This is a genomic window from Clavibacter sp. A6099 (assembly GCF_021919125.1).
Taxonomy (GTDB): Bacteria; Actinomycetota; Actinomycetes; order Actinomycetales; family Microbacteriaceae; genus Clavibacter; species Clavibacter seminis.
Genome location: NZ_CP083439.1, coordinates 448,380 through 559,473 on the forward strand (window position 1 = coordinate 448,380; position 111,094 = coordinate 559,473).

The following is a 111,094-nucleotide window of genomic DNA, read 5'->3' on the forward strand; positions in this document are numbered from 1 at the left end:
CGTCACTCGCTCTCTGTCGATCTCGCATCGACGTGTTCACCGGTCGGATGGCCGGATGCCGCCGTTCGGGTCGTATCCCGTGCGCGGAGGCGGGTGACCGTGAGCCACGCGTCTCGCGTCGAACGGGAACCCGCGAGGAGTCCATATTGCACTCCGCGCCTGAAAGTGCAAACATGCACTCCATGGAAGATGGTGCAACAGGGCTGCGGGAGCGCCGCCGGGTGGAGACATCAGCGCGACTGACGACGCTCGCGCGCCGCCTCACCGCGGAGCGGGGCCTCTCCGGCTTCACCGTGGAGGAGGTCTGCGAGCAGGCAGGCGTCTCCCGGCGCACCTTCTTCAACTACTTCGCCTCCAAGGAGGACGCGCTCTTCGGGCGCTCCGCCCGCGTCGAGACCCAGGACGTCGAGGACGCGTTCGTCGCGGCCGGCGACCCTCGGGATCCCGCGCTCTCGTCCTCGCTGCTCGGCGACTTCGCGGACCTGTGCCTGGAGCGCTGGGCACGCCTGGACACCGACGGCACCTCCATGCAGGACATGCACGCGACCTTCCGCCGCGAGCCCGGCCTCCTCGTGCGCGCGCTCGAGGCCGCCATGGAGGACGAGGCGAAGGACGTGCTCCTCGTCGAGCGCCGCGAGGGGCTGCCGGCCGGCGACCTCCGCGCGTCCGTCGTCGTCCAGACCATGGGCGCCCTCGGCCGGGCGAGCGCGCGCGAGTTCCTCGCCCCCGGCAACGCCGACCCCATCCAGCTCATCCTGCGGCGGCGCCTCGACGCCCTCCGCGAGATCGCCCATCCCACCACCACCGTGACCACCCGCCAGCACGAACGGACCCCATGACCGCCACCGCCCCCGCGCCCCTCCTGCTCACGCAGCGGCGCATCTGGATCATCTTCTCGGCCCTCATCGCCGGCATGCTCCTCTCGAGCCTCGACCAGACCATCGTCTCCACCGCGATGCCGACCATCGTCGGCGAGCTCGGCGGCGTCGACCACCAGGTCTGGATCACCACCGCGTACCTGCTGGCCACCACGATCGTCATGCCCATCTACGGCAAGTTCGGCGACGTGCTCGGCCGACGCAACCTCTTCCTCGCGGCCATCGCGATCTTCACGCTCGCCTCCGTGGGCTGCGCGTTCGCGGGCGACTTCTGGACGTTCGTGGTGTTCCGCGCCGCGCAGGGCCTCGGCGGCGGCGGGCTCATGATCCTGTCGCAGTCGATCATCGCCGACATCGTGCCGGCCAACCAGCGCGGCAAGTACCTCGGCCCGCTCGGCGGAATCTTCGGCCTCTCGGCGGTCGGCGGGCCGCTCCTCGGCGGCTTCTTCGTCGACCACCTCACGTGGCAGTGGGCCTTCTACATCAACATCCCCATCGGGATCGCGGCCTTCGTCGTGGCGTTCATCACGCTCACGCTGCCGAGCAAGAAGGCGACCAAGCGGATCGACGTGGCCGGTGTCGTGCTCCTGTCGATCGCCACGACGTGCCTCATCTTCTTCACGGACTTCGGCGGCGACAAGGCCTACGGCTGGGGTTCGCTCCTCACCTGGGCGTGGGGCCTCGGGCTCGTGGTCGCGGCGTCGCTGTTCGTCTTCACGGAGTCGCGGGCGGACGACCCGGTGATCCCGCTGAGCCTCTTCCGGAACCCCGTCTTCGTGAACGCCACGGCCATCGGCCTCGCGCTCGGCATCGGCATGTTCGCGGCGATCGGCTTCGTGCCGACGTTCCTGCAGATGTCCACCGGCACCTCCGCCGCGGTCTCGGGGCTTCTGCTCCTGCCGATGATGGTGGGCCTCATCGGCATGTCGATCACGTCAGGCATCCTCATCAGCCGCACCGGGAGGTACCGGATCTTCCCCATAGTCGGCACGCTCCTCACGATGCTGGCGCTCGTGCTGATGACCTCGCTCACGGCCCAGACGCCGGTGTGGCTGATCTGCGTGTTCCTCTTCATCTTCGGGCTGGGCCTCGGCCTCATCATGCAGGTAGTGGTGCTCGTGGTGCAGAACGCGGTGCCCGCCGCCCAGATCGGCACCGCGACCAGCACGAACAACTACTTCCGCGAGGTGGGCGCCGCGCTCGGCACTGCCGTGTTCGGCACGCTGTTCACGACGCGCCTCACCGAGAACCTCACCACGGTGTTCGCCGGGGCGGGCGCCGCGCCGGGCGACGCGGCGGCCTCGGCCAGCAGCATCGACCCGCAGACGCTGAACGCCCTGCCGCCCGCGGTGCGCGACGGGATCGTCGACGCGTACGCCGACGCCCTGGCGCCGGTGTTCTGGTACCTCGTGCCGTTCATCGCGATCGCCTTCGTGCTCTCGCTGGTGCTCAAGCAGATCCCGCTGTCGGACGTCGCCGGGCTCGTGGCCCGCGGCGAGGCGGTGGGCGGCGAGGAGGCCGAGCGGCTCGAGGCCGAGCAGCGCGCGGGCGTCCGCGCCGGCACGCGCCCCGCGGAGGCGACCGGACCGGACGCGGCCGACGACGCGTCGCGGATCGCGGTGCCGTCGAGCGACGCGCGCGACGGATCCGGGAGCTGACCCGGGCATCCGGTCGGCGCACGACCCGTTGACGACGCGCTCCCCGGCTGGTCGAATCGCGGAAGGGCCGCCGTCTCCACGCGGAGGCGGCGGCCCTTCCGCGTCGGTCCCCGCCGCGGATCCCGTGCATCAGCCCCACCGGAGGTCGCCGTGAGCGAGCCCATCGTCATCACCCGCACGTTCGCGGCCTCCCCGGACCGCGTCTTCGACGCGTGGACCACCCCGGCCGACTTCGCCGCGTGGTTCGGCACCGCCGCGGTCGACGTGCCGCTCGACACCCTGCGGATGGACGTGCGCGTCGGCGGCGCGTGGAGCGCGGTGATGCGCCTGCCCGACGGGAACGCCATCGACTGGGCGGGCGAGTACGTGGAGCTCGACCGGCCGTCGCGCATCGCGATGACGATGACCGACCGGCCCGACGAGCCCGCGGGCGAGCCGCTCACGGTCGACCTCGAGGAGGTCGCCGGCGGCGCGACGCGCATGACCATGACGCAGCGCGCGGGCGAGTTCTCCGACGAGCAGCGCGAGATGACGATCCAGGGCTGGAGCGCCTTCTTCGACGTGATGGAGGGGCTGGTCGCGCCGAGCGGGTGACCACTGCTGGTCGTGTCCGCATCCATCTGCGGACTCGACCTCGTGATCAGCGGGGTCGCCATGGAACGCGAATGCGCCATGGCGCCAATGTCACATGGACATTCCATTTGTCGCGTGTAACATCGGCGTTACATCACGAGGTGAGGGGAGCGAGCATGCGCGCATCGTGGTCGACGGATCTCGGTCGCATCGCGCGCCAGCGGCGGCTGGACCTGGGGTGGTCGCAGGAGGAACTGGCCGCGAAGGCGGAGGTGACGCGTCAGTGGCTGACGCGCTTCGAGACGGGCAAAGGCGATCCCACGCTGTCGAAGGTGCTGCGCGTCCTACGGGAACTCAAGCTGCATGTGGATGTGGCCGCCGAGGAGCGTGTCGCGGTCACACGGCCCCGCACGACGATCCCGGTCTACAAGCCCGCAAGCGTGGACACGTCTCATCTCGCTGCCGCCCTGGAGCAGTTCGCCCTCGTCGCTTCGCGGGTGAAGAAGCCCGATGAGAAGGCACTGGCGTCTGCTCTGGTCGCGATGCAAGACACCATGGCGGGGGCGATGGAACGGTTGTCGCGCTCCCAGCAGCAGATGCGGGGACAGGGGCAGCTCCCCTCCGGCTCCCGGTCTGCTCGCGGGGAAGACCAGCAGGAGGCGAAGTGATCCGGGTCCTAGATGTGCGCCTATACGGCGTGCTCGTCGCCACCCTCGAGCAGATCCGGCCGCGTGAATACGTCCTGGAATACACCAGGGAGTGGAGCGAAGAGGAAGATCTGCCTGTCTCACTGTCCCTTCCCGTCACGCAGCGGCGGCATGAAGGGGCAGTGGTGTTCCACTTCATCGACAACCTGTTGCCGGACAGCGGCCCTGTGCGCGATGCATGGGCGAGGGAGGCGGGACTCGCCGACACTGAGCCGTTCCAGCTGCTCGCCGTACACGGTGCAGACGTCGCTGGTGCCCTGGAGTTCTACCCGGCAGGGGAGGGATCCCGCTCGGACGGCCATCTGGAACCGCTCAGCCACGAATCCATAGCCGAGCGCATCCGGGCCATTCGACACGATCTGCCCGACCCCGCGCTCGTGGAAGGCGAGGCAGGCCGTTTCTCCCTGGGAGGCGCCCAGGGCAAGTTCGCCCTGGCTCTCCGCGAAGGCGAGTGGTTCGCGCCGACCGGTGTGCACCCGTCCAGCCACATCTTCAAGCCCAAGGTCGGTGCCCTCGTCGATGGGGAGATCATCGAGCACGTGACGATGACGGCGCTACCGTTGCTCGGCATTCCCGCCGCCCGGACCGAGATGCTGGACTTCGACACTGAGCGGTCCCTCGTGGTCACCCGCTTCGATCGACAACCCGCGGCGGACGGCGGCCTGACGCGCTTCCATCAAGAGGACCTCGTGCAAGCGACCGGCACCCCGCGGTTGAAGAAGTACCAGAAGGACGGCGGCCCGGGATATCGCGACATCCTCGGCCGGCTCGGCCGCATCCCGGACAGCGAGATCTCCGCGCTCGCGAGATCCCGATTCGTCGAGGCGCTCTTCGCTTCGTGGTTCCTGCTGAACACCGACGCCCACGGCAAGAACTTCTCGCTGAGGCACGCTGCTCCCGCGTCCGATCTGACCGAGATGTACGACTTCTCTTCCCTGTTGCCCTACATCCGGCCACGGGGAGATGCGCCGCGAGACCTGCTCCATGCCTTCGGTGCGACGCGGATGTCCATGGCCATCGCAGGGCGGTATGAGGCGGAATCGATGGGTGCCTTCGAATGGGCCGCCGTCGCGCGAGAAGCGGGCATGCCGGGCGATGCGTTCATCCACTGGGCCAAGGACTTCGTGTCCATCGCGCCCGCCGTCTTCCGTCTCGTCGCGGGGGGCCTGCGCGAGACGCATCGGACATCGACCGTCGAGACGATGCTCGATCGGTTGGAGACGCGCTCCGAGCAAGCGCTGCGCATCTTGGATCGGGAGATCCACATCTGATCCCACCTGCCGCGCGAGAGGGCGATCCAGGGCTGGGCGCGTCGCTCGACGTGATGGAGGGGCTGGTCGCGCCGGACGCCTAGCGCGTGCGGCCGGCGGGCCGGTCCTGTCGCGGCCTCCTCACCACGCCGACCGCGGTGATGCCCGCCGCGCCCAGCGCGAACGCGAGGACGGCCAGGAACGGCAGCTCGTCGGCGGACATGCCCGTGGCGGCGAGGGTGTCGCCCCGGGCCGCGGAGGCGTCGGCGGCGGCGAGCTCGGCGGGCGAGCCGGGGAGCGCGCCGGGGTCGGACGCGCCGGGCGAGGTCGTCCCGGGATCCACCACGGCAGCGCCCGTGAGGCAGCGGCGCACCTCGCTCGCGTCGTAGAACAGCGAGCCCGACGCGATGGGCGTGCAGCCCGCGCGGAACGGGATCGCCTTCTCGTCGTAGAGCATGCGCACGATGGCGCGGCCGCTCGCGTCCCGGTAGACGTCCCACTGGACGTTGGCGGCCATGGGCGTGACGGTCTCGCCGCGCCACGCGTTCGTCGCGTACGCGTACGGGGCCTCGGGGGTCACCGGCTGCGTCGAGCCGGGAAGCCCGATGAGCGCCGCGAACGGGATGATCGTCTCGGCGTGCGCGAAGCGGAAGGTCGCGGCCGTGGAGGATCCGGCGAGGCGCGCGTCCATCGAGTCGAGGAAGTCGTCGAGGAGCGGCGTCGCCATCCGGTAGGTGATGTCGCTGCCCTGGAACGCCGGGCCCTTCGAGTAGAAGTCCTCGGAGTCGAGCAGGTAGGCGAACCACTCGGTGTCCGCGTCGTCGCCCGCGAAGTAGCGGTCGAAGTCGACGCTGACCTCCTCCGTCATGTCCGGCGCGATGATGTAGAGGTTGTAGAGCATCATCGCGGCGTCGAGCTCGTCGTCGACGTGGGTGCCGCCGTCGCCGCCGTCGACGAAGTGGTACTGCCCGGCCGCGAGGCGGCCGACGAAGGCGGGCGTGTAGACGCGCTCGAGCAGTCGGCGCGCGGCCTCGTGGCTGCGGGGCTGGGCGTAGATCGCATCCACCGCGGCGGTCACGACGGGTCCGTCCTCGTAGGCCCGGTAGTCGGCGTTCGCGGCGGACTTGTGGAAGTAGAGCGTGTCGGGATCCTTCTGGATGTCCTTCGGCAGGTGCGACGCGAGGAGCGGATCCGCCCGCTTCAGCCCCTCCGCGAACGCCTTGCCCGACGCGGTGGCGCGCGCCTCACCCGAGCTCTCGAGCGCGACGGTGTCGGATCCCGCGTCGACGCCTGCGAACAGCGACGGCAGCCGCTCGACGACGCGCGAGCCGATGCCGCGGTGCTGATCGGCGCCCTGGCCGGTGAGGTTGCCGTAGCCGAGCTTCTCGTTCGCGGCGGTGAGCTTGGCGACCTCCGGGCCGAGGGTCTGGCCGAGCGTCGTGAGCGCGCCCTCGGAGCGGGCCTGCTCCCACACCTGCGTGGTGAGCGAGTCGTACTTGAAGCTCGACAGGGCGCGCGATCCGTGGCGCGCGACGGACTCCGTGTAGACGGGCGCGAACCCGGCGGGTGCGGGCGCGAGGTCGGCCGCGGTGCCCTGCGGGGCGTACGGGGTCTTGCTGCTGTAGTACGTGCGGTCGGCGGATCCGGTGCCGGTGCCGGTGCCGGTCGCCGCGAGGGCCGGGAGGGCGGATCCCCCGGCGGCGATCCCGAGGGCGAGCGCGAGCGCGACGGAGGCGGACAGGCGGCGGCGGGTGCGGAGGCGCATGGGTTCCTGGTGGAGCGGGCGCGGCGCGGGGTGAGCGCGGCGGCGGGTGCGGGTCGGTCGCGGGCGCGACGCGGCCGACGCTAGGCGGATCGCATGACGCGGCGGTGTCCCGGCGCTGAACGGGCGGGGCGCCGGGCGTCGGCCGAGCCCGCACCTCGCCCGTAGGGTGGGAGGACGCGGGCGAGGGGAGTCGGATGATCGGGGTGCTGACCGGCTTCGCCATCATCGGCTTCATCATCGCCGTGGGCTACGGCGTCGGCCGCTCCGGGATCGCGGGTCCCGGCGCCCAGCACTCCCTCAACCGGGTCGCGTTCTTCGTCGCGACGCCCGCGCTGCTGTTCACGGTGCTCGCGAAGGCCGACCTGCACGTCGTCTTCTCGGCGTTCCTGCTCACGTCGGCGAGCGCGGTGGCCGTCGCGGCGATCCTCTACCTGATCGTCGCGCGGATCCTCTTCCGCCGGCCGGTCGCGGAGACCACCATCGGCGCGGCATCCGCCAGCTACGTCAACGCCAACAACATCGGCCTGCCGGTCGCGATCTACGTGCTCGGCGACGCGCAGCTCGTCGCGCCCGTGCTGCTGCTCCAGCTGCTGGTGCTCGCGCCGACCACGCTGACGGTCCTCGACATCTCGAGCCGGGGATCCGCGTCGGTGGTCGGGATCCTCACCCAGCCGCTGCGCAACCCGATGATCATCGCGTCGATGCTCGGCATCCTCATCGCGATCACCGGGCTCCAGGTCCCCGACGCGATCTACGAGCCCTTCCGGCTCATCGGCGGCGCGGCGATCCCCATCGTGCTGATGGCGTTCGGCATGTCGCTCGTGGGGCGGAAGCCGCTCGCGCCCGGATCCGGTCGCGGGGAGATCATCGTGGCCTCGGTGATCAAGACGGTGGTCATGCCGCTCGCCGCGTTCCTGCTGGCCCGCTTCGCGTTCCACCTGGACGCGCCGCAGACGTTCGCCGCGACCGTGATCGCGGGCCTGCCGACGGCGCAGAACATCTTCAACTTCGCGTCGCGCTACGAGCGCGGCGTGGTGCTCGCCCGCGACACCGTGCTCATCACGACGGTCGCCTCGATCCCGGTGCTGCTGGTGATCGCGGCGCTGCTCGCCCCCGGGACCTAGCGGGCGCCGGATCCAGCGGGCGTCGACCTAGCGGCGGCGGGTCGGCGTCGCGCGCTGGGCGGCGCGCTTCTGCGAGCGCTTCGCCATCTGGGCCTTGCCCTTGGCCATCGCGGCCTTGCCCTGGCGGCTGCGCAGGAACTTGCGGATCACGGGGACGGCGACGAACAGGAAACGGATCAGCGGCATGGTGCTCCTCGGGGGATCGGCGCGGATCGGTGGATCCCCGCTCATCGACCCTGCCAGGTCCGGGCGCGCGCGACCGGGTCGGGAGCGGATGCGGCGGGGAACGGCCAGGCGGGCGCAGCGGGGGAGGGACCGGCCCGGCTCAGAGGGCCTTGCGCATCTGCTGCGCCGTCACGTCGTATCCGGCCGACGCGTAGAGCGCGATCGCGATCCGGTTCGCGCCGAAGACGTTGAGCGCCAGCGCGGGGGCCCCGGCCGCACGCGTCGCCTCCTCCACCGCGGCGAGCATGGCGCGGCCGTACCCGGATCCGCGGCGCGACGGATCCACCATGAGCTCGAACAGGAACGCCGTGTCGGGCCTGCCGTTCGGGTCGTCGAGCGCGACCCAGGCGCTGCCGACCCCGACGCCGTGCTCGTCGACGCCGCGCAGGAGCAGGGTGCGCGGAGTCCGGATCCCGTCGGGCAGCCACTTCGCGGTCTCCGCCGCCGACCGCTCGCGCGCGCCTCCCGCCGGCCAGAGGCCCGCCTCGACCTGCCGGGCCGCGTAGTCCTCGTCGGCGGCGGCCATCATCTCGGCGAACTCGGACGGGGTCATCGGGCGCACGGTCACGGAGGGCATGCAGCGCATGGTCGCAGGGGCGGGCGCGCCCGCGGTCGGGCTGTCCACGTCAGCCGCAGCGGCGGCGGGCTCCGGGAGCCCAGGCGGGCGTCAGCCGCGCGGGCGCTCGCCGTCGCGGATCCACGCGACCTCGGCGCGCAGCAGCTCGGCGCCCGGGCCGACGGGGGCGTAGCCCAGCGCGAGCGACGCGCGCGTGTCGAGCACGATCGGGTGCGCCGCGGCCCACGGGTGCGCGCCGCCGTCGACGCCCGACTCCAACGGCACGATGCGTCCGCGCCAGCCGAGCTCGTCGGCGATGACGGCGACGATCTCGGCGGCCGTCAGCGGATCCGGGTCGGCGGAGTTGAGGATCCGCGCGCCCGGCACGTCCGCGACCCGCGCGATGAGCGCCGCCGCGTTCGCCGCCGCGATGAGGTGGTCGACGGACGCGCCGCGGTCGGCGAGCTCGATCGTCTCCGCGCCCGCGAGCATCCGTTCGGCGATGGCGCGCGTGCGGGCGTTCCTCGCCCACCGGCCGTGCACCTTGGACGGGCGGATCACGGTGACCGGCAGTCCGCTCTCGAGCGCCGCCCGCTCCACGGCGGCCTTGGAGGGCGCGTAGCCCTCGCGCGTGAAGGGATCGGTGCCGTCGGCGGCGGGCGCGAGGGCCGGGTTGTCCTCGGGGATCGGGATGGGGAAGCGCGGCGGCTCGTCGCCGTTGATGTGGCGTCCGTCGTCGTCGACGTACACGGCGCGCGAGGACGCGACGACGACGGACCCGCTCGCCCGCATCGCCGGGACGAGCGCGCGGACGTCGGCCGCCGTGAACGCGACGAGGTCGACGAGCAGGTCGACGCCGTAACCGAGCAGCCGCTCGATGCCGCGGGCGTCGGCGCGGTCGAGCGCGTGGAAGCGCACGCCGAGGTCCCGGAGCTCGGCGGGCATGAGGTCGGGATCGCGACCCGTCACGTCCACCGACCACCCGTCGCGGACCAGCCGTTCGGCCGTCGCACCGCCGATCGCTCCGGTGCCGCCGAGGACGAGGGCGCGACGCGAGGGGGCGGTGGAGGAGGGCACGGTCGTCGAGCCTAGGGGCACGCGAGACGCGGCGGCGAACACGTCCGGCAGGATGAGCGCATGCCCCTCCACGACTCCGAGGTCCGGCTGATCGCCGCGGCCGAGGCCCTCGCGCGGACGCTCGGCGCGGACCCGGACCACACCATGGCGGCCGCGGCCCTCGATGCGGCCGGTCGGATCCACACCGGCGTCAACGTCCTCCACTTCACGGGCGGCCCGTGCCCCGCGCTCGTCGCGCTGGGTGCCGCGGCTGCCGCGCACGCGGGACCGCTCGTGGCGATGGCGGCGGTGGGCGACGGCGGTCGCGGGATCGCCCCGCCGTGCGGCCGGTGCCGCCAGGTGATGCTGGATCTCCAGCCCGGCATCCGCGTGGCCGTCCCCGGTGCGGATGGACCGGAGATGGTCGCGATCGGCGACCTGCTGCCGGTCTCGTACGCGCGACCCGACGAGTAGTCGACCGGGAGCGCGTGCGGTGAGCACGCGTGCCGCGATGGCGGCGGATGGTGGAGAGCTCCGGAAATCGAACCAGACGAGGCACCCCGATAGGTGCGCTCCCCGAACGGATGACAACCTAGCGGATCCGCCTGGGCTGCCGCACCTCGGCCGTCGCGCTCGGGATGCCGACGTCGCGAAGCGGAGGGGGAGGAGGCGTCAGCCGCCGACGGTCCGCACCCGGACCGTCTCGCCGTCGTCGTCCAGCTCGAACGTCAGCGTCGTTCCCAGGGGGAACGCGTCGCGGAGCTCCTGCGGTTGGTCGGCCGTGACGACGAGCGCGGTGCGCGCGGGGACGGCGCCGGTCGCGCAGCCGGGCACGCCGCTGACCGCACCGTCCTGCTCTGCCGCGCCAGCGACGAGGCACGTCTCCTCGACGCCCGTGGCGGGGTCGGGCACGGGTATCCGCGCCACCGAGATCCCGTGGAACGCGGCGAACAGGGAACCCGGCGCGATGGATCCCGTGTCGACCGAGAGGTAGGTCGCGTTGTCCGGCACCGGCGGCGGCTCGAGCGCGAGCATCGCGACGGTGCCCCGCTCGTCGCCGAGCCACCAGGCGGTGGCACCCGCGGCGGCGACCGCGACGATCACGAGGGATGCGGCCCAGGCTCCGACGAGATGCGGGCGGATGCGCGTTCGTGTCCGCCGTGCCGGGGGCCGATCGTCGCGCGGGTCACCGGCGGCCGGGTCTCCGCGCTCCGGCACAGTCGCCGCCGACGGGCCGGGCGAGCCGTCGGCCCGGGTGTCCGACGCAGCGCGGACGGGACGGGCGGCACCCCGCCCCTCCAGCTCGCGCAGCCGCGCGAGCGAGGCGGCGTCATGCGGGTCGCGATCCGGCCCGAACACGCGCCGGCGCAGCTCCGCGATCTCCGCGCGCCGGTCGTCGTCCATCCCCGCATCGTGTCACGGGGCGGGCGATCCCGCTCAGCAGGCCGCGTACGCGTATCCGTCCTCGCTCGCGGGCACGAGGTCGCGGTCGCGCACGATGGCGCGGGGCGGGGGATCCAGCGCCAGGATCCGCGCGCACACCTCGTCGGCCGTGCCGCGCAGGTCGTCGGTGTACTCGACGTCGAGCACGTGCGGCCCGTAGACCGCCGTGTAGTCCGCGCACTCCTTCCACCGGTCGCACTCCTCGGCGACGGCGAAGTCGAAGCCGGCCTCGTCGCGGCCGCGGGAGCCGATGCCGGTGGTGTTCTTCTGCGCGACCGCGAGGCCGCGGTCGTGCGCGTGATCCACGAGGAGGGTCGCGAGCGCCAGCGCGTCATCCGCGTCCAGGGCACCCTCGGACCGGTTCCACGAGTCGAGGTTGTCGAACTCGACGGCCTGGAAGCCGGCGTCGGCGCAGCGGTCGACCGCGGTCGCCTGCCGGGCCGCGATGGAAGTGCGCTTCGCCGCGGTCGAGGTGTCGAGGATGAACTCGTCGTCCCAGTTCGGATCCACGAGCGGCCCGTCGTCGCCCTGCACCAGCAGGTCGTCGGGCCATGTCTCGCCCGGCTGGGTCTGGAACCCGTTGACGTAGCAGACGCCGTACGCGCCCTCCGCGGGCTCGTCGGTGCTGTCGCGGACGACGATCCCGACGCCGGCCGGCACGGGGGAGGCGCCGCCGAGCTGGTAGTCGAAGCCGGTGGCGGTCGGCGGCAGGGTGACGGCCGCTGTCGTGTCCGCCGCCAGCAGGCCCGTCGTCGCCGCGTCGGCGGAGGCGACGGTCGGCGCGGACGCCGGACGCGGATCCGCTGCCGCGCAGCCGGAGAGGGCGACCAGGGCGGCGGTCGCGAGGGCGGCGGAGAGGAGGGGGCGCATGATCCGAACCTAGGCGGGTCGATCCGCGGTGCCCACCACCCGGAAGCGCTCCATCACGATCTCGGTGTCGTCATCGAGCACGAATCCCTCGGGCAGCTCCGCGAGCACCTCGGCCGACGTACAGAACCCCTCGTGCCCGGACCGCCACTCGGCGACCGTCGTGAAGCCCTCGCCCTCGTCCACCGCGTGCGCGAGCGGCACGTCGGCCAGCCGCGCGATCTCCACGGCCGTCGTCTCGATCACGAGCACCGGCCGCCCGGCGGAGTCGATGACGGCGCCGCGGGACCCGACGACCGGCAGCTCCTCCTCGTCGGCGTCGTACTGGATCAGCAGCGAGCTCGTCGAGGTCTTCTCACCGGAGACGATCGCGCCCACGAGCTGGTCCCGCAGCGGCCCCGGGAACGCGAACTCGACGGGCGGGAGGTCGGGCTCGGGCGTCGTCGTCATGCGTCGATCGTAGGAGCGCCGCCGCGTCAACCCCCTCCGCCTCCCCGGACGCCGCGCGCCCTCCGGGCCAGGCTGGAAGGGACCCAGGACGCAGGACCACAGGAAGGCGCATCGCATGAGCGAGATCCGCAACGGCGGCAACCAGTACGAGATCCAGGACCCGATCGCGCAGTACCCGTCGCCGCCGTTCCCTCAGCAGGAGCAGACGGGCCCCGGCGACGAGCTGCGGTTCGAGCCGACGCCCGACCACGGCCAGGACAGCTACGTCGGCTTCGGCCGCCTGGAGGGCCGCAAGGTGCTCATCACGGGCGCCGACTCCGGCATCGGCAAGGCCGTCGCGATCGCGTTCGCGCGCGAGGGCGCCGACATCGCGCTCAACTTCCTCGACGAGGAGCTCGAGGACGCGCGCGACACCGCATCCACCATCGAGGCCGACGGGCGCACCGCCGCGCTCGTGCCCGGCGACATCTCCGACGAGACCGCGTGCCAGGACATCGTGCAGGCGTCCGTCGCGGCGCTCGGCGGCCTCGACTGCCTCGTGATGGTCGCCGGATACCAGCGCAACGAGGACGACATCCTCGACCTCGACTCCGAGCAGCTCGACCGCACGATGAAGACCAACGTCTACTCGCTGTTCTGGCTGAGCAAGGCCGTGATCCCGCACCTGCCGAAGGGCGGCAGCATCATCACGACGAGCTCGTCGCAGGCGTACCAGCCGAGCCCGGACAAGATCGACTACGCGGTCTCGAAGGGCGCGATCCGCAACTTCACGCAGGGGCTCGCGCAGCAGCTCGCGCCGAAGGGGATCCGCGTCAACTCGGTCGCGCCCGGCCCGTTCTGGACCGTGCTGCAGCCCGTCGGCCAGTCGGCGTCGGACGTGGAGGAGTTCGGATCCCAGTCGGTCTACGGCCGTCCGGGCCAGCCGGCGGAGATCGCGGCGACGTACGTGTTCCTCGCGAGCCAGGAGTCGAGCTTCACGAGCGGTGAGACGATCGCGGTGACCGGCGGCACGCCCGTCCACTGACCGGAGCCGCGAGGGCCGCGGCCGAGGCGGCGGGGCGCGTCAGAACAGCCGCGCCCCGCAGGCGTCGGCCTCGTCCTCCTCGCCGAGAGGCCGCTCGGTGCGGAGCACGGCCGGGCCGACCGTGAGGATCCCGTCGCCGAGCGGCTCGCAGCGCACCCCGCCGCGGCCGCGGAGCGCGCGGAAGGCGCCGGGCGCGAGCATCACGTCCATCCACGCGCACGGGTTCGCCGGCCGGTGGCCCTGGAACTCGACCGGCCCGTGACCAGAGTCGATGCTGAAGCGCATGCCGCGCAGCCGGTCGACGTCCGCGCCGCGCAGCAGCACGTTGCGGCGCGTGTCGACGGGGTCCAGTCCCGCCTCGACGCCGAGCTCCCGCGCCACGCGCTCCACCGACTCGACGGCCATCACCGTGACCGCCGCCATGCGGTGGGCGCGCTGGCCGAAGTAGCGGTCGCCGACGATCCCGAGCCCGGCGCGCACGCGCACCGAGGACCGCGACGGCGGCTCGCCCGGCTCGTCCCGCGGGCCGTCGGACGGGCGTCCCTCCAGCCGGTGCACCGGCGAGGCGACGAGGAACGCGATCTCCACGCGGTGCTCGTGCGGGAGATCGGCCATCCGGGAATCGTACGGGCTCATACCACGGGGTACGTCGGCCAGGGGCGGTCGCTCCACTCGTGGCTATCATCGATAAGCGGGACGGTGTGACCGCATCCGGGGGGTCACGTGGGCGAGCTTGCTCCCTCCGACGTGCGGCGCGATCCGGTGTCCCGTGCCCAGGCCGTGCTCCGGAGCATGACGCTCTCGAAGCCGCTGCACGCGCAGCTGCCCTTCATCCTGAGCCTCGCCGTCGTCGGCGTCGTCGCGGGCGCGGGCGACCTCGACTCCGTGGCCCGTCCCGGATTCGTCGCGGGCACGGTCGTCGCCGCGATCGTCACCATCGTGGCGGCCGTCGTCCCCTGGGAGCGCATCGACTCCGACTGGGTGGCCGTGCTGCCGATGGTCGACTTCGTGGCGCTCGCCCTCTGCCACGACGCGATCGGCGACCAGGTGCCGTCGACCGCCTTCCTCATCGTGTTCCCGGTGATCTGGCTGGCGTACGCCTTCGCCCTGCACGTCCTGTGGCTCGGCGCCCTCGGCACGGCGTCGGTGCTGGCGCTGCCCTACTTCCGGACGGGCACCGTGCCCGAGGGCACGACCGGCTGGTCGCACCTCGTCGTGCTGCCCGTGGTGATGCTCCTCGTGGCCGTCGCCGTGAACCTGCTCGCCCAGCAGCTGATCCGCCAGCACGCGCGCCTGGAGGACATGCAGCGCGAGCTGACGGGCACGCTCGTCGACCTGCAGGAGCGCAACTCGATCATCGACGGCGTGCTCGACGCGATCGACGACACCGTCATCGTGCTCGACGCGACGGGCCGCATCATGCTGCGCAACCGCGCGGCCCGCGAGCTCATGGCTCTCGCCGGCCCCGTGGATCCGGACGACCCGATGCTCGGCCGCCTCGTCTACGAGGAGGACCGCGTGACGGTCGTGCCGCCCGAGCGCCAGCTCGTGGCCCGGGCCCGCGCCGGCGAGGTCGTCGGCCGGGAGGTGTACTGGATCGGCGAGGGCGGCGCGCAGAAGGCCGTGCTCTCGTCGCTGTCCCCGCTCGTGGACGCCTCAGGGCGCATGTTCGGGACGGTCGTGGTCAGCACGGACGTGACGGCGCTCGCCCTCGCGGTCACCGAGCGCGAGGACTTCGTCGCGAGCGTCTCGCACGAGCTGAAGACGCCGCTCACCTCCATCCTCGGGTACGTCGAGCTCATCGCCGACGACCTCGAGGAGGACGACCTCGACGACCGGATCACCGCCGCCCGCCTCGCGATCGTGGAGCGCAACGCCCAGCGCCTCCTCGGCCTCATCGGCGACCTCCTCACGGCGGCGCAGCACACGCTCGCCGTCAACCGGAACCTCGTCGACGTGGGCGAGATCGTCGAGAACGCGCTCGACGTGATCCGCCCCCACGCGCATGCGAGCGGCGTCACCCTGGTCGAGCCGGACTACGAGGAGCTGGTCGCGGAGGTCGACGCCGTGCGCATCGGCCAGGTGCTCGACAACCTGCTCAGCAACGCGGTGAAGTACACGCCGGAGGGCGGCACGGTCATCACCGAGGTGGGGGTCGACGGCGACCACTTCCGCCTGTGCGTGACCGACGACGGCGTGGGCATGTCGGCGGAGGACACGTCGCAGCTGTTCACGCGCTTCTTCCGCACCAACTCCGCCCGCGCGAGCACGGTCGCGGGCGTGGGGCTCGGCCTCAGCATCACGCGCTCGATCGTGGAGGCGCACGACGGGTCCATCGAGGTGGAGAGCGCCGTCGGCACGGGCACCTCGATGCGCGTGCGGCTGCCGCTCCGCGTCGGGCGTGCCACGTCGCGGCCGACTTGAGCTGATCTTGTCCCCACCTTGATCCGATCCGGCATCCGGCGGTGTCAGGCTCGAGCAACGACGGGGCCACCCGTCCGACACGAGCGATCGAAGGACCGGATGATCCCCCACGACCACCCCGCGAGCGGCACCCGAGCCGCGCGCACCGGGTGCCGTGCCGGGTCCACGGATGCGCGGCCGGTCCCCGACGGCGGCCTCCCCGGTCCTTCCGATCGTCTCGTCGGCGGTCGGGCGTGAGCGCCCGAGCCGCCCGTGTCCCGCAGCTCCCCCCGCTCCTCGACGTCCGCGTCCTGGAGCAGCTGCTGGGCGAGCTGTCGGACGAGCCCGGCCCCGCCCGTCTGTCCGTCGTCCCCGCGACGGGCACCCCCGCTCCGCCCCTCGGCGTTCCCGCGCCGGGCGGCGTGACCCCGCCGCGCGGCCACCCCGAGCCGCGCCGTGGGACCCCGTCGTCCGGATCCCCCCATCCGGACGACCGCCTCGCGACCCGTGGTGCCCCCGCACCCGGTCGCGGGCAGGCGCCGGCCGGATCCCCCCGTCCGGTCGGCGCCCTCACCTCCGCCCCCGCCGCCTCGGAGCCGACGTGCCCCGGAGCGCTCACCGACGGGCAGCACGCCTGCGTCGACTTCCTGCGCTTCTTCGTCGACCTGTGGCCGAGCCGCTGGGAGCGCCTCGACGCCGCCGTGCGCGCCGCCGACCGCGCGGCCGCGCTCGACGCGTGCCTGAGCGTGAAGAGCTCGGCGGCGATGGTGGGAGCGCTCCTGCTTAGCGACGTCGCGGCGCACCTCGAGCTGGCGATCCGCTCCGCCGACCACGCCCGTGCCGCGGCCATGCTGCCGGAGCTCGGCGAGGTGGGCGAGCGGAGCATGGACGCGATGCGCTCGTGGATCCGCGCGGAGGCGGGACACCCGCCCGACTAGACCCGTGCGCGAGGCCGCCCCGGCGGCCGACGCGCACGCCCGACCGGCTCCCGCGACAGGCCGGTCGGAGGAACGGAGCGGGATCCCACCCGAGGGGACCCCGATCCACGGCGCAGCTGCCGCGGGACCCACCGGTCCCGCGGCAGCCCCCTGAGTCCCGTCGGCGAGCGGTGCGAGCAGCGAGCGGCGCCCGGCGCCTCAGCCGCGCGGCGGCGCGAGCCGGTAGCCGACGCCGCGCACCGTCTGGATCCACCGCGCCTCGCGCGGGTCGTCGTGCAGCTTCCGGCGCAGGTTGCCGAGGTGCACCTCCACGGCGCGCTCCTCCGGCTCGGTGGACGAGGCGACGGCATAGGAGCCGCTGCGGATGTCGCGCACGAGGTCGCCCTTGGTGCGCACGCGACCGCCGCTCGCGAGGATCGAGGCCAGCAGGTCGAACTCGGTGCGCGTGAGGTCGACCGGCTCGCCGTCGACCGTGACGTGGCGGGTGCCCTCGTCGAGCTCGAGGCCGTTGTGACGGAGGACGTCGGCGTCGTCCGTCGCGGCATCGGCCGGTGGGGCGGGCGAGAGGGCGGGCGAGACGACGGCCGTGGTGGCGGAGGACGCGGGCTGCCTCGGCTCCTCCGCGTCGGCGGCCGTGCCCGGGGCGTCGGATGCGGCCGGCATCCCGGCAGCGGGCGTCGCCGTCGCGTCCCCGCCGCCGCGCGGTCGGCGCATCATGGCCGAGATGCGGGCGCGGAGCTCGCGCGGACGGAACGGCTTCACGATGTAGTCGTCGGCGCCGGCCTCGAGCCCGAGCAGGGTGTCGACCTCCTCGCCCTGCGCCGTGAGCATCACGATGTAGGCGTCGCTCACGAGGCGGATGCGGCGCGCGGCCTCGAAGCCGTCGAAGTCGGGCAGGCCCACGTCGAGCGTGATGACGTCGGGGGAGACCTCCTCGGCCAGCCGCACGCCGTCGGTCGCGGTGCCGGCGGAGTGCACCTCGAAGCCGCCCTGGCGCAGGACCACCTCGAGCAGCTGGCGGATGTCGCCGTCGTCCTCGATGACCAGAGCCACACGTCCGCTGTCCACTACCGCCCCCTCGCATGCCGCGTGCGCGGCCGTACCCCCGGATCCGCGTCAGGCGCGCCGGACCTCCCACGCTAGCGGACCGCCGCACCCCCGCCTCCGCGGCGGCGGGCCGCCGGGCCGGCGCACGGGATCAGGTGACGGGGGAGGAGCCGGGCACCGCGACGAGCACGAGCGCGGCGCCGAGGATGTACGCCGCGAGCGACGCGCCCACGCCGATGAGGAGCACCAGCCATGGCCGGGTGCGCCCGCGGATCATGCCGACGAGCGCGACGATGACGGCGATCCCCGTGAGCATCAGCGGGCCCGCGACGGCGATCCCGTAGCCGATCGTGAAGAGCGAGTCGCGGCAGACGTAGGCGTCGACGTCGCACGCGTCGGTGACGAAGATCAGGCCGAGCCCCATGGCGCCGATCGTGCCGCCCACGATCGCGGCGACGAGCATCGAGACGAGCGTGGTGACGAGGACCCGGCGGTCGATCCGGCGGATCCAGCGCGGCACCCAGTCGGGGCCGGGCAGGTCCTCGTCCCGGCGTCCGCGGTCGTCGTCCCGGCGAGCGGCGGAAGCATCGCGCGCGACGCTCCGCTCCGACGGACGGCGGATGACCTCGGTCGCGTCGGGGTCCCGGGACGACCGGCGCGGGATGGTCGGCAGCGTGATCGTCGGCAGCTGCGGCAGGCGTCGGCTGCGGGCGGGCGGGCCGGCGGAGCGGCGTCCGCGGTCGGCGCGGCGGCCACGCTCGGGGGTCGCGTCGTCGTCGGGGGTCACGGAACGAGACTACGGGGCGCGTCCCGCCGGGCCGGAATCGGCGGGATCGGCGGGAGGCCGAGCGGCCATGCCGGCGCGGGGCGGATGGTCAGAAGATCATCGGCCGGTCGTCGTCGAGCTCGGTCTCGACGTCGAGGTCCACGGCCACCGGCACGTGGTCGCTCGGGCCGTCGCCCTTGCGCTCGTCGCGGTGGATCCGGGGCGCATCCACGAGCTCGGCGAACCGGCCGTTGCCGAGGATGAAGTCGATCCGCATGCCCTCGTTCCGCGGGAACCGCAGCTGCTGGTAGTCCCAGTACGTGTAGCCGTCGGGGATCGACGGCCGCACGACGTCCGCGAGCCCGGCGTCGAGGAACGCGGCGAACGCGGCGCGCTCCGGCTCGGACGTGTGCGTCTTGCCCTCGAACAGCGCCGGATCCCAGACGTCGGTGTCGAGCGGCGCCACGTTCCAGTCGCCCATGAGCGCGAGCGGGGTGGCGGGATCCGCGGCGAGCCAGGCGCGGGTGTCGGCGGCCAGCGCCTGGAGCCACTCGAGCTTGTAGGAGTAGTGCGGGTCGTCGAGGGCGCGGCCGTTCGGCACGTAGAGGCTCCAGAGGCGGACGCCCGCGACGGTCGCGCCCATGGCGCGCGCCTCGAGCGGCGGCTGCCCGGAGGCGTCGGGCTTGCCGAAGCGCGGCATCCCCTCGAAGGTCGTCACGACGTCCTCGAGGGGCAGGCGGCTCGCGATCGCGACGCCGTTCCACTGGCTGAGCCCGTGCACGGCGACCTCGTAGCCGGCCTCCTCGAACGCCGCCATCGGGAACTGCTCGGGCTTGCACTTGATCTCCTGCATCGCCAGCACGTCGACGTCCTCGCGCACGAGCCAGTCGACGACGCGGCCCACGCGGGTGCGGATGGAGTTGACGTTCCAGGTGGCGACGCGCATGCGTCCACGGTACCGGGAGCGGGCGGGGCGGCCGTCCGCGCGGAGGGTCAGCCGATGCTGCCGATGCGCACCGTGACAGCGGCCCGCGCGGCGGCCTCGGCACCCACCGACTCGGCGAGGCGCGCGCGGATGGCGTCGACCGCGGCGCGCGCGGTGTCGCTCGCGCGGCCGGACGCGTCCACCGCGATGGACGCCTCGACGAGCACGGTGCCCTCGCCGGTCTCGACGGTGACGAGCTGCTCGACGGCCGTGGAGGATCCGGCCACGACGCCCTCGACCACCTGCTGGGCGGCCAGCAGGATCGGCGAACGCGGCGCGTAGACGTCGGCCACGCCCGCGACGCCGCGGAGGACGGCGGTCAGGTCGCGCGACAGGTCGGCGGGCGCGGGGAGCGGCACGGGGACGGGCGCGGCGGCCGATGCGTCATCGTCGAGGGTCATCTCCGGCCTCCTCCTGCACGGGACGCGCCTGCACGTCCACCACGGTCACGTCGATCGCCTCGACGCGCAGCTCGGTGTGCCGGAGCAGGGCCGCGTGCACCCGCTCGCGCACGCGCTGCGCGAGCTCGGGCAGCGGCTCCCCCCACACGACGCTCAGGGTGAGCGCCACCCGCACGGGCTCGCCGGCGCGCGTGACGTCGCCGTCGAGCGTGCACCGGCCGACGAGGACGCCCGGCACCTCGTCCCCGGCCTGCCGCACCAGGGTGCGCACGGCGCCCTCGGTGAGCGCGAGGCGGACGGCCGGATCCGGGTGGGAGAGCGGGATGTCGCGGCCGGCGCGCGACTCGCGGCTGATGTGGGCGAGCACGCCGCGGAAGAAGTCGTCGCCGGGCGCCTCCTGCTCCTCGGCCTCGACCTGCACGAGCTCGCGGCCGAGGTCGCGCATGCGCTCGAGGGCGCGGAGCGCGTTGCGGGTCTCGGGGTCGTCCTCGTAGGCGGCGATGCGCGGGGTGCGCCCGCGGTCGAGGTAGTCGGCGAGGGCGGCCATGTCGAGGGGCGCGCCGTCGGCGTCGAGCGCGGGTGCGGGATCCACGGGCAGGCGCTCCCCGGGATCGCCCGGTCCGGTGCCGCTCATCGCCATTCCTCCATGCTCGTCATCACGGTGGTGCGCGCCCGGGACAGCCGGCCGCGCACGGTCGAGGGCGTCGAGCCCAGCCTCTCGGCGATCTCCTCGTACGAGAAGCCTCCCACCTCGCGCAGCATCCACACCTCGCGCTGCTCGCGCGGCAGCGCGTCGAGCACCGCCGCCAGCGCGCGCATCTGCGACGACGTCTCCGCGTCGCGCTCGGGGGACGTGAGCCGGTCGGCGATCTCGTGGTCGTCGATGTCGTCGGCGGGACGGCGGGCGCGGATCCGGTCGATGGACTTCCGGCTGACGATCTGCAGCAGCCAGCTCTTCACGCGGTCGGGCTTCTCGAGCGTCGGCAGGCGGTCCCACGCGGTGATGAGCGCCTCCTGCACGGCGTCGTCCGCGTCGGCGCGGGATCCGGTGAGCCGGATCGCGAACGCGCGCATGTAGGGGGCGTGCCGGCGGACCAGCACCTCGAACGCCCGGGCGTCCCCGTCGGCCGCGCGCTCGGCCAGGATGCCGTCGCCCGCGTCCTGCAACGAGGAGGAGAGGGCCATGCCGTACCTCCGTGTGCGCTGGGAGACGAGGCGGATCCGGGAGCGATCCGTGACGGACCACGCCGTCCGTGCGTCTCACCCATGATTACCACAGCCGCGCCCGGGCGACCGGGCATCCACGAGGAGGAACCGCATGAGCGACCAGAACACCAGCACCCCCGCCGACGTCGCACGCGTCTCGCCCGCGAGCACCGGCGCCAGCGCCGGGATCACGGGGAGCGTCCTCGCCGAGGGCGACACCACCGTCACCGACGCCGTCATCGCCAAGGTCGCGGGCCTCGCCGTCCGCGACATCCCGGGCGTGCACGCTCTCGGCGGCGGCGCGGCCCGCGTCATCGGCCAGCTCCGCGACCGCATCGGCCAGACCGACCTCACGCAGGGCATCGCCGTCGACGCCCAGGAGGCGGGCGTCGCGTTCGAGGTGACCCTCGTCGCCGAGTACGGCGTGCCGCTCCAGGACATCGCGGCCGGCGTGCGCGCCGCCATCTCCGACGCGGTGACGGAGCTCGTCGGCCGCCGCGTGACGCGCGTCGACGTCACGGTCGCGGACATCGTCATGCCCGGCGAGGGATCCGACGACGACGCGTCCGCGGCGCCCGCCGTCTGATCCGTCCCGCACCACCCGACGGGCCGCCCGTCCTCGCGACGGGCGGCCCGTCGTCCTGTCCCGGGCCGGCCGTGCCCGCTGACCTCGCAGATCGCGGGCGTACCGTCGGGGGATGACCGACGACACCGCTGCCGCGCCCGCATCCACCCCCGCGTCCGACGGGCAGCCCCGCGTGGCGCTCCTCGGCACCGGCGTGATGGGCTCCGGCATGAGCCGCTCGATCCTCCGTGCGGGCCTGCCGCTCACGGTCTGGAACCGCAGCGCCGACAAGGCCGCGCCCCTCGCCGACGCCGGGGCGACCGTCGCCGAGACCGCCGCCGACGCGGTGCGCGACGCCGACGTCGTTGTCGTGATGCTGTTCGACGCGGACGCCGTGCTCGCGGTCCTCGCCGAGGTCGCGCCCGCGCTCCGCCCCGACGCCGTCGTCCTCCAGTCCTCCACCGTCGGCGTCGAGGGCACACGGCGGATCGCCGCGCTCGCTGCCGAGCACGGCGTCCGCCTCGTGGACGCGCCCGTCCTCGGCACGCGCGGCCCCGCCGAGCAGGGCCTCCTCGTGCACCTCGTCTCCGGATCCGCGGACGACATCGCCGTCGCCCGCCCCGTCCTCGAGGCGACCGGCTCGCGCACCGTGGTCGCCGGGCCAGACGCGGGACCGGGATCCGCCCTCAAGCTCGCGTGCAACGCGTGGATCGCCTCCATCACCGCGGCCACCGGCCAGTCGCTCGGCCTCGCGCGCCTGCTCGGCGTCGAGCCCCGCCTCTTCCTCGACGCGATCGCGGGCGGAGCCGCCGACACCCCGTACGCGCACCTCAAGGGCGGCTCGATGCTGTCCGGCGAGCTCGCGCCCTCGTTCGCGCTCGACGGCCTGCTCAAGGACGTGACGCTGATGCTCGCCGCGCTCGACGGCGCCGACGCGCACGACTTCGACACCGCGATGCTCGAGGCGCTCCGCGAGACGTACGCGGAGGCGTCGGCGGCCGGCCACGGCGGCGACGACGTGGCCGCGGTCGGCACGGTGTTCGGGCTGCCGACCGGGCCCGACGCCTGATCCGGTCGGCGTCCCGCCCGCCCGTCGCACCGGCCCACGCCGTTCCCCGCCCGTAGGATCGGCTGCGTGACGACCTCCGACGCCCGCCAGCAGCTCATCGCCCACATCAAGGAGGACGCCGTCTTCCACGGCGACTTCACCCTGACGAGCGGCAAGAAGGCCACCTACTACGTCGACCTCCGCCGCGTGAGCCTCGACCACCGCGTCGCCCCGCTCATCGGCCGGGTCATGCTCGACCTCATCGCGGACGTGCCCGACGTGGCCGCGGTCGGCGGGCTGACGATGGGCGCGGATCCCATCGCCGCCGCGATCCTGCACCAGGGCGCCGCGGTCGGCCGCGGCTACGACGCGTTCGTCGTCCGCAAGGAGCCCAAGGACCACGGCCGCGGCCGCCAGGTCGAGGGCCCGGACCTGAAGGGCAAGCGCGTCATCGTCGTCGAGGACACATCCACCACCGGCGGATCCCCGCTGAAGGCCATCGAGGCGCTCGAGAAGGTGGGCGCGGAGATCGCCGCGGTCGCCGTGGTCGTCGACCGCTCGACCGACGCCCGCGAGGTGATCGAGGCCGCGGGGCACCGCTACCTGTACGCGATCGGCCTCGAGGACCTGGGGCTCGCCTAGTGAGCGGCGCGCCCGGCGGCGGATCCGGCCACGACGACGACCCGTTCGCGGTCCGTCCCGCCACCGACGCCGACCGCGAGCGGCCCGCGCAGCCGCTCGCGCCCATCGGCTGGGGTCGCCCGGACGGCCGGGAGCCGGTGCCCGCGGATCGGGACGCCGCCCAGCAGGACGCCGGCGTGGATCCCGCTCCCGCCGACGCGACGCAGCGGCCGGACGCCGACATCCTCGCGGGGATCGTGCCGCTCGACCCGACCGAGGACGACGAGCGCGTCGCCCCGCTCGACCAGGTGGATGCCGACCAGGACGCCCATGATCCGGACGCCGACCTCGACGCGCCGGCGCCCGAGCCCGGCATCGCGGACGCCCCGGTCGACGCGGGCGACGTGGAGTTCCCCGGCGAGCCCGACCCCGGCTACGTGCCCGCCCCCGCAGCCGACGGCCCGGGCGAGGTGCTGTCCGGCGAGGTCGAGGCGGATCCCACGCCGGGCGATGACGCGCCCGCCGAGATGGTCCTCGAGCCGGTCGACGACGCGCAGGACGGCGCGGCCCTGCCGGTCGTCCCCGCGGACGCGCCGGTGGTCGACGCCGAGCTCGTCGAGGATCCCTCCGCGCCGGCAGTCCCCGACGACGAGGACCCGGTCCAGCTGACGCCGCTCCGGGACGACCGGATGGACGAGGACGCGGAGGTCGTCGACGATCCCGCGGGACGCGTCGCGGACGAGGTCGAGCCGCAGCCGCTCGGCGGGGACGTCGACGCGGAGGCGTCCGCCGGCGCCTCCGCAGGTCCCGAGCGCGACGACGAGGACGCGGCTCCCGCGCCGCTCGCCCCCGCGGCCGCCGCTGCGCGTGCCGCCGCGATGGCGTGGGCATCCGGATCCGCGCCCGCTGCTGCGCCTGCCGCTGCCGCTGCTGCGCCTGCCGCCGTGCCCGCTGAGGCCGCGCCCGCCGAGCGAGCCGACGCCGCGCCGACCGTGGATCGCCCGGAGGACGCGCCCGAGCCGGAGGCCGCGACCGACCCGGAGACGGCCGCACCGTCCTCGCCGGTCGTCGAGCCGTCGGACGCCGACCGCGCACCCGAGCACGGTGCCGAGCCGCGGGACGACGCCGCCCCGACCGCTCGCGTCCCCGATCCCGCCCCCAGCTCCTTCGCGCCGCCGGACGCCTCCGCCGCCGAACCCGTCGACGCGATCTCCCTGCTCTTCGGCGACGTCGCGTCGGATCCCGCGAGCGATCGCGCCCACGCCGACGCCGAGGACCGGCCCGCCGACCCCGAGGACGCCGACGACCGCACGCGGATCCTCCCGGCAGCCGCCCCTGCCGCTGCGCCTCCCGCCGCTGCCGCCCCGCGCCCCGACCGCGACGCCCCCACCGTCGCGGTCCCGGCCGCATCCCCGCGTCCGGATCCGGCCCCGCGCCCCGCGCCGGTCCCGCCGCCGTACGCGGCCCCGCCCGCACCCCGCGCGCCCGCGCCGCGCGCCCCCGTCCTCGACGCGGCCCGGATCCCCGCGCCTCCTGCCGCCGCGCCCCCACGCGGACCCCGCGGCCCGCGTCGCACGGGCCTCTGGGTCGGCGGCGCGATCCTCCTGGTCCTGCTCCTCGTCGGCCTCTTCTACCTGGGCCAGCGGCTCGGATCCGCCGCCGCGCCCGACGCGGCCCCCGTCGCGACGGCCACGCCCGAGGCCACGCCGACCCCGTCGCCCACCCCGACCGATCCCGTGCAGGGGCCGGCCGCGGCCGGCGTCCAGGCATGGGACGCGCTCCTCGGCGGCGAGTGCATCGACCCGTACACGACGCCGTGGGAGGAGGAGTTCACGGTCGTCGACTGCGGCTCCGAGCACCACGCGCAGATGGTCGCCCGCGTCGCGCTGCCGCAGACCGGAGACGCGTTCCCCGGCGAGGAGGCCGTGCGCGACTCCGCCGACGAGCTCTGCATCGCGGACACCGTGATCGACTACGCGGCGGCCCGCGGCTACTCCGACGTGCAGTACCAGTCGGCGTACCCCATCAGCCAGGAGGAGTGGGCCGCGGGCGACCGAGATGCCTACTGCTTCGTCTCGCGCGCCGGCGGCGGCACATTCACGAGCAGCATCGGCAAGCCGCAGCCTCCCGTCGTCCCCTAGCAGCGCCGCCCGCCTGGGGATCCCGACCCCGCGGATCCCCGCCCCCGCCCTACCCTCGACACCCCGTGCGCGTGACCGGCGCGCGGATCCAGGGGGACGGCGGATCGGTGACCTCACGCGTCCGACCCGACGACCGCGCGTTCCTCCTCCTGTGGGGCGCGCAGGCCGTGTCCTCCCTCGGCGCGAGCGCGGCCTCGTTCGCGCTCACGCTGCAGGTCTTCGGCGAGACGGGCAGCGCGCTCGCCCTGTCGGCGCTCACGGTGGTGTCCACCGTGGCGTCCATCTACCTCGCGCCGTTCACCGGCTGGGCCGCCGATCGCCTGGGCCACCGCCGGGCCGCGCTCGCGAGCAACGCGGTCCTCGCCCTCGTGTCCGGCGGGATGGCCGTCGTGTCCGCCCTCGGCCCGGGGCGCCTGCTCGCCGTGGTCTACCCGCTGACCCTGGTCTCTGCCCTGGCGGCGTCGACGCTGGCGCTGACCCTCACGGCGAGCGTCCGCCGGATGCGCCGGGAGGCCGACCTCACGCGTATCAACGGCGTCACCTCGCTCCTGCAGGACGGGCCGACCCTGCTCGCGCCCGTGCTCGGTGCCGCCCTGTCGGCCGTCGTCGCGCCCGCCGCCGTGTTCGTCGTCGACGGGGTCACCTCGCTCGGCTGCGTCGCCGCGCTCCTCGTCGTGCGCTGGGACGCGCCGCCGGACCGCCGCACCCCTAACCCGTTCCGCGGGGCGCGCGACGGCGTCGCGTGGATCCTCCGCCACCCCGGGCTCCGTCGGCTGCAGGCGGGCTTCGCCGCGCTGAACCTCGCGAACGGGATCGCCGCGTCCGCCACGACCGCGTACGTGCTGCTGCTCGGATCGCGCGGCATCGGCTCGGGCGCGAGCCTCGCGGCGTTCAGCGTCGCCGGATCCGTCGGGCTCCTCGTCGGCGCCGCGTTCGTCGCGGCGCGCGGGGACCGGATCCCGCGGCTCGTCGCCATCGCCGGCGCCGCCGTCGTCCTCGGCCTGGTGGGCCGCGTCGCGCTGGGGGCGAGCGCGCTCCTGGCGGTCTGGGTCCTCGCGGCCGTGGTCCGCAACGTCGCGCTCCAGGTGCAGGGCGCGCCCCTCACCGCGGTGTGGCAGGAGCGGACGCCGTCGGAGCGGCAGGGCGCGATCCTCGGCGCGAAGAAGCTGCTCGGCCAGGGGTTCTACCCGCCGGCCGTGCTCCTCGGCGGTGCGCTGACGGTGGCGCTGCACCCGCTCGGGCAGGAGGCCGCGCTCCGGGTCGTGATCATCGCGGGCGGCGTGGGCGAGGCGCTCGTCGGCGTCGCGATGCTGCGCTCACGGGGCATCCGCGCCCTGCTCGCCCCCGCCGCGCCCGCTGAACGGGCGGCCGGCTGATCAGAGCTCCGACTCGACCGGCTCCGGATCCAGCAGCTCGGTGACGCCCGACAGCAGCTAGTCCGCCACCGCGGGCTGTGCATCCGAGCGGCCCGGCACCTCGTCCCTCCCCTACCGTCGTCCACCCGTGCGCGCACCGTTCGTCGGGTCGGCCAGGAGCGGGGGTTAGGTGATGTCCCTCGCAGCGCCCGCCCCGCTCGGCTGGCGGTTCCGCGCGCTCGCGGCCGCGCGCACCGTGTCGGTCGCGGGCAACGGGTTCGGCCGGGTCGCCCTCGCGTTCGCCGTGCTGAGCGTCCCGGGGGCCGGGCCAGCGGAGGTCTCGGTCGTCCTCGCGTGCCAGGCGCTGCCGCAGCTGCTGCTCATCCTCGTGGGCGGCGTCGTCGCCGACCGCGTCTCGCGCTCGCGGCTCATGGTGTCCGCGGAGGTCACGGCGACAGCCGCCTGGGTGGGGCTCGCGCTCGTCTCGGGCTCCGGGACCCCGTCGATCACCGGGCTCGCTGTGCTCGCGGCCGTCTCGGGGATCGCCACGGCTGTGTTCACGCCGGCGATGAGCGGCGTGGTGCCGCAGCTCGTCCGCCCGGAGCAGCTGCAGCGCGCGAACGCGACGATCCGGGTGGGGCAGAACGCCGCGCTGCTCATCGGGCTGGGCCTGTCGGGCGTGGTCGTGGCGGCGTTCGGCGCGACCACCGCGCTCGTCGTGAACGCGGCGTCGTTCGGGGTCAGCGGCATCCTCATCGCCCGCATCCGCGTGCCGGACCCCGCGCGCGCGTCCGTGCGGCTCCTCGTGGACCTGCGGCGCGGCGCCCGCGAGTTCGCCGCCCGCCAGTGGCTGTGGGTCACGACCGCGCAGTTCTCCGTGGTGGTCGCTGCGCTCAACGCGACGGCCGGCGTGCTCGGCCCGCTCGTCGCGACGCAGCACTACGGCGGCGCGACCGCGTGGTCGATTATCATCGGGTCGCAGGCCGTCGGCACCATCGGCGGTGCGACGCTCGCCGCCCGCATCCGCGTCGCCCACCCCATCCGCACCGCCGTGCTGGCGACCCTCGGGCTCGCCGTGCCCATGCTGCTGCTCGCGTGCACCGCGCCCGTCTGGCTCTGCTGCGCGGGGATGCTCGTCTCGGGCATCGCCATCGACGTGTTCGGCGTGCTCTGGTCCACCACGCTGCAGCAGCGGGTCCCGGAGGACGTGCTCTCGCGCGTGAGCGCGTTCGACTCGTTCGGATCCCTGTCGCTCGCGCCGCTGGGGCTCCTCGTGGCCGGACCGGTCGCGGCGGCCACGGGCACGGGGCCGGCGCTCCTCGCCTGCGCGGGGCTCGTGGTCGCGGCCACGCTCGCCGCGCTGATCAGCCCGGAGGTGCGACGGCTCCGGAGCGTGCCGCCCGCGGCGACGGCGTGATCAGAGCTCGGACTCGACCGGCTCCGGGTCCAGCAGCTCGGTGACGCCCGACAGCACCTCGTCGGGCCGGAACGGGTAGCGCTCGATCTCGGCGCGGTCGCTGATCCCGGTGAGCACGAGCACCGTGTGCAGGCCCGCCTCGATGCCCGCGATGATGTCGGTGTCCATGCGGTCGCCGATCATGCCGGTGCTCTCCGAGTGCGCGCCGATCTTGTTGAGCGCCGAGCGGAACATCATCGGGTTGGGCTTGCCGACGATGTACGGCTCCTTGCCCGTGGCCTTCGAGATGAGCGCGAGCACCGCGCCAGTGGCGGGCAGCACGCCCTCCGCGCTCGGGCCGGTCGCGTCCGGGTTCGTCGCGATGTAGCGCGCGCCGCCGTTGATGAGGCGGATCGCCCGCGTGATCGCCTCGAACGAGTAGTTGCGCGTCTCGCCGATGACCACGAAGTCGGGCTTCGTGTCGGTCATGATGAAGCCCGCCTCGTGCAGCGCGGTCGTGAGGCCGGCCTCGCCGATGACGAACGCGGATCCGCCGGGCATCTGCTGCTCGAGGAACGCGGCGGTCGCGAGCGCGGAGGTCCAGATCGACTCCTCGGGCACGTGCAGGCCGGACGCGCGGAGCCGTGCGGACAGGTCGCGCGGGGTGAAGATGCTGTTGTTGGTGAGCACGAGGAAGGGCTTGCCCTGGTCCTGCCACTGCTGGATGAGGGCCGCCGCGCCGGGCAGGGCCTGGTTCTCGTGCACCAGCACGCCGTCCATGTCGGTGAGCCAGCAGTCCATCTCGTCGCGCGTCGCCATGGGGTTCCCTCTCGTCGTGGCACGAGGCTACCGCCGGGGGATGCGCGGCCGCCGGGCACCGGCGACGGCGTCACCCGATGTCCGCCCGCCGTCCTCCGCGGTGTCGGCCGGCCCCCGTAGGGTCGGCGCATGCACGCACTGCCTCCCGGATCCCTGCGCCTCGTCCACCTCAGCGATACCCACCTCCTCCGCGACGGCGGCCTGCACCAGGGCGTCGTCGACACGGGCGCCGCCCTCGAGCGCGTCCTCGTCGAGGCCGACCGCGTCCCGCACGTCCGGCTCCTCGTCGGCTCGGGCGACCTGTCGGAGGACGGCACCCCCGAGTCGTACGCGCTCCTGCGCGAGCGCCTCGTGCCGTGGACCTCGTCGCGCGGCGCCGCGCTCGTGCTCACGCCCGGCAACCACGACGTGCGCTCCGGCTTCCGGCTCGTGCTCGGCGACGGCCACGGCGCTCCCGGCACCGACGACGGACGCGATCCCGCGGCCGTGCCGCCCATCGACGGCGTCACCATCGTGGACGGCTGGCGCATCGCGACCCTCGACACCTCCGTGCTCGGCAAGGGCTACGGCGCGCTCCGCGAGCAGCAGCTCGACGGGCTCCGCGAGCTGCTCGCGACCCCGGCCGAGCACGGCACCGTGCTCGTGCTGCACCACCCGCCCGTTCCCGCGCCCACGACGCTGCACGAGTCGCTCGCGCTGCAGGGGCCGGAGCGGCTGGCCGAGATCGTGCGCGGCAGCGACGTGCGGGTGATCCTCTCGGGGCACTACCACCACCACATCGTCGGGTCGCTGGCGGGCGTGCCCGTGCTGGTCGCACCCGGCGTCGCGAACGAGACGGACGTGGCCGCCGAGCCCGGCACGGAGCGCATCGTGCGCGGATCCGGCTTCCTCGTGGTCGACGTCGACCCGGCGGGCGGCGTCGCGTCGGTCGTGGTGCGGGCGTACGCGGAGGACGACGGGGACGAGGTCGCGCTGCTCGACGCGGAGCTGGTGCAGCGGATCATGGCGGACTCCGGCGCTCCCGCCGCGCCGTGACCGTCCGGGCATGAGGAGAGGCGGCGCCCCGGGGGCCGCCGCCTCTCCTGGCGCTGCTGGTCTGGCTCTACTTGAAGACGTCCTTGACGTCCTCGCCCGCCTTCTTGGCGGACGCCGCGGCCTGGTCCTTCTGGCCCTCGGCCTTGAGGCTCTCGTCGCCCTTGTGGTCGCCGAGCGCCTCCTTGGCCTTGCCCGCGATGTCCTGAGCAGCGTTCTTGATCTTGTCGTCGAGACCCATGATCTCCTCCTCACTGAGGCCACCTGGTGCAGCCCACGATCTGGACTGTAGGACCGACGGCTCCTGAGCGCCTGACAGACGGGGGATCCGTGTCCACTGAGCGAAACGCCGCGGCGCAGCTCCCTCCGCGACGTCCGCGCAAGGGCCTTCCGCCGGGCCCCGCGCCGCCCCTAGGCTCCCTGACCGTGATCCTCTTCGGGCTGCTCCCCCTCCTCGTGGCCGTGTGCGCGCTCGTCGACGTCATCACGCGCCCGGACGACCAGGTCAAGCACCTGCCGAAGCTCGTCTGGATCCTGCTCATCGTCTTCCTGCCGCTCATCGGCAGCATCGTGTGGTTCTGCGTCGGGCACGACTGGGACGCGCGGCGCGAGCCCGTCGGCCCGCCGGACCGGAGCGCGGCCTACGAGCGCGCGGCAGCCGCGGTCGACCTGCGCGTGCGGAGCACCGAGCAGCAGCTCGCCGACCTCGAGGAGGAGGAGCGGCACTACGCGCGGATCGCGCGGATGCGGCAGCTCCAGGCCGAGCAGGCGGTGCAGGCCGCCCGGGCCGCGGGACCCGCGCGGGCGCCGAAGGCCATCGAGCCGGGATCCAGCCCCGAGCGGTAGCCCCTCCCCAGGTCGCGCGCCGCCGCTCCCTCCCTCCGCGGGGTCGCCGCGGCCCGGCGGGGTCGGGGGCGGATGGGAGCATGGCCGCATGCCCGACTCCGCGACGCCACCCTCCTCCGCTGCGCCCTCCGCCGCCACGACCTCCGGCCTCCGGTCCGCCGCCCGCGAGCACCTCTCCCGGCTCGTCGGCGTCGCGGGCGCCGACTTCCACGACGGGCAGTTCGAGGCCATCGAGGCCCTCGTGCAGGACCGCTCCCGCGCCCTCGTCGTGCAGCGCACCGGATGGGGCAAGTCGGCCGTCTACTTCGTCGCCACCCTGCTCCTCCGCCAGCAGGGGCTCGGCCCCACGCTGCTCGTCTCGCCGCTCCTCGCGCTCATGCGCGACCAGGTCGCCGCGGCCCGTCGCGCCGGCGTGCGCGCGGTCGCCATGAACTCGAGCAACGCCCACGAGTGGGACGACCTGCTGCGCGCGCTCGACGCCGACGAGGTCGACCTGCTCCTCGTGTCGCCCGAGCGCCTCAACAACCCGCGCTTCCGCGACGAGCAGCTGCCCGCGCTCCGGGCCCGGCTCGGCCTGCTCGTGGTCGACGAGGCGCACTGCATCTCCGACTGGGGTCACGACTTCCGGCCCGACTACCGGCGCCTGCGCGACCTCATCTCCTCCGTCGACGAGCGCGTGCCCGTGCTCGCCACCACCGCCACCGCGAACTCGCGCGTGGTGGCCGACGTCGAGGAGCAGCTGAGCGTCGGATCCGCGGGCGCGGGCGTCGTCGAGACCGACCGCGTGCCCGTGGTCACCATCCGCGGGCCGCTCGCCCGACGGTCGCTCCGGCTCGGCGTGCTGCGGCTGGAGAACAGCCGCGATCGGCTGGGCTGGCTCCTCAGCCACCTCGACGAGCTGCCCGGCAGCGGCATCATCTACGCGCTCACGGTCTCCGCCGCGCAGGACACCGCGCGGCTGCTGCGCGACGCCGGCCACGCCGTCAAGGCGTACACGGGGCGCGACGACCCCGCCGACCGCGAGCAGGCGGAGGGCGAGCTGCAGCGCAACGAGGTCAAGGCGCTCGTCGCCACCAGCGCCCTCGGCATGGGCTTCGACAAGCCCGACCTCGGCTTCGTCGTGCACCTCGGGGCGCCGTCGTCGCCCGTCTCCTACTACCAGCAGGTCGGGCGCGCGGGCCGCGGATCCGCCGACGCGGACGTGCTGCTCCTGCCCGGCCGCGAGGATCCCGACATCTGGCAGTACTTCGCCACCGCGTCCATGCCGGACGAGCAGCAGGCGGCCGCCGTCATCCGGGCGCTCGGCGAGAGCGATCGGCCGTTGTCCGTGCCCGCGCTCGAGTCGCGGGTCAGCCTCTCGCGCAGCCGGCTCGACCTCCTGCTCAAGGTCCTCGACGTCGACGGCGCCGTGCGCCGGGACACCTCGGGCTGGTCGGCCACGGGCGTCCCCTGGGTCTACGACCGCGCCCGCTACGAGCAGGTCGCCGCGGCCCGCGTGCGCGAGCAGCAGGCGATGCTCGACTACGAGACCACGCTCGGCTGCCGCATGGAGTTCCTCCAGCGCCAGCTCGATGACGACACCGCGGCACCGTGCGGGCGCTGCGACCGGTGCGCGGGCGCGTGGTACCCGTCGTCGCTCGACCAGCAGGCGTCGGCCACGGCGTCGCAGGCGCTCGACAGGGTCGGGCTGCCGATCGAGCCGCGGCTGCGCTGGCCCACGGGTGCGTCCACCGTCGGCGTGCCGCTCAGCGGGGCGATCGCGGCGGGCGAGCAGGTCGACGAGGGCCGCGCCCTCGCCCGCCTCACCGACCTCGGCTGGGGTGGTCGTCTCCGCACGGTCTTCGCGGCCGGCGCCGAGGACGCGCCGGTCGACGACGCGCTCGTCGCCGCGTGCGTCCGCGTGCTCGCCGAATGGGGCTGGGCCGAGCGCCCGCGCGCGGTCGTGCACGTGCCGTCGGCGAGCCGTCCGCAGCTCGTCGGGAGCCTCGCCCAGCGCATCGCGGAGGTGGGGCGGCTGCCGTTCCTCGGGTCGCTCGACCTCGTGGATCCCGGGGCGCCCGGCGCCGCGCGCGGCAACAGCGTCTACCGGCTGGGGCGGGTGCACCCGCGGTTCCAGGTGCCCGCGCATCTCGCGGACGACCTCGCGGCGGATCCGCGTCCGGTGCTCCTCGTGGACGACCTGGTCGACACGCGGTGGACGCTCACGGTCGCCGGCCGTCTGCTGCGGAAGGCGGGGGCCACGCGCGTGCTGCCGTTCGCGCTCGCGCAGCAGGGGTAGCCGGGCGGGCGATCGCGGATCAGTCGGCGACCGGATCCGTCCCCTGCTCGACGAAGACGGTGCCGCCGCCCGCGAGACGCGCGCGCATCACCTCGAGGGCCTGGGGGTTCTCGTCCACGAGCACGAAGCGGCGTCCGAGCTCGCGGGCCGCGGCGCCCGTGGTGCCGGATCCGGCGAAGAAGTCGAGCACCCAGTCGCCGGGCCGGCTCGACGCCTGCACGATCCGGCGCAGCACGCCGAGCGGCTTCTGGGTCGCGTAGCCCGTCTTCTCGCGGCCGGTGGGGGAGACGATCGTGTGCCACCAGACGTCCGTCGGCAGCTTGCCGCGCTCGCGCTTCTCCGGGGTCACGAGTCCCGGCGCCATGTACGGCTCGCGGTCGACGCCCTCGGAGTCGAACAGGTAGCGGATCGGGTCCTTCACGTAGACGAGGATCGTGTCGTGCTTCGCCGGCCAGCGGCGCCGGGACTTCGCGCCGTAGTCGTACGCCCACACGATCTCGTTGAGGAACGAGCGGCGGCCGAAGAGCGCGTCGAGCACGACCTTCGCGTAGTGCACCTCGCGGTAGTCGAGGTGGAGGTAGAGGGTGCCCGTGGGATCCAGGAGGCGCCACGCCTCGATGAGGCGCGGCTCGAGGAAGTCCCAGTAGTCGGCGAACGAGTCGTCGAATCCGTAGAGCATGCCCTTCACGGAGTCGTAGCTGCGGCCGTGGAAGCCGAGGCGAGCGCCGGGCGGGCGCACCGGTTCGGGCGTCGCGGTGCTCGCAGCGGCGAGGGCGACGGGGGTGGCGGGCTCCGCAGCGGTGTCGAGTGCGGTGCCGGGTGCGTGTGCCGCGGCGCCATCGAGAGCGGGTGCCACCGCGCCGTCGAGCGTGGTGGCCGGATGGGTGCCGGACTCGGCGTCCGTGGCCGGATCGGCGTCGGCCGCGGACTCGGCCTCCGTGGCCGGACTGGCGGCGGCCACGGACTCTGCGCTCGCGTCGCGATCGGCGGCAGGATCCGGCGAGCGCGTCACGGTGAGGTTCTGCCGCTCCTGCGTGCGGCCGGTGTTGAACGGCGGATCCAGGTAGATGAGCTGGAAGGCGCCGTCGGGGAGCGCGCGGACGGCCTCGAGGTTCTCCGCGTGGATCACGAGGTCCGGGCCGTCGGGGGTCCACGCGGGCTGGGGCACGCCCCGAGGTTAACGGACCTCCGCGGGCGCGCGGCGCGCACCGGGACGGGAGGGACGCCGCGCGGACGGCTGCGCCCGCGGTGCCTGACGCCCCCAATCCGGGGCGGTTCGCGCACGGCTCTGCCGCGCGAGTGGCACCCTCCGCTATGAACGTCACATGAGCGATGACCGCGACCCCGGCCGGACCGACGGACCCCACCCCGACGAGCCGCGCGGCGAGGATCCGGTAGCCAGCGGCCCGGTAGCCGACGGCCCGGCCTCCGAGGGCCTGGCCCAGGAGGAACCGTCCCCGGCGGGCACCCCGGCCGACCCCGTGAGCCCCTACGGTCCGCCCGCCGTCCCGCGCACGGCCGAGCCCGCAGCCGGGCCCGCCACCGAGGCCGAGCCCGCCGCCGAGCCCGGGCCCGCGCCTGAGCCCACCGCTGTACCCGTGCCCGTGCCCGAGCCCGCGGCCGCGCCCGCCCATCCGGCGCCGCCCCTGCCGCCGGCCGGATACGACGCCGCAGCGGGATCCGCCGACGCCGGCGCCAGCACCGGCGCCGGCCCCGCCTTCGCCCCGCCCGGCCCCGCCTTCGCCCCGCCCGGCCCCGCCTACGCGCCGCCGGTCGGCGCCCCGCCGGCCGCCCCCGCGCCGCCCTACGTCTCCGGCCCGCCGCCCCGCCCCCGCGGCGGCAAGGGCCTCGCCATCGCGGCGCTGGTCGTGGGCATCGCCGGGGTCCTGGGCGCCTTCATCCCGTTCCTCAACTACGTCACGGCCATCCCGGCGCTGGTCGCGGTGGTGCTCGGCATCGTCTCGCTCGCCCGGCGGATGGACGGCAAGCCGCTGGCGCTGACGGGCCTCATCCTCGGCGCCGTCGGATTCGTCCTCAGCATCGTGCTGGCGCTCGTATACACGTTCGCGTTCGTGGGCTCGGTGACCGAGGCGCTGGAGACGGCGGGCCCCGGATCCGACTCCGGCTTCGCCAGCCCCGAGCCGACCTCCGGCGACGGCGACGGCGACGCGACGGCCCAGCCCGGCACGAGCCCCGACGACCCGCTGCCGATCGGCACCCCGGTCACGGGCGAGGGCATCGACGGCCCGGAGTGGCAGGTCACGCTGGGCACGCCGATCCTCGACGCGACCGCGGCCGTGCTCGCGGCGGATCCGACGAACGAACCGCCCGCGGCCGGCATGCAGTACGCGGTCGTCCCGGTCACCGCGACGTACCTCGGGTCGAGCACGGGGGATCCGCTCTCCGAGCTGGCCCTGGGGTTCCTCGCCGCCGACGGCACGCAGTACTCGGCCGCCGACAGCTTCGTGCAGGCGCCGGCACCCGCGTTCACGGATGCCTACGAGATGCTCGAGCCGCAGGGCACGGCGAGCGGGAACGTCGTCGTCGAGATCCCCATCGACGGCGCCGCCGACGGCCTCTGGGCCACGGCGCCGGGGATGATCGCGGACGCGTACTACTTCCGGGCCGGCTAGTCGGCCAGCCCGGATGCCGCCCGCGCGCGCGACCGGGGCCTCCTCGGCGCGCGCGATCGCGGCGGCCTCCCGCGCGGAACGTAGGCTGCGGACGTGACACCCGACGCGCGCGGCACCGACGCCCCCTCCCGCCCCATCCCGTCAGCCGGCCAGCTCGACGCCCGCGATCCGCTCGCGCGCTTCCGCGACCTGTTCGTGCAGTCCGACGACGTGGTCGCCTACCTCGACGGCAACTCGCTGGGCCGCCCGACCCGGGCGAGCGTCGACCGCGTCGCCGACTTCGTGCGCGACCAGTGGGGCGGGCGCCTCATCCGCGGCTGGGACGAGGACTGGCTCGCGATGCCCACGCGCATCGGCGACGACCTCGGCCGCGTGGCCTACGGCGCGGCGGCGGGCCAGACGTTCGTCGGCGACTCGACCACGGTGATCCTCTACAAGCTCGTGCGCGCCGCCGTCCGCGCGCGTCCCGGCCGCGACGAGCTCGTGATCGACACCGACAACTTCCCGACCGACCGCTTCGTGCTCGAGGGCGTCGCCGAGGAGTGCGGCATGACGATCCGATGGATCGACGTCGCGCCCGACGCCGGGGTCACGCCCGAGCTCGTCGCCGAGGCGGTGGGGGAGCGGACCGCGCTCGTCGTGCTCAGCCAGGTCGCCTACCGCTCGGGATTCCTCGCGGACGTGCCGGGGATCACGTGCATCGTGCACGACGCCGGCGCGCTCGTGCTCTGGGACACCTGCCACTCGGTCGGCGTCGTGCCCACCGAGCTCGACGCGTGGGGCGTCGACCTCGCGGTCGGCTGCAGCTACAAGTACCTCGACGGCGGTCCGGGCGCGCCCGCGCACGGCTACGTGCGGAGCGGGCTGCAGGCCGAGCTGCGGCAGCCGATCCAGGGCTGGATGGGCGCGCAGGACGTGTTCGCGATGGGGCCGGAGTACGTGCCGGCGGACGGGATCCGCCGCTTCCTCAGCGGCACGCCGCCCATCGTCGGGATGCTCGCGATGCAGGACATGCTCGCGCTCATCGAGGAGGCGGGCCTGCCCGCGATCCGCGCCAAGTCCCTCGCGCTCACCGGCTTCGCGCTGGATCTCGTCGACCGCGACCTCGTGCCGCTCGGCGCCCGCGTCGCGAGCCCGCGCGACGAGGACCGCCGCGGCAGCCACGTGAGCGTCGACCACCCGCGCTTCCGCGAGATCGTCGGCGCGCTGTGGGCGGAGGGCGTGATCCCCGACTTCCGCGCGCCCTCCGGCCTCCGCCTCGGGCTCAGCCCGCTGACGACGTCGTTCCGCGAGGTCGAGGTCGGCGTCGAGTCGATCCGGCGGCACCTGGCGGGCTGACCCGCGGAGGCACCACCGCCCGAGCCGGGAACGCGCGTCAGTCCGCCCACGCCCGCCGTGTGCTGCGGACGGGCTTCCCCGTGGCCGCGGCCTCGTGCAGGAGGAGCGCGAGGTGGTGGTCCTGCGACGCCTCGGCGAGCGGGTTCGTGGACGGGCCGCCGGCCGCGTGCGCGTGCATCTCGACGAGGCACTGCGCGATCGCGATCTCGTCGTCCGCGAGCCGGCCGGGCGCGAACGGGTTCTCGTAGACCCACTCGGATCCGAGCAGCAGGCCGCGCAGGTGGTGCCCCTCGAGGTTGCCGCCCTGCCCGGTCTCGACGCGCGCGATGTCGGCCCACGTGGGCGTCGTCGCGTCGAGCAGCCAGCTCACGTGCTCGTCGACGATCTCGCCGCGCTCGCCGCGGACGAGGAGGCGGTTGCGGCGGATCCAGGAGAAGTACTGCCGGTCGGAGAAGTCGTAGACCCCGAGGCGGTCGCCGAAGTCGAAGCGCGCGGTGGTCTGCTCTGCGGTCACGATCTCCTCGCGCACGGGGTCGCCGTCGCGGTCGGGCCCGGCCACGATCGGCGACGAGAAGCGCTGCGCGGTGATGGTCGCGTCCTCGAAGCCGATGCCGAGGGCCCGCCGCATCACGCGGACGCCGTGGTAGTCGTGGCACTGCGCGACGGTCGCCTGGCTGATCCGCCCGAGCCGCCCGCCGGCCGCGATCGCGAGCTGCGCGGCGAGCAGCGGCGAGAGCGGGTACTGCTCGGCCACCTCGATCCGCGCGCCCTGCCTCACGAGCGCGTCGAGGCGCTCGAGGTCCTCCACGGTCTCGCCGGGCGGCGTCTCGGTGAGCACGGCCACGCCGCGGTTCACGAGGTCGGCGATGACGTCTGGCGCGGCGGATCTGGGTACGGAGACGACCGCGAACGACGGTGCCTCCTCGGCGAGCAGCTCGGCCGCGGTGCGGAAGGTGCGGATCCCCCACTCCTCCTCGAGCGCCCGGCCGGTGTCGGCGCTGCGGGTCACGAGCCCGGTGACGGCGAAGCGCTCCGGGAGGGCGCGCGCGATCCGCAGGAAGAAGGCGCTGCGCCAGCCGCTCCCCACGATGCCGAAGCGGATCTGCGGGGTGGGCGGAGCGGGGTGGGGCATGGTCGCCAGCGTACGCGCGGGGTCGCGCGGGCCTCCGGGTGGGCGGCGTCCGGGCCGGCGTCTCGGGCGCCCGGCTGGGTTCTCGCAGCAGACTGGGGAATACTCGCGAGGGCCGGGTGGCTGTCCCGGGAGCGAACGCTCCCGCGTGAGGCGCGTCTCGGCTCCGCACGAGGAGTAATGACCCGAGGAGGGGCACGAGCATGGGGATCCAGACGAGCCTCGACCAGGTCGCGGAGGCCGCGCGCATCCTCGACGTGATGCAGGAGGCCGACGAGCTCACGGTCGCCGCCAGTCGCGACGGCGGCGGACGCGCGGTGCGGCTCCTCGCCCGCGCCGCCGCGGATCCCGCCGACCAGCTCACGGCCGTCGCCGCCATCCACGCGCTCGCCCAGGTCTTCGACGAGGCCGCCGACCACGCGCTCGTCGCGCTCCTCGACCACGACACCCGGTGGATCCGCGAGCACGCCGCCTGGGCGTTCGGCACCCGCCTGCCGCGCTTCGATGCGGTGTCCGGCCTCGTCGCGATGGTCGTCGAGGGCGGCTTCCCCGGCATGCTCGCCCAGCGCACCCTGCAGCAGTGGGCCGGGTCGACGCCCGACCACGTCGCGCTGGCGCTCGAGAACGCGCTGCTCGGCGTGCAGGGGGACGGCCCCCGGTCGCGCCTCGTGGAGACCGTGGGGCTCGTGCCCGGGCGGATCCCCGAGCGCGTGCTCCTCCGCATCGCCCCGGCCGCGTCCGAGGGCCCGCTCACCCGGTCCGCCGCGGTCGCAGCGCTCGGCGACCGGCCCGCGGGCGAGGGGATCGCGGCCCTCGTGGCCGACATCGCGCGCGGGGACGACGAGGTGGCCGCGGTCGCGCGCCTGGCCGTGCTCGACATCGCGCGGCAGCACGGCGACCACCCGGCGCCGCAGGAGCGGCCCGGCCTCACCGTCGTCCAGCTCTTCCTGCACGCCGACATCGACGCCGGCCTCACGCACGTGGGAGCCGGCGACAACGGCGGCATCGCGACGCTGCTCGTGCGCCTCGGCGACGCGCTCGTGGATCCCGCGGGCACGGCCGGGCGCGCCGCCGCGGCGCACCACGTGACCGCGACGACGGTCCCCGACCGCCCGGTCGACCGCGTCATCACGCTCTCCCGCGGCACGCCCGACCAGGCGCTCGCCTCGCTCGCCCGCGTCACCGCGGGCCACGACGGCCACGTCTTCGCGCACATCCCGATGCTCGGCGGCCCGCGCTCGCTCCCGGAGGCGTGGCCGCACCGCGTCGAGGCCGAGCGGGGGATCCGCCGTGTGCTGCGCGCCGCCGGCCGCGTCGACGCCGTGCACCTCCGCATGGCCGACGTCGGCACGCTCGCCGCGTCCACGGTCGCGCGCGAGCTCGGCATCCCCGTCGTCTTCACGGTCGCGCCGGACCCGCACGGCGTCGTCGACGCGCTCGACCGCTCCGGCGCGCTCACCCGCGACGGCTTCGGCGCGGTCGACGCGCGCGAGCACTACTGGTTCCGCGTGCGGCTCGTGCAGCGCCTGGCCGCCGACGCCGCGCACACCGTCCTCTTCCCGCGGCCGGAGCTGAAGCGCGACATGCGCCGGCTCGTCGGCATCGACGTGGACGCGCATCCCGAGCGCCACAGCGTCGTCGCCGAGGGCATCGACGTCGCCGCCATCGAGCGCTCGCGCGACGACGCCATGCTCGGCGCCGATGCGGACGGCGCGCCCGCCCGCGCGTTCGTCGAGCTCGACGACCTGCTGCGCGGCCTCCCCGAGGACCGCCGCGGCCTGCCGCTCGTCATCAGCGTCGGCCGCATCGCCCGGGTCAAGGGCATGGCGCAGCTCGCGCACGTCTGGGCGGCGGATCCCGCTCTCAGCGGCCGCGCGAACCTCCTCATCGTGGGCGGCGACCTCGACGCGCCGACCTCCGAGGAGCGCGAGCAGCTCGCGCGGATCCTCGACGCCGTCCCCGGTGCCGACGGCCCCGCTGGCGCGGCCCGCCACGGCCTCCTCCTCGCCGGCCACCGCGGCAACGACACGGTCACGCGCTGGCTCGCCGCCGTCCGCTACGGCCGCCCCGGGCTCACGGCGCCGGGCGGCGCGTACGCGTGCGCGAGCATCAAGGAGGAGTTCGGCGTCGCGCTCCTCGAGGCGATGTCGATGGGCCTGCCCGTCGTCGCGCCCGCGTCCGGCGGACCCGCGACCTACGTGGAGGACGGCGTGACCGGCCTCCTCGTCGACACGACGGATCCGGGAGAGCTCGCCACCGGGATCGCCCGCGCCCTCGACATCGCGGCCGGCCCCGACGCGGAGGCCGCCGCCGACCGCGCCCGTGACATGGTCGCCCGCACCTTCACCATCCAGGCCATGGCGGGCACCCTGTCCCGCGTCTACCGCGACGTCGCCGCAGCCGACGACCGAACCCTCTGGGAGCTCAGCGCCTCATGACCCTGCTCGTCATCAGCCCGGACTACGCGTCCCACCTCTTCCCCCTCATCACGCTCGCGTCGGCCTGGCAGCAGGCCGGCGAGCGCGTGGTCGTGGCGACCGGATCCGCGACCGCCGGCATCGTCGAGGCCTCCGGCTTCGAGCGGGTCGACCTCCGCCTCGGCCGCGGATCCAACCCCGGCACCATCAAGGCCGAGGACCAGCCGACCGGCGAGGACGACGCCCTCCGCGGCTTCTTCGCCGCCACGCGCCGCGGCATGGTCGAGACCCTGCGCTTCCAGGCAGAGGCCCGGAGCGACGACCTGCTGTGGGAGCCCGTGGAGACCGCGCGCGCCGTGCAGCGCATCCTCGACGAGGTGCGCCCCGACCAGGTGATCGTCGACCACCTCGCCTTCAGCGCCCGCCTCGCGCTCCTCGCCTCGGGCACCCGCCACGCCGACGTCGTGCTCGGTCATCCGAGCGCCCTGCCCGTCGGCGACGAGGTCTACGGCTTCCCGCCCGCGTGGCCCGCTGCGTTCGAGCCCGAGGAGGAGGACCTCGACGAGCTCCACGCGCTGTGCGAGCGCGTGCGCGACCGCTTCACCGCGCAGTGGAACGACGCCCTCGCGATCCTCGCGCCGTCGATGCGCCCGAGCCGCGACGCGTTCGCCGAGGCCGGCGACGTGCTCCTGCTCAACTACCCCGAGGAGCTGCACGACCCCGACCGCTCCGAGCTCCTGCCGCCGCACGCCTTCATCGGCTCGGCCGTGCGCCGCGAGGCCCCCGAGGCCGAGGTGCGCGACTGGATCGACGCGGGCGGCGACCCCATCGTCTACGTGTCGCTCGGCAGCTTCCTCTCCGTGCGCGGCGACGTGCTCGCCCGCATCGCGGCGGCCCTGCGCGACCTGGACGTGCGCGTGGCCCTCGCGACCGGATCCACCGACCGGGCCGAGCTCGGCGACATCCCGTCCGACTGGCTCGTCCGCCCGTTCCTGCCGCAGGTGACGCTGCTCGCCCACGCCGACCTCGCGGTCACGCACGGGGGCAACAACTCCGTCACCGAGGCGGCGACCGCGGGCGTCCCGATGCTCGTGCTGCCGCTCTCGACCGACCAGTTCGCGGGGGCCGCGGCCCTCGAGGATGCGGGGCTCGGCATCGCGCTCGCCCCGAACGTCGCGACCGTCACCGAGCTGCGGCAGGCGGCGAAGCTCCTGCTCAACCCGTCGGGCGCGCAGCGCGCCGGGCTCGACGCCATCGCGACGTCGCTCACGCGCTCGCCCGGTCCGCAGCGCGCGTACCAGGCGCTGGCCGGCGGGATCCGGCCGGAGCAGGCCGCGCGCTGAGCCGGTCGCCGGATCCGGTCCTCCGGCCGGGCGACGCCCGTCCCGCGATCTCGTAGACTCGTCGGTGACCGCGTGCGCGCCCCGGCGTGGCGGTCGCCCACAGTCTCGGAAATGGATCAGGTGCCCTCGTGAACATCGTCGCTTTCATCATCGCGTTCGCCCTCTTCCTGGGCGGCATGGCGCTGTTCGCGTTCGCGTTCTACATCGAGGGCTTCGAGCTGCTGAGCTTCTTCGCCGGCATCCTGCTCGTCTCGGCGTCCATCGCCATCCCCGCGCACATCCTCAAGCGCACCGACGCCTGATCCGCGTCGCCTCCGCCCGCCGCGCCAGGTAACAAACCGGACACACAGCCCGGCTACGCTCCCGGCATGGGTGATCTGTTCGAGGGATACGGCACGCTCGCGGCCGCACGCCGCGCCTCCGGTGGCGCGATGCCGTTCGACGAGATGTTCCGGGATCCGCCGGTCGCCGGGGAGCCCGCCGTCGCGCGGGCGGCCTACCGCGAGATCCACGCGGCGCTCTCCCGCATGACCAAGGAGGAGCTGAAGGACCGCACCGACGCGCTCGCCACCAGCTACCTCGCGCAGGGCGTCACCTTCGACTTCGCGGGCGAGGAGCGGCCGTTCCCGCTCGACGCCGTGCCGCGCGTCATCGAGCAGGCCGAGTGGAGCCGGCTCGAGAAGGGCGTGGCGCAGCGGGTCCGGGCGCTCGAGGCGTTCCTCGCCGACGTGTACGGGCCGCAGCGCGCGATCCGCGACGGCGTGATCCCCGCCCGCCTCATCAGCTCGTCCAGCCACTTCCACCGCCAGGCCGCCGGCATCGACCCGGCCAACGGCGTGCGCATCCAGGTCTCCGGCATCGACCTCGTGCGCGACGAGGCCGGCGAGATGCGCGTCCTCGAGGACAACGTGCGCGTCCCCTCCGGCGTCAGCTACGTCATCTCGAACCGCCGCGTCATGGCGCAAACCCTGCCGGAGCTGTTCGTCTCGATGCGCGTCCGTCCCGTCGGCGACTACCCGAACAAGCTCCTGCAGGCGCTCCGCGCGAGCGCGCCCGACGGCGTCGAGGATCCGAACGTCGTGGTCCTCACGCCCGGCGTCTACAACAGCGCCTACTTCGAGCACACGCTGCTCGCGCGGCTCATGGGCGTCGAGCTCGTCGAGGGCCGCGACCTGTTCTGCTCCGGCGGCCGCGTCTGGATGCGCACCACGGGCGGTCCCATGCGCGTCGACGTCATCTACCGCCGCGTCGACGACGAGTTCCTGGATCCGCTGCAGTTCCGCGCCGACTCCATGCTCGGATCGCCCGGCCTCATGCTGGCGGCCCGCCTCGGCAACGTCACCATCGCGAACGCGGTGGGCAACGGCGTCGCCGACGACAAGCTCGTCTACACGTACCTGCCCGACCTCATCCGCTACTACCTGGCCGAGGACGCGATCATCCCGAACGTCGACACCTGGCGCCTCGAGGAGCCCGACTCGCTCGAGGAGGTGCTCGACCGGCTGCCGGAGCTCGTGGTGAAGCCCGTCGACGGATCCGGCGGCAAGGGCCTCGTGGTCGGCCCCGCCGCCAGCGCGGGCGAGCTCGCCGAGCTGCGCGCGCGCCTGCTCAAGGACCCGCGCGGCTGGATCGCGCAGCCCGTCGTGCAGCTCAGCACCATCCCCACGCTCGTCGAGGACGGGATGCGCCCGCGGCACGCCGACCTCCGGCCCTTCGCCGTGAACGACGGCCGCGACATCTGGGTGCTGCCCGGCGGGCTCACGCGCGTCGCGCTCCCCGAGGGCCAGCTCGTGGTGAACAGCAGCCAGGGGGGCGGATCCAAGGACACCTGGGTCGTCGGCGACTCCGGCTTCCCTGCGGCCACGCGCGAGCGCAGCGTGCAGACGCTCGTGGCCGACCAGGCCGCGGTGACCACGTCGATACCCATCATCCAGAACGGGGAGAAGGCGCCCGACCAGTCGCCGCACGACCGGCCGCGCAACCGCGACCAGCACGAGCAGCAGCAGCAGGCCGCGGCGCCCGACGCCGATGCCGATGCCGCCGCACGCGCCGCCGACGCCCGCACCACCACCGCCGAGGGGGACCGCTGATGCCCATGCTGTCGCGCATCGCCGAGTCGCTGTTCTGGATCGGCCGCTACATCGAGCGGTCGGACGGCACCGCCCGCATCCTCGACGTGCACCTGCAGCTCCTGCTGGAGGATCCGTGGATCGACGAGGACACCGCCTGCCGCTCGCTCCTCAGCGTGATGGGCAGCGACGTGCCCTCCGAGGACGTCCTCGGCCGGGACGACGTGCTCGCGCTCCTCGCGGTGGACCGCACGCAGCCCGCCTCCATCGCCTACTCCCTCGGCGCCGCGCGGGAGAACGCCCGCCGCGCCCGCGAGATCGTCTCGTCGGAGCTCTGGGAGTGCCTCAACACGACGCGCGCCCGGATGCCGCGGAAGATCGCCAACGACCGCGTGCACGAGTTCTTCGGCTGGGTGCGCGAGCGCTCGGCCCTCGCGGTCGGGCTGGTCGAGTCGGGCACGAGCCGCGACGAGGCGTGGCAGTTCTTCACTCTCGGGAGATCCATCGAGCGCGCGGACATGACGGCCCGGCTCCTCGCCACGCGCGCCCTCACCGAGGCGAGCGGCCCGTCGTGGACCACGATCCTCCGCTCCTGCGGCGCGTACGAGGCGTACCTCCGCACGTACCGCGGCGTGCCGAGCGCCCGCAACGCGGCCGAGTTCCTGCTGCTCGACCGGCTGTTCCCCCGGTCGATCACCCACTCGATCCGCCGCGCCGAGCAGTGCCTGCACGACATCGAGCCGCGCACCGACCGCCTCGGGGTGTCCGACCAGGCGCAGCGGCTGCTCGGGCAGATCCGGAGCGAGCTGGAGTACCGGCCCATCCAGGAGATCCTCGACGACCTCCCGCGCTTCATGGACGCCGTGCAGGAGGCGACATCCGCCACCAGCGAGGCGGTACGCCAGCGCTACTTCCCCACCAACGCGGCACCCAGCTGGGTCGGAGAGAACTCGTGAACCGCCTGCGCATCACCCACCGGACCGGCTTCCACTACGAGGGCGAGGTGACCGCCTCGTACAACGAGGCGCGGATGCTGCCCGTCTCGAGCGAGAACCAGTTCGTCCTGTACTCGAACCTCGACATCCAGCCGAAGCCGGGGCACCACACGTACGTCGACTACTTCGGCACGCGGGTCTCCTCCTTCGAGATCCTCAGCCCCCACCGCTCGCTCGAGCTCACGGCGACGAGCCTCGTCGAGGTGCGGCCGCGCACGCACGAGCCGCACCAGCTCGGCTGGGACGACCTCGCGGTCGACGTGGAGCGGGCCACCGAGCACGTGGAGCAGGTCGCGCAGACGATGCGCACCGAGCCGCACGAGGAGGTCCGCGCGCTCGCGGAGGAGATCGCGGGCGGCGCGGGCACGCCGTGCGAGGCGGCCGCGGAGATCGCCCGCGCGATCGGCGAGAAGGTCGAGTACATGGCCGGCGTCACGAGCGTGCAGTCGACCGCGCGCGAGGCGTGGGAACAGGGGCGCGGCGTCTGCCAGGACATCACGCACATCGTCATCGGCGCGCTCCGGCACGTCGGGATCCCCGCGCGCTACGTCAGCGGCTACCTGCACCCGAAGCCGAACGCGGCAGTCGGCGAGACCGTCACGGGCGAGTCCCACGCGTGGGTCGAGTGGTTCTGCGGCGAGTGGCGCGGCTGGGATCCCACCAACCTCATCGACATCGGCGACCGGCACGTGCTCGTCGGCCGCGGCCGCGACTACCGTGACGTGGCGCCCCTGCGCGGGATCTACGCGGGGCCGTTCCGGTCGAAGCTGTTCGTGCGGGTGGAGATCACGCGGGAGTCCTGATCCCGCGCGCCTCCCGATCGGGGGTGCCGGGCGGGAGCGCCCCTAGTCTGGATCCATGCCCGACGACGAGCGCTCCACCGGCGGAGCCGACCACCGCACCATCGTGGACGCGGAGGGCGTGACCCTCCACTACTACGTGTGGGAGGCCGAGCGCCCGCGGGGCGTCGTGCACATCGCGCACGGCGTCGGCGAGCACGCGCTGCGCTACATCCGGCTCGCGCGGGAGCTGAACGCCGCGGGCTTCACGGTCGCGGCCGACGACCACCGCGGGCACGGCGCCACCGGCCTCGGGCACCTCGGCATCGGGGTGCTGGGGCCGAGGCGGCACCTGGCCGCGCTCGACGGGATCCAGCTGGTGAGCGAGCAGCTCCGGCGCGAGCACCCCGAGCTCCCGCTCGTGCTCCTCGGCCACAGCTGGGGCGCGCTCCTCGCGCAGCGCATCGTGGCGCGCGCGTCCGGGCTCTACGCGGGGCTCGTGCTGAGCGGGGCGTCGCTCGCGATGCCCGGCGTCATCAACACGGGCGACCTCAACAAGCGCTGGCGGCACCCGGCCGCATCCGGATTCGAGTGGCTGTCGCGGGATCCGGAGGCGCAGCGCGCGTTCGGCGCCGACGACCGCGACTTCGACGTGAACGCGCTCAAGCCGTACCGGATGCGCGACTCGCTGCAGATCATGGGCCGCCCGCCGCGGAGGCTCGCGACCGACCTGCCGGTGCTCATCCAGGGCGGCGAGGAGGACTCGCTCGGCGGCCGCCGCGGCATGCAGCTGCTCGCCCGCGACTACAGCAGGCGCTCGCGCCTCAGCGACGTGCTGCTCATCGTCTACCCGGGCGCTCGGCACGAGATCTACAACGAGACGAACCGCGACGAGGTGGTCGCCGATCTGCGCAGCTGGCTGGAGTCGCGCGTGGTGCCGGGCGCTCCGGCTGCTCCGGGGGACGGGGAGCCGGCGTGACCGCGGCGGACGCGGACCTCCGCCCCGCGCGCGCCGACGACCTCGCGTTCCTCGAGGACATGCTGCTGGCGTCGATGGACTGGCGCGGCGACGGATCCATGACCCGCGAGCGCATGCTCGCGACCCCGGAGCTCGCCCACTACGTGTCCGGCTGGCCGCGCGCGGGCGACGTGGGCGTGGTCGCGGAGGTCGCCGGGGACCCGGTGGGCGCCGCGTGGGCGCGCCTCTACGCCGACGACGACCGCGGCTACGGCTTCGTCGCGCCGGACATCCCCGAGCTGGGCATGGCGCTCGTGCCGTCGGCACGCGGGCGGGGGCTCGGGCGGGCGCTGCTCGTGGCGCTCGTCGAGGCGGTCCGCGCGTCGGGCGCCCCGGCCGTGAGCCTCAGCGTGGAGGACGGCAACGACCGCGCCCGCGCGCTCTACGATTCGCTCGGCTTCGTGGCCGTGGGGCGCGAGGGCGGATCCGACGTGCTGCTGCTCCGCTGGTGACGCGCGCCGCCCTCCGGCCCGCGGGGTGCGGGACGGAGGGCGGCGGCTCGTGCGCGGCCGGACGCGTCCGGTCAGGCGCGCGCGGGGCGGCGTCCCTGGTGAGCGCGTCGCCGGCGTCGGGCCTCCAGCGCGGCCGCGGATCCGACGACCAGCAGCAGCGCCGCGAGGGCGAGCGCCGACGCGGGCGACGACCCCGTGCGCGGCAGCGATCCGCGGGCGCTCGCGCCGGACGTGCCGGCGGGGCTGGATCCGTCCGCCGACAGCGCTCCGGACGCGAGCGCGCCCGTGCCGGTGACGGATGCGCCGCCCGCCGAGGTGCCGGGAGCGGTGCCGGCGGCGCCGGATCCCGTGCCGGACCCCGTGCCGGACGCGGATCCGCCCGACGGGTCGACCGGCACCGCGGCCGTGGTGACCACCCCGGCCGCCACGTCCGCGGCGAGCCCGGAGGCGTCGACGAGGTGCAGGCCCGTGACGGTGCGCGCGGCGGACGCGGTGACGTCCTCCGCGAGCAGCACGGATCCGCCGTCGGGCAGCGCGAACCGCGTCCCCGGGGCGATGTCGCCGGCCGCGAGCGCCTGCCCGGCGATGAGGCCGCCGTCGCTCGAGACGCGCGCCGTGCCGCCGTCGACCGCGACGCGCAGGCCGCGGATCCGGACGGCCACGCGGCTGCCCGGGTAGAGGTCCACGTCGTCGAGGGCGGCGCTGCCGGACCCGCGGGCGGACGCGAGCCGGATCCCCGAGGCGCGGATCTGGCCGGCGGCGCCGTCCCCGGCGGTGTCGGCCGCAGCGGTGTCGGCCGCGGTGCCGCCGGCCGCTGAGGCGGTGGCGTCGCTCGCCGCGAGGGCGTCCGGGGCGAGCCCCGTGACCGTCGCGGTCGCGGTCGCGTCGGCCTCCGGCCGCGCCACGGGCGTCGCCGCGACGGCGCTGGGCCCGGTCGCGCGGATCCCGTACGCCGACCAGCCCGCAGGCGCGGTGTCCGGCACGATCGGGACGGGCGTCGGCGACGGATCCGGCGTGGGCGTCGTCGAGCCGCCCGCCGCCACGGTCACCACTCCCAGCCGCACCTCGGGGTGGCGGCCGGTGAGGTCGCGGTAGTGCAGCGCCGTCAGCGTCACCGTCCCGTCGGCGGCCACCGACCGCTCGCCGAACCGGACCTCGACGCGCGGGGCGCCCTGCTCGTCGACGCCCGTGTAGAGGTCGGTCGTGGTGTCGATCCACACGCCGTTGACGAAGACCGCGTTCCCCGCATCCGCGAAGGACACGGTCATGGCGCCCGCGGCGGAGACGGCCGCGTGCAGGCCGTTCACCCGCAGGGCCGGCCAGCGGTAGTCGGCGAGCGGATCCGTGGAGGTGCCGGGCACCTGCCGGAACGCGCCCACGTCGACGGTCGCGGTGCCCGCGGCGTCGCCCGTGCCGAGGTCGACGGCGACGGCCGACGAGGTGTCGGGATCCGTCCCCGTGCCGGTCACGGCGTCCGCCGAGGCATGCGGCGCCGCGACGGTCGCGACCGGCTGCGGCGCGACGAGCACCGTGCCGTCGGCCGCGGTGACGCCGACCCCATACGCGCCCACGACCTGCCCGGCAGCGGGCGGAACGACGACCGTGCCGAGGCGCACGTCCGGGTGCGCACCCGTGAGGTCGCGGTAGTGCACGGCGGTGACGGTGACCGTGCCGTCGGCCGCCGTCTCGCGCTCGCCGAACGCGACGGTCACGCGGGGCGCGCCCTGCTCGTCGACGCCCGTGTAGAGGTCGGTCGTGGTGTCGATCCAGCGGCCGTCCACGAAGACCGCGCTGCCGGGATCCGCGAACTCGGTCGAGACGACGCCCGCGGGCGTGATCGTGGCGGTGAGGCCGTAGACCCGGAACGCCGTCCAGCGGTACTCGGCGAGCGGGTCGGCGGGGGATCCCGGCACCTGCTCGAACGAGCCGACGCCGACCGTGGTCGTGCCGTCCGCGCCGGTCTCGACGCGGACGGATGCGGCGTGCTCCGGTGATCCGTCCGACGCGGCGAGCGCGTCGGCGGTGGCGGAGCGGTCGAGGCCGTCGACGCGCGGCTGCCCGTCGATCACGCGCGTGCCGTCGGGGGCCGTGACGGTGACGCCCGTCGCGACGCGGCCGGATGCGGGGGCGGGCGCGGGATCCGGCGCGGGCGTCGGGCCGGGGGCCGGCGTCGGATCCGGGTCGGGCGCAGGCGTCGGCGAGGCCGACGGCGTCGGCACCGGCACGGCGGCGGCCGCCGCGCACGTCACGGATCCGGCGCGCACGCGCCAGATCTCCGACGCCCCGGCCTCCGCCTCCACGTCGATGCCGACGGTGGTCGCGGATCCGTCGTCGCCCGCCGCGGTGGATCCCACGATGACGCGGGTCGCGCCGTAGACCGACTCCGGCAGGTCACGCGACCAGCCCGGCGTCGCGTTCGCGTCGGCGGTCACGTCCACGCCGCCGATGGTGAGCCGATCCACGTGCACGGCGGGCGCGCCACCCGGCGTGCACGACACGGCGAGGCCCGAGAAGACGATCGCGGGCCGGTCGCGGAGCGTGAGCTCGCCTGTCGCGATGGTGCTGGACGCGCCCGTCGGACCGGCGGTGGAGGAGAGGCCGGTCGTGCGCGTCGTGTTCAGCTTCAGCACGTCGCCGGTGGACGCGGCGGCGCGCGTCACCGCGGCGCCCGCTGACCACTCGGCCAGGGGCGTCGGCGACGTGAGCGTGTCGCCGTCGATGTCGATGATCTCCACGCCGGACGCGCGCGCGAGCACGACGTCGGCCGCGTGCGCCGCGAGGGGCGCGAGCCCGCCGAGCGCGAGGAGCGCCGCGAGCGCGGCGGCTCCTGCCGCACCGGTCGCGCCGAGGAGTCCGAGGCTCAGGCGCGAGGTGGATCCGCGCATCGCCCGGCTCATCGTCCCGCCTCCGCGCCGAGGCCCTCGATGAACGCGCGGCCCGCGGGCACGCCGGCCCCGGTCACGTCGTCCCAGCCGGGGGCGGAACGCAGTCCCTGCCTCCCCGTGTCCCAGAGGAAGAGCGTCTCGGGCCACAGCGCTCCCGCCGACGGGCCCTTCGGCGACCACGTGGCCGCGGACGCCGGCTGCACGTCGCGCAGCGCGCCCGTGCCCATCAGCGCGTAGAGCGCGGGGCTCGCGAGCCCGAAGCGCCGGCCGGTGACGGCCTTGGAGATCGCGACCATGGAGGCGACCATCGGCGTCGCGAGGCTCGTGCCGCCGTGCGCCGCGTACTGGGTGCGGCCCTTGTGCGGCCCGTAGGTGATGAAGCCCGTGTTCGGATCCCCGAGCGAGGCCACGTCCGGCAGCAGCCGCCCGGTGCCCGCGACGGCGAGCCGGTCGGCCTGCCAGGTGGGCCGCGCGTACTCGGCCGACTGGCCGCCGCCCGCGCCGAACGCGAAGCCCGGCGGGATCAGCGCGCCGTTGCGCGCGAAGCGGGTCTCGGTCTCCCAGCCCGCCTCGACGGCGATGGATCCGTCCTCGGCGAGGCCGGTGCTCGTCGCGCCGACCGCCGTGACGTACGGGCTCGACGCGGGCGACGCCACGGTCGCGTTCCCGCCGTGGTCGCCGACGCCGCTGTAGTCGCCGTCGTTGCCGGTGGACGCGAAGACGGACACGTCGCGCGACGCCGCCTCCACGAGCACGCGGTTCAGCAGCTCGCGGTCGTCCGCCGTGTCGAGGCCCTCCATCGCGCCGAAGGACAGGCTGATCACGTCGGGCGCCTCCTCCACCGCGTCGAGGATCCGCGTGTAGAGGCTCGTGCTCGTGCAGTCGTCCGCGCCCCAGTAGGAGACGGCCGCGTCGGGCGCCATCGCGTGGACCGCCTGCACGTCGAGGTGCTGCTCGTCGGTCCATGCGGTGGGTCCGCCGCAGATGCCGGTGCGCGGCGAGGCGGACGGGTGGTCGCGGTACTGGCCGGCCGTGAAGGCGGGCTCGCCGACCGCGCGGGAGTAGGTGTCGGTGTCGGCCTGGGTGTCCGGGTCGTCGTAGGCGGCGACGATCGCGATGGTGGCGCCTGCCCCGCGGTCCGCGGCCGGCACGTCGTCGACGCGCCGCAGCTGCGCCGGGCCGTAGCCGCACAGCGAGTTCGAGCGGTGGGCCACGTCGACGGACGCGGGCCACGCGTCGGTGAGGCGCTGGCCCCACCAGGCCGCGCACGTGCCGTCGTCGGCGGAGGAGGCGGGGGATCCGCCGCTCGCCTGCCCGGGGATCGGCGCGGGCACGGGGTCCGTGGCGTCGGGCGCCTGCGCGTCGTCGGCGGCCTGCGCCGTGCCCGACTCCGCGTCCGACGGCATCAGCACGTCGCCCTGCACGGTGCCGGCGACGCCGCGCACGGCGTCCAGGGCGGCGGGCACGGCGAGCGTCCGCTCGGGGGCGACGACCTCCCGGCCGGCGACGCGGAACCGGGCGAACCCGGTGTCGAAGGCGCGCGACGCGAGCGCCAGCGTGCCGGAGACGGGCAGCGCGGACACCTCGTCGCGCGCGTCGCCCACGTCGAGGCCGCTGTCGCGCAGCCAGGCGGCGACGGCCGGCGCGGCGTCGGGGCGGGCCGGATCCAGCAGCACCGTGAGCGCGACCGTCGCGTCCGCGGGTGCGTCGCCGACCCGGACGGCGGAGGTGCCGGCGGGCCACGACGGGGCCGACCCGTCGATCGCACGGAGCCCCGCGGCGACGCGCGCGGCGGCCGGGTCGCCGTCGGCGGTGGCGCTGGCGGACGCGGATCCGGTGCCCGCCAGCGCGCTCGCGACGAGCGCCGCGACGGCCACGAGGGCGACGGCGCCCGTGCCGAGGGCGACGGATCGCGCGGGGGACGACAGCGGGCGGCGGACGAGGGCGCGGATCCGGCCCTCCGTCGGCGGGCGCTCGGCGGGACCGCGGGCCTCGACGGGTGGGAGGGACGAGGGGCGTGAGCCCACGAGACATGACACCATCGCGTTTGGCGTCTTCTGGGTGAAAAGTGGGGGGGGGGGGGGGGGGGGGGGGGGGGGGGGGGGGGGGGGGGGGGGGGGGTCCCCCGCGGGGGGGGGGGGGGGGGGGCCCCCCCCCCCCCCGCCCCGCGTCCCGGTCAGGAGACCGGATCAGGTGTCATGCGCCGCAGTGCGACTTCCAGACCTTCGGGAAGTCGAAGTAGTAGCCCTGGCCGCAGGTCCAGCTCTTGATGAACTCGCCGAGGCCGCCCACGACCACGCCGAGCGCGAGGCAGGAGAGCTTGGACAGGTCGAGCGTGATGCACATGGTGCCGATGTAGACGGCCACGCCGACCGTGATGGCCGTCTTGATGATGTAGCCGGGGATGTGCCACTCGTGGTTGCTCCAGAACCACTTCGACTCGGTGATGCTGCCCGCGCTGCCCTGCGCGACGACGTCCGCCTTCGTGACCGCTCGGCCGTCCTTCGAGTCGAGCGTCTGCTGGATCGCCGCGTTCTCCACCGCGTTCGCGTGGGAGGGGGCGGTGTTCTGGATCTCCGCGCGGATCTCGGCGGCGGCCTGCGCGTGGCTCTCGCCCTTCGCGGCCCACGCGGGGATGTGCTGGCCGGCGACGACGGTGCCTTCGGTCGCGACGGTGGCGAGCTGGTCGGCGGTGATCTTGCCGCTCTTCACGTCGTGCTCGAACGTGCCGTTGAGGAGGGAGGATGCCACGACCGACTGGTCGAGGTGGGCGGGGGCGGCCTGGGCGGCGTCGCCGGCGCCCATCCCGAAGAGGGCGACCGCGGTGACGGTCGCGGCGGCCGCGAGCAGGCGGACGGAGCGGCGGGAGTGCGCCGGGACTGTGGGTGATGCGAGGGACATGACTGACCTTCCGTATCGAGGGGCGACCATCGCCCCGCGAGCACGGTAGGGGCGCGATGCCCCCGTTCCGGGGTCGAACGGGTACCTCCGCATGAACGACGCATGTCCGTCAGTCGCTCGTCTGACGAAGGCCTCCGGCCACGCACGCCGCTCCTTCCGTTCATCCCGGCGTGGGCCTCCCGTCGATCGGGACGGGTATCCTTCCTCGACCCCCGGACAGGGGCGGACAGGAGCGACATGAACCAGCGGCAGGCGGCGGTGTCCCGGGCACGGCGCGAGATCATGGAGGCGGCGGGCGCGCAGTTCGCGGCCCACGGCTACGAGGGCACGTCGTTCTCGCGCGTGGCCGAGGCGATGGGCAAGCCCAAGTCGGCCATCGGGTACCACCTCTTCGCGTCCAAGGAGAGCCTCGCGGGCGCCGTGGTCGAGGACCAGGAGGAGCGCTGGCTCCGCATCGAGGCGGCGCTCGACCGACCGGGGGCGCTGCACGAGCTCATCGTCTTCCTCCTCACGGGCGCCAGCACCGTCGAGGTCTGCCCCGTCGCCGCGGGTGCCATCCGGTTGCTGCAGGACATGCCGCGCCTCGGGCTCGCTGTCGAGCGCCGCTTCGACGTGTGGGGGTTCGCCCGGCAGCACCTGGAGGCGGAGCTCGCGGTCCGGGGCATCCGGGCCGGAGACCTTGACGCCGTCGTCGACGTCCTGCTCAGCGCCACGTTCGGCGTGCTCTCCTACCGTTCGCCGAGATCGCCCGCGCAGGACTCCGTCGAGCGCCTGCGCAGCCTCTGGATCCCGCTCCTGGTCGGCCTCGGGATCGACGACGCGGAGGCCGTCGTCCGCGCCGCCCGGCCGCTCGACCTGGAGCTCGTGGAGGCCGGGCGCCCGGACGCGTCCGAGGCGCACATCGGCTCGGCGCGGGGTGCGAGGGACGCCGCCGCTGCCGCCGCGGGTGAGGACGAGGACCGCGCCCGCGCCTGACCCACCCCGCGCACGACGACGCCGGCCGGACCCCACGGGGCCGGCCGGCGTCGTCGTGCGATCGGAGCGGCTACTCCACGCGACCCGCGTACCGGTAGCGGAAGCCGGCGCCGTCGGTGACCACCACGTCGTAGTAGCCCCACTCGTCCACCGGCCAGTTCACCGTCGTGCTGCGTCCGGGCTTCACGGTCTCGTGGCGCTCCCGCGTGATGAAGTCGTTGGCCGTCAGCGTGTAGTGCACCGAGGGCGTCCCGTCGTTCGCGAGCGTGAGGCGCAGCACGCCCTTGCCGCCGGGGATCGTCTCGGCCGTGACCCGCGGGACGGGCACGTCGGTCGTGCCCGCCGCGACCACGGTGCCGGCGAAGCGGCGCAGGAACCGGTCGGGCCCGTAGAGGCTGAAGTCGTACGCGCCCTCGTGCGCCGAGCTCTCCCACGTGTAGGCCGCCTTCCCGCGCGGCGCCACGGTGAAGGGCGTCGACGCGAACGGCAGCGCGATGTTGGGGAACACCTGGTGCGAGACGCCCTGCTTGCCCTGGTTGCGCATCGTCAGCGTGACCCGGCCGCTCGCGCGGTCGACGGCCACGTCGGCGTCCTGCCGGTAGGGGAGCGGGCGGTGGCGCATGCTGCCGGCCTCCTGCTCCGGCATCCGCTGCGCGCCCACGGCGGGCTCCTGCACGGGCGGCTTCGCCATGTCGGCGTCGGCGGCCGCGACGAGCGCCTGTGTCGCGCTCATCGGCAGCACCTCGTCGGCGGACGGGATGGAGAAGTCCGGGTGCGCGAAGTCGAGGCACGAGGTGAGGTCGCCCGAGATCGTGCGTCGCCAGTCGGAGATGTTGGGCTCGTGCACCCCGGTCCAGGTCTCGAGGAACCGGATCACCGAGGTGTGGTCGAAGACCTGCGAGTCGACCCAGCCGCCCCGGCTCCACGGCGACACGACCGTGAGCGGCACGCGCGTGCCGTAGCCGACGGGCAGGCCGTCCACGTACTCGTCGGCTGTGCCGGGCTCGGCGAGCGGCGGCAGCTGGTGGTCGAAGTAGCCGTCGTTCTCGTCGTAGTTGATGAGGAGCACCGTGCGCGCCCAGGTGTCCGGGTTGCTCATGAGCGCCTGGATCACGGCGTTCGTGTAGTGCGCGCCGTAGTCGGGGCTGGCCTTCGGGTGCTCGCTCCAGCCGTACGGCGCCACGACGTACGACACCGCGGGCAGCGTGCCCGCCGCGGCGTCCTTCCCGAACTCCTCGAGCAGGTGCGTGACGTCGAGTCCCTTGCCGGAGTCGGGCTTCCACCCGTCGTGGAGCCCGCCGTCGAGCGCGAGCTGACGCGTCGCGGGATCCTCCGAGGCGAGCGCCTCGTGGTACTGGTGGAACAGCCACAGCGGGTTGTCGCCGTAGTCGCCCACGTAGGGGTGCGTGCCGTCGTCGCCGACCTCGTCGTTCGCGTAGGTCTTCCACGTGACCCCGGCCTGCCGGAGCCGCTCGGGGTAGGTCGTCCAGCCGAAGACGGGGGCGTAATCGTCGGGGTTGTCGATGGCGGGGCCGCCGGCCTTCCCGCGCGGGTCGATCGTGCCGGTCCACTGGAACAGGCGGTTCGGGGTCGTCGGGCCGATGAGCGAGCAGTGGTAGTGGTCGGCGATCGTGAAGGCGGAGGCCAGGGCGTGGTGGAAGGGGAGGTCGTCCTTCGTGAAGTAGCCCATGGTCTGCTCGCTCTTCGCGACGACCCAGTTGTCCCACGCGCCCTCGTTCCAGGCCTGGTGCCCGCCCTTCCAGGAGTGGTCGAGGCCGCCGGCGCCCTGCGCGTTGAAGCGCGAGGAGTCGAGCGGGAAGGGCAGCATGTGCCCGCCGTCGGTGCGGCTGGCGTCGGGCTGCGCGAACACGGAGCCGCCGCCGGGGTACTCGACGGCCTGCTTGTCGCCGAAGCCGCGGACGCCCGGCAGCGTGCCGAAGTAGTGGTCGAACGAGCGGTTCTCCTGCATGAGGATCACCACGTGCTCGACGTCCTTGATGGACCGCGTGAGGTTCCTGCGGGTGGCGGCCGTGGCCGCCACGGGCGCGCCGGCGACGGATCCGGCGGCCACGCCCGCCATGATCGCGGCGGCGCCGCCGAGCAGGACGGTGCGGCGGCTGACGCCCGGGCGGATCCCGGTGCGGTAGGGGCGCGAGGGGTCGAGCGGCGGCGCGGCGTCTACGCCGGCCGCGAGGTCGACGTCCGGGGCGTGCTCTTCGGGCTTGGAGGTGCTCACGGTGACGGTCCTTCTTCCTGATCGTGCCCGGCGTCGCGCGCAGGCGGTGATCCGGCCGCCCCGGGAGGGTCCGGGCGCGGCAGGGGGATGCGGGTGCTGTGGAGCGGGGAGGTGCGGATCCCGGGCGCCAGGGGCGGGGATGCCGCCCTGGCGCCGGCACGACCGGGGATGACGTCCGGGTGCGGATCGCGCGGGGACGACGCCGTGCCAGGCGCGAGTATGCGGCCGCCGTCGGAACAGCGCGTCACCTGGCGTGACGCGGGTGGGAACGATCCCTGAACAGGCAGCGGCGTCGCCCGCGCTCCTCGGAGCGCGGGCGACGCGGGCTACTCGACGCGGCCGGCGAAGCGGTGGCGGAAGCCGCCGGGCGCCTCGACGATCACGTCGTAGTAGCCCCACCGGTCGAGCGGCCACCTGACGGTCGTGCTGCGGCCGGGCTTCACGGTCTCGTGCCGCACGCGCTCGATGAAGTCGTTCGACGTCATCGTGTAGTCCACCGAGGGCGAGCCCTCGTTCCCGAGCGTCAGCCGCAGGTAGGGCTTGCCGTCCGCGACGGCCTCGGCCCGGACGGCGGGCACGGGCACGTCGCCGGCCGTCGTGGGGATCACGGTGCCGGCGAAGCGGCGGAGGAACCGGTCGGGCCCGTAGACGCTGAAGTCGTAGGCGCCCGCGTGCGCCGCGCTGTCCCAGGTGTACGTCGCCGAGCCGCTCGGCGGCAGCGTGAACGGCGTGCTGGTGAAGGGCAGCGCGATGTTGGGGAACACCTGGTGCGACACCCCCTGGGTGCCCGGGTTGCGCATCGTCAGCGTGACCCTCCCGGTGCCGCGGTCGACCGTCACGTCGGCGTCCTGGCGGTAGGGGAGCGACCGGCGGCGCATGGTGCCCTGATCCTGGGACGGCATCACCTGCGCACCCGCGGCCGGCTCCTGCACGGGCGGCTTGGCGAGGTCCGCGTCCGCCGCCGCGAGGAGCATGCGGGTCTCGCTGAGCGGCAGGACCTGGTCGGCGGTGGGGATCGAGAAGTCGGGGTGGGCGAAGTCGAAGCACGAGGTGAGGTCGCCGGACACGGTGCGGCGCCAGTCGGAGATGTTGGGCTCGTGGACGCCCGTCCAGGTCTCGAGGAACCGGATGATCGAGGTGTGGTCGAACACCTGCGAGTCGACCCAGCCGCCGCGGCTCCACGGCGAGACGACGGTGAGCGGGACGCGCGTGCCGTAGCCGATGGGCAGGCCGCCGACGTACTCGTCCCGCGTGCCGGGCTCGGCGAGCGGCGGCAGCATGTGGTCGAAGTAGCCGTCGTTCTCGTCGTAGTTGAGGAGCAGGACGGTGCTGGCCCACGTGTCGGGGTTGCTCATGAGCGCGTGGATGACCGCGTTCGTGTAGTGCGCGCCGTAGTCCGGGCTCGCCTCGGGGTGCTCGCTCCAGCCGTAGGGCGACACGACGTACGAGACCTGGGGGAGCGTGTTCGCGGCCGCGTCGGCGCCGAACTGCTCCAGCAGGTAGGACACGTCGAGGCCCCTGCCCGAGTCCGGCTTCCAGCCGTCGTGCAGGCCGCCGTCGATGGCGAGCTGGCGCACCGCGGGATCCGACGACGCGAACGCGTCGTGGTACTGCTGGAACTGCCAGAGCGGGTTGCAGCCGTAGTCGCCGACGTACGGCGCCTTGTCCGGGTCCCCGACCTCGTCGTTGGCGTAGGTCCTCCAGGTGATGCCCGCCTGGTGCAGGCGCTCCTGGTAGGTGGTCCAGCGGAAGACCGGCTCGTAGGGCTCCGGGTTGCTGATGATCGGCCCGCCCGCCTTGCCCTCCGGGTCGATGGTGCCGGTCCACTGGTAGAGGCGGTTCGGGGTCGTCGGGCCGATGAGCGAGCAGTGGTAGTGGTCGGCGATCGTGAACGCCGAGGCGAGGGCGTGGTGGAAGGGCACGTCCTCCTTCGTGAAGTACCCCATCGTCTGCTGCGTCTTGGCGACGACCCAGTTGTCCCACGCGCCCTCGTTCCAGGCCGCGTGCCCGCCCTTCCACGAGTGGTTGAGGCTGCCTGCTCCTTGCGCGTTGTGGTTCGCGGAGTCGAGGGGGAACGGGAGCAGGTGGCCGCCGTCCGTGCGGGTGGCGTCGGGCTGGGCGAAGACCGAACCGCCGCCGGGGTACTCGACCGCCTGCTTGTCGCTGAAGCCGCGGACGCCGGGGAAGGTGCCGTAGTAGTGGTCGAAGGAGCGGTTCTCCTGCATGAGGATCACGACGTGCTCGACGTCCGCGATCGACCGGGTGAGGTTCCGTCGCGTGGCCGCCGTCGCGGCGGTGGCGCTCGCGGTGCCCGTCGCGGATCCGGCGGCGACGCCGGCCATGATCGCGGCGGCTCCGCTCATGAGGAGGGTGCGGCGGCTCACGCCGGGGCGGATCCCGCCGCGGTAGGCGTGCGTGGGATCCAGGGGAGGGGCGGCGTCGATGCCGGCGCTCCCGGCGTGGTCGTCGGGTAGCTGGTCGAGGTGGGAGGTGCTCACGGGCGATGTCCTTCTTCCAAGCGCGGTCGCCCGACGGCGGGCGCGCGGACGGGATCACGGTGCGGGCGACGAGTCGCGCGCACGTGACGGGGAGGGATGCTGCGGAGAGAGGCGGTGCGGAGAGGGTGCTGCGGAGATGCGTCGCGGGGAGGGCGGCGACGGGAGGGACGCCCGATGCGGATCGCGCCCGGGCCGTCGATGTCGCCGACAGCGGCGGGACGTCGCTGTCGACGACGGGACGTCGCTGTCGTCGGCGAGTATGCGCGCCGAGGGGGAACGGCGCGTCACCTCCGGTGATCGCCCGGGGAACACCCCCTGAACGGGGGGGGGGTGGGAGCGGCTCGGGCCTCGCGCGTCAGGCGGGCCAGACCGGCCGGAACTGGATGCTGATGCGCGGCCCGACGGCCTTCTGGGTCTTGAGGATGGCGTGCTCGTGCGTGCGCTGCGCGCTGCCGCCCATGACGACGAGGTCGCCGTGCCCGAGCGGGAACCGCCGCACCTCGCCGCCGCCCTTCGGCCGCAGCGACAGCGTGCGCGCCGCGCCCACCGAGACGATGGCGACCATGGTGTCGCGGTCGATGGCGCGCCCCACGCGGTCGCCGTGCCACGCGACGCTGTCGTCGCCCGTGCGGTAGAAGCACAGTCCCGCGGTCTCGAGCACCTGCCCGGGCGGGCGGCCGTAGTGCTCGTTGAGCGCATCGCGCGCCTCGACGAGGACGGGCGCGGGCAGGGGCGCGCGCGGCCCGAACCACGACAGGAGGCGCGGCACCTCGACCGTGCGGCCGTGCATGAGCCGCGTGTCCGCCGTCCACTCCACGTCCTCCACGAGGCGCTCGAACAGCGCGTCGGAGTCGCTGACCCAGCCGGGCCGGATGTCGAGCCACGCGCCCTGTCCCAGGTCCAGGCGCTCCACCTCCGCGCCGAGCGCCCCGATGCCCGGCTCCGCCTGGAGGTCGTCGAAGAGGGAGGCCTGGAATGCGATGCTCATGGCGCGAGCATAGCCCGGATGTTCGAACGCATGTTCGAACGACGGCCGGCTGGGGAGAGCCCGATCAGACCGCCGGAGCGCGGGACGCGCGACGGCCGGCCCACGTCAGGAGGAGCGTCAGTCCGCAGATCAGCGCCGCGATGACGAGCACCCAGACCGCGACCGTCCCGTATCCGCCGCCGCCCGTCGCGGGATCCAGGAAGGGGTACGGGTAGTACGTCGCCGCCCCCGTCACCTGGTTGCCCGTGAACGGCCCGCGCGCGAGCGTGACGGCGACCCACACGAGCGGGAAGACCACGACGCGGCCGACCGCGCCGTAGCCGAGCGCCCGGCGGTCGGGCGCGAGCAGCCAGTCGGCGAGCACGAGCAGCGGCACGGCCACGTGCAGCACCTCGTTCGACCACGGGAGGTTGCCGCCGGGGATCGTCGGCAGGCCGCGCAGCAGCAGGTTGTAGACGATGCCGGTGGTGACCATGTACGTGGTCGCCGCCAGCCGGAGCGTCGTCCAGCCGCGGCCGGGCGCGGGCGCCCGCCTCAGCAGCCGCACCGCGCCGACCGCCATCACGGCGGCCGCCAGCAGGTTCGACTCGATCGTGAAGTACATGAGGAAGTCGATGGTCTTGCCCCAGATCCCCTCGACCCCGATGCTCCGCCAGTAGGAGGAGCTGACGACGTACTGGCTCGCGACGGCGACCAGGATGGTCAGGGCGGTGAGGAGGCGGATGGCAGCCCAGGTGATGCGCACGCTCCACCGTCCCACATCGCCCAGGCGGTGGTGATCCGGGATCCGTGCGCGGCCGGTGCCGCGGCCTAGGCTGGGTGGATGCATGGTGAGTACAAGGTCCCCGGCGGCAAGCTCGTCGTGGTCGACCTGGACGTGACCGACGGGCGCATCTCCGACTTCCGCCTGGCGGGCGACTTCTTCCTCGAGCCGGACGACGCGCTCGAGGCCATCGACGGCGCGGTGAACGGCCTCCCGGAGGACAGCGACGCCAACGCGATCGCCGCCGCCATCCGTCGCGCGCTCCCGCCGCAGGCGGTGCTCCTCGGCTTCTCGCCCGAGGCCGTCGCGGTCGCAATCCGACGCTCGCTCGCGCGCGCCACGAACTGGGGCGACTACGAGTGGGAGGTCATCCACGACCGCGCCTACCGGCCCGTCGAGCAGATGGCGCTCGACCAGGTGCTCGCCGAGGAGGTCGGCGCCGGTCGCCGGAACCCGACGCTGCGCATCTGGGAGTGGGAGCAGCCGGCCGTCGTCATCGGCAGCTTCCAGTCGCTCCGCAACGAGGTCGACGCCGAGCAGGCCGCGGCCCACGGCTTCGACGTCGTGCGCCGGGTCTCGGGCGGAGGCGCCATGTACATGGAGGCCGGCGCGGTCATCACCTATTCGATCTACGCGCCCGTCGACCTCGTGCAGGGCATGACCTTCGCGGACTCCTACGCCTACCTCGACGAGTGGGTCATCACCGCGCTCCGCTCGCTGGGCATCGACGCCTCGTACCAGCCGCTCAACGACATCACGAGCCCCACCGGCAAGATCGGCGGCGCCGCGCAGAAGCGGTTGGGCGCGGGCGCCGTGCTGCACCACGTCACCATGAGCTACGACATGGACGGCGAGAAGATGGTGCAGGTGCTCCGCATCGGCCGCGAGAAGATCAGCGACAAGGGCATCACCAGCGCCGCCAAGCGCGTGGATCCGCTCCGCAGCCAGACGGGCATGAGCCGCGCCGACATCATCGACCGGATGAAGGACACGTTCACGGGCCTCTACGGCGGGAAGCCGGGGCGGGTCACTCCCGAGGAGTGGGCGAAGACCCGCCAGCTCGTGGAGGACAAGTTCTCGACGCCGGAGTGGCTCACGCGCGTCCCCTGAACGGGGGACTGTCCGCCTGGCGAAGCCCGGATGTCCGCTCCATGTCGGACCTGTCCGCCGGGCGACGGCCGCGACCGGCTCCCGGATCCGCGCGCCTAGAGTCACCACGTCGTCCTTCCGGCCCCGCGGGGCCGAGCGGCGACAGCGGTCCGATCGAACCTCCCCGGAGGCTCCGCTCGCGACCGCGGGCGACGGGGAGACCCGTCGGGGGGAGCGGACTCGCGAGGCGCATGCGTGCGCCTCGCGAGCGCACCGGCTCAGCCCCGCTCGAGCAGCTCCCGGTAGTCGGGGTGCTCGTCGATCCACTCCGCGACGAACGGGCACGCGGCCACGACCGTCCGGGATCCGCCGCGCACGTCGTCGAGCGCCGCCCGCACCAGCTCCCCGCCGAGGCCGCCGCGCCGCTTGGCGGGGTCGACCTCCGTGTGGGTGAAGACGATGCGGTCGCCCTGGATCAGGTAGTCCGCGAAGCCCGCGCGCTCGCCGTCGAGCCACAGCGTGTAGCGCGAGCCGTCGGGGTCGTGGGTCACGTCGACGCTCATCCCGCCACACTAGGCGCGGTGTCGCGCGGAGTCGATCCGCAGGGGCCGGGGTTACCCTGAGGGGGTCCGGCATCCCGGGCCCACCCATCTACCCCGAAGGCAGCACGTGATCGCCGACATCCGCCGCCGCAGCATCCTCGCCGCCGCGCTCGCGGTCCCCGTGACCGCCGTCCTCGCCGCCTGCACCCGCCAGGAGCCGGCGCCGCGCGCGACCCTCGGCGCCGGAGCCGACGGCCAGCCCGCCGCCTCCGCGTCCTCGCCCGCGGTCTCCGCGGTCGAACCGGCGTCGCTCTCCGTGTCCGGCGGCCAGACCGTCACGCTCACGGGCGCCGGCCTCTCCGGTGCCACCGCCGTGATGTTCGCGGGCACCGCGGGCACCGACCTCCAGGTCGCCGGCGACGGATCCGTCACGGTCGTGGCACCCCGATCGACCGACTACGAGGATCGCTCCGCCGACATCCAGGTCATGGCCGGCGACGCCCCGCTCACCACGGCGACCGCCGCGTACGCCGCGCAGACGCCCGTCGACAAGCAGCTCCAGTACGCGCTCGCCCACTGGGACGCCTACAACCTCGAGGAGTACGGGAACTTCAACCCGTCCGGCGGCGACTGCGTGAACTTCGTCAGCCAGAGCCTCATCCAGCGCGGGTGGCAGATGACGAACGAGTGGCACAACCGCGGCGGCGGATCCGACTGGACCTACGCGTGGATCCACGTGCCCACCTTCGACAAGTGGCTCGCGGCCAACGCGTCCACGCTCGGCGTGAAGCGCCTCGAGCTCGCCGACCGCGACCAGCTCAAGGTCGGCGACATCGTCATCTTCGACTGGAACCGCAACTCCTCGCCCGACCACACGCAGATCGTCTCGGCCATCGAGCCGAAGGACGGCGGGAACGTCGTCAAGATGGTCGGCCACAACCTCGACAACGACTACCGCGACCTCGACGCGACCATCACCACGGAGCACCCGGGCGCCGAGGTCCACTTCTGGAGCGTCGCCTAGCCCACGTCGCCGATCCCGCGCCCGGCGCGCAGCAGCCGGTCGACGAGCAGCACGAGCAGGACCCCCGCCGCGTAGGCCGCGAGGTCCACCGGGTCGAAGCCCGTGCCGATCAGCAGGCGGCAGAGCGGCACGTGCAGCGCCCACAGCGCGGGCCATCCCGTGATCTGCAGCAGCTCGATCCCGGTGCACCACACGAGCACGGCGGCCCCGTGCACCACGGAGTCGACCCGCGGCATCACGGCGATGAGCGCGAGGTGGATCGCCGCGGCGTAGAAGATGTCCGGCCAGAGGCCGCGGCCGTCGCCGTGCGTGACGACCATGCCGGCGATGACGACGCCGAGGAGCGCGGTGAGGGCGACGATCCGGCGGAGTGCGTGGCCGTCCGGGAGCCGCACGTCCCGGTCGAGGACCGGCGCGGCGCCCGCGGGACCGTCGGCGGGATGCATCGACGGCTCGTCCCACACGAACGCGTCCACATCCCCGGAATGGCGCATGCTCCCAGCGTAAGCACCTCGGATGCGAACGCGCCCAGGGCGGGGCCGGATCCGCGACCTCCCGTCACGCGTCGAGTGCCGCGTCCACGATCCGCTTGGCCTCCGCCTGCACCGCGTGCAGGTGGTCGAGGCCCACGAACGACTCGGCGTAGATCTTGTAGACGTCCTCGGTGCCGCTCGGGCGCGCGGCGAACCAGGCGTTCTCGGTGACGACCTTGACGCCGCCGACGGCCGCGCCGTTGCCGGGCGCGCTGCTGAGCTTGGCGGTGATCGGATCCCCGGCGACCTCGGTGGCCGTGATCGCGTCGCCGTCGAGCTTCCCGAGCGTCGCCTTCTGCGCCTTGGTCGCAGCGGCGTCGACGCGCTCGTACACCGGGTCGCCGAAGCGCTCGGTGAGCTCGCGGTAGAGGACGCTCGGGGTCTTCCCCGTGACCGCGAGGATCTCCGCGGCGAGGAGCGCCAGCAGGATCCCGTCCTTGTCCGTGGTCCAGACCGTGCCGTCCATGCGGAGGAAGCTCGCGCCGGCGGACTCCTCGCCGCCGAAGCCCACGGATCCGTCGATGAGGCCGGGCACGAACCACTTGAAGCCCACCGGCACCTCCCAGAGGCGGCGGCCGAGCGACTCGGCGACGCGGTCGATCACGCTCGAGGACACGAGCGTCTTGCCGATCGCGGCGTCCGCGCGCCAGCTCGGGCGGTGCGCGTAGAGGTAGTCGATGGCGACCGCGAGGTAGTGGTTGGGGTTCATCAGCCCGGCGTCGGGCGTGACGATGCCGTGGCGGTCGGCGTCGGCGTCGTTGCCGGTGAGGATGTCGAAGTCGTCCTTGCGCGCGAGCACGCTCGCCATCGCGGAGGAGGAGGACGGGTCCATGCGGATCTTCCCGTCCCAGTCGAGCGTCATGAACGCCCACGCGGGATCCACCTCGGGGTTCACGACCTCGAGGTCGAGGCCGTAGCGCTCGCCGATCGCGGCCCAGTACTCGACCGAGGCGCCGCCGAGCGGGTCGGCGCCGATGCGCACGCCCGCCTTCCGGATCGCCTCCAAGTCGATGATGGAGCCGAGGTCGTCCACGTAGTGGCCGAGGAAGTCGTAGCCCTCGACGCGCCCGCGGGCCTCCTCGAGCGGGACGCGCTTCACGTCGACGAGTCCGCCCGCGATGATCGCGTTGGCGCGCGAGGCGATCCAGCCGGTGGCGTCCGAGTCGGCCGGGCCTCCGTGCGGCGGGTTGTACTTGAAGCCGCCGTCGGCGGGCGGGTTGTGGCTGGGGGTCACGACGATGCCGTCGGCCACGTCGTCGTCGCCGTGCTGCTCGTCTCGGTTCCAGCGGAGGATCGCGTGGGAGAGGGCGGGGGTGGGGCACCAGGAGTCGCGGGAGTCGGCGAGCACGCGCACCCCGTTGGCGACGAGCACCTCGAGCGCGGTGTCCTCGGCGGGCTTGGACAGGCCGTGGGTGTCGCGTCCGATGAACAGGGGGCCGGTGATGCCCTGCTCGGCCCGGTACTCCACGATCGCCTGCGTGATCGCGAGGATGTGGTCCTCGTTGAACGCCGTCTTCAGGGAGCTGCCGCGGTGCCCGCTCGTGCCGAACGCCACCTTCTGCTCCGGATCCTCCACGTCGGGGTGGAGCTCGTGGTACGCCCGGATCAGCTCGTCGATGTCGATGAGGTCGGACGGGAGGGCGGCGGTGCCTGCGCGGTCATGCATGGATCCATCCTGGCACCGGCCCCCGCCGATTCCCATCTAGGGTGCAGGCATGGCCGAGACCCCGCGACCCGACGAGACCTACAGCTACCTCGGCCCGTCCGGCACATTCACGGAGGCCGCGCTCAAGCAGGTGGAGGCCGCTCGAGGCCGCACCTGGCGCGCGGTCAACAACGCCTCGGAGGCGCTCGCCGACGTCGTGTCCGGCACCTCGGTCGCCGCCATGATCGCCATCGAGAACTCGATCGAGGGCGGGGTGACGGCCACGCAGGACGCGCTCGCCAACATCCCCGGCCTCCGGATCCTCAGCGAGCACCTCGTGCCGGTGTCCTTCGACCTCGTGGTGCGCCCCGGCACCGCGCTCGCCGACGTGCGCACGGTCGCCGCGCACCCCGTCGCCTACGGGCAGTGCCGCCGCTTCCTTGAGCGCGAGCTGCCCACGCACGGGCACGTGCCCGCGTCCTCGAACGTGGCCGCGGCCCTGTCGCTGCTGGACGACGGGATCGCCGACGCCGCCATCGCGCCGCCGCAGATCACCGAGAGCCAGCCGCTCGAGGCCGTCGCCCGCGGCATCGGCGACAACCCGAACGCCGTCACGCGCTTCGTGCTCGTCGGCCGCGCGACCACGCTGCCCGCGCGCACGGGCGCCGACAAGACGAGCCTCATCGTCGAGCTGCCCGACGACCGCGCCGGATCCCTGCTCGACCTCCTCGAGCAGTTCGCGACCCGCGGCGTGAACCTCACGCTCATCCAGTCGCGGCCCATCGGCGACGCGCTCGGTCGCTACCGGTTCGTCATCGACGCGGAGGGGCACGTGAGCGACGAGCGCGTGGCCGACGCCCTGCTCGGGATCCGCCGCTTCAGCCCCCGCGTCACCTTCCTCGGCTCGTACCCGCGAGCCGACGGGACGCCCAGCACCTACCGCGCCCGCTACGAGGACGACGTCTTCCTCGAGGCGCGCGACTGGCTGCGCGGCATCGTCTCGGCCGAGCCCGGCGCGGGCGCCTGACGCACCGCCGTCGTCCGGTTCCCGCCCGGACGCGCCCGACCCGCTTCGTTAGAGTGACGGGGTGATCGATCCGCAGACCCTCCGCGACCATCCCGACCTCGTCATCGCCTCGCAGGCGCTGCGCGGCGCATCCGTGGAGGCGGTCGACCAGGCGGTCGCCGCGGACTCCGAGCGCCGCCGGGCGGTCACCGAGTTCGAGGGCCTCCGCGCCGAGCAGAACGCGCACGGCAAGCTCGTCGCGAAGGCCGACAAGGCCGACAAGCCGCGCCTCATCGCGGAGGTCCAGGAGCTGAAGGCCCGCGTCACCGCCGCGCAGGAGCGCGCGCAGGAGGCCGAGGCCGCCCTCGACGAGGCGATGCGGCGGATCCCGAACATCGTCATCGACGGCGTCCCCGCGGGCGGCGAGGACGACTGGGCGCTCGTGCGCGAGGTCGGCGCGAAGCCGGCGTTCGACTTCGACCCCCGGGACCACCTGGAGATCGGCGAGATCCTCGACGCCATCGACATGGGCCGCGGTGCCAAGGTGTCCGGCGCCCGCTTCCACTTCCTCAAGGGGATCGGCGCGCGGCTCGAGATCGCGCTGATGAACTTCGGCCTGGCCCGCGCGCTCGAGGCCGGGCTCGTGCCGCTCATCACGCCCACGCTGGTGAAGCCCGAGATCATGGCCGGCACCGGCTTCCTCGGCGCCCATGCCGACGAGGTGTACCACCTCGACGACGACGACCTCTACCTCACGGGCACGAGCGAGGTGGCGCTCGCCGGGTACCACGCCGACGAGATCCTCGACCTGGCCCAGGGCCCCATCCGCTACGCCGGCTGGTCGACCTGCTACCGCAAGGAGGCGGGCTCCTACGGCAAGGACACCCGCGGCATCATCCGCGTGCACCAGTTCCAGAAGCTCGAGATGTTCAGCTACGTCGATCCGGCCGACGCCGAGGCGGAGCACGAGCGCCTCCTCGCGATGCAGGAGCGCATGATGCAGGACCTCGGCCTCTCCTACCGCGTCATCGACACGGCGGCGGGCGACCTCGGATCCAGCGCCGCCCGCAAGTACGACGTCGAGGCGTGGGTCCCCACCCAGGGCGCCTACCGCGAGCTCACCTCCACCTCGAACTGCACCACGTTCCAGGCCCGCCGCCTCGGCACGCGCTTCCGCGGCGAGGACGGCCGCACCTCGCCCGTCGCGACGCTCAACGGCACGCTGGCGACCACGCGCTGGATCGTCGCGATCCTCGAGACCCACCAGCAGGCGGACGGTTCCGTGCGCGTGCCCGAGGCGCTCCGGCCCTACCTCGGCGGCCTCGAGGCCCTCGAACCCGCCACGGCGAAGGCCGCCCGATGACCCCGCGGGTGTCCGACGCCGACCGCCTCCTCATCGCCCTCGACATCGACGGCACCCTCCTCGGCGAGGACGGGTCGCTCGACGAGTCGGTCATCCGCGAGGTGCGGCGGATGGAGGAGATCGGCCACCTGGTCATGCCCTCCACCGGACGCTCGGTCGCCGACACCCTGCCGATCGTCGATCGCCTGGGGATCCACCCGCGCTACATGGTGTGCTCCAACGGCGCGATCGTGCTCGAGCGCGACGCGGACGCCCCCACCGGGTACTCCCGCCGCTTCGTCGAGACCTTCGACCCCGCCGACGTGCTGCAGCGGATCCGCCCCCACCTCGCGAGCGGCCGTTACGCCGTCGAGGACGAGGAGGGCGTGTACCTCTACTCCGGCGGCGACTTCCCGGACGGCGCGCTCGAGGCCAACGGCCGCCGGGTCGAGTTCGAGGAGCTGCTGCACGTGCCCGCGACGCGCGTCGTCGTCATCTCGCCCGGCCACGACCTGGAGGACTTCCAGGACGTCGTCGAGCGCATGGGCCTGCACCGCGTCAGCTACTCCATCGGCTGGACCGCCTGGCTCGACATCGCGCCCGACGGCGTGAACAAGGCCACCGCCATGGAGCGCGTGCGCGAGCTGCACGGCATCGCCCGCACGCACGTGATCGCCATGGGCGACGGGCGGAACGACATCGAGATGCTGGAGTGGGCCGGCGAGCACGGCCGCGGCATCGCGATGGGCCAGGCGCCGGCGGAGGTCATCGCCGTCGCCACCGAGGTGACGGGCCCCATCACCGAGAACGGCGCGGCCGCGGTCCTCTCGCGCCTCTGACGCCCGCCGACCACCGATTCCCCACCTGGGGAGAGTTCAGCTCCCTCTGATCCTCCTCGTGCGAGAGTGGCGCATCCCGCGCGGTCACCCGGCCGCACCACCGCGGGCCGACCGGCCACCGGTAGGATCCTTCACGATCGCCCCGCCCGCCCAGCGGGAGGGCGCGCATCGGGAGGGCTGTCCGAGCGGCCGATGGAGCCAGTCTTGAAAACTGGTGGGCAGAGATGTCTCGTGGGTTCGAATCCCACGCCCTCCGCTGTCACGTGAGAAAGCCCCAAGCTGCCTGCTATCCGCCCGGTCAGAACCCGAACAGGGGGCGCATAGAGTCATCATTATAGTTATTGTGCAGGCATGACTACCTGGACCCCGGAGATGTAATCGTCAGGAGCAAAAGCATCCCAAACATCCAAGGCGCTACTCAGGTAATTCCATCCTGGGAAAAGCGCTTTTGTGATGATGTATTCCATGTTGACGAGGTCCATCCATCGCATAAGTTCGTCAGGCTCGGGAGCCGGGAAGTAGTCAGGTGTTGGTTTCTCATTGGGCATCGTACGCACCGAAATAGTCCGGGAAGTCGTAATCAAGGGCTCGGTACTTCTCCACCCATTCCGCACGTGATATGATTTGCGCTTCTTCCCTTGATTCCTGCATCTCATTCTCATAGGGCCATGACTTCCAGCCCTGGAAAACAAAGCTGGGCCCCTGTCTTGTGTATCTAATATGTCCGATTTGAAGACGTGCCTTTTATGGGTCCGTTACTCGTGAGCGGCCTTACCTTTCCTTTTGTTGGTCGTGAAAGGGTTGTCGGCTGAGCGGGTGACTCCGCTGAATAACTCGCACTTTCAACTCTTCAGGGTCAGTAGTAGGGTGTGGTCATGACAGGCGGCGAGTTACTCCCCATAGTTACCGGCGGTGCAAAAGCAATATCTTCGGCGAAGAATGCGTTAGACCCGGATAGCGATATTAAAAGCGAGCTGGCGAAACAAGCGTCGGCAAACGTACACTTTGCGGCGGCGGCGGAGCTACGGGCCAAACGGGCTCTGGTATCGCAAGTGGTCTTGCTGAAATTTATGCAGCCCATTGGGATGCTGATGAAGTTTAAGTCGGACTACTTTGCGAACGTATTCCCTCAGCAACTGGCAGAGCGTGTTGCGCAGATTCCTGAGGAGCACGTGCGGGAGCCGAAGGCGTACGTCGTCGTCCCCGCGGTGGAGAACATAAGCAATGTCGCTGATGAACCAACTTTACGGGACCTGTATCTTAACCTGATTGCCGGTGCTATGGACGACAGGATCGGCGAATCGGGCACCCATCCGTCCTTTGTGCAGGTTATAAGCCAGTTGGGGCCAGATGAAGCAGCTATTCTTCGCTCCATGTGGCGCGCGGCAACTGTGTGGGGTGTCGTGCAATTACATCACTACACGAAGGGTAACGAGGACGGCCGTTTTCTACCAAACGGAGGATATAAATGGGGGTTCATCGCGCCTGATGAGGATAAATATTACACATTCGATGGAATCAGCATTTATCTGACAAATTGGCGTCGGTTGGGGCTCATCAACCTTGACATGGCAAACATTCTGACCCGTGACGGAGCATACGAATGGCTTGAAAAGGATGACGAATACATCAGTATGAAGGCCAAGCACGGAGAGAACATACGAGTAGTGCGGGGTGCGGTTTACCTCACTGACTACGGGCGAAGCTTTTGCAAGGCCGTGGGCATCTTGGACGCTGATGCATGGTCTCCCTACGGCTCGTTGAGTGAAGAGGAGCAGGAGTCTCGGGAGCACTCGGAGCCTGGGCAGTCGTGGGCTGCGCCTGAGTAGCTGTGGGGACGTACGGCGGCGGGTCAGGGAGCCCGGCTACGGTCAGGGCTTTGCCCCGTAGCGAAGCTCATAGAGTCATCCGTAGAGTCATTGACTTGCAGGGGTAGTCCCAGAATGTAGGGCTGACCGGCAGGTTCCGAAAAGTAGTAGGAGTCCCACGCCCTCCGCCCGGAGAGGATCCGCATGAGCGACGCGCCCCTGCGACCCCGGCGAACCGCCACGGCCCCCGTCATCGCCCGGCACGGCCGGCTGGGTCGCCCGAGCGCGGCGCGCACGATAGTCAAGGGCGTCGCGATGGGCGTCGCGGTGCTGCTCGTCAGCGGGCTCTCCGTCGGCACGATCGCGCTGTGGGATCTGAACAGGTCCGTCCAGGCGAACACCATCGACATCAGCGACGGCACCGAGCAGACCACCGTCGGCGTCGGCGCGCTCGACGGCGGCTTCAACGTCCTGCTCGCGGGATCCGATACCCGCCAGGGCCAGGGCGACGGCTACGGCAAGACCGACGGCGCGCTCAACGACGTCAACATGGTGCTGCACGTCTCCGCCGACCACTCGCAGGCCAGCGTGGTCAGCCTGCCGCGCGACATGGTCGTGCCCATCCCCGCCTGCGCGCGCAGCGACGGATCCGGCACCGCTCCTGCCCAGTCGGCCGCGCCGCTCAACACGGCGCTCTCCGACGGCGGCCTGCCGTGCGTCGCGAAGACCGTCGCGCAGTTCACCGGGCTCGACATCCCCTACGCGGCCCTCATCGAGTTCAACGGAGTCATCGAGATGTCCAACGCGGTCGGCGGCGTGCCCGTCTGCCTCGCGAGCCCGCTCAAGGACAAGCGCACCGACCTCGACCTCCCCGCGGGCGTGACCCCGTTGCAGGGCAAGCAGGCGCTGCAGTTCCTCCGCACCCGCCACGCGGTCGGCGACGGCAGCGACCTGGCCCGCATCAGCAACCAGCAGGTCTTCCTCTCGGCGCTCGTGCGCACAATGAAGCAGTCGAGCACGCTGTCGGATCCCACGCGCGTCTACGGCCTCGCCAAGGCTGCGGTGGACAACATGCAGCGCTCGACCTCGCTCGACTACCAGACCATGGCGTCCATGGCGCTGGCCCTCAAGGACATCCCGCTCGACCAGGTGCACTTCCTGCAGTACCCGGGCACCACCGCGGGCACCGGCGTCTACGCCGGCAAGGTCCAGCCGTTGAAGACCGACGGCGACCAGCTCATGCAGCTGCTCAAGACGGACGCCCCGTTCGAGGTGAAGGCCGGCAACACCGGCCTCGGCGCGGTGGACGAGACGCCGTCGCAGCCCACGGCCACGCCCGCTCCCAGCGCGTCGTCCGGCGCCGGCGGCGGATCCGCTCCCGCCGCGTCGTCCTCGCCGACCGTGCTGCCCGAGGCCGTCACGGGCACGGACGCCGGCACCGTCACCTGCTCGAAGGCCTTCAAGGGCTGAGCCCAGCGCAGCCGGACGCCCGGCCGCGCGCCGCGCACCGGGGAGGGCGACGGGGCCCCGCCGCACACCCTATGCAGCAGGGACCCGTCTATCTCGTTCAGCTTTCGACCCGAATCCTCCGCCGGACGAGAATCTCGTGTTCTCGCCCACGGGGGGCTCGCGACGTCGTCGCGTGCGTGCGGGTGAGCGGCGCCGGTTCGGGGGATCCGGGGCCGCGGCCACGTGGGCGAGCGGGACATCTCTGGGCTGACACATCGACACGCGGGGGGTAAGCCGGTCGGGTCCGGCACACGCGTCGACACAGACACTACGTGTCCGTCGAATGGGGGACAACCGAACCGCACCCCCCGTTCGGGCCCGCGTCCCGGTGGGCGGGGATGTGAGCGGGCCGCCGCGTCAGGTACAGTGGACGGGTACGTCTGGAGACGTCGCATAGTTCGGCCTAGTGCACCACCCTGCTAAGGTGGAGTACCCGTATGGGTACCGTGGGTTCAAATCCCACCGTCTCCGCCATCTTCCCATCGCCGCCGGGGCACTGCCGCTCCGTCCATGAGCGCGAGCGCGGGCCGGTACGCTCGTCGCATGGACCGCCAGATGCTCGACCAGCTGTCGACGGGCCGTTCTCGGCGCGATGTGCAGGCCATCCGCGACGCGCTGTCCGCGCTGTCGGCCGGTGACCTGGTCAGCGTCGTCATCCGTTCCCCGCGATACGGCCTCTACGCCGTCGACGGGTCGGTCCGCGTCGCGTCCAACGGCCAGATGGTCGTCGCGGACACCGCGCTCGGCGCCGCCGGCGAGATCCAGGCGCTCTCCGTCCGCCCGGGCGATGACCTCCCGCCGCAGGTCGGGCTGCCCGACTCCGTGGCCGACCTCCACCACGGCACCGTGGTGCGCGTCACCTTCGACGAGCCCGCCTACGGTGCCTTCCACGTGACGGGACCGCTCACCGCGGGCGACGACGCGTTCCTCCTCGTCGGCAGCTGGATCGTCGTGGACGGCGATGCGTTCGCCCCTCGCGTCGTCTCCGTCGAGGTCGCGAGCGACCTGGACGTGCATCCGGCCAACGTCCCGCCGAGGAGGCCGTCCGTGGACGACGCGGTGGTCGCCATGCCCGGCCTCGTCTCCTAGGGGCGTCCCTCCCCGCACCCGGCCCGCATCGATGCGTGCGCATCGGCCTAGCATCACCCCCATGAGCGACACGTTTCCCGATGCGCCGCGGTCGCCCGACCCCGAGCACGGCTCCGGCACCACCCTCGGCCTCATCGCGCGCGAGGCGAACGTGTCCATCGGCACCGTCAGCAAGGTCCTGAACGGCCGCAAGGGCATCTCGCCCGCGACCCGTGCGCGCGTCGAGGAGCTCATGGAGCTGCACGGCTACAGCCGTCGCGGGGCCGAGCGGCCGCATGGCGCGCTGATAGAGATCGTGCTGGAGGTCGTCGACACGGGCTTCTCCGTCGACCTGCTGCGCGGGGTCTCGGCGGTCGCGCGCGAGCACGCGCTGAGCGTCATCGTCACGGAGCACGGGCGCGACAACGCCCTCGACGGCGACTGGATGGCGGGCGTCATGCAGCGGCGGCCGATGGGCCTCGTCCTCGTCTTCTCCGACCTCGCGCCCGCGCAGAAGCGGCAGCTGCGGAGCCGGGGCATCCCGTTCGTGGTGGTGGATCCCGCCGGGTCGCCGGCCGCGGACGTGCCGGCCGTCGGATCCACCAACTGGGAGGGCGGCCACGCCGCAGGGGAGCACCTGCTGGGGCTCGGGCACACGCGCATCGGCGCGATCAGCGGTCCGCCGCACCGCCTCTACTCGCGGGCCCGCATGTCGGGATTCCGCAGCGCGCTCGAGGCGGCTGGATCGGACGTGTCGCTCGTCGAGGTCGAGGGCGACTTCGGGCGGGCGGCCGGGCACCGCGCGGGCGGCGAGCTGCTCGACCGCGCCGAGCGACCGACCGCGATCTTCGCGGGCAACGACGAGCAGGCGCTCGGGCTCTACGAGGCGGCGCGCGAGCGGGGGATCCGCATCCCCGACGACCTCTCCGTGCTCGGCTACGACGACCTCCCGTTCGCCCGCATCGTCTCGCCCGCGCTGAGCACCATCCGGCAGCCCGTCCGCGAGATGGCGGAGGCCGCGGCGCGCATGGTGCTCCGGATCCGCGAGGGCCGGAGCGAGGAGCCCACCCGGCTCGACCTCGCGACGGCGCTCGTGGTCCGCGCGAGCACGGCCGCGCCCGCGGCGGCCGACGCGGTGTCGTCACCCGAGTGAAACGTTTCGGATCGGCGGCGCCCTCCTTGCCCCGCCCGACCGCCGGTGCGTAGCGTTCGAGGCGCGCGGCAGCCGCAAGGTCGCGCCCGACGAAGGAGTCGCCAGTGATGCAGATCCCCCGCACGCATGCCCGCCCGCCCCGCGGTCGCCCGATTCGGACGGCGCTCGCGTGACCGCCACCCGGAAGGCGCTCGTCGTCCGCGGAGGCTGGGACGGCCACATGCCCGTGGAGACCACGGGCCTGTTCATCCCGTTCCTCGAGGAGAACGGATTCGAGGTGCGCGTCGAGGAGGGCTCGGCCGTCTACGCCGACGCCGACGTCATGGCCGCCACCGACCTGATCGTGCAGGCCAACACCATGACGACCATCGAGCCCGAGGAGATGGCCGGCCTGCGCGCCGCCGTCATCGCGGGCACCGGCATGGCCGGCTGGCACGGCGGCATCGCCGACTCGTACCGGAACACGGCCGACTACCTGCACATGATCGGCGGCCAGTTCGCACACCACGCGGGCAAGGACCCGGCCGAGCGCACGGGCGAGCAGTCCGACAACTACATCCCGTACACGGTCGAGATGACCGAGCTCGGGCGCACCCACGAGATCACGCAGGGGATCGCCGACTTCGACCTCGTCACGGAGCAGTACTGGGTGCTGAGCGACGAGTACAACGACGTGCTCGCGACCACGACGCAGACCGTCAGGCCGTGGGACCCGTGGCACCGCCCGGTGACCGCGCCCGCCATCTGGACCCGCCAGTGGGGTGAGGGCCGCATCTTCGTCTCCGCCCCCGGCCACCGCATCGAGGTCGTCGAGGACCCGAACGTCCGCACCATCATCGAGAGGGGCCTCCTGTGGGCAGCACGCTGACGCACGACGACGACGCGATGACCCTCGGGATCATCGGCGTCGGGAAGATCAGCGAGCAGTACTTCGCCGCGTTCGAGACCCTGCCGGGCGTGCGGCTCGTCGCCGTGGCCGACCTCGACCTCGACCGCGCGCGCACCGTCGCCGAGGCTCAGGGCGTGGATGCGCTGAGCGTCGACGACCTCATCGCCGACCCGCGGATCGACACCGTGCTGAACCTCACGATCCCCGCCGCCCACGCCGAGGTCGACCTCCGCGTGCTCGAGGCGGGCAAGCACGTCTACGGCGAGAAGCCGCTCGCGCTCAGCCCCGCCGAGGCCGAGCCGATCCTCCGGCTCGCCGAGGAGAAGGGCCTGCGCGTCGGATCCGCGCCGGACACCGTGCTGGGCACCGGGATCCAGACGGCCCGCGCCGTGCTCGACGCGGGCACGATCGGCGAACCCGTCGCGGCGAACGCCTTCTGGGGCGCGCCCGGCCACGAGCTGTGGCACCCGGCGCCCGCGTTCTACTACCAGCCGGGCGCCGGACCGCTCTTCGACATGGGGCCGTACTACCTCACGGCCCTCGTGACGCTGCTCGGCCCGATCACGCGCGTGCAGGGCGCGTCCCTGCGCTCCGACCGCGTGCGCTCGGCCGCGTCCGACCCCGAGTCGCGCGAGATCCCCGTCACCGTCGACACGCACGTGAGCGCCGTGCTCACGCACGAGTCGGGCGCGGTATCCACCGTCACGATGAGCTTCGACATCTGGGCCACGCGGATCCCGAACATCGAGGTGTACGGCACCGCCGGCACGCTCTCGGTGCCGGACCCCAACCACTTCTCCGGGCCCGTGCAGGTCGCGACGTCCGCCGACCGCGAGTGGGCGGACGTCGAGCCGAGCGCCGGCTTCGTCGACGCGGGCCGCGGCTGCGGCCTCGCGGAGATGGCCGACGCGATCCGGCGCGGGGTCCCGCACCGGGCGTCCGGCGAGCTCGCGTTCCACGTGCTCGAGGTCATGGACGCGATCCTCGACCCCGGCGCGACGGGCGAGATCCGGAGCACCGTGGGGCGTCCGGAGGCCGTTCCGCTGGGTCAGCCGGGACGCTCGGGCGACTGACCGGCGGGCGTCCGCGAACAGGTAGTGGGCAGCCTTCCACAACCCGACCATCGGTCCGTTCCTGGGAGCCGCGGACTACTAGCCTGACGCCGTGACCCGCCACTTCTCGCAGTTCCTCTTCGCGCCGTACGGCGACGGGGAGGGGCTGCGCGCGGTGGAGCCGGATGCGGCCGACGCGCAGCTCCTCGGCGCCGATGCGTGCGAGGCGGATGTCGACGACGAGCCGCGGGAACGGGAGGCGGACGTCACCGATCCCTCGGTGTGGCCTCCGCTCACCGCCGTCGAGTGGCCGCTCACGCACCGGCCGTTCGACGACGACGACGAGCCGGAGATCGCGGACGGGCACTTCGCTCCCGCGGACGAGGATCCGGACGCCGAGGCGCAGGAGGAGGCCGCGGCCCACGCCGCCCGCGCCGCGCTCCTCGCCGAGGTCTACGGCTGGCCGCACCGCGCCATCTGAGGACCGGTGCGGTGGCGGCTCGCAGCCCGGATCCGGCTACGCGCCGGCCAGCACCGCCCAGGAGTGCCCGGGGACGCGTCCGTCGCCGGCGATGTCGCCCGCCTCGCGACCGTCCGCCGAGCCCGCGACCTCCACGGGGCCGTCCCCGATGTTGAGCACGAGACGCAGCGCGTCCGGCGATCCGGGTGCCACGCCGCCGGCCGCGCCCGTCCCCGACGGCCGCAGGGTGATGGTGAGCGCGGTGTTGGTGAGGCCGGACGTCTCCATCCGCGCGTCGACCAACCAGGCGTGCCGCCGGCGGAGGCCGACGAGCTCCTGGTGCAGGCTGCGGATCCGCGCGGCGTGCTCGTCGTCGTGCAGGTCGTCGGGCGAGGCCGGGTATTCGGGGCGCACGGCGTCGTCGCCGCCCGCGCGGTCCTCCTTCACGCCGGTGAGGCCGCGCTCGTCGCCCGCGTAGATCGAGGGGATGCCGGGGAGCAGCAGGAGGAGGGCGATCGCGTGGCCGAGGTGACGCGGATCCACCGCCGAGGCGATGCGCGTCACGTCGTGGTTGCCGATGAAGGTCTGCGGCGTGAAGGACGGCAGCAGCTCCGCATGCCGGGTGAGCGTCCAGTCGAGCTCGAACAGGTTCCCCTCGGCGATGGAGTTGCGGATCGACTTCCACAGCTCGTAGGCCGTGATCGAGTCGATGGTCGACTCGGCGGCGTAGCCCGCGTAGTCGCCGTGGATCATCTCGCCGACGAACCACGCGTCGGGGTGCCGCTCGCGGACGCGCGGGAGGACCGCGGCCCAGAAGGACGCGGGGACGGCGTAGGCGGCGTCGAGGCGCCAGCCGGAGACGCCGCGGTCGAGCCAGTGGATCATCACGTCGGCCACGTGCGCGCGCACGGCCTCGGAGTCGTGGTCGAGCGTGACGAGCGCGCCGTGACCCTCGAAGCCGACGGGCTCGCCGGCGTCGTCCCAGCGGAACCAGGACGCGGCCTCGGACCCCGGGCCGTCGGCCAGCGCCTGCGCGAAGCGCGGGTGGCTGCGGCCGACGTGGTTGAAGACGCCGTCGAGGAGCACCCGCACGCCGCGCTCCGAGGCCTCGACGAGCAGCGCGTCGAGGTCGGCGTCGTCGCCGAGGCGCGGGTCGACCCGCAGGTGGTCGCGCGTGTCGTAGCCGTGGGTCTCCGAGTCGAAGACCGGGCCGAGCAGCAGGCCGTTGGCGCCGAGGTCGACGAGGTAGGGGAGCCAGGCGCGCAGGCGCTCGAGGCGGTGGGCGGGTGGCGCATCGGGATGCGCGGGGGATCCGCCGTCCGGCCCGGCGAGGTCGTCGCGGGTCTGCGGCGCGCCCGTGAAGCCGAGCGGGTAGACGTGCCACCAGACGACGTGGTCGGTCCAGGATGCCAAGGGTCGCTCCTCGCGGTTCGGGTCGATCAAGCCTAATGAGCGGGGGTCGGGGCGTCCGTCGGCCGGGCTCCGTCGGACAGCGGCAGGCGGTCGGCGGCGCGGATTCGCGGGGGGACCCTCGAGCATGTAGTCTGTCTCCCGGCCTGATTGCCGCTCGCGGAGATCATCGCCGCACGACTGCGCCCGTAGCTCAACGGATAGAGCATCTGACTACGGATCAGAAGGTTGGGGGTTCGAATCCCTCCGGGCGCACAGCACCTCCGGGTGCATCACTCTGGTTGAGACAGAATGCCGAACGGCCCGCCACCGGCGGGCCGTTCGCGTCTCTGGGACAGCGTCCGGATCCGGGCCCCTCAGCGCGTCGTCGCGAGCGGCTTCACCACGCGGTTCTCGTACGCCCAGATCGTGGCGTGCAGCCGATCGCGCACGCCGAGCTTGTCGAGCGTGCGGCTGACGTGGGTCTTCACGGTGGTGGGCGCGAGGAACAGGCGGCCGGCGATCTCCGCGTTCGACAGCCCGCGGGCGACGAGCACGAGGATCTCCCGCTCGCGTGCCGTCAGCCGGGCGAGGTCCGCGTCCATCCCGTGCGCCGCGTGGCCGTGGTCGACGAGGGCGCTCACGGGGTCGGCTCCGGACTCGGCGTGGGAGTCGGCGAGTCCGTGCCCTCCTCCTCCTGAGCGGATCCGGGCGTCGCGGTCGCGGACGGGGTCGGCGTGGAGGTCGAGCCCTTCAGCGCGGGCAGCGGCAGCGCCTTCGCGAACGGAGGGCGGCCGGACCCCATCTCCTCGACGCTCAGGTGCCCCATCCGCCCGGCGTCGCGGAGCGAGAGCGGGAAGGCGTTCCACGCTCCGGTGCTCGGCTCGAGCGGTTCGCCCGTGGTGGGCTCCACCTCCGCGAGCGCGGGCGGCACCACGGTCAGCGGCTCCCCGTCCTGGTCGAAGAGCTGCACGCGGTCGAGGAGGTTCCCCTCGGCGTCGTACGCGAAGACGTTGCTGATGCGCTTGCCGTCGAGGGTGAGCTCCTGCGGCACGTAGGAGCTGCTCGGCGACGACGAATAGTCGACGTACGTGCTCTCACCGGAGCGCTCGATCGAGACGGGGATGAGCACGACGAGCGCGAGGGCGGTGACGACGCTCACGGCCGTGCGGAGGCTCCGCAGCGGCCGCGTCGGGACCCACCGGTCGCGGCCCCACTGGACGCTGACCACGAGGAGCAGGAGCAGGAGCAGCCAGCGCGCAGATCCGTAAGGGAGCACCAGGAAACGGCTGTAGATGCCGAGGAACGCGGCGAGCACGACCAGCGCCACCTGGTACCCCGCCCACGCCCGCAGCAACCACCACACCGGGCGGAAGACGATGAGCAGGTCGAGGATCGCGGAGAGCTCGCGGTTGGCGCGGATCCGCGCGTGCAGCTCCCCGAGGCGCTCGAGGACTCCGGCGCGCAGCTGCGCCAGGGGCGAGGTCGAGGCCGCCGCGGCCGCCCGCTCCGGCAGCCCCGCCGAGCTGCGCAGCTCGTCGGCGTAGCGCACGGGGTCGCCGAGCTCGAGGGCGCCGTCGTGATCCGCGGCCTCCTCCTGCAGGTCGGCCTCGAGGCCGCCCGTGAGGTCGTCGACGTCCTCGGGATCGAGGTCCGCGAGCCGGGCGCGCACGGCGGCCGCGAAGGCCCGGATGCGGGTGTCGAGGGTGGGATCTGCGGTGTTCACGGCTTCTCTCCGATCGTGCGGACGTTCACGGATGCGGGCACGGGCCCCTCGCCGGTGGCGCCGGCCTTCCTGGTGCGGTGGGTCGGCGCTGGGGCGGGCTCGCCGAGGAGCCCGCTCATCGCCGTCGCGAACGCCGCCCAGGTGGCGCGCTGCCCGGCGAGCAGCTCCCGGCCCTCCGGGTTGATCGCGTAGTACTTCCGGTGCGGTCCGCCCTCGGACGGCACCACGTAGCTCGACAGGGCGCCGGCCGCGTAGAGGCGGCGGAGCGTGCCGTAGACGGAGGCGTCACCCACGTCGCCGAGTCCGGCGTCGCGCAGGCGCCGGACGATGTCGTAGCCGTACCCGTCGTCGTGCTGCACCACGGCGAGCACCGCGGTGTCGAGCGCGCCCTTCAGCAGCTGCGTGGTGTCCATCAGTCGATCTCTCTCATGCGTCGCACGGTATCACGCAATGCACGGTAGCTCGGGGTGCCGGGCAGGGCGGCGCGCCACGTGGCGGCGGGCGGGCGCGCCGACCCTCGTGCTCGCGCCGGGCCCGGTGCTACCGTCGGGCATGCCCATCGTCCTGGAGGCCCTCGGCCGCGTGCTCGCCCTCGTGGGCGACGTCGTGCTGGGCGGCGCGGGCGTCACGCCCGCGATCCTCCTCGCGGCCCTTCTCGGCGCCGCATCCGTGGCCGCCGCGATCGCGCTCGTGCGCATCGCCGCCGCGCGCGGGCTCATCGGATCCGCCGCGCCGCCGCTCGGCCCGGACGAGGACGTCGACCTCCCGGTGCTCGTCTCCTCGAGCGACCCGGACGCGGACGGGCACGAGCGCTCCCGGGCGCCGGGCCGCCGGATGCAGGTCGTCGTGCCTGCGCCGCTCACGGCCGCCTGACCGCGGCCAGCAGGGGTCCGCCGCCACCGCGCGGCACGGACCCGGCGCGCGCCCGCATGCGACGACCAGACGGACCCCCTCCGCTCTCGTCGCAAGGAACCCCGTGGACCCCACATCGATCGCCCCCGTCCGAGCCGTGCTCGACGGACTGTCCCAGCTCGTCGTCGGCCTCGCCGACCTGATCCACCCGCTCGCCGGCGCCTCCGCGACCGGCGTCGCCGTCATCCTCCTGACCCTCGGCGTGCGGGCCCTCCTCGTGCCCGTCGGCGTCGCGCAGGTGCGCGCCGAGATCCAGCGCCGCCGGATCGCCCCCGCGCTCGCCGAGCTCCGTCGCCGTCACGCCGGCAAGCCCGAGCAGCTGGCCCGCGCGACGCAGGAGCTGTACGCGCGCGAGGGCGCGTCGCCGCTCGCCGGCTGCCTGCCGACGCTCGCGCAGGCGCCCGTGCTCGCCGCCGTCTACGCCCTGTTCGCCCACGCGCGGATCGGCGGCGAGGCGAACGCGCTGCTCGCGGCGCCGTTCGCGGGGATCCCGCTGGGGTCGAGCGCGCTGGCAGCGGCGGCCATGGGCGTCGTGCCGCTCGTCGTCTCCGTCGTCGTGCTCGGGCTGCTCGCGGTGGTGATCGAGGTCCGCCGCTGCGCGGACCTGCGGTTCCAGGGGCCGCCCGCACCCGTCGACCCGGCGCTCCCCGGCATGGCGGGAATGACCGTGATGATGCGGGTGCTGCCGTTCATCACGGTCGTCTTCGCCGGGATCGCCCCGCTCGCCGCGGCCCTGTACCTGCTGTCGAGCGCTGCGTGGACGCTCGTCGAGCGCGCGACGCTGCGGCGCCTGCTCGGCCGCGCGCCCTCCCGCGGGACGGCGCCCGCGTGATCCACCGGCCCGGGACGGCGCACCTCGTCTGCGAGGATCGAGGCACACCGAGCCGGGAGCCGCCATGACCTCCACCCCCGCGGGCGCCGTCGCCCTGCCGCCCACGCGCGTGACCTACCCGGCGGGATCCGTCGCCTCCGGGGGCGAGGTGCTCCGCGTCGACGACCTCGCCGACGGCACGCGCGCCGTCGTGCTCGACGCGACCGCGTGCCACCCGGTCGACGCGGCCTGGCCGGACCAGCCGGCCGACCGCGCGGTGCTGCGGGTGCGCGGCGCGGGGATCGAGGTGCTCGACTGCGTCGTCGGCGCGGCGTCGACGGATCCCGCGGAGGATGCGACGCTCCACGTCGGCGCGGACGTCCCGGCCAAGAAGGGCGCGGACGGCTGGTCGTTCGTCGCCGTCCACGTCGTGCCGGGCGACGCCGACGTCCTCGTGGGCGACGCCGTCGAGGTCCTGGTGGATCCCGAGCACCGTCGCGCCCTGAGCGCCGGCCACACGGGCTGCCACCTCGCCTCCCTCGCCCTGGACCGCGCGCTCGCCGAGGCCTGGACCAAGGACGTGCCCCGCGACGCGCTCGGCGCCCCCGGGTTCGACGCGCTCGCGATCGGCACCTCGCGCATCGGGCCGTGGTCATCCGTCGACACGTACCGCCTCGGCAAGTCGCTCCGGAAGAAGGGCTTCGTGCCTGCCGCCCTCGTCGAGCGCCTCGACGAGGTGCGCGACGCGGTCGACGCCACGCTCGCCGGCTGGGTCGCCTCGGGCGCCGCCGCGCGGATCGAGCGCGAGGGCGACCTGCTCACCTCGCGCCGCTCCTGGGTGTGCGAACTGCCGGGCGGCACCGCGCGGATCCCCTGCGGCGGCACGCACCTCGCGGGCCTCGACGAGCTCGCGTCCATCACGATCGACCTCGAGGTCGAGGAGGCCGACGGCGCCGTCGTGGTGCGGATGCGGACCACCTGCGTCCCGTCGTGACACCCCCGGGCGGGGGACTCCGGTATCCCCGCACCTCCCGCGTCGGGTAGCGTGGACAAGCGCCGTCCGGCCGACCGGCATCCTCGGTCCGGCGACGGCGCGGCGATGGAAAGTGGTATCGAACGTGGCAGCAACCCCCGCGACGAAGTGCTCGGTCTGCGGCAAGGCGAACCCCGTCGGCATGGCCACGGGCAACATCCTCGACCACGGACGGAACCACGAGCGCTGCCCGGGTTCGGGCAAGCCGCCGGCCGTGTCGACCAAGCCCGCCTCGGCGGCCGCGAAGTCGGGCACCGCCCCGTCTCGGAAGCCCGCGAGCGACGCCGCCAAGCGCGAGCCCAGCCGCAAGACCACGCCGGCCAAGGCCGCCGGACCCACCCGCGGCGTCACCGTGCGCCGCGTCGAGGTCGACACCGAGCGCCTGCGCCTGCGCGAGGAGAAGCTCGAGCGGATCCGCGTTCAGCGCGAGGAGGCGGCCCGCCGTCGCCTCGGCGACTACATCGTGCCGCTCGACGCCGACGGCCAGGAGGCCCCCGAGGCCGACATCACGCTGGAGACCATGGACGACGAGGTGCAGGCCACGGTCGAGCCCGGCGCATCCACCGAGTCCGACGTCGCGACCGCCGACGCCGCGGACGGCCGCCCCTCCGCCTAGCGCGTAGCGTGGCGCTCATGACAGAGCAGTCCACCGACCAGCCCACCACGTACCTCGGCCGCACCGGCGTGGAGATCTCGCGCCTCTGCCTCGGCACCATGATGTTCGGCGCCTGGGGCGAGACCGACCACGAGAAGTCCATCCGGGTGATCCACCGCGCCATCGACGCGGGCATCACCTTCATCGACACCGCCGACATCTACGCGTACGGCGAGTCGGAGGAGATCGTCGGCAAGGCGATCGCGCAGTCCGGCCGCCGCGACGACCTCGTCCTCGCCACGAAGTTCTTCAACGGGATGAAGCCCGAGGCCAACTTCCGCGGAGGATCGCGCCGTTGGATCATGCGGGCCGTCGAGGACTCGCTGCGCCGCCTCGGCACCGACCACATCGACCTCTACCAGATGCACCGGCCGGACGAGCACACGGACATCGAGGAGACCCTCGGCGCCCTCACCGACCTCGTGACGCAGGGCAAGGTCCGCTACATCGGCTCGTCCACGTTCCAGCCGAGCCAGGTCGTCGAGGCCCAGTGGATCGCACGCGAGCGCGGCACCGCGAGGTTCGTCACGGAGCAGCCGCCGTACTCGATGCTCACGCGCGGCATCGAGGCGGATCTGCTCCCCACCACCCAGCGCCACGGCATGGGCACGCTCGTCTGGAGCCCGCTCGCCGGCGGCTGGCTGTCCGGCAAGTACCGCAAGGGCCAGGACATCCCGAGGACGCACCGCAACGACCGCGACCCGTCGCGCTACGACCCGTCCGACCCGAAGCTCGAGGCCGCCGACCAGCTGGGCGCCCTCGCCGACGAGCTCGGCGTGCCGCTCGTGCACCTCGCGCTCGCCTTCGTGCTGCGCCACCCGGCGGTGTCCAGCGCGATCATCGGCCCGCGCACCATGGAGCAGCTCGAGTCGCAGCTCGACGCGGCGAACCTGGAGCTCGACGCCGCGACGCTCGACCGGATCGACGAGATCGTGCCGCCGGGCCTCAACGTGAACCCGGCCGACACGGGCTTCGCGAACTACTGGCTGGATCCCGCCAAGCGCCGACGCTGACCCGGCCCACGCGCGGGGCGCGGCGGGCGCCGATCCGCCGAGGGCCGGCTCCCGGTCGGCGCCGATCCTCTCCCCGTATGGTCGGTGCATGAGCCGCCGCACCCGCGAGCCCGTGTACGGGACCGCCGTCGCCCTGGGCCGTGCGCTCTTCGCCGCCCTCCGCCTCCGTCTCGTCGCCGAGGGTCGCGACCGCATCCCGGACACCGGCGGCGCGGTCATCGCCATGACCCACTTCGGCTACCTCGAGTTCGCGCTCGTCGAGTGGGCGACGTGGCTGCACGACCGCCGCCGGATCCGCTTCATGGCGAAGAAGGGTGCGTTCGACCAGCCCGGCGTCGGCTGGGTCCTGCGCCGCATGCGCCACATCGAGGTCGACATGACCGCCGGTGCGACCGCATACGCCGACGCCGTGGCCGCCCTGCGCGCGGGCGAGCTCATCGGCGTCTTCCCGGAGGCGGGCGTGAGCGCGTCGTTCCGCGTGCGGGAGCTGAAGACCGGCGCGGCCCGGCTCGCGGCGGAGGCCGGCGTCCCGATCGTGCCCGTCGCCGTGTGGGGCGGCCACCGCCTCCTCACGAAGAACCGCCGCATCCGCATGCGCGACCGCATCGGGGTGCCCGTGCACCTGCGCGTGGGCGAGCGGATCCCCGTGGCGCCTGACGCGGATCCGCGCGAGGTCACGGACGCCCTGCGCGCCGAGCTGCAGGGGCTGGTCGACGAGCTGCAGTCCGCCTATCCGGTGGACGGCCGCGGCGCATGGTGGCAGCCGCGGCACCTGGGCGGCACCGCGCCGACGCCGGAGGAGGCCGCCGCCGCGGACGCCGAGCGCGACGCGCGGCGGCGCGCGGAGGGGCGCTGACGCGAGGACCGTCGATCGGCGGAACCGCCGGGGGAATGAGATCGGCCCGGGCCTTCGAGGCCCGGGCCGATCTGCGCACGTGAACGTCTGTTACCCGCAGACGAACCGGCTGGTGCGGTACCGCTCACCCGAAGAGCCGTACCGGATTACTACACGGTAGCCGCGCATGCTGGGGTTCTCCCCGCAGGCACGGGAATGTACCCCGTATTGGGGGGAAGTGCTTGTGTCCGTCATTTGGGGGACCCGCTACAGTTGCGGGCCCTTTCGGAGGCCCGCGCGGAGCAGGACGGCTCGGATCGGATCAGGTGGGGCGGGCTCGGGTCAGACCGGCTCGGCCAGCGGGGAGCGCTCGAGCCCGGGCGCGGGCGGCGCCGTGGGATCGGCGTCCACGGCGCGGATGCGGTTGCCGGCGTCGACGTGCACCACGCGAGGCTCGAGCTCGTGGGCCTCCTCGGTGGTCATCTGGCCGTACGCGATGAGGATGACCACGTCGCCGACGCCCACGAGGTGGGCTGCCGCGCCGTTGATCCCGAGCACGCCGCTGCCGCGCTCGCCCGCGATCGTGTAGGTGTCGAGCCGCGCGCCGTTGGTCACGTCGACGATGCTGACGCGCTCGCCCACGAGGATGTCCGCGGCGTCGAGCAGGTCGCGGTCGACCGTGACGGAGCCGACGTAGTGCAGGTCGGCGTGCGTCACCGTGGCGCGGTGGATCTTCGCGGTCATCATGGTGCGCAGCATGCGTGCTCCTCGGCGGGCCGGTCCGTGCGCGCGGAAGCGGAGCACGACGATCGCGAAGGCGATCACGAGAGGCCAACGCGCGGCGGCCCGCGGATGTTCCGGCGGGTGCCGGATCCTCGGTGCGCGAGGCCCCCGGGCGAGTGTACGAGACGCCGGCGGGCTATGCGCTCCCGCCGGGGCGGGCCACTCTGGGGAGACGGGGACCCGACCCGCAGACCGCACGGAGGCACCAGTGGCACGACGAGACACGGCCGACACGATCGAGGACCGTCCCGACGAGGACGACGCGCGCAAGCCCGACTCCCCGACCGACATCGAGAAGCCCTCCTGGAAGTACGTCCTCCGCAAGACCATGCGGGAGTTCGGATCCGACCAGTGCACCGACATCGCCGCCTCGCTCACGTACTACGCGGTGCTGTCGCTGTTCCCGGCGCTCATCGCGATCATCTCGCTGCTCGGGGTGTTCGGGCAGGGGCAGCAGACGGTGACGGCCGTGCTGGACCTGCTGCGCGGCTTCGCGCCCTCCGACGCCCTGGCGCTCATCAAGCCGATCCTCACCGGCTTCATCGAGTCGCCCGCCGCCGGCTTCGCGCTCGTCTCGGGCATCGTGCTCGCGATCTGGTCCGCCTCCGGCTACGTCGGCGCCTTCACCCGGGCAATGAACCGGATCTACGAGATCCCCGAGGGCCGCCCGTTCCTCAAGCTCAAGCCGATGCAGCTCGGCGTCACGGTCGTCGGCATCGTGATCCTGCTGATCTGCGCGCTCATCATCGCGATCTCCGGCCCCGTCACCGACGCCATCGGCGAGGCGCTCGGCCTCGGCCCGACCGTGCAGATCGTCTGGTCCATCGCCAAGTGGCCGGTGCTCGCGTTCGCGATCGTGCTGCTCATCGCGATCCTCTACTACGCGACCCCGAACGCGAAGCAGCCGAAGTTCCGCTGGATGAGCGTGGGCGCCGCCATCGCGCTCGTCGTGCTGGTCGTCGCGAGCGTCGGGTTCGCCTTCTACGTGACCAACTTCTCCAGCTACGCGAAGAGCTACGGCGCGCTCGCGGGCGTCGTGGTGTTCCTGCTGTGGCTGTGGATCGCGAACCTCGCGCTGCTGTTCGGCGCCGAGTTCGACGCCGAGCTCGAGCGCGGACGCCAGCTGCAGGCCGGCATCGCCGCCGAGGAGACGCTCCAGCTCCCGCCGCGCGACACCGCCGTGAGCGACAAGAAGGCCGCAGCGGAGCGCGAGGACGTGAAGCGCGGCCGCGGGATCCGCGAGCGCCACGAGCGCGCCGAGCGCCTCGGACGCGCGGACGACGCGGGCGACGGCGCCTGATCCGGGTGGCGGGCCCGCGCGTCGCACGCGCGGGCCCGAGCGTCACCGGTCCTTGATCTCGTCGTACGCCGCCAGGGCCCGCTGCCGGGACTCCTTCAGGTCGACGATCGGCGCCGGGTACGCCGCCAGCCCGCCGCCGTCCTGGTCGTCCGCGCCGTCCTCCGCGCTCGCGACGAGGTCGCCCATCGCCTTCCACGGCTCGTGCACGACGTCCCGGGGCGCGTGCGCCAGCTCGGGCACGTACGAGCGGATGTACTCGCCGGAGGGGTCGAACTTCTGCCCCTGCAGCACGGGATTGAACACGCGGAAGTAGGGGGCGGCGTCGGCGCCGGATCCCGCGACCCACTGCCAGCTCGCCGCGTTGTTGGCCGCGTCCGCGTCGACCAGCGTGTCCCAGAACCACTGCTCGCCGTGGCGCCAGTCGATCAGCAGATTCTTGATGAGGAACGACGCCACGACCATGCGGACGCGGTTGTGCAGGTGGCCGTCCTTCCAGAGCGCGCGCATGCCGGCGTCGACCAGCGGCACGCCCGTCTCGCCCCGCTGCCACGCGCCGAGCGTCTCGTCGGACGGCTCGTCCCACGGGAACGCGTCGAAGCGCGGCATGAAGTTGCGGGTCGCGAGATCCGGCTGGTGGTACAGCAGGTGGTAGCTGAACTCGCGCCAGCCGAGCTCGGAGAGGAACTTGGTGGCGTTGACCTCGTCGCCGCCCACCTTCTTCCCGCGGGTGCGCTGGATCCGGTGCCAGACCTGGAACGGGCTCACCTCGCCCCAGCGCAGGTACGCCGACAGCCGCGACGTGGTCATCGCCGCGGGCTCGTCGCGCTGGGCGGCGTAGTCCTCGAGCTCGTGGTGGACGAAGTCCTCGAGGCGCTGCAGGCCGGCGGCCTCGCCGGGGTCGCAGGCCTCGCGGAGGCCGGCCGCCCAGTCCGGCTTCGTGGGCAGCAGTCCCCAGTCGTCGAGGTCGTCCGAGCGGGGCGCCTTCCGTGGTCGGTCGAGCTCGTGCGGCGCGGGGAACGGCTTCCGCGGCTCCTCACGCTCCTGCGCCGTCTTCCAGAACGGGGTGTAGACGCGGAACGGCTCGCCCTGCTTGTTCGCCACCGTCCACGGCTCGACGAGCAGCGATCCCTGGAAGCTGCGGACGTCGAGCCCGCGGTCGCCGAGGTCCTTCTTGATGGCGGTGTCGACCGCGATCTCCGCGCCGCCGTAGCGCCGGTTCCAGAGCACCGCGCCGGCACCGACCTCGCGCACGAGCCCGTCGACGACGTCAGCGGCCTTCCCGCGGCGCAGCACGAGCGGCGAGCCGAGCTCCCGCAGCGACTCCCCGAGGCGCGACAGGCTCATGTGCAGCCACCAGCGGGCGGCGCCGCCGAGCGATCGGATCCCGTCGCTCTCCTCGTCGAGCACGTAGAGCACGACGACCGGCTCGCCCCTCTCGACGGCCGCGTGCAGCGCCGGATTGTCGGCCACGCGGAGGTCGTCGCGCAGCCAGACGATGCTCGGGCCGGGCGCCTCTCCGGCGCCCTCCCTGTCCGCGGATCCGTGGTCGGGGGCGTCGTCGTCGCTCATGGATCGAGCCTAGGACGGCGCCACGCGGGCGACCGGCGCGAGGTCGCTTCGCGCATGGCGCCCGGCGGCACGTAATATCGCACATGGCAGTGCGCGTCCGTCCGGGTCCGACCGCCCACCCGAGACCCGCCGTCGTCGAGAGGCCCATGGACAACCAGAGCACGTCCCTGCCCCCGCCCGAGCACCCCGGTCGGTCGTCGCGCGACGCCGTCTCGGCGGTCGTGGTGGCGGGCGACGCCGGATCCACCATCGCGGCCACGCTGACGTCGATCCTCGGGCAGACCCTGCCCCCGGCGCGCGTGGTCGTCGTGGTCGCGGGCAGCCGCGACGACACCTTCGCCGTGGCGCGGACCTTCAACGGACGCCACGTCCACGCCCTCGCCGGCGCGGGTCCCGTCGCCACGACGGTCACGGTCATCGACCGCGGCCCGCGCGAGAGCTCGCTCCGCTCCGCGTACGGCTTCGCCCTCCGGCTGGTCGGCGACGCGGGGCGCGTGCTGCTCGTCGCGCCCGACGCCGAGCTGCAGCCCGACGTGCTCGAGCTCCTCGCCGCAGCCCTCGAGCGGGATCCGGGCGCCTCCTCCGTGTCCGCCAGCCTCGACCAGCGGCCGAGCGGATCCCACGGCCCCCTCTCGGGTGCGCTCCGGCTCCTGCAGCGCCACTGGGCCATGGGCGCCGTCGAGACCGGCACCGACCTCGGCCTCACCGGGCCGGTCCCGCTCGCCCCGGCCACGCTCCTGCGGCTGCCCGCGGCTGACGCGGCGTCCTCGACGGCCGCCCCGTCGGAGGGGATCCTCACGGATCTCCTCGCCGGGGACGACCGCTCGGCCCTCGTCCCCCGCGCGCGCGCCCGGGTCGACACCGCCGTCACCTGGGGGATGATGCGCGAGCGACGCGACCGGTGGGGCGCGCACGTCGCGCGGCTCGCGCGTGGCGGCTCGCCCGCCGACGTCGGCGACCGGCGTCGGGCCCGCTTGGCGTCCCTGCGCATCGGGGTCGGGCCCGTCCTCCGGTTCGTGGCTTACGCCCTGGTGGCGCTCTACCTGGCCGCCGCGGGCATGCAGGGGATGCTGGAGCCCGCGTGGTGGTGGGCCGTCCCCGTCGTCGTGCGGCTGCCCCTGCACATCCGCACCCTCCGTCGGATCCGCGAGCGCACCGCCGCCGACGTCCTCTTCGGCGCGACGTTCCTCCCGCTCGAGGCGGCGGAGGCGGCGTACGGCGTCTCCCGGATCCGCGACGGCCTGCACCGCATGGCCCGCCGTGGTCGCCGGCGCGGACCCGCCGCGGCTGAGACGGTGCCGCCCTTCTCCCGGGTGGACGCCGTGGCCGCCGCCGCGGTGGCCCTGGTCGTCGTCGGCGTGCTCGTCGTCGCCGAGGTCGGTGGTCCCGCAGCGGCCGGCCTCACCACGATGATCGGCTGGGCCGCGTGCATCGTGACCGCCGCCGACCTCGTGATGGCCCTGCTGCGTCTCCTCGTCGCCCACGGCGGGCCGTTCGCCCGCCCGAGCGCGGCGGGCGGATCCGCGGCCTAGGCGTCGGCGACGCTCCCGCGCAGCTTGTCGGTGAGCGCGCGCAGCGTGTTCAGCTCGTCCGGCGTGAGCGCGCCGCCCACGGTCGAGGCGATGGACTCCATGTGCACGCGCGCGACCGCGCGGAAGGCCGCGTCGCCGGCATCGGTCAGCCGCACGATCGTGGCCCGCCCATCGCTCTCGTCGCCGCACTTCACGACGAGGCCCCGCGCGACGAGGCGGTCGATGAGGCGGCTCACGCTGGGCTGCGTGAGGAGGACGTGCTGGTTGAGGTCGCGCAGGCGGAGTCGCCCCTCGGGCTGGCGCGAGATGTTGAACAGCACGTCGTACTCGTTGAACGAGAGGTCGCGGCTGGGGAACTCGGCGGTGAGGCGGCGCATGACGCTGACCTGCGCCCGGAACAGCGACTCCCAGGCCCGCACGGCGTCTGCTGTCTCGCCCACCAGGCCTCCTCGTCCGGTGCGCATCGCGATGACGGTCGGGCGCACTCTGTGGTGGCGAGTCTACTGAGCGGCGCCCCGGGGAACGGCCGCGTCGGAACGGCGCCGGACATGACTGAGGGCCGACCCCAGAGGCATGGGGCCGGCCCTCTCCCTTGCACCAGGAGTGTCCTGCAATCACATTCCGTCTCCACCGCCACAGCAAACGGTGGGGACGAGAAGACTGTATAACGATCCCGTAACGCCCCGCTACCTAGAACCGGCCCGATGTGCTGGGAGATCGCCGACAGCTCCGCAAGGACGGGCTGAGCGCCCGCGGCCGCGTCAGAACAGGTCGGGTGACTGCGTGCTCGCGTGGTGGACGGCGACGTCCGCATGACGGTCGAACCGGTACCCGGCGCCCCGCACCGTGCGGACGATCTCCTCGTAGCGGCCGAGCTTGGAGCGCAGGCGGCGGACGTGGACGTCGATTGTGCGCTCGTTCGGCACGTCGTCCCCGTCCGCGGCGGACCACAGCGAGGCGATGAGCTCCGATCGCTCGATGGTGCGTCCCTCGCGGAGCACCAGGTACTGCAGGAGCTCGAACTCCTTGTAGGTGAGCGGGGCGGTCTCGCCGTCGAGGACGACGCGCTTGCGGGAGAGGTCGACCGTCACACCGTCGTCGACGCGCTCGTCGTCCTCGGGCTGCTCGCGGTGCTGGGCGACGGCGGCGGGATCCTGCAGGGCGAGCCGGACCACGTCGATGTCGCGGCCGCCTGCGCCCTCGGGGGCGAGGGCGACGGCGGCGTGGGTCTCGACGCCCGGGGCGAGCTCGGCGGCCAGGCGCTTGAGCGCGGCGACGACGGTGCCGAGGTCGGTGCCTGCGGCCGCGGCCTTCAGCTCGTCGAGGCCGACGTAGATGGCGAAGCCGCGTGCCTTGGTGCCCTCGGGGACGGCGCGGAGGCGGGCCGGACGTGCGGGCGCGGCGGCCGGAGCCTGAGCGGGAGCGGTGGACGTCGTGGCCGGAGCGGGGACGGCCTGCGGCCGGCGGAGCGGCGGGGCGAGGGGAGCGGCGGCCCGGAGCACGGGCGCGGCGGGAACGGATCGGAGGGAGGTGCGGGCGGGGTCGATGGTCGCGAGCGACATGGCGGAGTCCTTGTGATGATGCGGGTGCGGCGCAGCTGGGTGCGCGGGACCTCAGGGGAGTGCGAGACGCCTCAGGGGGCGGATGCGCCGGATACGGCGGGGAGGGTCGGCGACGGATGCGTCGCGGGACCGCTCAGGCGAAGGCGGCGGGTCAGGCCGACATTCGACAGCACATCGCGACACGGCCGGGCATCATCATGCCGGCGACTCCCGAGGCCTCGGAGGAGGTCAGGACGTGCGCGTTCAGAGTCATGGGGAGAGCTTGCACGGATCCGTGCGCCCGTGTCAACAGGAGGAGCCGGAATCGTGCGGGACGCGCAGGAATCGTGCGTGCGCGGACAGCGGCGCCCGTCCCGAGGGGAGCGGGCGCCGGAGAGCCGAGGGCGCGGGTCAGTGCGCGGCGGTGCCGTACAGGCGGTCGCCCGCGTCGCCGAGGCCCGGGATGATGTAGCCGACCTCGTCGAGCTTCTCGTCGAGCGCGCCCAGCACGATGGTGACCTCGCGGCCAGCGGTCGCCTCCTCGACGGCCTTGAGGCCCTCCGGAGCGGCGATGAGGCAGATGCACGTGACGTCGACCGCGCCGCGGTCGAAGAGGTACTCGATGGCGGCGATGAGGGATCCGCCCGTCGCGAGCATCGGATCCACGACGAAGCACTGCCGGTTGGAGAGGTCGCTGGGGAGCCGCTCGGCGTAGATGTCGGGCTGCAGCGTCTCCTCGTTGCGCACCATGCCGAGGAAGCCGACCTCGGCGCTGGGCATGAGGCGCATCAGGCCGTCGAGCATGCCGAGGCCCGCGCGGAGGATGGGGACCACGAGCGGCTTCGGGTCGCTGAGGGTGAGCCCCTGGGCGGGCGCGACCGGGGTCTGCACCGTGATGGTCTCGACCCGGACGTCGCGGGTGGCCTCGTAGGCGAGGAGCGTGACGAGCTCGTCGGCCAGGCTGCGGAAGACGGGGGAGGGGGTGGTGCGGTCCCGCAGCGCCGTCAGCTTGTGCGTGATGAGCGGGTGGTCGGCTACGTGGACTCGCATAGGCTCCATTCAATCAGCAAGGGGGTACGCGATTGGACCTCCACGTGCCCGGCGACGTCGATCGCTGGATGGCCGTGGCGCTCGACGAGGCCAGGGCCTGCGCGGCCACCGGCGACGTCCCCGTGGGGGCGATCGTCGTGGACGCGTCGGGGATCGTCATCGGGCGCGGGCGCAACCTCCGGGAGGCCCGTCAGGACCCCACCGCCCATGCCGAGGTGGAGGCGCTCCGCGAGGCGGCGGCGACCACCGGCGATCGGCACCTCGTGGGCACGACGCTCGTCGTCACGCTCGAGCCGTGCGTCATGTGCGCGGGTGCCATCCTCGCGGCCCGGGTGCCCCGCGTCGTGTTCGGCGCGTGGGACGAGAAGGCGGGCGCGGCCGGATCCCTCTACGACGTGCTGCGCGACCGGCGGCTGCCACATCGCGCGGAGGTGTTCGCGGGTGTGCGGGCGGCCGAGTGCGCGGCGCTCCTCGACGGCTTCTTCGCGGAACGTCGCGCCGACGCCTGACCCGGCATCCATGGGGGCATCCCCGGCGTCCGCTCGCCGTGCGCGGAGGAGGAGCCGGGCTCCCGGGGTCAGCCCGCGCAGCCGGCGCAGGGGCGACCCTGATGCGGCTGGTGCTGCTGGTGGTTCCGCCCGCCGCTACGTGGGTCCGTCGTCCGCGCGTGCCGGCGCTCCTGGACCGTGAGGTCCCCGGCGGCGCGCTCCACGGTCACGTGCGCGGAGGAGGCGGTCGGGGTGTGCGGGGTCTCGGCCTGGGCGGCGCCGGTCGCCGTGAGGACCAGTCCCAGGGCGAGCGTCGCTGCCGCTGCCGCGGCCTTCATCGCATGCGTCATCTTCGGTCTCCTCTGTAGGCCGTGCTCCGAGCGGCGTGCTCGAGCGTCCGCGACGTGCGGGCCGCGTGACCCGTCCGGCCGTCATGGTCGCAGCGCGCGCGCTGCGACGGATCGACCCCTGCACAGCGCGGGCATCTCCGTGGCGCCGTCGGGCGAGGGCGGATCAGCGCGTCGCGACCCGCACGTCGGGCTCGAGGTAGATGACGCGGGCGACCGGCACGGCCTCGCGCACGCGGCGCTCGATCGCGTCGATCCCCGCGGCCACGTCGCCCAGCGAGCTGGTCGCGGGCATCGCGATCTTGGCGGCGACGAGGAGCTCGTCCGGGCCGAGGTAGAGCGTCTTCATGTGGATGATCGACTCGGCCTCGTGCCCCGCGGTGATCGCCGCGCGGATGGCGGCGAGGTCGGGCTTCGACGCGCCCTCGCCGACGAGGAGGCTGCTCATCTCGACCCCGAGGATCACCGCGACCGCCACCAGCAGCACGCCGATGAGCAGGGTGCCGATGCCGTCGTAGATGCCGTCGCCCGTGACGATCGACGCGGTCACGCCGAGCAGCGCGAACACGAGGCCGGAGAGGGCCGCGGTGTCCTCGAGCAGCAGGACGGGCAGCTCGGGGCTCTTGGCGCGACGCACGAACTGCACCCACGTCTGGTTCCCGCGCAGCGGGTTCGACTCCTTGATGGCCGTGCGGAGCGAGAACGACTCGAGGGCGATCGCGATGAGGAGCACGACGATCGGCAGCCACGGCACGTCGAGCGGCTCCGGGTGCTCGATCTTGTGGATCCCCTCGTACAGCGAGTACACGCCGCCGACGGAGAACAGGATGATCGAGACGATGAAGGCGTAGACGTAGCGCACGCGGCCGTAGCCGAAGGGGTGCTCCTCGTCCGCGACGCGCTTGGCGCGCTTGCCGCCGATGAGCAGGAGGATCTGGTTACCCGAGTCCGCGAGCGAGTGGACGCCCTCGGCGAGCATCGAGGAGGAGCCCGAGAAGAACGCGGCGACGAACTTCGTGATCGCGATGCCGACGTTGGCGGCGAGGGCGGCGAGGATCGCCTTGCTGCCGTGGGATTCGCTCAAGGCCTGTCCTCCTCGACCGGCGAGGCGGCTCGGGCCGCCCGGGCGCGCATGCCCCGGTCGACTCAGCCTAGCCACGCGGCCGTCGCCGCCGACCACCCGACCGCGCGGCGCCCGGTCCCTAGGATCGGGGCATGCCCGACGCCTCCCGCCCCGCCCCGTCCGCTCCCGCCGAGGCCGCCCGCCTCCCGTCGCTCGCGATGCTCGGCACCGGATCCATGAACGGCGCCATCCTCGGCGGCCTGCTGCAGCCGGGGGTCGAGGTCGACGGCGACGTGCGCGTGACCACCCGCTCGGCGGCCAGCGCGGCGACGCTCGGGGAGCGGGACGGCGTCACCGCGTCGAGCGTCGAGGAGGACGCCGACGCGAACCGGCGCGCGGTCCGGGGGGCCCGCATCGTGATCGTGGGCGTGAAGCCGCACATGGTGCCCGACCTGCTGCGCGAGATCGCGGACGACCTGGATCCCGGTGCGCTCGTGATCAGCGTCGCGGCCGGCGTGACGATCGCGACCTTCGAGTCGCTGCTGCCCGCGCACGTGGCCGTGCTGCGCTCGATGCCGAACACGCCGTCGCTCGTCGGCCGCGGGGTCACCGGGCTCGCCGCGGGCACGCGCTCCAGCCTCGAGGACCTGGCGCTCGCCCGCGCGGTGTTCGCCACGGTCGGCGACGTCGTGGAGGTGCCGGAGGAGAGGATCGACGCGCTCAGCACGATCTCCGGATCCGGTCCCGCCTACGTCTTCCTGCTCATCGAGGAGCTGACCCGCACGGCCGAGGCGAAGGGCTTCAGCCGGGACGAGGCGCGCGTGCTCGTGCAGGGCACGTTCCGCGGCGCGGTCGAGCTGCTCGCCGCGTCGGACGACGAGCCCGCGGAGCTGCGCCGTCGGGTCACGAGCCCCAAGGGCACGACCGAGCGGGCCGTCCAGGTGCTGCAGGCCGCGGATCTCTCGGGCCTGTTCGACCGCGCGACCGACGCGGCGCTCGCCCGGGCCCGCGAGCTCGCGGCCGGCTGAGCCCGCCGGGGCCGCACATGCCCGCGCCCGCGGATCAGGACAGCGAGGCGAACCTCTCGATGTCGGCCGAGGTGCCCGACACGATGATGAGGTCGTGGTTCGACACCAGCGTCTCCGAGGTGGCGTACGTGAAGGGCTTCCCCGGCGTCTTCACGCCGACGACCGTGATCCGGTGCTTCCTCCGCACCGCCGACTCGAGCAGCGTCATCCCGCGGATGGGCTTCGGCGGGTACATCTTCGCCAGCACGAAGTCGTCGTCGAATTCGATGAAGTCGAGCATCCGGCCGGACACGAGGTGCGCGACGCGCTCGCCGGCCTCCGCCTCCGGGTAGATGACGTGGTTCGCGCCGATGCGCTCGAGGATCTTGCCGTGCGACTGGCTGATGGCCTTCGCCCAGATCTGCGGGATCTTGAGGTCCACCAGGTTCGCCGTGATGAGCACGCTCGCCTCGATGGACGACCCCACCGCGACGACCGCGATCGAGAAGTCCTTGGCGCCCAGCTGCTGCAGCGCCTCTATGTTCCGCGCGTCGGCCTGCACCGCGTGGGTCACCCGGTCGGACCACTTCTGCACGAGGCCCTCGCTCGCGTCGATCGCGAGCACCTCCCGGTCGAGCCGCGCGAGCTGCCCGGCGGTCGCGGCGCCGAAGCGGCCGAGCCCGATGACTAGCACGGGGGCGTTGTGGGGGATGCGTTCGCCCATGAGGGGCCTCTCTGGTCGGGTCTCGCGGTGGTCGGGTCGTGCGCGTCGCCGGCTCAGCCGACGATCGGCCGCTCCTCGGAGCGCTGGAAGAGCTGCCGGCGGGTGCTCGCGGCGAGGGCGGCCGCGAGGGTCACGGTGCCGACGCGCCCCAGGAACATGGTGGTCGCGAGCACGTACTTGGCGGGATCCGACGCCTCGGCCGTGAAGCCCGTGCTGAGTCCCGAGGTGGCGAAGGCGCTGATGGCGTCGAAGAGCACGTAGTCGAGGCGCTCGCCGGAGATCTGCAGCAGCACGATGCTGCTGAGCGCCACGGTCGTCGCGCCCCAGAGCACGATGCTCACCGCGAGGCGGAGCACGTCGCTCGGGATGCGGCGCTCGAAGACCTCCATGGACTCGCTGCCGCGGGCCTCGGCGAAGGCCGCGAGGAACAGGATCGCGAGGGTGGTGACCTTGATGCCGCCGGCCGTGGACGCGGATCCGCCGCCGATGAACATGAGCATGTCCGTGACGAGCAGGCTCGCGTTCCCGAAGTCGGCCATGTCGAGCGTCGAGAAGCCGCCCGAGCGCGTCATCACGGAGAGGAAGAGCGCCTGGAAGCCGTGCTGCACGGGATCCATGAGCGCGAACGTCTTCTTGTTGTCCCACTCGAGCACGACGTACGCGAGCGTGCCCAGCACTATGAGGATGAGCGACGTCCAGAGCGTGAGCTTGACGTGCACGGAGAAGCGCCGGGGCTTCCGCCAGCCGCGGTACACGGCGTAGATGACGGGGAAGCCGATGCTGCCGAGGAAGACGCCGATCATGAGCAGGCTGAGGAACCAGTAGTCCTGGTGGTACAGCTCGAAGCCCGCCTCGCTGAAGACGAAGCCCGTGTTCGTGAACGCCATGAGCGAGTAGTAGAAGGAGTCGAGGGCGGCCTGGCCCACGGGGATCCCCTCCAGCAGGATCCGCGGGAACAGCAGCGCGGCGATGGACAGCTCGATGACGAGGGCGCTGATCGCGACCGTGAGCAGCAGCGTGCCGATCTCGCCGAGCTTCACGGCCTGGCCCTCGGCGACGGGGCCGTGGTGGATCCGCAGCGGGTTGCTGTCGCTCGCCGCCATGAGCCGGGCCTTGAGGCCGAGGCGGCGCGACACGATGAGGCCCATGATCGACGCGAGCGTGAGCACGCCGATCCCGCCGATCTGCACGCCGAGCGCGATGAAGGCGTGGCCGAGCGGGGTCCAGTACGTCGCCATGTCGACGGTCGCGAGGCCCGTGACGCAGATGGCGGAGACGGCTGTGAACAGCGCGTCGGCGAAGGGCGCCGTGCCGCCGCTGGACGTCATGCCGGGGAGCATGAGGATCGTCGTGAGCGTGAGGACGAGCGCCGCGAAGATGAGGATCGCGAAGCGCGCCGGCGTGGAGTGCGCGAAGTAGTCGAGGAAGTCGCGGATGCGCCCGAGGAGGGGACGTCCGTGATCCGGCCTGACGCGCATGGTCCCCTGTCCGCTCCGAGGCCTGTCGGCCCGGTTCGCCATGGTACTGCGAGCGCGGGACGGAATACCCTTCGGGGATGGCTGACATCTTCGACGTCGTGGCGGATCCGACGCGACGCGACCTCCTCCGCGTGCTGCTCGACCGACGCGCGGTCCCCGAGGCGCCGACGGGGGAGATCAGCGTCTCGGAGCTCGTGCAGACGCTCGGGATCAGCCAGCCGACGGTGTCGAAGCACCTCCGCGTCCTGCGCGACAGCGGCCTCGTCTCCGTGCGGGAGGAGGGGCAGCACCGCTACTACCGGCTGGAGCCCGCGCCGCTCGAGGCGCTGGACGCCTGGGTCGCGCCCTTCGTCGACGACGGCCGCGACGACGCGGCCCCCGACGACGGGCACGCGGATCCCGACACGGGGCTGCTCGGCGGCGGCCTGTCCGCGGATCCCGACGCAGGCGAAGACGGTGATCCGGCGGGCTACCCGTTCGCCGCGTCCCTCGGTCGGATCTGGGCCGACACCCGCTACCAGGCGGCCGCCGCCGTGCACGACGCCACGCGCGTCGCCGGCTCCGCGGGCCAGGCGTCGCTCGGCCGCCTGCGGGCGCGGAAGCAGGGGAACTCGCGGGACGCGTGATGCAGGATGTGACACGATGGACACGCGTCCATCCGGACCCCTAGAATCGCGCACCAGCGCCCGCATCGCGGGGGCTACGAGGTCCGTGAGCCGGTCACGCAGAACGAGGAGTCGATCCGCCCATGTCGCGTGACCTGTCCGACGTCCGATTCCTCACGGTGGCCGAGGTGGCCGAGATGATGCGCGTCTCCAAGATGACCGTCTACCGCCTCGTGCACTCGGGCGACCTGCCCGCCATCCGCTTCGGCCGCTCGTTCCGCGTGCCCGAGTCCGCTGTCCTCGCCGCGATCGACCCGTCGAACGCGCTGCCCGGCCAGCCCGGCGAGGCGTCGCGTCACTCCGGCATGTCGGATGTCGGCTAGACTCCTCTGAGGCTATTTTCCGCGGGTCACCAGAGCCCGCGTGTTCCGTCCGGCAACAGATGAGGTGCCCCTATGGGTTCAGTGATCAAGAAGCGTCGCAAGCGCATGGCGAAGAAGAAGCACCGCAAGCTGCTTCGCAAGACGCGCCACCAGCGTCGCAACAAGAAGTAGAGCGCACGCGTCCGCGAGGGCGCACGACGTGATCAAGAGGACGCCGACCCGGTGACGGGGCGGCGTCCTCTTCGTTCGTGGGGGCGTGCGCGGTGTGGGTGCGGGATCCGGTGCGCGACGCCATGCGGATCAGCTCCCGGCGGGTCCGTCGGCCTGCGCGGCCTCGCGGCGCACGCGCCTGCGGGCGTCGCGGATGCTCTGTCGCCGGAGCCGCATCGACGGCCAGCCGGATCCGCGCGCGTGCGCCGCGAGCGCCTGGTCCGGGTTCACGACGACCGGGTGCCCGACGAGCGTGAGCAGCGGGATGTCATGGCGGGAGTCGGAGTACGCCCAGCACTCGGCGGCGTCGGCTCCTGTCCGCGCGAGGAGCCCCCGGGCCGCGGCGGCCTTGTGCGCGCCGTGCAGGAACTCGCCCTCGAGGCGGCCCGTGTACGCGCCGTCGCGCACCTCGAGCGCGCTGCCGAGCGCGCCCGTCAGGCCGAGCCGGCGGGCGATCACGTCGGCGAGGAACGACGGCGACGCCGTGACCAGCCAGACCTGGTGGCCCTTCGCGAGGTGCTCCTGCGCGAGGCCGAGCGTCTCCGGCCAGACCATGGGCGCGGTGTGCCGCTCGTAGATGTCGTCGGCGAGCGCGGCCATGTCGGCCACCGTGACGCCGGTCACGACCTCGAGGCCGCGGGTGCGCGCCGACGCGAGGTGCCGGTCGTTCTCGCCGCGCGCCTTGAAGCGCGCGTGCTTCCAGCCGGCGCCGACGATGTCGCGCGCCGTGAGGAGGCCGGCCGCGCGGAGCCCGCGCACGAGGTGGAACACGCTCGCGCCGTGGATCAGGGTGTTGTCCACGTCGAAGAACGCGAGGATCGGGGTGCCCGCCTGCTCGACCATGATCGGGTCAGCGTAGGCGACGCTCCTGGGGCCGGATCCCGGGCGGGGCGGCGCGCGGCCTCGCCTACGCTGGGCGGATGAGCGCAACGGTCCTCACCCTCGTCGGCAAGCCCGGCTGCCACCTCTGCGACGACGCCCGCGAGGTCGTGACGCAGGTCCTCGGCGGCCTCGACGCGGCGCGCGCCGGCGAGGTGACGCTCGAGGAGCGCAGCATCCTCGACGACCGGGCGCTCGCCGACCGGTTCGCCGAGGAGATCCCGGTGCTCCTCATCGACGGGCGCGTGCACAACTACTGGCGCATCGACGCCGACCGGCTCCGCGCCGCGCTCGCCGCGCGCTGAGCCCGGCGGCGGCCGGGGCCACGGATAGGGTCGTCGCATGACCCTCCGCCACGTCGTCTCCTGGAAGCTCGCCGACCGCGATCCCGCCGCCCTCGACCGCGACGCCGCCCGCATCACAGAGGCGCTCGGCACGCTGCCCGGCCTCGTCCCCGGAATCCGCTCGTTCCAGCTGGGGCGCGACGTGGTCGGATCCGCGCGCAGCCACGACGTCGTGCTCATCGCCGACTTCGACGACCGGGCCGCGCTCGACGCGTACGACGTGCACCCCGAGCACCAGCGCGTCGCCGCGATCGTGCGGAGCCTCGTCGGATCCGCGGCGTCGGTCGACTTCGAGGTCTGACGTCAGCGGGGAAGCGGCGACGCCCGCGCCCCGGCGGCGCGTGACGCTCGCGCAGGTGGCGGAGCGCGCAGGGGTCTCGCGCTCCGCGGTGTCCTTCGCGCTCACCGGGCGGACGGACCAGCGCCTCTCGACGGAGACGATCGCGCGGATCCAGGACGCGGCCGACGAGCTCGGCTACCGCCCGAACATGACGGCCAGGACGCTGCGCACCGGCCGCTCGGGCACCGTGGCGCTCGTCTCGGACTTCGTCAGCAGCACCTCGCACGCGAACTCGATGGTGCGCGGGGCGCTCGACGCGCTGCGGGAGCGCGACACGATCCTCTTCACCGTGGACACGCAGGGCGACGCCCACCAGGAGGAGCAGCTGCTCGAGAGCCTGCTCGGCCGGACCATCGACGGGGTCCTCTACGCGTCGATGTTCACGCGCGTCGTGCGGACCCCCGCGCTGCTCGACCAGGTGCCGCACGTGCTGCTCAACTGCGTGCCCGAGGAGGGCGTCGCGCACGCGGTGGTGCCGGACGAGGACGCCGCGGGAGCCGACGCCGCGCGGGCGCTCCTCGACCTCGGCCACCTCGACCGGATCTGGTTCGTCGGCAGCCTCCCCGTCGGCGTCACCGGCGGACCCGCCTGGCGCGGCTGGGCGCCGGTCGCGCTCGCCGAGCGGCTGGCCGGCGTCCGACGCGCGCTCGCCGACGCGGGGGTCGAGCTGGCCGGCGTGCAGGAGGTGGCGCGCGACTGGGACACGGACGACGGGCGCGAGGCCGTCGCCCGGCTGCTCGCGACCGGCGCCCGCCCGACCGCGCTGATCTGCGCGAACGACGCCGTCGCCGCGGGGGCCTACCAGGCGCTGCACCGCGCGGGCCTCCGCGTGCCGGAGGACGTCTCGGTCGTGGCGTTCGACGGGAGCGCGATCAGCCGCGCGCTGGATCCGCCGCTCGCCTCCGTCGCGCTGCCCCAGCTCGAGCTCGGCCGTCTCGCCGTGGAGCTGCTCTTCGACCGCGCGACGGAGCCCGCCGTGCACCGTGTGCCGATGGCGCTGGTGCCGGGAGGATCGATCGGGCCGGTGCGGTGACCCGGCGTCCGGAAATCGGCGTGCGCTTTCCAGCTAGATCGTTGTAGCATCCTGTCCGCGCGCCTGGTGCCCGACCGGTCGCGATCTCACGACGCATACGAAGGAGTATGGGATGACTGCTGTCGATGGTGCCCTCAGGGGCCCGAACGCCTGGTGGGTGGGCTTCGTGTGCGGGATGGCGACGTTCGTCGACGCCGCCGCGACGACGGGCGTGGGCATCGCGCTCGTGCTCTTCCTCGCGCCGCCCACCGGAGGGCCCGGTCTGTCGGGCGCCGAGGTCGGCTACCTCACGGCCGTGCTCACCGCGGGCGTCGCGGCCGGATCCCTCCTCGGCGGATGGGCGGGGGATCGGTTCGGCCGGCGCCGCGTGTTCCTCGTGACGATGACGCTCATCGTCATCGGCTCGGCCACGCCGTTCCTCGGCGTCTCGTCCGCGGTGCTGCTCCCCGGGATCGCGCTCATCGGCCTCGGCGTCGGCGCGGACCTGCCGGTGGCGCTCGCGACGATCTCGGAGGCGGCCACCGATCGGAACCGCGGCAAGATCCTCGTGTTCTCCAACCTGCTCGGCGGGTTCGGGATCCTCCTGGCCGTCGTCATCGGGATCCTCTTCGGCCAGGCCGGCCCCACCGGCGGCCACGTGATGTTCGGCGCGTTCGGCGTCGTCGGCCTCCTCGTGCTCCTCATGCGCACGACCATCCCCGAGTCGGCGTCGTGGCTCGTCGCGCGGGCCGAGCGCGCGGACGGCACGCGGACGGTGCGGGCGCAGCGCGGGCGGATCCGCGACCTCGGCCGGCCCGCGTACCGCCGGCCGTTCGTGACCCTGCTCGTCTACTACACGCTCGCATCGCTCGCGATCAGCGTGGCGGGGAGCTTCGGCACGTACGTCGCCGTGAGCGTCGCCGGCGTCGCGGTCGACGAGTACCAGTCGTGGACGATCCTCGCGATGCCGGCCGCCGTGCTCGGCGCGCTGTGGTTCATGTCGGTCGCGGACACGCGGTTCCGCATGCCGTACTTCGTGATCGGATCCGTCGTGGTCGTGGCGTCGAACCTCATCCCGGTCGTGCTGGGCTTCAGCCTGCCGACGCTCGTCGTGTCCGTCGTGCTCTCGACCTTCGCGGGCGCGTTCTGCTTCGAGACGATCATGAAGGTCTGGACGCAGGAGTCGTTCCCGACCCTCATCCGGTCGACCGCGCAGGGCACCGTGTACGGGGTGGCGCGCTTCGCGACCGCCGGGCTCAACGCCGTGACGCCCGCGCTCCTGGCGCTGAACCCGCAGGGGGTCTACGTGGGGGTGTCCGTGGTCGCGGCAGCGGGGTTCCTGGTCGGCTGGATCGGGTTCCGCCGGGCGACCGGGACGGCCTTCGACGTGGAGGACGAGCAGGTGCCGGCGACCGCGTCGGTGCGGACCGTGGAGGCGGCGGCGTGAGCGGCACGGGCAGCAGCGCCGGCGGGTCGGGGACCATGCGGATCCGGCCGTTCGAGGCACGCGTGCGCGGGCTGACGCTCCGGGGATCGCAGCACCTCGCGGAGTTCCCCGGCCCGCGGCCCACCGCGGTGCTGCTGCACGGCTTCGGCGGCTCGCGCGTGGAGACGACCGGCGTGTTCGTCGCCCTCGCGCGGCGCCTCGCGGCGTCGGGGATCGGCGTGGTCGCCTACGACCGCGCGGGCCACGGCGAGAGCGACGGGGAGTTCCTCGACACGACGGTCACGGGCGACGTGGCCGACGCCCGGCACGTCCTCGACGCGGTCCGGGCGCTGCCCGAGGTGGACGCGGGCGACGTGCACCTCGTCGGCATGAGCCTCGGCGCGGTCGTCGCATCGGTGGTCGCGGCGGAGGAGAGCCGCGCGGCCGAGGGCGGGGCGGGGCCGGGGATCCGGTCGCTCGCGATGTGGTCGACGGCGGCCGTGTTCGTCGACGACATCCGCGCGGGCACGATCCAGGGCCGCTCGCTCGCCTCCCTGGACACAGACGGCTGGTTCGACTTCGCCGGGCAGCGGATGGGCCCGGCGATGCGCGACGACGCGCTCGGCTTCGACCCCTACGCGCGGGCGGCCGGCTACCGGGGTCCCGCGCTGCTGCTCCACGGCACGGACGACTTCGTGCCCGTCGACTACGCCAGGCGGTACCTCGACCCGGAGGCGTTCGGCGATCGCGCCGAGCTCGTGGTGGTGGAGGGCGCGGACCACGGCTGGGCGCAGCTGCCGCAGCGCGACGAGGTCATCGAGCGGACGGTCGCCTTCGCGCGGGCGCACGCGAGGGGCGGGGAGGCGTGAGCGGGCGCGACGCGTCCGCGCGCGACGGCGCGGTCGTCGAGCTCGACGGCGGGTCCGTCCGCGTCCACGGGCACCTCGGCCTGATGGCGGTGCCGGGCGGCGTGCGACCGATCCGGCTGCCCGGGGCCAGATGGCGCGACTTCCCGCCCGCGGGCGAGCTGCTGCGGGCGCAGGTGTCGACGGCGGCCGGGGTGCGGATCCGGTTCACGACCCAGGCGGACGAGGTGCGGCTGCGGGTGCGCTGCACGCGCATCCGCTTCGACGAGCTGCCGGGGCCGCGCAACACGTTCGTCGCGGAGGTCGACGGCGTGGACCTGCCCCCGGTCGCGGCGCCGGTCGACGTGGTGCGCCGGATCTCGCCGTCGGGCGACGCGGCGGAGGAGACCGCGGTCGGATCCGGGGATGCGTCCGTCGTCGTGCTCCGCGGTCTCGGGCGCAGGTGGTCGACCGTGACCGTCTGGCTGCCGCAGGGGATGCTCGTGGACCTCGTCGGCGTCGCGGCCGACGCGCCCGTGCGGGCCGCGGATCCGCTCGGGCTGCCGCGCTGGATCCACCACGGCAGCTCCATCAGCCACTGCGTCGAGGCGCCGGATCCGACCGGCGTGTGGCCGGTCGTCGCCGCGCGGCAGGCAGGCCTCGACCTCGTGAACCTGGGCTTCGGCGGCCAGTGCATGCTCGACCCGTTCGTCGCCGACGCCATCGCCGACGAGCCGGCCGACGTGATCTCGCTGAGCGTCGGCATCAACATCGTGGGCGCGCGCTCCATGGACCAGCGCACCTTCGTGCCCGCGCTGCATGGCTTCCTCGACCGCGTGCGACGCGGCCACCCGGACACGCCGATCGTGCTCGCGTCGTCGATCCTCTGGCCGGGCAGCGAGCACGCGCCCGGGCCGCCCGGGGTGGAGTTCCACGACGACGGATCCGTGCGCTGCTTCGCGGCGGGCGACCCCGCTGACGTGCCGCGCGGGGCGCTCACGCTGGCGGAGTCGCGCCGGCACGTGGCGCATGTCGCGCGCGTGCGGCGGGAGACGGGCGAGCGGATCGCGCACCTCGACGGCCTGGAGCTCTATGGGCCCGACGACGTGGCGCGGTTCACGCTGCCCGACGGGCTGCATCCGGACGCGGAGCTCTACGCGGAGATGGGCGGACGGTGGGTGGCGCGGGTCTTCGCGGACGGCGGGCTGGTGCCGCTGGCGGGGCTCGGGGCAGGCGGGCGCTGAGCGGCGGAGCGCGTCCCCGCGGGCCGCGTGTCCGACCCGCTCCGATGCCGCCCGCCGCCCGTGCGAGAGGATGGCCAGATGGGGAATGCGGTCGACGTCGAGCGGGTGTCGGTGGTCGTCGACGGGATCCCGCTGCTGCGGCCGACCGACCTCGCGGTCGCCGCGGGCGAGGCTGTCGCGGTCACAGGGCCGAACGGCGCCGGGAAGACGACCCTGCTGCGAGTCGTCGCCGGGCTCACCCGGCCGAGCACGGGATCCGTGCGCGTCGGCGGCCGGCCCGTCGACGAGCGCGACCCGGCGTTCCGGTGCGCGGTGTCGGGATCCATCGGCCACCCGCCCGTGGCGCGCGACCTGACCCTCGCGGAGCACCTCGCCGTGATCGCCGCGACCTGGGGCATGGACGCGGGGGAGGCCCGCGACCGGGCGGCGGCGCACCTCGAGCGGTGGCGGCTCGCGCCCCTCGCGCGGCGGTTCCCGCACGAGCTGTCCAGCGGGCAGTCGCAGCTGGCGGCCCTCGCGATGGCGACCGTCCGTCCCTACGACGTGCTGCTCCTCGACGAACCCGAGCAGCGGCTCGACCCCGACCGGCTGCAGCTGGTGATCGGGATCCTCCGCGCCGAGCTCGACGCCGGCCGCACGGTCGTGCTCGCGACGCACAGCCCGGTGCTCCGCGACGCGGTGACCCACCGGGCGATCGCGCTCGTCGGCGACGCCGCGTGAACACCAGGCAGGTCCTCCGCACGGTCACGTCGCTCCGGCTCGAGCGCGGCGGGGCCACGCCGATGGACCTCGCGTACGCCGTGTACGCGGGCGTGCTCACGGTGCTGATCGTCGGGATCCCGGTGCTGCGTGCCATCGTGCTGGAGCTCGCGGAGCCGGCGGCGGCGGCGGCGCTCCGCGCGCACGGGGCGACCGCGGCCGCGGCGGTGGCGGGCCTCGCCGCCACGGCGCTCCTCGTCGCCGGCGGCGCGCGCGGCCCCGCGCTGCTGTCCCCTTTCCTCACCGCCGCGCTCGCGGGCAGCGGGCTGCCGCGCGCGGCCGTGCTCGGGCGCCCGTTCGCCCTCTCCGCGCTCGGTCTCTCCGCGATCTCCGGGCTCGTGGCCCTGGTGCCCGGGATCGCGCTGCTGGTCGTGGGCGACGGGGATCCAGGGCCCGTCGCCGCCTGGGTGGCGGGCGGCGCGCTGGTCGGCGTGATCCTCGCGGGCTCCTGGCTCGCGGGTCAGCGGCTGGGCGCGGGCGGGCGGGCCGTCGGGGGAGCCGTGCTGCTCGCATCCACCGCGCTCGCGGTGCTCGTGCCGACGGCGGTCGTGCCGTGGGCGGCCGTGGGCATGATCTTCCCCGGCGCGCGCACGGGCGGCGACGCGTGGTCGCCGGCCGCCGACGTCGGGACGGCATTCGGGGTGCTCACCGCGCTGGCGCTCGCCGTGATCGCGGCCGTGCCGTCGGTCCTCCGCAGCCTCCGCGGATCCGAGCTGCTCGCCCAGGCGCAGCGCTGGCAGGCGGCGACGACCCTCGCGATCACGGGCGACCTCGCGATGGCGGCGGGCGGGTTCCGGCCCGTCCCGCGGATCGGGCGGGGCTGGGGAGCCGTGCGCGGCCGCTCGTCTGCGGCCCTCATCCTGCGGCGCGACCTCGTCGGCGCGCTCCGCACACCCGTCCGCGCGGCGTCCGCGTGCCTCGGGCTCGCGGCGTCCGGCGTCCTGCTCGCGGTGGCGCTCGACGGCGACGGCACGGGGCGGGTGATCGCCGCGGTCGGCGCAGCGCTCGTCGGGTTCCTCGCGCTGGGCGTCGGGGCGGACGGCTTCCGGCATGTCGTCGACGTCGCCTCCGCGCCGCCGCTCTACGGCATCCCGACCGGGCGCCTGCTCCTCCTCCACGCCGTGCTCCCGTCGACGGCCGGGGTCGCCTGCGCGCTCGCGGGGGCGGGGATCGCCGTGGCCGGCGGCGCGGATGCCGTCGCCCTCGTCGTCGCCCCGGCCGTCGTGCTGCTTCTCGTCGTGGTCCGCGCGTTCGACGCCGCGAAGGGCCCCTTGCCGCTCTCCGTCATGGCGCCCGTGGTCACGCCGGCGGGCGATGCGTCCGGGCTCGTGATCGCCGCGTGGCAGGCCGACGCGCTCCTGCTGGCCGGCGGATCCACGCTCGGGGTCGTTTCCGCGGCCGCGGCCGTCGGCCCGCTCGGGGTCGCGCTCGTGCTGCCGCTGGGTCTCGGGGTGGCCCTCCGCACGCGGGGGCGGATCGCGGCCACGCGGGGCTAGGAGCGGGCGACCCGGCCCTGCGCGTCGTCGGCCGGTCGCCGCCCGCGCAGCACCGCGGCGGCGAGGAAGCCCGTCGCCAGGACGATCTCGAGGGTCCAGTAGACCGGGCTGGTGGTCTCGGCGACGACCGTGAGGCCGTGGATCCCCTCGGCGACGAGCACGGCGCTGAGCACCGCGACACCGGCGATCGTCCATCGGCGCGACGCGTGCCGCACGAGGGCAGCCGCGAGGCCGATGAACGGGCCGGCGACGAGGCCGATCGGGATCCACATGGACGAGAGCGGGTCCGCGAGGAAGAACCCGCGCCACAGGCTGACGACGCCGTAGGCCTCCACCATCGCGACGAAGGAGACCGCGCCGAGCACGGCGCCGAGGAGCGGCCGCGCGCGGGAGAGCCACACCCCGAGGAAGGCGAGCATGCTCCAGCCGCCGGCCGAGTTGGCGAGCGAGCTCATCCACGAGGGGAGGAACCCCTGCGCGGGGCTGGTGAGGCCGCCCACGACGAGGCTGAAGACGAGGACGACGACCGTGGCGCGGAACGCGGCCAGCAGGGTCGCGCTCATCGGCCGCCGCGAGGACGAGCGGGGTGGTCGGGCGGCGGCGGGGCGTGCGGGGGACGCGTCGGGTCGGGTCATGGCCTCACCCTCGCAGCGGTCCAGGGTCGGGTCGTCGGCCGAGCGGGCCATCCGCGTACGCACCGGGATGCAGACGGGGTCAGCCGCGCGGCCGGGCCTCGTCGAGGATCCGCACGGCCTCGTCGGCAGGGACGGTCCACGTGATGGTCGCCGTCACGCGCGCGACGCTGTCGTCGGAGACGCTGGTGCTCGCGAAGTCGACCTGCACGTCGCGCACCTCCCGGCCGAGGACGGTCGCGGACTCGGCGGCGGCGATGATCGCGTCGTCGTCGTAGGGCAGGTTCGTGAGGGCCATGGGCGTCCTTGGGGTGCGAGGCGGGCGTGGTCGGGGGATGGGAGCAGGCGCGGGCGGACGCCCGTCGTCCAGGCGCACGGCGTCAGTCGGCGGGCGGCTCGGCGCGCGCGGCGGAGCCGTAGGGCGGCTCCGGCACCAGGTGCAGCCCGGATCCGGTGTTCGCGCTGTCCATGAGCAGGTCCACCCAGGCGGGGTTGATGGCGGGGACCCGGCTGCCCGAGAACCGGAAGTGCAGCGGGAGCTCGGGGGCGACCCACACCGTGCTGCGCCCGTCGCCCTCCGACGCCGGGTACTTCCACGAGAACGCGAAGCTCTCCCGGCGGCGGAGCTTGTTCAGCATCACGATCTGCAGGTGCGCGAGCGCGCGGTCGTCGATGGTGGTGCGGGTGGTGCTGTCGAAGATCAGCTGGCCCATGCCCTGCCCTCCTCCGTGTCCCGTCCTGGGTCCCCGTCGAGGGCGCGGATCCTGCGGATCCCGCAGCGCCGACGTCTCGGCGACCCGCGGGTGAGGGCATCGAGTGATGATGCAGACATTACGGCAACAGAGGAAACACGGACCCGCCGGGCGGGCGACCGGTCGCCGGGCGGATGCCTACCGAGCGCCCGCGTCGAACCAGGCGAGCGCGGCGCGCGCGACCTGCCGCGGGGTGCGGTCGTCGGTCGCGATCGTCGTCCCGTCGAGGCCGGACGCCCCGAGCCGCGCGGCGAGATCCGCGTGGCGGGCCAGGTGCCAGTCGCGCGCGGCACGCCGGTCGTCGTCGTAGCGGGAGCGCAGGCGCGCCTCGACGACCACGGGCGACGCGGTCAGCAGCACGCACCGCACGTCGATCCCGAGGGCATCGCGGTACCGGTCGAGGTCGGCGCGCTCCGCGACCACCCCGCTGACCACGAGCTGCCGCGGCCCCGCCTCCTGGAACAGCGCCCACGTGGCGGCCATGGCCCGCGCCTCGATGACGACGTTGTCCGGATCCCACGACGCGGGCGGCCACGACCGGTGGAACCAGTCCACGTCCATCAGGCTGAACGGCCGCTCGGCCTCGGCGAGCAGGTCGCCGACGCGCTCGAGCACGGCGCTCTTGCCGACGCCGTACGTGCCGTTGAGGAGGAGGGCGGGTGGTGATGCGGCGTCGACGGGCATGCGTCGATCCTGCCCGTGCCGGCGAGCGGGGACGGCCGGCATCAGGTCGTCAGCTGCAGGACGCGCCGGGCCGCGATGGAGTCGAACGCCGCGTGCACCTCCCGCAGCGCGGTATCCCGCGCGGAGTCGTCGAGGCGGGCGGGGCCGTGCGTCACGACGGGCTCGAGGACGTCGTACCCCACGAAGCGCAGGGTGCCGTGGTGGAGCGGGAACAGCAGCGCCTCGAGGTCGCCGAACCGCGATCCGGCCCCGAACGACTCCGGCGAGCCTCCCGTCGTCATGAGGAGCACGGCGCGTCGCCCGGCGAGGGCCGCCTCGTCGAACAGGCCGTGGTCGCCGCCGAAGACCGCGCCCATGACGAGGACGCGGTCCAGCCAGCCCTTGAGGATCGCCGGGACGGAGAACCACCAGAGCGGGAACGAGAGCACGAGCAGGTCGGCCGCGAGCAGCGCGTCGAGCTGCCGGGCGACCGCGGGCTCGACCAGGCCGTCGCGGACGGCGGCCATCTGCTCGGCCTGCGGCTTGAAGTGCCCGCTCGCGGCGGGGAAGCGGGCCCGCGAGAGCACCGGATCCCATCCGGCCTCGTGCAGGTCGACGACCGTGACCTCGACGCCGCGGGAAGCGAGCGCGCGTTCCGCCTCCCGCATCTGCGCCGTGGCGAAGGACAGGGGCTCGGGATGCGCGTGCACGATCAGGGCGGTGCGCGGTGCGTCTCTCGTGGTCATGGGACCACCGTATCGACATATCGAGGATTTGCGATGTGTGAGGTCGAGCGCGTCAGATGACGTCGCCGAGCCCGCCCACGAGCTCGGCGATGCGCTCCTCGTCCCGCCGGTAGTGCGTGTACTTGCCGATGCGGCTCGAGGTCACGAGCCCCGCGCCCTCGAGCGCGGCCATGTACGAGGAGACCGTCGACTGCGCGAGGCCCGACTTGAGCTGGATGTGGGTGACGCAGACGCCGTGCTCCCGCCGGTCGGCGATGGGTTCGTAGTCGGCGAACTCGCCCTCGGGATCGCGCAGCCACCGCATGATGCGCAGGCGCACCGGGTTCGCGAGGACCTTGAACACCTCGACGGCATCGTCGTCGGCTTCGGGACGGTAGCGGGGCACGCTCCATCCTCTCCTGCCGGATGCGCCGCTACCGCGCGTTCGAGCAGGTCTCGGCCGCGGCCGTCTGCCCCGTCGCGTTCGACGGCAGCACGGCGGCGGGCGACGGATCCGCGGACGGGGTCCCGGGATCCGCCTGCGCGGCGTCCGCAGGCGGGGCCTCGACACCCGCGCCCGTGCTGTCGGGCGCGAGCGAGAAGTCCGCGTCGTCCGCGATGAGCTGCATCATCCGCGTGCCGCCGTCGACGTCCTGCGCTACCCGGCCGCTCTCGAGCCGGGTGCTCGGGTACTGCACGAACACGAACCTGTCGAGCGGGAT

At 73.7% G+C, this 111,094-nt stretch carries 111 protein-coding genes, 3 tRNA genes and 1 pseudogene (1 of these 115 running past the window's edge); 66 read left to right on the plus strand and 49 right to left on the minus strand.

Going from position 1 to position 111,094, the window contains the following annotated elements; genetic code table 11:
* Positions 1-173 precede the first annotated feature (173 nt).
* From KYT88_RS02145 to KYT88_RS02165, 5 genes are all read left to right on the plus strand, one after another.
* Entirely contained in the window at positions 174-839 is a 666-nt protein-coding gene (locus KYT88_RS02145; RefSeq protein ID WP_051629301.1) for a TetR/AcrR family transcriptional regulator, read from the plus strand.
* Positions 836-2,536: an MDR family MFS transporter gene (locus KYT88_RS02150; RefSeq protein WP_043585506.1), complete on the plus strand. Its 1,701-nt coding sequence runs from the start codon at positions 836-838 to the stop codon at positions 2,534-2,536. Before KYT88_RS02145 ends, KYT88_RS02150 begins: the two co-directional genes overlap by 4 nt.
* Positions 2,537-2,686: 150 nt before the next feature.
* Complete coding sequence (locus tag KYT88_RS02155) at positions 2,687-3,130, plus strand: SRPBCC family protein (protein ID WP_043585505.1); 444 nt, start codon at positions 2,687-2,689, stop codon at positions 3,128-3,130.
* Between the two features lie 155 nt (positions 3,131-3,285).
* On the plus strand, positions 3,286-3,777 hold the full coding sequence (locus KYT88_RS02160; protein ID WP_051629300.1) for a helix-turn-helix transcriptional regulator: 492 nt from the start codon (positions 3,286-3,288) through the stop codon (positions 3,775-3,777).
* Between the two features lie 14 nt (positions 3,778-3,791).
* Positions 3,792-5,087, plus strand: coding sequence for a HipA domain-containing protein (locus KYT88_RS02165; RefSeq protein WP_255720130.1), 1,296 nt, complete (start codon positions 3,792-3,794; stop codon positions 5,085-5,087).
* 79 nt (positions 5,088-5,166) lie between these two features.
* On the opposite strand, the gene KYT88_RS02170 is transcribed toward KYT88_RS02165, so the two are convergent.
* A complete protein-coding gene (locus KYT88_RS02170; RefSeq protein ID WP_043585504.1) occupies positions 5,167-6,831 on the minus strand; it encodes a histidine-type phosphatase in 1,665 nt (554 codons plus the stop codon).
* A 194-nt stretch (positions 6,832-7,025) separates the two neighbouring features.
* Here KYT88_RS02170 and KYT88_RS02175 point away from each other — a divergent pair, with 194 nt between their 5' ends.
* Positions 7,026-7,955, plus strand: a complete 930-nt coding sequence (locus tag KYT88_RS02175) for an AEC family transporter (protein ID WP_043585501.1) — start codon at positions 7,026-7,028, stop codon at positions 7,953-7,955.
* 27 nt (positions 7,956-7,982) lie between these two features.
* Here KYT88_RS02175 and KYT88_RS02180 read toward each other — a convergent pair whose 3' ends face one another.
* The 3 genes from KYT88_RS02180 to KYT88_RS02190 all read right to left on the minus strand — a co-directional run bounded on the left by KYT88_RS02180 (position 7,983) and on the right by KYT88_RS02190 (position 9,813).
* Positions 7,983-8,141 (minus strand): hypothetical protein, encoded by a 159-nt coding sequence (locus KYT88_RS02180; protein WP_167332595.1) that lies wholly within the window; start codon positions 8,139-8,141, stop codon positions 7,983-7,985.
* Between the two features lie 139 nt (positions 8,142-8,280).
* Positions 8,281-8,757: a GNAT family N-acetyltransferase gene (locus KYT88_RS02185; protein WP_043585865.1), complete on the minus strand. Its 477-nt coding sequence runs from the start codon at positions 8,755-8,757 to the stop codon at positions 8,281-8,283.
* A gap of 90 nt (positions 8,758-8,847) precedes the next feature.
* Positions 8,848-9,813 carry an NAD-dependent epimerase/dehydratase family protein gene (locus tag KYT88_RS02190; protein ID WP_043585863.1) on the minus strand — a complete coding sequence of 322 codons (966 nt, stop codon included), beginning with the start codon at positions 9,811-9,813 and terminating at the stop codon, positions 8,848-8,850.
* Between the two features lie 60 nt (positions 9,814-9,873).
* Between KYT88_RS02190 and KYT88_RS02195 the strand changes: the two genes are divergently transcribed.
* Positions 9,874-10,266: a cytidine/deoxycytidylate deaminase family protein gene (locus KYT88_RS02195; RefSeq protein ID WP_043585499.1), complete on the plus strand. Its 393-nt coding sequence runs from the start codon at positions 9,874-9,876 to the stop codon at positions 10,264-10,266.
* A gap of 198 nt (positions 10,267-10,464) precedes the next feature.
* On the opposite strand, the gene KYT88_RS02200 is transcribed toward KYT88_RS02195, so the two are convergent.
* The 3 genes from KYT88_RS02200 to KYT88_RS02210 are packed head-to-tail and all read right to left on the minus strand — an operon-like array spanning position 10,465 to position 12,552.
* Positions 10,465-11,196, minus strand: coding sequence for a hypothetical protein (locus KYT88_RS02200; RefSeq protein ID WP_043585497.1), 732 nt, complete (start codon positions 11,194-11,196; stop codon positions 10,465-10,467).
* A gap of 33 nt (positions 11,197-11,229) precedes the next feature.
* Positions 11,230-12,105: an endo alpha-1,4 polygalactosaminidase gene (locus KYT88_RS02205; protein ID WP_043585495.1), complete on the minus strand. Its 876-nt coding sequence runs from the start codon at positions 12,103-12,105 to the stop codon at positions 11,230-11,232.
* A 9-nt stretch (positions 12,106-12,114) separates the two neighbouring features.
* On the minus strand, positions 12,115-12,552 hold the full coding sequence (locus KYT88_RS02210; protein ID WP_043585493.1) for an ASCH domain-containing protein: 438 nt from the start codon (positions 12,550-12,552) through the stop codon (positions 12,115-12,117).
* A 115-nt stretch (positions 12,553-12,667) separates the two neighbouring features.
* Here KYT88_RS02210 and KYT88_RS02215 point away from each other — a divergent pair, with 115 nt between their 5' ends.
* Positions 12,668-13,576 carry an SDR family oxidoreductase gene (locus KYT88_RS02215; RefSeq protein ID WP_081840923.1) on the plus strand — a complete coding sequence of 303 codons (909 nt, stop codon included), beginning with the start codon at positions 12,668-12,670 and terminating at the stop codon, positions 13,574-13,576.
* A gap of 39 nt (positions 13,577-13,615) precedes the next feature.
* On the opposite strand, the gene KYT88_RS02220 is transcribed toward KYT88_RS02215, so the two are convergent.
* Positions 13,616-14,191 carry an MOSC domain-containing protein gene (locus KYT88_RS02220; protein ID WP_043585491.1) on the minus strand — a complete coding sequence of 192 codons (576 nt, stop codon included), beginning with the start codon at positions 14,189-14,191 and terminating at the stop codon, positions 13,616-13,618.
* A gap of 177 nt (positions 14,192-14,368) precedes the next feature.
* Here KYT88_RS02220 and KYT88_RS02225 point away from each other — a divergent pair, with 177 nt between their 5' ends.
* The gene (locus tag KYT88_RS02225; RefSeq protein WP_237583745.1) at positions 14,369-16,000 is read left to right on the plus strand and encodes a sensor histidine kinase; all 1,632 of its coding nucleotides are present in this window, start codon (positions 14,369-14,371) and stop codon (positions 15,998-16,000) included.
* A gap of 233 nt (positions 16,001-16,233) precedes the next feature.
* On the plus strand, positions 16,234-16,917 hold the full coding sequence (locus KYT88_RS02230) for an Hpt domain-containing protein (protein ID WP_237583746.1): 684 nt from the start codon (positions 16,234-16,236) through the stop codon (positions 16,915-16,917).
* 198 nt (positions 16,918-17,115) lie between these two features.
* On the opposite strand, the gene KYT88_RS02235 is transcribed toward KYT88_RS02230, so the two are convergent.
* The 6 genes from KYT88_RS02235 to KYT88_RS02260 all read right to left on the minus strand — a co-directional run bounded on the left by KYT88_RS02235 (position 17,116) and on the right by KYT88_RS02260 (position 21,301).
* On the minus strand, positions 17,116-17,985 hold the full coding sequence (locus tag KYT88_RS02235; RefSeq protein WP_043585481.1) for a response regulator transcription factor: 870 nt from the start codon (positions 17,983-17,985) through the stop codon (positions 17,116-17,118).
* Positions 17,986-18,115: 130 nt separating this feature from the next.
* Positions 18,116-18,751, minus strand: a complete 636-nt coding sequence (locus KYT88_RS02240) for a hypothetical protein (RefSeq protein ID WP_043585477.1) — start codon at positions 18,749-18,751, stop codon at positions 18,116-18,118.
* An 88-nt stretch (positions 18,752-18,839) separates the two neighbouring features.
* Complete coding sequence (locus KYT88_RS02245; protein WP_043585475.1) at positions 18,840-19,676, minus strand: exodeoxyribonuclease III; 837 nt, start codon at positions 19,674-19,676, stop codon at positions 18,840-18,842.
* A gap of 47 nt (positions 19,677-19,723) precedes the next feature.
* The gene (locus KYT88_RS02250; RefSeq protein WP_043585472.1) at positions 19,724-20,116 is read right to left on the minus strand and encodes a hypothetical protein; all 393 of its coding nucleotides are present in this window, start codon (positions 20,114-20,116) and stop codon (positions 19,724-19,726) included.
* Positions 20,100-20,750: an Asp23/Gls24 family envelope stress response protein gene (locus KYT88_RS02255; protein WP_051629329.1), complete on the minus strand. Its 651-nt coding sequence runs from the start codon at positions 20,748-20,750 to the stop codon at positions 20,100-20,102. The genes KYT88_RS02250 and KYT88_RS02255 overlap by 17 nt, the downstream gene beginning before the upstream one ends.
* Entirely contained in the window at positions 20,747-21,301 is a 555-nt protein-coding gene (locus tag KYT88_RS02260; protein ID WP_043585471.1) for an RNA polymerase sigma factor, read from the minus strand. Before KYT88_RS02260 ends, KYT88_RS02255 begins: the two co-directional genes overlap by 4 nt.
* 133 nt (positions 21,302-21,434) lie before the next feature.
* Here KYT88_RS02260 and KYT88_RS02265 point away from each other — a divergent pair, with 133 nt between their 5' ends.
* From KYT88_RS02265 to KYT88_RS02290, 6 genes are all read left to right on the plus strand, one after another.
* The gene (locus KYT88_RS02265) at positions 21,435-21,908 is read left to right on the plus strand and encodes an Asp23/Gls24 family envelope stress response protein (protein ID WP_043585469.1); all 474 of its coding nucleotides are present in this window, start codon (positions 21,435-21,437) and stop codon (positions 21,906-21,908) included.
* A gap of 112 nt (positions 21,909-22,020) precedes the next feature.
* Positions 22,021-22,956: an NAD(P)-dependent oxidoreductase gene (locus KYT88_RS02270; RefSeq protein ID WP_081840922.1), complete on the plus strand. Its 936-nt coding sequence runs from the start codon at positions 22,021-22,023 to the stop codon at positions 22,954-22,956.
* Between the two features lie 66 nt (positions 22,957-23,022).
* Positions 23,023-23,577: an orotate phosphoribosyltransferase gene (pyrE, locus tag KYT88_RS02275; RefSeq protein WP_043585467.1), complete on the plus strand. Its 555-nt coding sequence runs from the start codon at positions 23,023-23,025 to the stop codon at positions 23,575-23,577.
* Positions 23,577-25,697, plus strand: a complete 2,121-nt coding sequence (locus KYT88_RS02280) for a septum formation family protein (RefSeq protein ID WP_043585466.1) — start codon at positions 23,577-23,579, stop codon at positions 25,695-25,697. Before pyrE ends, KYT88_RS02280 begins: the two co-directional genes overlap by 1 nt.
* Positions 25,698-25,804: 107 nt before the next feature.
* Complete coding sequence (locus tag KYT88_RS02285) at positions 25,805-27,073, plus strand: MFS transporter (RefSeq protein WP_043585854.1); 1,269 nt, start codon at positions 25,805-25,807, stop codon at positions 27,071-27,073.
* 172 nt (positions 27,074-27,245) lie between these two features.
* Positions 27,246-28,469: an MFS transporter gene (locus KYT88_RS02290; RefSeq protein ID WP_043585464.1), complete on the plus strand. Its 1,224-nt coding sequence runs from the start codon at positions 27,246-27,248 to the stop codon at positions 28,467-28,469.
* Here the strand turns inward: KYT88_RS02290 and KYT88_RS02295 are convergent, their stop codons facing one another.
* Positions 28,470-29,267: an HAD-IIA family hydrolase gene (locus tag KYT88_RS02295; RefSeq protein ID WP_011931704.1), complete on the minus strand. Its 798-nt coding sequence runs from the start codon at positions 29,265-29,267 to the stop codon at positions 28,470-28,472. It lies immediately after the preceding gene.
* Positions 29,268-29,396: 129 nt separating this feature from the next.
* Between KYT88_RS02295 and KYT88_RS02300 the strand changes: the two genes are divergently transcribed.
* On the plus strand, positions 29,397-30,302 hold the full coding sequence (locus tag KYT88_RS02300) for a metallophosphoesterase (protein ID WP_043585459.1): 906 nt from the start codon (positions 29,397-29,399) through the stop codon (positions 30,300-30,302).
* Between the two features lie 67 nt (positions 30,303-30,369).
* Here the strand turns inward: KYT88_RS02300 and KYT88_RS02305 are convergent, their stop codons facing one another.
* Complete coding sequence (locus KYT88_RS02305) at positions 30,370-30,540, minus strand: CsbD family protein (RefSeq protein WP_043585457.1); 171 nt, start codon at positions 30,538-30,540, stop codon at positions 30,370-30,372.
* A gap of 185 nt (positions 30,541-30,725) precedes the next feature.
* Here KYT88_RS02305 and KYT88_RS02310 point away from each other — a divergent pair, with 185 nt between their 5' ends.
* Together KYT88_RS02310 and KYT88_RS02315 are read left to right on the plus strand one after the other, a co-directional pair.
* Positions 30,726-31,145 carry a PLD nuclease N-terminal domain-containing protein gene (locus KYT88_RS02310; protein ID WP_043585453.1) on the plus strand — a complete coding sequence of 140 codons (420 nt, stop codon included), beginning with the start codon at positions 30,726-30,728 and terminating at the stop codon, positions 31,143-31,145.
* A gap of 88 nt (positions 31,146-31,233) precedes the next feature.
* Positions 31,234-33,423: a RecQ family ATP-dependent DNA helicase gene (locus tag KYT88_RS02315; protein WP_043585451.1), complete on the plus strand. Its 2,190-nt coding sequence runs from the start codon at positions 31,234-31,236 to the stop codon at positions 33,421-33,423.
* Between the two features lie 19 nt (positions 33,424-33,442).
* On the opposite strand, the gene KYT88_RS02320 is transcribed toward KYT88_RS02315, so the two are convergent.
* Positions 33,443-34,591 carry a DNA-methyltransferase gene (locus KYT88_RS02320; RefSeq protein WP_043585445.1) on the minus strand — a complete coding sequence of 383 codons (1,149 nt, stop codon included), beginning with the start codon at positions 34,589-34,591 and terminating at the stop codon, positions 33,443-33,445.
* Between the two features lie 157 nt (positions 34,592-34,748).
* On the opposite strand from KYT88_RS02320, the gene KYT88_RS15940 reads away from it, so the two are divergent.
* Together KYT88_RS15940 and KYT88_RS02335 are read left to right on the plus strand one after the other, a co-directional pair.
* On the plus strand, positions 34,749-36,056 hold the full coding sequence (locus tag KYT88_RS15940; protein ID WP_304522804.1) for a DUF4190 domain-containing protein: 1,308 nt from the start codon (positions 34,749-34,751) through the stop codon (positions 36,054-36,056).
* 93 nt (positions 36,057-36,149) lie between these two features.
* Positions 36,150-37,394 (plus strand): kynureninase, encoded by a 1,245-nt coding sequence (locus KYT88_RS02335; RefSeq protein ID WP_043585439.1) that lies wholly within the window; start codon positions 36,150-36,152, stop codon positions 37,392-37,394.
* A 37-nt stretch (positions 37,395-37,431) separates the two neighbouring features.
* Here the strand turns inward: KYT88_RS02335 and KYT88_RS02340 are convergent, their stop codons facing one another.
* Positions 37,432-38,526: a Gfo/Idh/MocA family protein gene (locus tag KYT88_RS02340; RefSeq protein ID WP_043585434.1), complete on the minus strand. Its 1,095-nt coding sequence runs from the start codon at positions 38,524-38,526 to the stop codon at positions 37,432-37,434.
* A gap of 200 nt (positions 38,527-38,726) precedes the next feature.
* Between KYT88_RS02340 and KYT88_RS02345 the strand changes: the two genes are divergently transcribed.
* The 8 genes from KYT88_RS02345 (at position 38,727) to KYT88_RS02380 (ending at position 47,596) form a co-directional block, all read left to right on the plus strand.
* Positions 38,727-40,961, plus strand: a complete 2,235-nt coding sequence (locus KYT88_RS02345; protein ID WP_043585432.1) for a glycosyltransferase — start codon at positions 38,727-38,729, stop codon at positions 40,959-40,961.
* Entirely contained in the window at positions 40,958-42,283 is a 1,326-nt protein-coding gene (locus KYT88_RS02350) for a nucleotide disphospho-sugar-binding domain-containing protein (protein ID WP_043585431.1), read from the plus strand. The genes KYT88_RS02345 and KYT88_RS02350 overlap by 4 nt, the downstream gene beginning before the upstream one ends.
* Before the next feature lie 128 nt (positions 42,284-42,411).
* A complete protein-coding gene (locus tag KYT88_RS02355; RefSeq protein WP_012297729.1) occupies positions 42,412-42,585 on the plus strand; it encodes a hypothetical protein in 174 nt (57 codons plus the stop codon).
* A 66-nt stretch (positions 42,586-42,651) separates the two neighbouring features.
* Complete coding sequence (locus tag KYT88_RS02360; protein WP_043585423.1) at positions 42,652-44,373, plus strand: circularly permuted type 2 ATP-grasp protein; 1,722 nt, start codon at positions 42,652-42,654, stop codon at positions 44,371-44,373.
* A gap of 5 nt (positions 44,374-44,378) precedes the next feature.
* Positions 44,379-45,308, plus strand: coding sequence for an alpha-E domain-containing protein (locus KYT88_RS02365; RefSeq protein ID WP_041464281.1), 930 nt, complete (start codon positions 44,379-44,381; stop codon positions 45,306-45,308).
* Positions 45,305-46,150: a transglutaminase family protein gene (locus KYT88_RS02370; protein ID WP_043585421.1), complete on the plus strand. Its 846-nt coding sequence runs from the start codon at positions 45,305-45,307 to the stop codon at positions 46,148-46,150. Before KYT88_RS02365 ends, KYT88_RS02370 begins: the two co-directional genes overlap by 4 nt.
* 55 nt (positions 46,151-46,205) lie before the next feature.
* Entirely contained in the window at positions 46,206-47,105 is a 900-nt protein-coding gene (locus KYT88_RS02375) for an alpha/beta fold hydrolase (RefSeq protein WP_051629298.1), read from the plus strand.
* Positions 47,102-47,596, plus strand: a complete 495-nt coding sequence (locus tag KYT88_RS02380; RefSeq protein ID WP_043585416.1) for a GNAT family N-acetyltransferase — start codon at positions 47,102-47,104, stop codon at positions 47,594-47,596. Before KYT88_RS02375 ends, KYT88_RS02380 begins: the two co-directional genes overlap by 4 nt.
* Positions 47,597-47,667: 71 nt before the next feature.
* Here KYT88_RS02380 and KYT88_RS02385 read toward each other — a convergent pair whose 3' ends face one another.
* From KYT88_RS02385 to KYT88_RS02395, 3 genes are all read right to left on the minus strand, one after another.
* Positions 47,668-50,481 carry a hypothetical protein gene (locus KYT88_RS02385; RefSeq protein ID WP_237583747.1) on the minus strand — a complete coding sequence of 938 codons (2,814 nt, stop codon included), beginning with the start codon at positions 50,479-50,481 and terminating at the stop codon, positions 47,668-47,670.
* An 8-nt stretch (positions 50,482-50,489) separates the two neighbouring features.
* Positions 50,490-52,508 carry a S53 family peptidase gene (locus KYT88_RS02390; protein WP_237583748.1) on the minus strand — a complete coding sequence of 673 codons (2,019 nt, stop codon included), beginning with the start codon at positions 52,506-52,508 and terminating at the stop codon, positions 50,490-50,492.
* A 169-nt stretch (positions 52,509-52,677) separates the two neighbouring features.
* Positions 52,678-53,382, minus strand: a complete 705-nt coding sequence (locus tag KYT88_RS02395; protein WP_043585413.1) for a hypothetical protein — start codon at positions 53,380-53,382, stop codon at positions 52,678-52,680.
* A gap of 237 nt (positions 53,383-53,619) precedes the next feature.
* Here KYT88_RS02395 and KYT88_RS02400 point away from each other — a divergent pair, with 237 nt between their 5' ends.
* Positions 53,620-54,357, plus strand: a complete 738-nt coding sequence (locus tag KYT88_RS02400; protein WP_043585409.1) for a TetR family transcriptional regulator — start codon at positions 53,620-53,622, stop codon at positions 54,355-54,357.
* Positions 54,358-54,427: 70 nt separating this feature from the next.
* Here the strand turns inward: KYT88_RS02400 and KYT88_RS02405 are convergent, their stop codons facing one another.
* The 4 genes from KYT88_RS02405 to KYT88_RS02420 form a co-directional block, all read right to left on the minus strand.
* Positions 54,428-56,593, minus strand: a complete 2,166-nt coding sequence (locus KYT88_RS02405; protein WP_043585407.1) for a phosphocholine-specific phospholipase C — start codon at positions 56,591-56,593, stop codon at positions 54,428-54,430.
* Positions 56,594-56,919: 326 nt separating this feature from the next.
* Positions 56,920-59,091, minus strand: coding sequence for a phosphocholine-specific phospholipase C (locus KYT88_RS02410; RefSeq protein ID WP_043585403.1), 2,172 nt, complete (start codon positions 59,089-59,091; stop codon positions 56,920-56,922).
* Between the two features lie 355 nt (positions 59,092-59,446).
* The gene (locus KYT88_RS02415; protein ID WP_043585401.1) at positions 59,447-60,079 is read right to left on the minus strand and encodes an alpha-ketoglutarate-dependent dioxygenase AlkB; all 633 of its coding nucleotides are present in this window, start codon (positions 60,077-60,079) and stop codon (positions 59,447-59,449) included.
* Positions 60,080-60,143: 64 nt separating this feature from the next.
* Entirely contained in the window at positions 60,144-60,824 is a 681-nt protein-coding gene (locus KYT88_RS02420; RefSeq protein ID WP_051629327.1) for a Pr6Pr family membrane protein, read from the minus strand.
* 78 nt (positions 60,825-60,902) lie between these two features.
* On the opposite strand from KYT88_RS02420, the gene lplAB reads away from it, so the two are divergent.
* A complete protein-coding gene (gene lplAB, locus KYT88_RS02425; RefSeq protein ID WP_043585397.1) occupies positions 60,903-61,952 on the plus strand; it encodes a lipoate-protein ligase LplAB in 1,050 nt (349 codons plus the stop codon).
* A 257-nt stretch (positions 61,953-62,209) separates the two neighbouring features.
* On the opposite strand, the gene KYT88_RS02430 is transcribed toward lplAB, so the two are convergent.
* Positions 62,210-62,494 (minus strand): GNAT family N-acetyltransferase, encoded by a 285-nt coding sequence (locus KYT88_RS02430; RefSeq protein ID WP_011931728.1) that lies wholly within the window; start codon positions 62,492-62,494, stop codon positions 62,210-62,212.
* A gap of 106 nt (positions 62,495-62,600) precedes the next feature.
* Here KYT88_RS02430 and KYT88_RS02435 point away from each other — a divergent pair, with 106 nt between their 5' ends.
* Positions 62,601-63,497, plus strand: coding sequence for an amidase domain-containing protein (locus tag KYT88_RS02435; protein WP_043585395.1), 897 nt, complete (start codon positions 62,601-62,603; stop codon positions 63,495-63,497).
* Here KYT88_RS02435 and KYT88_RS02440 read toward each other — a convergent pair.
* On the minus strand, positions 63,494-63,991 hold the full coding sequence (locus tag KYT88_RS02440) for a ribosomal maturation YjgA family protein (protein WP_043585393.1): 498 nt from the start codon (positions 63,989-63,991) through the stop codon (positions 63,494-63,496). The two genes, KYT88_RS02435 and KYT88_RS02440, sit on opposite strands and share 4 nt — an antisense overlap.
* Positions 63,992-64,055: 64 nt before the next feature.
* The gene (gene pgm / locus KYT88_RS02445) at positions 64,056-65,696 is read right to left on the minus strand and encodes a phosphoglucomutase (alpha-D-glucose-1,6-bisphosphate-dependent) (protein WP_043585390.1); all 1,641 of its coding nucleotides are present in this window, start codon (positions 65,694-65,696) and stop codon (positions 64,056-64,058) included.
* Positions 65,697-65,745: 49 nt separating this feature from the next.
* Between pgm and pheA the strand changes: the two genes are divergently transcribed.
* The 12 genes from pheA to KYT88_RS02505 all read left to right on the plus strand — a co-directional run bounded on the left by pheA (position 65,746) and on the right by KYT88_RS02505 (position 76,822).
* Positions 65,746-66,702, plus strand: coding sequence for a prephenate dehydratase (gene pheA, locus KYT88_RS02450; RefSeq protein WP_043585388.1), 957 nt, complete (start codon positions 65,746-65,748; stop codon positions 66,700-66,702).
* A gap of 61 nt (positions 66,703-66,763) precedes the next feature.
* Positions 66,764-68,044 (plus strand): serine--tRNA ligase, encoded by a 1,281-nt coding sequence (gene serS / locus KYT88_RS02455; RefSeq protein ID WP_043585386.1) that lies wholly within the window; start codon positions 66,764-66,766, stop codon positions 68,042-68,044.
* Positions 68,041-68,862 (plus strand): HAD family hydrolase, encoded by an 822-nt coding sequence (locus KYT88_RS02460; protein ID WP_043585384.1) that lies wholly within the window; start codon positions 68,041-68,043, stop codon positions 68,860-68,862. The genes serS and KYT88_RS02460 overlap by 4 nt, the downstream gene beginning before the upstream one ends.
* 171 nt (positions 68,863-69,033) lie before the next feature.
* Positions 69,034-69,118, plus strand: a tRNA-Ser gene (locus tag KYT88_RS02465).
* A 619-nt stretch (positions 69,119-69,737) separates the two neighbouring features.
* Entirely contained in the window at positions 69,738-70,691 is a 954-nt protein-coding gene (locus KYT88_RS02470; RefSeq protein ID WP_081840921.1) for a DUF4393 domain-containing protein, read from the plus strand.
* Positions 70,692-70,874: 183 nt separating this feature from the next.
* Positions 70,875-72,140 carry an LCP family protein gene (locus KYT88_RS02475; RefSeq protein WP_043585383.1) on the plus strand — a complete coding sequence of 422 codons (1,266 nt, stop codon included), beginning with the start codon at positions 70,875-70,877 and terminating at the stop codon, positions 72,138-72,140.
* Positions 72,141-72,561: 421 nt separating this feature from the next.
* Positions 72,562-72,653: transfer RNA gene (locus KYT88_RS02480), tRNA-Ser, on the plus strand.
* 69 nt (positions 72,654-72,722) lie between these two features.
* Entirely contained in the window at positions 72,723-73,268 is a 546-nt protein-coding gene (locus tag KYT88_RS02485; RefSeq protein WP_237583749.1) for a hypothetical protein, read from the plus strand.
* 61 nt (positions 73,269-73,329) lie between these two features.
* Positions 73,330-74,400, plus strand: a complete 1,071-nt coding sequence (locus KYT88_RS02490; protein ID WP_043585382.1) for a LacI family DNA-binding transcriptional regulator — start codon at positions 73,330-73,332, stop codon at positions 74,398-74,400.
* A gap of 169 nt (positions 74,401-74,569) precedes the next feature.
* Positions 74,570-75,268: a ThuA domain-containing protein gene (locus KYT88_RS02495; protein ID WP_043585371.1), complete on the plus strand. Its 699-nt coding sequence runs from the start codon at positions 74,570-74,572 to the stop codon at positions 75,266-75,268.
* Between the two features lie 17 nt (positions 75,269-75,285).
* The gene (locus tag KYT88_RS02500; protein ID WP_043585844.1) at positions 75,286-76,362 is read left to right on the plus strand and encodes a Gfo/Idh/MocA family protein; all 1,077 of its coding nucleotides are present in this window, start codon (positions 75,286-75,288) and stop codon (positions 76,360-76,362) included.
* 91 nt (positions 76,363-76,453) lie between these two features.
* Positions 76,454-76,822, plus strand: a complete 369-nt coding sequence (locus KYT88_RS02505; RefSeq protein WP_043585369.1) for a hypothetical protein — start codon at positions 76,454-76,456, stop codon at positions 76,820-76,822.
* A gap of 36 nt (positions 76,823-76,858) precedes the next feature.
* Here the strand turns inward: KYT88_RS02505 and KYT88_RS02510 are convergent, their stop codons facing one another.
* A complete protein-coding gene (locus KYT88_RS02510) occupies positions 76,859-78,214 on the minus strand; it encodes an alpha-amylase family protein (RefSeq protein ID WP_043585367.1) in 1,356 nt (451 codons plus the stop codon).
* Positions 78,215-78,393: 179 nt separating this feature from the next.
* Here KYT88_RS02510 and KYT88_RS02515 point away from each other — a divergent pair.
* Positions 78,394-78,466: transfer RNA gene (locus tag KYT88_RS02515), tRNA-Arg, on the plus strand.
* A gap of 101 nt (positions 78,467-78,567) precedes the next feature.
* Here the strand turns inward: KYT88_RS02515 and KYT88_RS02520 are convergent.
* Genes KYT88_RS02520 through KYT88_RS02530 form a run of 3 tightly spaced genes read right to left on the minus strand, consistent with a single transcriptional unit; the run spans position 78,568 to position 80,329 of the window.
* The gene (locus tag KYT88_RS02520) at positions 78,568-78,834 is read right to left on the minus strand and encodes a response regulator transcription factor (RefSeq protein ID WP_051629297.1); all 267 of its coding nucleotides are present in this window, start codon (positions 78,832-78,834) and stop codon (positions 78,568-78,570) included.
* The gene (locus tag KYT88_RS02525; RefSeq protein ID WP_043585366.1) at positions 78,831-79,916 is read right to left on the minus strand and encodes a hypothetical protein; all 1,086 of its coding nucleotides are present in this window, start codon (positions 79,914-79,916) and stop codon (positions 78,831-78,833) included. Before KYT88_RS02525 ends, KYT88_RS02520 begins: the two co-directional genes overlap by 4 nt.
* Positions 79,913-80,329 carry a PadR family transcriptional regulator gene (locus KYT88_RS02530; protein WP_043585365.1) on the minus strand — a complete coding sequence of 139 codons (417 nt, stop codon included), beginning with the start codon at positions 80,327-80,329 and terminating at the stop codon, positions 79,913-79,915. Before KYT88_RS02530 ends, KYT88_RS02525 begins: the two co-directional genes overlap by 4 nt.
* Before the next feature lie 139 nt (positions 80,330-80,468).
* Here KYT88_RS02530 and KYT88_RS02535 point away from each other — a divergent pair, with 139 nt between their 5' ends.
* The 6 genes from KYT88_RS02535 (at position 80,469) to KYT88_RS02560 (ending at position 85,196) form a co-directional block, all read left to right on the plus strand.
* Complete coding sequence (locus KYT88_RS02535; protein WP_237583750.1) at positions 80,469-80,789, plus strand: DUF6412 domain-containing protein; 321 nt, start codon at positions 80,469-80,471, stop codon at positions 80,787-80,789.
* 103 nt (positions 80,790-80,892) lie between these two features.
* Positions 80,893-81,660, plus strand: coding sequence for a YidC/Oxa1 family membrane protein insertase (locus KYT88_RS02540; protein ID WP_043585364.1), 768 nt, complete (start codon positions 80,893-80,895; stop codon positions 81,658-81,660).
* A gap of 64 nt (positions 81,661-81,724) precedes the next feature.
* Positions 81,725-82,633, plus strand: coding sequence for an alanyl-tRNA editing protein (locus tag KYT88_RS02545; RefSeq protein WP_043585359.1), 909 nt, complete (start codon positions 81,725-81,727; stop codon positions 82,631-82,633).
* Positions 82,634-82,757: 124 nt separating this feature from the next.
* Positions 82,758-83,288: a hydophilic protein gene (locus KYT88_RS02550; protein ID WP_237583751.1), complete on the plus strand. Its 531-nt coding sequence runs from the start codon at positions 82,758-82,760 to the stop codon at positions 83,286-83,288.
* A 17-nt stretch (positions 83,289-83,305) separates the two neighbouring features.
* Positions 83,306-84,340, plus strand: coding sequence for an aldo/keto reductase (locus KYT88_RS02555; protein WP_043585836.1), 1,035 nt, complete (start codon positions 83,306-83,308; stop codon positions 84,338-84,340).
* An 88-nt stretch (positions 84,341-84,428) separates the two neighbouring features.
* Positions 84,429-85,196 (plus strand): lysophospholipid acyltransferase family protein, encoded by a 768-nt coding sequence (locus tag KYT88_RS02560; protein WP_043585354.1) that lies wholly within the window; start codon positions 84,429-84,431, stop codon positions 85,194-85,196.
* Between the two features lie 321 nt (positions 85,197-85,517).
* Here KYT88_RS02560 and panD read toward each other — a convergent pair whose 3' ends face one another.
* Complete coding sequence (gene panD, locus KYT88_RS02565; protein ID WP_043585834.1) at positions 85,518-85,934, minus strand: aspartate 1-decarboxylase; 417 nt, start codon at positions 85,932-85,934, stop codon at positions 85,518-85,520.
* A 232-nt stretch (positions 85,935-86,166) separates the two neighbouring features.
* On the opposite strand from panD, the gene KYT88_RS02570 reads away from it, so the two are divergent.
* Positions 86,167-87,258 (plus strand): YihY/virulence factor BrkB family protein, encoded by a 1,092-nt coding sequence (locus KYT88_RS02570; RefSeq protein ID WP_043585350.1) that lies wholly within the window; start codon positions 86,167-86,169, stop codon positions 87,256-87,258.
* 42 nt (positions 87,259-87,300) lie between these two features.
* On the opposite strand, the gene KYT88_RS02575 is transcribed toward KYT88_RS02570, so the two are convergent.
* On the minus strand, positions 87,301-88,827 hold the full coding sequence (locus tag KYT88_RS02575) for a cryptochrome/photolyase family protein (RefSeq protein ID WP_043585348.1): 1,527 nt from the start codon (positions 88,825-88,827) through the stop codon (positions 87,301-87,303).
* Positions 88,828-88,973: 146 nt separating this feature from the next.
* Here KYT88_RS02575 and KYT88_RS02580 point away from each other — a divergent pair, with 146 nt between their 5' ends.
* Complete coding sequence (locus KYT88_RS02580) at positions 88,974-90,359, plus strand: glycosyltransferase family A protein (RefSeq protein WP_043585346.1); 1,386 nt, start codon at positions 88,974-88,976, stop codon at positions 90,357-90,359.
* Here KYT88_RS02580 and KYT88_RS02585 read toward each other — a convergent pair.
* The 3 genes from KYT88_RS02585 to upp form a co-directional block, all read right to left on the minus strand.
* A complete protein-coding gene (locus KYT88_RS02585; protein ID WP_051629326.1) occupies positions 90,356-90,823 on the minus strand; it encodes a MarR family winged helix-turn-helix transcriptional regulator in 468 nt (155 codons plus the stop codon). The two genes, KYT88_RS02580 and KYT88_RS02585, sit on opposite strands and share 4 nt — an antisense overlap.
* A gap of 297 nt (positions 90,824-91,120) precedes the next feature.
* Positions 91,121-91,921 carry a winged helix-turn-helix domain-containing protein gene (locus tag KYT88_RS02590; protein ID WP_043585344.1) on the minus strand — a complete coding sequence of 267 codons (801 nt, stop codon included), beginning with the start codon at positions 91,919-91,921 and terminating at the stop codon, positions 91,121-91,123.
* 390 nt (positions 91,922-92,311) lie between these two features.
* Positions 92,312-92,950, minus strand: coding sequence for a uracil phosphoribosyltransferase (upp, locus tag KYT88_RS02595; RefSeq protein WP_043585342.1), 639 nt, complete (start codon positions 92,948-92,950; stop codon positions 92,312-92,314).
* Between the two features lie 68 nt (positions 92,951-93,018).
* On the opposite strand from upp, the gene tadA reads away from it, so the two are divergent.
* Positions 93,019-93,459 carry a tRNA adenosine(34) deaminase TadA gene (tadA, locus tag KYT88_RS02600; RefSeq protein WP_182480738.1) on the plus strand — a complete coding sequence of 147 codons (441 nt, stop codon included), beginning with the start codon at positions 93,019-93,021 and terminating at the stop codon, positions 93,457-93,459.
* Between the two features lie 68 nt (positions 93,460-93,527).
* On the opposite strand, the gene KYT88_RS02605 is transcribed toward tadA, so the two are convergent.
* Positions 93,528-93,788 (minus strand): hypothetical protein, encoded by a 261-nt coding sequence (locus tag KYT88_RS02605; RefSeq protein WP_043585338.1) that lies wholly within the window; start codon positions 93,786-93,788, stop codon positions 93,528-93,530.
* A 163-nt stretch (positions 93,789-93,951) separates the two neighbouring features.
* On the minus strand, positions 93,952-94,869 hold the full coding sequence (locus tag KYT88_RS02610; RefSeq protein WP_043585336.1) for a cation diffusion facilitator family transporter: 918 nt from the start codon (positions 94,867-94,869) through the stop codon (positions 93,952-93,954).
* A 131-nt stretch (positions 94,870-95,000) separates the two neighbouring features.
* On the opposite strand from KYT88_RS02610, the gene proC reads away from it, so the two are divergent.
* Positions 95,001-95,876 (plus strand): pyrroline-5-carboxylate reductase, encoded by an 876-nt coding sequence (gene proC, locus KYT88_RS02615; protein WP_051629295.1) that lies wholly within the window; start codon positions 95,001-95,003, stop codon positions 95,874-95,876.
* A gap of 34 nt (positions 95,877-95,910) precedes the next feature.
* On the opposite strand, the gene KYT88_RS02620 is transcribed toward proC, so the two are convergent.
* Both KYT88_RS02620 and KYT88_RS02625 read right to left on the minus strand, forming a co-directional pair.
* Positions 95,911-96,579: a potassium channel family protein gene (locus tag KYT88_RS02620; protein WP_011931765.1), complete on the minus strand. Its 669-nt coding sequence runs from the start codon at positions 96,577-96,579 to the stop codon at positions 95,911-95,913.
* A 53-nt stretch (positions 96,580-96,632) separates the two neighbouring features.
* On the minus strand, positions 96,633-98,057 hold the full coding sequence (locus KYT88_RS02625) for a TrkH family potassium uptake protein (RefSeq protein WP_043585334.1): 1,425 nt from the start codon (positions 98,055-98,057) through the stop codon (positions 96,633-96,635).
* Positions 98,058-98,134: 77 nt separating this feature from the next.
* Between KYT88_RS02625 and KYT88_RS02630 the strand changes: the two genes are divergently transcribed.
* The 3 genes from KYT88_RS02630 (at position 98,135) to KYT88_RS02640 (ending at position 99,216) form a co-directional block, all read left to right on the plus strand.
* On the plus strand, positions 98,135-98,683 hold the full coding sequence (locus KYT88_RS02630) for an ArsR/SmtB family transcription factor (RefSeq protein ID WP_043585332.1): 549 nt from the start codon (positions 98,135-98,137) through the stop codon (positions 98,681-98,683).
* 122 nt (positions 98,684-98,805) lie between these two features.
* Positions 98,806-99,045, plus strand: coding sequence for a helix-turn-helix domain-containing protein (locus KYT88_RS02635; RefSeq protein WP_011931768.1), 240 nt, complete (start codon positions 98,806-98,808; stop codon positions 99,043-99,045).
* Between the two features lie 72 nt (positions 99,046-99,117).
* Positions 99,118-99,216, plus strand: a complete 99-nt coding sequence (locus tag KYT88_RS02640; protein ID WP_003792170.1) for a 30S ribosomal protein bS22 — start codon at positions 99,118-99,120, stop codon at positions 99,214-99,216.
* A 129-nt stretch (positions 99,217-99,345) separates the two neighbouring features.
* Here KYT88_RS02640 and KYT88_RS02645 read toward each other — a convergent pair whose 3' ends face one another.
* Positions 99,346-100,098 carry an HAD family hydrolase gene (locus KYT88_RS02645; RefSeq protein ID WP_043585330.1) on the minus strand — a complete coding sequence of 251 codons (753 nt, stop codon included), beginning with the start codon at positions 100,096-100,098 and terminating at the stop codon, positions 99,346-99,348.
* 77 nt (positions 100,099-100,175) lie between these two features.
* On the opposite strand from KYT88_RS02645, the gene KYT88_RS02650 reads away from it, so the two are divergent.
* The 8 genes and pseudogenes from KYT88_RS02650 to KYT88_RS02685 all read left to right on the plus strand — a co-directional run bounded on the left by KYT88_RS02650 (position 100,176) and on the right by KYT88_RS02685 (position 107,600).
* Positions 100,176-100,439 carry a glutaredoxin family protein gene (locus tag KYT88_RS02650; protein ID WP_043585328.1) on the plus strand — a complete coding sequence of 88 codons (264 nt, stop codon included), beginning with the start codon at positions 100,176-100,178 and terminating at the stop codon, positions 100,437-100,439.
* 37 nt (positions 100,440-100,476) lie between these two features.
* A complete protein-coding gene (locus KYT88_RS02655; RefSeq protein WP_043585326.1) occupies positions 100,477-100,779 on the plus strand; it encodes a Dabb family protein in 303 nt (100 codons plus the stop codon).
* Between the two features lie 55 nt (positions 100,780-100,834).
* Positions 100,835-101,851, plus strand: coding sequence for a LacI family DNA-binding transcriptional regulator (locus KYT88_RS02660; RefSeq protein WP_237583752.1), 1,017 nt, complete (start codon positions 100,835-100,837; stop codon positions 101,849-101,851).
* 112 nt (positions 101,852-101,963) lie between these two features.
* The gene (locus tag KYT88_RS02665) at positions 101,964-103,277 is read left to right on the plus strand and encodes an MFS transporter (RefSeq protein ID WP_043585322.1); all 1,314 of its coding nucleotides are present in this window, start codon (positions 101,964-101,966) and stop codon (positions 103,275-103,277) included.
* The gene (locus KYT88_RS02670; protein ID WP_237583753.1) at positions 103,274-104,125 is read left to right on the plus strand and encodes an alpha/beta hydrolase; all 852 of its coding nucleotides are present in this window, start codon (positions 103,274-103,276) and stop codon (positions 104,123-104,125) included. The genes KYT88_RS02665 and KYT88_RS02670 overlap by 4 nt, the downstream gene beginning before the upstream one ends.
* Positions 104,122-105,345 carry a GDSL-type esterase/lipase family protein gene (locus KYT88_RS02675; protein WP_043585320.1) on the plus strand — a complete coding sequence of 408 codons (1,224 nt, stop codon included), beginning with the start codon at positions 104,122-104,124 and terminating at the stop codon, positions 105,343-105,345. Before KYT88_RS02670 ends, KYT88_RS02675 begins: the two co-directional genes overlap by 4 nt.
* 150 nt (positions 105,346-105,495) lie before the next feature.
* Positions 105,496-106,065, plus strand: a pseudogene (locus KYT88_RS02680) (ABC transporter ATP-binding protein); the annotation flags it as partial.
* A complete protein-coding gene (locus tag KYT88_RS02685; protein ID WP_043585315.1) occupies positions 106,062-107,600 on the plus strand; it encodes a hypothetical protein in 1,539 nt (512 codons plus the stop codon). The pseudogene KYT88_RS02680 and the gene KYT88_RS02685, both read left to right, overlap by 4 nt.
* Here the strand turns inward: KYT88_RS02685 and KYT88_RS02690 are convergent.
* From KYT88_RS02690 to KYT88_RS02720, 7 genes are all read right to left on the minus strand, one after another.
* Positions 107,597-108,235: a DUF6518 family protein gene (locus KYT88_RS02690; protein WP_043585826.1), complete on the minus strand. Its 639-nt coding sequence runs from the start codon at positions 108,233-108,235 to the stop codon at positions 107,597-107,599. The two genes, KYT88_RS02685 and KYT88_RS02690, sit on opposite strands and share 4 nt — an antisense overlap.
* A 79-nt stretch (positions 108,236-108,314) precedes the next feature.
* Positions 108,315-108,530: a hypothetical protein gene (locus KYT88_RS02695; protein WP_043585313.1), complete on the minus strand. Its 216-nt coding sequence runs from the start codon at positions 108,528-108,530 to the stop codon at positions 108,315-108,317.
* Positions 108,531-108,612: 82 nt separating this feature from the next.
* Positions 108,613-108,945 (minus strand): DUF7882 family protein, encoded by a 333-nt coding sequence (locus tag KYT88_RS02700; protein WP_043585311.1) that lies wholly within the window; start codon positions 108,943-108,945, stop codon positions 108,613-108,615.
* A 177-nt stretch (positions 108,946-109,122) separates the two neighbouring features.
* Positions 109,123-109,668 carry an AAA family ATPase gene (locus KYT88_RS02705; RefSeq protein WP_043585309.1) on the minus strand — a complete coding sequence of 182 codons (546 nt, stop codon included), beginning with the start codon at positions 109,666-109,668 and terminating at the stop codon, positions 109,123-109,125.
* A 41-nt stretch (positions 109,669-109,709) separates the two neighbouring features.
* Positions 109,710-110,393: an NAD(P)H-dependent oxidoreductase gene (locus KYT88_RS02710; protein WP_043585308.1), complete on the minus strand. Its 684-nt coding sequence runs from the start codon at positions 110,391-110,393 to the stop codon at positions 109,710-109,712.
* Positions 110,394-110,445: 52 nt separating this feature from the next.
* Positions 110,446-110,778, minus strand: coding sequence for an ArsR/SmtB family transcription factor (locus KYT88_RS02715; protein ID WP_043585306.1), 333 nt, complete (start codon positions 110,776-110,778; stop codon positions 110,446-110,448).
* Between the two features lie 28 nt (positions 110,779-110,806).
* Positions 110,807-111,094 carry the end of an LCP family protein gene (locus KYT88_RS02720; RefSeq protein WP_043585304.1) on the minus strand. The gene runs 936 nt beyond the window's last position, so the window shows 288 of its 1,224 coding nt (coding positions 937-1,224); its start codon lies off the right edge, out of view; its stop codon occupies positions 110,807-110,809.

Excerpts from the sequence above, each read along its gene's own strand:
- KYT88_RS02375 (WP_051629298.1), top strand. The coding sequence starts at position 46,206 with ATGCCCGACGACGAGCGCTCCACCGGCGGAGCCGACCACCGCACCATC.
- KYT88_RS02650 (WP_043585328.1), top strand. The coding sequence starts at position 100,176 with ATGAGCGCAACGGTCCTCACCCTCGTCGGCAAGCCCGGCTGCCACCTC.
- KYT88_RS02395 (WP_043585413.1), bottom strand. The coding sequence starts at position 53,382 with ATGTCCCTCGCATCACCCACAGTCCCGGCGCACTCCCGCCGCTCCGTC.
- KYT88_RS02560 (WP_043585354.1), top strand. The coding sequence starts at position 84,429 with ATGAGCCGCCGCACCCGCGAGCCCGTGTACGGGACCGCCGTCGCCCTG.
- KYT88_RS02295 (WP_011931704.1), bottom strand. The coding sequence starts at position 29,267 with ATGGCGACGCGCGACGAGATGGACTGCTGGCTCACCGACATGGACGGC.
- KYT88_RS02535 (WP_237583750.1), top strand. The coding sequence starts at position 80,469 with ATGCCCATCGTCCTGGAGGCCCTCGGCCGCGTGCTCGCCCTCGTGGGC.
- KYT88_RS02590 (WP_043585344.1), bottom strand. The coding sequence starts at position 91,921 with ATGTCGCTCGCGACCATCGACCCCGCCCGCACCTCCCTCCGATCCGTT.
- KYT88_RS02340 (WP_043585434.1), bottom strand. The coding sequence starts at position 38,526 with ATGCCCCACCCCGCTCCGCCCACCCCGCAGATCCGCTTCGGCATCGTG.
- KYT88_RS02575 (WP_043585348.1), bottom strand. The coding sequence starts at position 88,827 with ATGAGCGACGACGACGCCCCCGACCACGGATCCGCGGACAGGGAGGGC.
- KYT88_RS02710 (WP_043585308.1), bottom strand. The coding sequence starts at position 110,393 with ATGACCACGAGAGACGCACCGCGCACCGCCCTGATCGTGCACGCGCAT.
- KYT88_RS02205 (WP_043585495.1), bottom strand. The coding sequence starts at position 12,105 with ATGCGCCCCCTCCTCTCCGCCGCCCTCGCGACCGCCGCCCTGGTCGCC.
- KYT88_RS02415 (WP_043585401.1), bottom strand. The coding sequence starts at position 60,079 with ATGAGCATCGCATTCCAGGCCTCCCTCTTCGACGACCTCCAGGCGGAG.
- KYT88_RS02250 (WP_043585472.1), bottom strand. The coding sequence starts at position 20,116 with ATGACCCTCGACGATGACGCATCGGCCGCCGCGCCCGTCCCCGTGCCG.
- KYT88_RS02170 (WP_043585504.1), bottom strand. The coding sequence starts at position 6,831 with ATGCGCCTCCGCACCCGCCGCCGCCTGTCCGCCTCCGTCGCGCTCGCG.
- KYT88_RS02305 (WP_043585457.1), bottom strand. The coding sequence starts at position 30,540 with ATGGGTCTCGACGACAAGATCAAGAACGCTGCTCAGGACATCGCGGGC.
- KYT88_RS02195 (WP_043585499.1), top strand. The coding sequence starts at position 9,874 with ATGCCCCTCCACGACTCCGAGGTCCGGCTGATCGCCGCGGCCGAGGCC.
- KYT88_RS02150 (WP_043585506.1), top strand. The coding sequence starts at position 836 with ATGACCGCCACCGCCCCCGCGCCCCTCCTGCTCACGCAGCGGCGCATC.
- KYT88_RS02175 (WP_043585501.1), top strand. The coding sequence starts at position 7,026 with ATGATCGGGGTGCTGACCGGCTTCGCCATCATCGGCTTCATCATCGCC.
- KYT88_RS02245 (WP_043585475.1), bottom strand. The coding sequence starts at position 19,676 with ATGCGCGTCGCCACCTGGAACGTCAACTCCATCCGCACCCGCGTGGGC.
- KYT88_RS02460 (WP_043585384.1), top strand. The coding sequence starts at position 68,041 with ATGACCCCGCGGGTGTCCGACGCCGACCGCCTCCTCATCGCCCTCGAC.
- KYT88_RS02400 (WP_043585409.1), top strand. The coding sequence starts at position 53,620 with ATGAACCAGCGGCAGGCGGCGGTGTCCCGGGCACGGCGCGAGATCATG.
- KYT88_RS02490 (WP_043585382.1), top strand. The coding sequence starts at position 73,330 with ATGAGCGACACGTTTCCCGATGCGCCGCGGTCGCCCGACCCCGAGCAC.
- KYT88_RS02605 (WP_043585338.1), bottom strand. The coding sequence starts at position 93,788 with ATGACGCATGCGATGAAGGCCGCGGCAGCGGCAGCGACGCTCGCCCTG.
- KYT88_RS02220 (WP_043585491.1), bottom strand. The coding sequence starts at position 14,191 with ATGGCCGATCTCCCGCACGAGCACCGCGTGGAGATCGCGTTCCTCGTC.
- KYT88_RS02440 (WP_043585393.1), bottom strand. The coding sequence starts at position 63,991 with ATGCGCCATTCCGGGGATGTGGACGCGTTCGTGTGGGACGAGCCGTCG.
- tadA (WP_182480738.1), top strand. The coding sequence starts at position 93,019 with ATGGCCGTGGCGCTCGACGAGGCCAGGGCCTGCGCGGCCACCGGCGAC.
- KYT88_RS02690 (WP_043585826.1), bottom strand. The coding sequence starts at position 108,235 with ATGACCCGACCCGACGCGTCCCCCGCACGCCCCGCCGCCGCCCGACCA.
- lplAB (WP_043585397.1), top strand. The coding sequence starts at position 60,903 with ATGCATGGTGAGTACAAGGTCCCCGGCGGCAAGCTCGTCGTGGTCGAC.
- KYT88_RS02300 (WP_043585459.1), top strand. The coding sequence starts at position 29,397 with ATGCACGCACTGCCTCCCGGATCCCTGCGCCTCGTCCACCTCAGCGAT.
- KYT88_RS02255 (WP_051629329.1), bottom strand. The coding sequence starts at position 20,750 with ATGAGCGGCACCGGACCGGGCGATCCCGGGGAGCGCCTGCCCGTGGAT.
- KYT88_RS02210 (WP_043585493.1), bottom strand. The coding sequence starts at position 12,552 with ATGACGACGACGCCCGAGCCCGACCTCCCGCCCGTCGAGTTCGCGTTC.
- KYT88_RS02485 (WP_237583749.1), top strand. The coding sequence starts at position 72,723 with ATGGACCGCCAGATGCTCGACCAGCTGTCGACGGGCCGTTCTCGGCGC.
- KYT88_RS02625 (WP_043585334.1), bottom strand. The coding sequence starts at position 98,057 with ATGCGCGTCAGGCCGGATCACGGACGTCCCCTCCTCGGGCGCATCCGC.
- KYT88_RS02500 (WP_043585844.1), top strand. The coding sequence starts at position 75,286 with ATGACCCTCGGGATCATCGGCGTCGGGAAGATCAGCGAGCAGTACTTC.
- KYT88_RS02640 (WP_003792170.1), top strand. The coding sequence starts at position 99,118 with ATGGGTTCAGTGATCAAGAAGCGTCGCAAGCGCATGGCGAAGAAGAAG.
- KYT88_RS02470 (WP_081840921.1), top strand. The coding sequence starts at position 69,738 with ATGACAGGCGGCGAGTTACTCCCCATAGTTACCGGCGGTGCAAAAGCA.
- panD (WP_043585834.1), bottom strand. The coding sequence starts at position 85,934 with ATGCTGCGCACCATGATGACCGCGAAGATCCACCGCGCCACGGTGACG.
- KYT88_RS02555 (WP_043585836.1), top strand. The coding sequence starts at position 83,306 with ATGACAGAGCAGTCCACCGACCAGCCCACCACGTACCTCGGCCGCACC.
- pheA (WP_043585388.1), top strand. The coding sequence starts at position 65,746 with ATGGCCGAGACCCCGCGACCCGACGAGACCTACAGCTACCTCGGCCCG.
- KYT88_RS02160 (WP_051629300.1), top strand. The coding sequence starts at position 3,286 with ATGCGCGCATCGTGGTCGACGGATCTCGGTCGCATCGCGCGCCAGCGG.
- KYT88_RS02705 (WP_043585309.1), bottom strand. The coding sequence starts at position 109,668 with ATGCCCGTCGACGCCGCATCACCACCCGCCCTCCTCCTCAACGGCACG.
- pgm (WP_043585390.1), bottom strand. The coding sequence starts at position 65,696 with ATGCATGACCGCGCAGGCACCGCCGCCCTCCCGTCCGACCTCATCGAC.
- KYT88_RS02200 (WP_043585497.1), bottom strand. The coding sequence starts at position 11,196 with ATGGACGACGACCGGCGCGCGGAGATCGCGGAGCTGCGCCGGCGCGTG.
- KYT88_RS02545 (WP_043585359.1), top strand. The coding sequence starts at position 81,725 with ATGACCTCCACCCCCGCGGGCGCCGTCGCCCTGCCGCCCACGCGCGTG.
- KYT88_RS02360 (WP_043585423.1), top strand. The coding sequence starts at position 42,652 with ATGGGTGATCTGTTCGAGGGATACGGCACGCTCGCGGCCGCACGCCGC.
- KYT88_RS02385 (WP_237583747.1), bottom strand. The coding sequence starts at position 50,481 with ATGCGCGGATCCACCTCGCGCCTGAGCCTCGGACTCCTCGGCGCGACC.
- KYT88_RS02185 (WP_043585865.1), bottom strand. The coding sequence starts at position 8,757 with ATGCCCTCCGTGACCGTGCGCCCGATGACCCCGTCCGAGTTCGCCGAG.
- KYT88_RS02365 (WP_041464281.1), top strand. The coding sequence starts at position 44,379 with ATGCTGTCGCGCATCGCCGAGTCGCTGTTCTGGATCGGCCGCTACATC.
- KYT88_RS02345 (WP_043585432.1), top strand. The coding sequence starts at position 38,727 with ATGGGGATCCAGACGAGCCTCGACCAGGTCGCGGAGGCCGCGCGCATC.
- KYT88_RS02475 (WP_043585383.1), top strand. The coding sequence starts at position 70,875 with ATGAGCGACGCGCCCCTGCGACCCCGGCGAACCGCCACGGCCCCCGTC.
- KYT88_RS02630 (WP_043585332.1), top strand. The coding sequence starts at position 98,135 with ATGGCTGACATCTTCGACGTCGTGGCGGATCCGACGCGACGCGACCTC.
- upp (WP_043585342.1), bottom strand. The coding sequence starts at position 92,950 with ATGCGAGTCCACGTAGCCGACCACCCGCTCATCACGCACAAGCTGACG.
- KYT88_RS02260 (WP_043585471.1), bottom strand. The coding sequence starts at position 21,301 with ATGGCCCTCTCCTCCTCGTTGCAGGACGCGGGCGACGGCATCCTGGCC.
- KYT88_RS02180 (WP_167332595.1), bottom strand. The coding sequence starts at position 8,141 with ATGCCGCTGATCCGTTTCCTGTTCGTCGCCGTCCCCGTGATCCGCAAG.
- proC (WP_051629295.1), top strand. The coding sequence starts at position 95,001 with ATGCCCGACGCCTCCCGCCCCGCCCCGTCCGCTCCCGCCGAGGCCGCC.
- KYT88_RS02530 (WP_043585365.1), bottom strand. The coding sequence starts at position 80,329 with ATGGACACCACGCAGCTGCTGAAGGGCGCGCTCGACACCGCGGTGCTC.
- KYT88_RS02430 (WP_011931728.1), bottom strand. The coding sequence starts at position 62,494 with ATGAGCGTCGACGTGACCCACGACCCCGACGGCTCGCGCTACACGCTG.
- KYT88_RS02620 (WP_011931765.1), bottom strand. The coding sequence starts at position 96,579 with ATGGGCGAACGCATCCCCCACAACGCCCCCGTGCTAGTCATCGGGCTC.
- KYT88_RS02270 (WP_081840922.1), top strand. The coding sequence starts at position 22,021 with ATGACCGACGACACCGCTGCCGCGCCCGCATCCACCCCCGCGTCCGAC.
- KYT88_RS02145 (WP_051629301.1), top strand. The coding sequence starts at position 174 with ATGCACTCCATGGAAGATGGTGCAACAGGGCTGCGGGAGCGCCGCCGG.
- KYT88_RS02665 (WP_043585322.1), top strand. The coding sequence starts at position 101,964 with ATGACTGCTGTCGATGGTGCCCTCAGGGGCCCGAACGCCTGGTGGGTG.
- KYT88_RS02350 (WP_043585431.1), top strand. The coding sequence starts at position 40,958 with ATGACCCTGCTCGTCATCAGCCCGGACTACGCGTCCCACCTCTTCCCC.
- KYT88_RS15940 (WP_304522804.1), top strand. The coding sequence starts at position 34,749 with ATGAGCGATGACCGCGACCCCGGCCGGACCGACGGACCCCACCCCGAC.
- KYT88_RS02225 (WP_237583745.1), top strand. The coding sequence starts at position 14,369 with ATGACGCTCTCGAAGCCGCTGCACGCGCAGCTGCCCTTCATCCTGAGC.
- KYT88_RS02290 (WP_043585464.1), top strand. The coding sequence starts at position 27,246 with ATGTCCCTCGCAGCGCCCGCCCCGCTCGGCTGGCGGTTCCGCGCGCTC.
- KYT88_RS02215 (WP_081840923.1), top strand. The coding sequence starts at position 12,668 with ATGAGCGAGATCCGCAACGGCGGCAACCAGTACGAGATCCAGGACCCG.
- KYT88_RS02655 (WP_043585326.1), top strand. The coding sequence starts at position 100,477 with ATGACCCTCCGCCACGTCGTCTCCTGGAAGCTCGCCGACCGCGATCCC.
- KYT88_RS02585 (WP_051629326.1), bottom strand. The coding sequence starts at position 90,823 with ATGCGCACCGGACGAGGAGGCCTGGTGGGCGAGACAGCAGACGCCGTG.
- KYT88_RS02700 (WP_043585311.1), bottom strand. The coding sequence starts at position 108,945 with ATGGGCCAGCTGATCTTCGACAGCACCACCCGCACCACCATCGACGAC.
- KYT88_RS02315 (WP_043585451.1), top strand. The coding sequence starts at position 31,234 with ATGCCCGACTCCGCGACGCCACCCTCCTCCGCTGCGCCCTCCGCCGCC.
- KYT88_RS02645 (WP_043585330.1), bottom strand. The coding sequence starts at position 100,098 with ATGGTCGAGCAGGCGGGCACCCCGATCCTCGCGTTCTTCGACGTGGAC.
- KYT88_RS02695 (WP_043585313.1), bottom strand. The coding sequence starts at position 108,530 with ATGGCCCTCACGAACCTGCCCTACGACGACGACGCGATCATCGCCGCC.
- KYT88_RS02265 (WP_043585469.1), top strand. The coding sequence starts at position 21,435 with ATGAGCGACCAGAACACCAGCACCCCCGCCGACGTCGCACGCGTCTCG.
- KYT88_RS02635 (WP_011931768.1), top strand. The coding sequence starts at position 98,806 with ATGTCGCGTGACCTGTCCGACGTCCGATTCCTCACGGTGGCCGAGGTG.
- KYT88_RS02580 (WP_043585346.1), top strand. The coding sequence starts at position 88,974 with ATGGACAACCAGAGCACGTCCCTGCCCCCGCCCGAGCACCCCGGTCGG.